At 68.0% G+C, this 115343-nt stretch carries 106 protein-coding genes, 4 tRNA genes and 1 pseudogene (1 of these 111 running past the window's edge); 30 read left to right on the forward strand and 81 right to left on the reverse strand.

The features are described from left to right. The 3 genes from GOHSU_RS03260 to mftE all read right to left on the reverse strand — a co-directional run. Positions 1-553 (reverse strand): GMC family oxidoreductase N-terminal domain-containing protein (locus tag GOHSU_RS03260; protein ID WP_005936787.1); only part of this gene is annotated, 553 nt, incomplete at its 3' end. Beyond that, positions 550-2034, reverse strand: a complete 1485-nt coding sequence (gene mftF, locus GOHSU_RS03265) for a mycofactocin biosynthesis glycosyltransferase MftF (protein ID WP_005936789.1) — start codon at positions 2032-2034, stop codon at positions 550-552. The genes mftF and GOHSU_RS03260, both read right to left, overlap by 4 nt. After that, positions 2031-2756, reverse strand: a complete 726-nt coding sequence (gene mftE, locus GOHSU_RS03270) for a mycofactocin biosynthesis peptidyl-dipeptidase MftE (protein WP_005936791.1) — start codon at positions 2754-2756, stop codon at positions 2031-2033. Before mftE ends, mftF begins: the two co-directional genes overlap by 4 nt. Before the next feature lie 182 nt (positions 2757-2938). On the opposite strand from mftE, the gene GOHSU_RS03275 reads away from it, so the two are divergent. Further along, entirely contained in the window at positions 2939-4051 is a 1113-nt protein-coding gene (locus GOHSU_RS03275; RefSeq protein ID WP_005936793.1) for a CaiB/BaiF CoA transferase family protein, read from the forward strand. Between the two features lie 159 nt (positions 4052-4210). After that, positions 4211-5011, forward strand: coding sequence for a mycofactocin-coupled SDR family oxidoreductase (locus GOHSU_RS03280; protein WP_005936795.1), 801 nt, complete (start codon positions 4211-4213; stop codon positions 5009-5011). 158 nt (positions 5012-5169) lie between these two features. On the opposite strand, the gene GOHSU_RS03285 is transcribed toward GOHSU_RS03280, so the two are convergent. From GOHSU_RS03285 to mftA, 5 genes are all read right to left on the reverse strand, one after another. Continuing rightward, positions 5170-6012, reverse strand: coding sequence for an endonuclease domain-containing protein (locus GOHSU_RS03285; protein ID WP_162138706.1), 843 nt, complete (start codon positions 6010-6012; stop codon positions 5170-5172). Between the two features lie 240 nt (positions 6013-6252). Then, a complete protein-coding gene (gene mftD / locus GOHSU_RS03290; protein WP_005936799.1) occupies positions 6253-7470 on the reverse strand; it encodes a pre-mycofactocin synthase MftD in 1218 nt (405 codons plus the stop codon). A 75-nt stretch (positions 7471-7545) separates the two neighbouring features. Beyond that, a complete protein-coding gene (gene mftC / locus GOHSU_RS03295) occupies positions 7546-8850 on the reverse strand; it encodes a mycofactocin radical SAM maturase (RefSeq protein WP_005936802.1) in 1305 nt (434 codons plus the stop codon). 4 nt (positions 8851-8854) lie between these two features. Continuing rightward, positions 8855-9178, reverse strand: coding sequence for a mycofactocin biosynthesis chaperone MftB (gene mftB / locus GOHSU_RS03300; RefSeq protein WP_005936805.1), 324 nt, complete (start codon positions 9176-9178; stop codon positions 8855-8857). Then, entirely contained in the window at positions 9178-9261 is an 84-nt protein-coding gene (mftA, locus tag GOHSU_RS16465; RefSeq protein ID WP_081597706.1) for a mycofactocin precursor MftA, read from the reverse strand. Before mftA ends, mftB begins: the two co-directional genes overlap by 1 nt. A gap of 98 nt (positions 9262-9359) precedes the next feature. Here mftA and mftR point away from each other — a divergent pair, with 98 nt between their 5' ends. The 4 genes from mftR (at position 9360) to GOHSU_RS03320 (ending at position 12665) form a co-directional block, all read left to right on the forward strand. Then, the gene (gene mftR, locus GOHSU_RS03305) at positions 9360-9977 is read left to right on the forward strand and encodes a mycofactocin system transcriptional regulator MftR (RefSeq protein WP_005936807.1); all 618 of its coding nucleotides are present in this window, start codon (positions 9360-9362) and stop codon (positions 9975-9977) included. Next, on the forward strand, positions 9974-11032 hold the full coding sequence (locus tag GOHSU_RS03310) for a ferredoxin--NADP reductase (protein WP_005936810.1): 1059 nt from the start codon (positions 9974-9976) through the stop codon (positions 11030-11032). Before mftR ends, GOHSU_RS03310 begins: the two co-directional genes overlap by 4 nt. A gap of 2 nt (positions 11033-11034) precedes the next feature. Beyond that, positions 11035-12246 (forward strand): NAD(P)/FAD-dependent oxidoreductase, encoded by a 1212-nt coding sequence (locus tag GOHSU_RS03315; protein ID WP_005936812.1) that lies wholly within the window; start codon positions 11035-11037, stop codon positions 12244-12246. Between the two features lie 101 nt (positions 12247-12347). Next, positions 12348-12665 (forward strand): hypothetical protein, encoded by a 318-nt coding sequence (locus tag GOHSU_RS03320; protein WP_005936814.1) that lies wholly within the window; start codon positions 12348-12350, stop codon positions 12663-12665. A 33-nt stretch (positions 12666-12698) separates the two neighbouring features. Here the strand turns inward: GOHSU_RS03320 and GOHSU_RS03325 are convergent, their stop codons facing one another. The 10 genes from GOHSU_RS03325 to GOHSU_RS03370 form a co-directional block, all read right to left on the reverse strand. Continuing rightward, entirely contained in the window at positions 12699-13088 is a 390-nt protein-coding gene (locus GOHSU_RS03325; RefSeq protein ID WP_005936816.1) for a DoxX family protein, read from the reverse strand. 568 nt (positions 13089-13656) lie between these two features. After that, on the reverse strand, positions 13657-14163 hold the full coding sequence (locus GOHSU_RS03330) for a hypothetical protein (RefSeq protein ID WP_005936818.1): 507 nt from the start codon (positions 14161-14163) through the stop codon (positions 13657-13659). A gap of 8 nt (positions 14164-14171) precedes the next feature. After that, positions 14172-14753: a hypothetical protein gene (locus GOHSU_RS03335; RefSeq protein ID WP_024332759.1), complete on the reverse strand. Its 582-nt coding sequence runs from the start codon at positions 14751-14753 to the stop codon at positions 14172-14174. Positions 14754-14770: 17 nt separating this feature from the next. After that, on the reverse strand, positions 14771-15346 hold the full coding sequence (locus GOHSU_RS03340) for a hypothetical protein (protein WP_005936822.1): 576 nt from the start codon (positions 15344-15346) through the stop codon (positions 14771-14773). Then, positions 15343-15936 (reverse strand): Rv1363c family protein, encoded by a 594-nt coding sequence (locus GOHSU_RS03345; protein ID WP_005936824.1) that lies wholly within the window; start codon positions 15934-15936, stop codon positions 15343-15345. The genes GOHSU_RS03340 and GOHSU_RS03345 overlap by 4 nt, the downstream gene beginning before the upstream one ends. Before the next feature lie 30 nt (positions 15937-15966). After that, positions 15967-16833: an SDR family oxidoreductase gene (locus GOHSU_RS03350; protein WP_005936825.1), complete on the reverse strand. Its 867-nt coding sequence runs from the start codon at positions 16831-16833 to the stop codon at positions 15967-15969. A 39-nt stretch (positions 16834-16872) separates the two neighbouring features. Further along, entirely contained in the window at positions 16873-17463 is a 591-nt protein-coding gene (locus GOHSU_RS03355) for a TetR/AcrR family transcriptional regulator (RefSeq protein WP_005936827.1), read from the reverse strand. Continuing rightward, positions 17460-18803 carry a cytochrome P450 gene (locus GOHSU_RS03360; protein WP_005936829.1) on the reverse strand — a complete coding sequence of 448 codons (1344 nt, stop codon included), beginning with the start codon at positions 18801-18803 and terminating at the stop codon, positions 17460-17462. Before GOHSU_RS03360 ends, GOHSU_RS03355 begins: the two co-directional genes overlap by 4 nt. Before the next feature lie 104 nt (positions 18804-18907). Continuing rightward, positions 18908-19546 (reverse strand): hypothetical protein, encoded by a 639-nt coding sequence (locus GOHSU_RS03365; RefSeq protein ID WP_024332760.1) that lies wholly within the window; start codon positions 19544-19546, stop codon positions 18908-18910. A gap of 49 nt (positions 19547-19595) precedes the next feature. Beyond that, positions 19596-20633 carry an o-succinylbenzoate synthase gene (locus tag GOHSU_RS03370; protein ID WP_005936836.1) on the reverse strand — a complete coding sequence of 346 codons (1038 nt, stop codon included), beginning with the start codon at positions 20631-20633 and terminating at the stop codon, positions 19596-19598. Positions 20634-20727: 94 nt separating this feature from the next. Between GOHSU_RS03370 and GOHSU_RS03375 the strand changes: the two genes are divergently transcribed. Beyond that, positions 20728-21639 (forward strand): oxygenase MpaB family protein, encoded by a 912-nt coding sequence (locus GOHSU_RS03375; protein ID WP_005936839.1) that lies wholly within the window; start codon positions 20728-20730, stop codon positions 21637-21639. Positions 21640-21768: 129 nt separating this feature from the next. Then, positions 21769-22671, forward strand: coding sequence for a DUF559 domain-containing protein (locus GOHSU_RS03380; RefSeq protein ID WP_024332761.1), 903 nt, complete (start codon positions 21769-21771; stop codon positions 22669-22671). An 84-nt stretch (positions 22672-22755) separates the two neighbouring features. Here the strand turns inward: GOHSU_RS03380 and GOHSU_RS03385 are convergent, their stop codons facing one another. Further along, a complete protein-coding gene (locus GOHSU_RS03385) occupies positions 22756-23400 on the reverse strand; it encodes a TetR/AcrR family transcriptional regulator (protein WP_005936844.1) in 645 nt (214 codons plus the stop codon). A 102-nt stretch (positions 23401-23502) separates the two neighbouring features. After that, complete coding sequence (locus GOHSU_RS03390; protein WP_005936848.1) at positions 23503-24252, reverse strand: alpha/beta fold hydrolase; 750 nt, start codon at positions 24250-24252, stop codon at positions 23503-23505. Between the two features lie 50 nt (positions 24253-24302). Here GOHSU_RS03390 and GOHSU_RS03395 point away from each other — a divergent pair, with 50 nt between their 5' ends. Continuing rightward, positions 24303-25262, forward strand: a complete 960-nt coding sequence (locus tag GOHSU_RS03395; protein ID WP_005936850.1) for an EamA family transporter — start codon at positions 24303-24305, stop codon at positions 25260-25262. Positions 25263-25304: 42 nt separating this feature from the next. Here the strand turns inward: GOHSU_RS03395 and GOHSU_RS16190 are convergent, their stop codons facing one another. Both GOHSU_RS16190 and GOHSU_RS16195 read right to left on the reverse strand, forming a co-directional pair. Next, positions 25305-26558, reverse strand: a complete 1254-nt coding sequence (locus GOHSU_RS16190; protein WP_005936853.1) for a hypothetical protein — start codon at positions 26556-26558, stop codon at positions 25305-25307. 50 nt (positions 26559-26608) lie between these two features. Next, positions 26609-27226, reverse strand: a complete 618-nt coding sequence (locus tag GOHSU_RS16195; RefSeq protein WP_005936856.1) for a vWA domain-containing protein — start codon at positions 27224-27226, stop codon at positions 26609-26611. A gap of 139 nt (positions 27227-27365) precedes the next feature. Here GOHSU_RS16195 and GOHSU_RS03405 point away from each other — a divergent pair, with 139 nt between their 5' ends. After that, positions 27366-27845 (forward strand): heme-binding beta-barrel domain-containing protein, encoded by a 480-nt coding sequence (locus GOHSU_RS03405; RefSeq protein ID WP_005936859.1) that lies wholly within the window; start codon positions 27366-27368, stop codon positions 27843-27845. A gap of 137 nt (positions 27846-27982) precedes the next feature. Here GOHSU_RS03405 and tuf read toward each other — a convergent pair whose 3' ends face one another. The 4 genes from tuf to rpsL all read right to left on the reverse strand — a co-directional run bounded on the left by tuf (position 27983) and on the right by rpsL (position 32343). Beyond that, a complete protein-coding gene (tuf, locus tag GOHSU_RS03410) occupies positions 27983-29173 on the reverse strand; it encodes an elongation factor Tu (protein WP_005936861.1) in 1191 nt (396 codons plus the stop codon). 111 nt (positions 29174-29284) lie between these two features. Continuing rightward, the gene (fusA, locus tag GOHSU_RS03415) at positions 29285-31390 is read right to left on the reverse strand and encodes an elongation factor G (protein ID WP_005936863.1); all 2106 of its coding nucleotides are present in this window, start codon (positions 31388-31390) and stop codon (positions 29285-29287) included. Positions 31391-31495: 105 nt separating this feature from the next. Further along, positions 31496-31966: a 30S ribosomal protein S7 gene (gene rpsG, locus GOHSU_RS03420; RefSeq protein ID WP_005936866.1), complete on the reverse strand. Its 471-nt coding sequence runs from the start codon at positions 31964-31966 to the stop codon at positions 31496-31498. Between the two features lie 5 nt (positions 31967-31971). Continuing rightward, complete coding sequence (gene rpsL, locus GOHSU_RS03425) at positions 31972-32343, reverse strand: 30S ribosomal protein S12 (RefSeq protein WP_005936869.1); 372 nt, start codon at positions 32341-32343, stop codon at positions 31972-31974. Between the two features lie 382 nt (positions 32344-32725). Here rpsL and GOHSU_RS03430 point away from each other — a divergent pair, with 382 nt between their 5' ends. From GOHSU_RS03430 to GOHSU_RS03445, 4 genes are all read left to right on the forward strand, one after another. After that, the gene (locus GOHSU_RS03430; protein ID WP_005936871.1) at positions 32726-33970 is read left to right on the forward strand and encodes a CynX/NimT family MFS transporter; all 1245 of its coding nucleotides are present in this window, start codon (positions 32726-32728) and stop codon (positions 33968-33970) included. Between the two features lie 326 nt (positions 33971-34296). Next, positions 34297-35916 carry a helix-turn-helix domain-containing protein gene (locus GOHSU_RS03435; protein WP_029759945.1) on the forward strand — a complete coding sequence of 540 codons (1620 nt, stop codon included), beginning with the start codon at positions 34297-34299 and terminating at the stop codon, positions 35914-35916. A gap of 214 nt (positions 35917-36130) precedes the next feature. Next, a complete protein-coding gene (locus GOHSU_RS03440) occupies positions 36131-37627 on the forward strand; it encodes an aldehyde dehydrogenase family protein (RefSeq protein WP_005936876.1) in 1497 nt (498 codons plus the stop codon). A 54-nt stretch (positions 37628-37681) separates the two neighbouring features. Continuing rightward, entirely contained in the window at positions 37682-38800 is a 1119-nt protein-coding gene (locus GOHSU_RS03445; protein WP_005936878.1) for an NDMA-dependent alcohol dehydrogenase, read from the forward strand. Between the two features lie 130 nt (positions 38801-38930). On the opposite strand, the gene GOHSU_RS03450 is transcribed toward GOHSU_RS03445, so the two are convergent. The 11 genes from GOHSU_RS03450 to GOHSU_RS03500 all read right to left on the reverse strand — a co-directional run bounded on the left by GOHSU_RS03450 (position 38931) and on the right by GOHSU_RS03500 (position 52623). Next, the gene (locus GOHSU_RS03450; protein WP_005936881.1) at positions 38931-39815 is read right to left on the reverse strand and encodes an exodeoxyribonuclease III; all 885 of its coding nucleotides are present in this window, start codon (positions 39813-39815) and stop codon (positions 38931-38933) included. Between the two features lie 91 nt (positions 39816-39906). Beyond that, on the reverse strand, positions 39907-41457 hold the full coding sequence (locus tag GOHSU_RS03455; RefSeq protein ID WP_005936884.1) for an acyl-CoA carboxylase subunit beta: 1551 nt from the start codon (positions 41455-41457) through the stop codon (positions 39907-39909). A 71-nt stretch (positions 41458-41528) separates the two neighbouring features. Continuing rightward, the gene (locus GOHSU_RS03460; RefSeq protein ID WP_005936886.1) at positions 41529-42134 is read right to left on the reverse strand and encodes a TetR/AcrR family transcriptional regulator; all 606 of its coding nucleotides are present in this window, start codon (positions 42132-42134) and stop codon (positions 41529-41531) included. After that, positions 42131-42931, reverse strand: coding sequence for an enoyl-CoA hydratase family protein (locus GOHSU_RS03465; RefSeq protein WP_005936888.1), 801 nt, complete (start codon positions 42929-42931; stop codon positions 42131-42133). The genes GOHSU_RS03460 and GOHSU_RS03465 overlap by 4 nt, the downstream gene beginning before the upstream one ends. 13 nt (positions 42932-42944) lie before the next feature. Continuing rightward, positions 42945-44102, reverse strand: a complete 1158-nt coding sequence (locus GOHSU_RS03470) for an acyl-CoA dehydrogenase family protein (RefSeq protein ID WP_005936890.1) — start codon at positions 44100-44102, stop codon at positions 42945-42947. Between the two features lie 12 nt (positions 44103-44114). Continuing rightward, positions 44115-46181, reverse strand: a complete 2067-nt coding sequence (locus GOHSU_RS03475; protein ID WP_005936892.1) for an acetyl/propionyl/methylcrotonyl-CoA carboxylase subunit alpha — start codon at positions 46179-46181, stop codon at positions 44115-44117. A gap of 7 nt (positions 46182-46188) precedes the next feature. Next, positions 46189-47787, reverse strand: a complete 1599-nt coding sequence (locus tag GOHSU_RS03480) for an acyl-CoA carboxylase subunit beta (protein ID WP_005936894.1) — start codon at positions 47785-47787, stop codon at positions 46189-46191. After that, complete coding sequence (locus tag GOHSU_RS03485; protein ID WP_005936897.1) at positions 47784-48857, reverse strand: acyl-CoA dehydrogenase family protein; 1074 nt, start codon at positions 48855-48857, stop codon at positions 47784-47786. The genes GOHSU_RS03480 and GOHSU_RS03485 overlap by 4 nt, the downstream gene beginning before the upstream one ends. A gap of 83 nt (positions 48858-48940) precedes the next feature. After that, positions 48941-50629 (reverse strand): acyclic terpene utilization AtuA family protein, encoded by a 1689-nt coding sequence (locus GOHSU_RS03490; RefSeq protein ID WP_029759946.1) that lies wholly within the window; start codon positions 50627-50629, stop codon positions 48941-48943. Positions 50630-50634: 5 nt separating this feature from the next. Further along, complete coding sequence (locus GOHSU_RS03495) at positions 50635-51459, reverse strand: TIGR03084 family metal-binding protein (RefSeq protein WP_005936903.1); 825 nt, start codon at positions 51457-51459, stop codon at positions 50635-50637. 282 nt (positions 51460-51741) lie between these two features. Then, a complete protein-coding gene (locus GOHSU_RS03500; protein ID WP_005936904.1) occupies positions 51742-52623 on the reverse strand; it encodes a PaaI family thioesterase in 882 nt (293 codons plus the stop codon). A 46-nt stretch (positions 52624-52669) separates the two neighbouring features. Here GOHSU_RS03500 and GOHSU_RS03505 point away from each other — a divergent pair, with 46 nt between their 5' ends. Together GOHSU_RS03505 and GOHSU_RS03510 are read left to right on the forward strand one after the other, a co-directional pair. Then, on the forward strand, positions 52670-53335 hold the full coding sequence (locus tag GOHSU_RS03505) for a PaaI family thioesterase (RefSeq protein ID WP_005936906.1): 666 nt from the start codon (positions 52670-52672) through the stop codon (positions 53333-53335). After that, entirely contained in the window at positions 53335-54267 is a 933-nt protein-coding gene (locus tag GOHSU_RS03510; RefSeq protein WP_024332762.1) for an amidohydrolase family protein, read from the forward strand. Before GOHSU_RS03505 ends, GOHSU_RS03510 begins: the two co-directional genes overlap by 1 nt. A gap of 61 nt (positions 54268-54328) precedes the next feature. On the opposite strand, the gene GOHSU_RS03515 is transcribed toward GOHSU_RS03510, so the two are convergent. After that, on the reverse strand, positions 54329-54556 hold the full coding sequence (locus GOHSU_RS03515; RefSeq protein WP_005936910.1) for a hexameric tyrosine-coordinated heme protein: 228 nt from the start codon (positions 54554-54556) through the stop codon (positions 54329-54331). A gap of 128 nt (positions 54557-54684) precedes the next feature. After that, complete coding sequence (locus tag GOHSU_RS03520; RefSeq protein ID WP_005936912.1) at positions 54685-55653, reverse strand: NADPH:quinone oxidoreductase family protein; 969 nt, start codon at positions 55651-55653, stop codon at positions 54685-54687. Positions 55654-55811: 158 nt separating this feature from the next. On the opposite strand from GOHSU_RS03520, the gene GOHSU_RS16200 reads away from it, so the two are divergent. Beyond that, positions 55812-56141 (forward strand): hypothetical protein, encoded by a 330-nt coding sequence (locus tag GOHSU_RS16200; protein ID WP_005936915.1) that lies wholly within the window; start codon positions 55812-55814, stop codon positions 56139-56141. Continuing rightward, on the forward strand, positions 56141-56455 hold the full coding sequence (locus GOHSU_RS03530) for a hypothetical protein (RefSeq protein ID WP_005936918.1): 315 nt from the start codon (positions 56141-56143) through the stop codon (positions 56453-56455). The genes GOHSU_RS16200 and GOHSU_RS03530 overlap by 1 nt, the downstream gene beginning before the upstream one ends. Here the strand turns inward: GOHSU_RS03530 and GOHSU_RS03535 are convergent. Continuing rightward, complete coding sequence (locus GOHSU_RS03535; protein WP_024332763.1) at positions 56443-57303, reverse strand: LLM class F420-dependent oxidoreductase; 861 nt, start codon at positions 57301-57303, stop codon at positions 56443-56445. The genes GOHSU_RS03530 and GOHSU_RS03535 overlap by 13 nt on opposite strands. A gap of 25 nt (positions 57304-57328) precedes the next feature. After that, on the reverse strand, positions 57329-58996 hold the full coding sequence (locus tag GOHSU_RS03540) for an FAD-dependent oxidoreductase (RefSeq protein WP_005936924.1): 1668 nt from the start codon (positions 58994-58996) through the stop codon (positions 57329-57331). A gap of 96 nt (positions 58997-59092) precedes the next feature. Between GOHSU_RS03540 and GOHSU_RS03545 the strand changes: the two genes are divergently transcribed. Next, entirely contained in the window at positions 59093-59950 is an 858-nt protein-coding gene (locus GOHSU_RS03545; RefSeq protein WP_005936926.1) for an acyl-[acyl-carrier-protein] thioesterase, read from the forward strand. A 13-nt stretch (positions 59951-59963) separates the two neighbouring features. On the opposite strand, the gene GOHSU_RS03550 is transcribed toward GOHSU_RS03545, so the two are convergent. From GOHSU_RS03550 to GOHSU_RS03560, 3 genes are all read right to left on the reverse strand, one after another. After that, on the reverse strand, positions 59964-60509 hold the full coding sequence (locus GOHSU_RS03550) for a DUF3558 domain-containing protein (RefSeq protein WP_005936927.1): 546 nt from the start codon (positions 60507-60509) through the stop codon (positions 59964-59966). 8 nt (positions 60510-60517) lie between these two features. Further along, positions 60518-61399 carry a DUF3558 family protein gene (locus GOHSU_RS03555; protein WP_005936928.1) on the reverse strand — a complete coding sequence of 294 codons (882 nt, stop codon included), beginning with the start codon at positions 61397-61399 and terminating at the stop codon, positions 60518-60520. A 159-nt stretch (positions 61400-61558) separates the two neighbouring features. Further along, on the reverse strand, positions 61559-61945 hold the full coding sequence (locus GOHSU_RS03560) for an SHOCT domain-containing protein (RefSeq protein ID WP_005936929.1): 387 nt from the start codon (positions 61943-61945) through the stop codon (positions 61559-61561). Between the two features lie 313 nt (positions 61946-62258). Between GOHSU_RS03560 and GOHSU_RS03565 the strand changes: the two genes are divergently transcribed. Next, positions 62259-62711 (forward strand): flavodoxin domain-containing protein, encoded by a 453-nt coding sequence (locus GOHSU_RS03565; protein WP_005936930.1) that lies wholly within the window; start codon positions 62259-62261, stop codon positions 62709-62711. A 15-nt stretch (positions 62712-62726) separates the two neighbouring features. Here the strand turns inward: GOHSU_RS03565 and GOHSU_RS03570 are convergent, their stop codons facing one another. Then, positions 62727-63599: a DMT family transporter gene (locus GOHSU_RS03570; RefSeq protein WP_024332764.1), complete on the reverse strand. Its 873-nt coding sequence runs from the start codon at positions 63597-63599 to the stop codon at positions 62727-62729. Between the two features lie 122 nt (positions 63600-63721). On the opposite strand from GOHSU_RS03570, the gene GOHSU_RS03575 reads away from it, so the two are divergent. From GOHSU_RS03575 to GOHSU_RS03585, 3 genes are all read left to right on the forward strand, one after another. Next, positions 63722-64219, forward strand: a complete 498-nt coding sequence (locus GOHSU_RS03575) for a nucleoside deaminase (protein WP_005936932.1) — start codon at positions 63722-63724, stop codon at positions 64217-64219. Positions 64220-64328: 109 nt separating this feature from the next. Continuing rightward, on the forward strand, positions 64329-64601 hold the full coding sequence (locus GOHSU_RS03580; protein WP_024332765.1) for a hypothetical protein: 273 nt from the start codon (positions 64329-64331) through the stop codon (positions 64599-64601). Continuing rightward, positions 64598-65089, forward strand: a complete 492-nt coding sequence (locus tag GOHSU_RS03585) for a SixA phosphatase family protein (RefSeq protein ID WP_005936935.1) — start codon at positions 64598-64600, stop codon at positions 65087-65089. Before GOHSU_RS03580 ends, GOHSU_RS03585 begins: the two co-directional genes overlap by 4 nt. Positions 65090-65218: 129 nt before the next feature. Here the strand turns inward: GOHSU_RS03585 and GOHSU_RS03590 are convergent, their stop codons facing one another. After that, entirely contained in the window at positions 65219-67849 is a 2631-nt protein-coding gene (locus GOHSU_RS03590) for a hypothetical protein (RefSeq protein ID WP_162138707.1), read from the reverse strand. A 59-nt stretch (positions 67850-67908) separates the two neighbouring features. After that, complete coding sequence (locus tag GOHSU_RS03595) at positions 67909-71187, reverse strand: hypothetical protein (protein WP_155820915.1); 3279 nt, start codon at positions 71185-71187, stop codon at positions 67909-67911. Between the two features lie 445 nt (positions 71188-71632). On the opposite strand from GOHSU_RS03595, the gene GOHSU_RS17145 reads away from it, so the two are divergent. The 3 genes from GOHSU_RS17145 to GOHSU_RS17155 are packed head-to-tail and all read left to right on the forward strand — an operon-like array spanning position 71633 to position 72603. Then, on the forward strand, positions 71633-71920 hold the full coding sequence (locus GOHSU_RS17145) for a hypothetical protein (RefSeq protein ID WP_005936942.1): 288 nt from the start codon (positions 71633-71635) through the stop codon (positions 71918-71920). Further along, complete coding sequence (locus tag GOHSU_RS17150; protein ID WP_245551675.1) at positions 71893-72192, forward strand: alpha/beta hydrolase-fold protein; 300 nt, start codon at positions 71893-71895, stop codon at positions 72190-72192. The genes GOHSU_RS17145 and GOHSU_RS17150 overlap by 28 nt, the downstream gene beginning before the upstream one ends. Positions 72193-72240: 48 nt before the next feature. Further along, complete coding sequence (locus GOHSU_RS17155) at positions 72241-72603, forward strand: alpha/beta hydrolase (protein ID WP_005936946.1); 363 nt, start codon at positions 72241-72243, stop codon at positions 72601-72603. Between the two features lie 72 nt (positions 72604-72675). Here GOHSU_RS17155 and GOHSU_RS03605 read toward each other — a convergent pair whose 3' ends face one another. From GOHSU_RS03605 to rplJ, 16 genes are all read right to left on the reverse strand, one after another. Further along, a complete protein-coding gene (locus tag GOHSU_RS03605; protein WP_024332767.1) occupies positions 72676-73635 on the reverse strand; it encodes a type IV toxin-antitoxin system AbiEi family antitoxin in 960 nt (319 codons plus the stop codon). Between the two features lie 492 nt (positions 73636-74127). Further along, positions 74128-78096 carry a DNA-directed RNA polymerase subunit beta' gene (locus GOHSU_RS03610; protein WP_024332768.1) on the reverse strand — a complete coding sequence of 1323 codons (3969 nt, stop codon included), beginning with the start codon at positions 78094-78096 and terminating at the stop codon, positions 74128-74130. A gap of 80 nt (positions 78097-78176) precedes the next feature. Further along, positions 78177-81689: a DNA-directed RNA polymerase subunit beta gene (gene rpoB, locus GOHSU_RS03615; protein WP_005936952.1), complete on the reverse strand. Its 3513-nt coding sequence runs from the start codon at positions 81687-81689 to the stop codon at positions 78177-78179. 382 nt (positions 81690-82071) lie between these two features. Then, positions 82072-82959, reverse strand: coding sequence for an Rv1363c family protein (locus GOHSU_RS16205; RefSeq protein ID WP_005936954.1), 888 nt, complete (start codon positions 82957-82959; stop codon positions 82072-82074). Next, entirely contained in the window at positions 82959-83984 is a 1026-nt protein-coding gene (locus GOHSU_RS03625; protein ID WP_005936956.1) for a hypothetical protein, read from the reverse strand. Before GOHSU_RS03625 ends, GOHSU_RS16205 begins: the two co-directional genes overlap by 1 nt. A gap of 96 nt (positions 83985-84080) precedes the next feature. Further along, positions 84081-85334, reverse strand: coding sequence for an MCE family protein (locus GOHSU_RS03630; protein WP_005936959.1), 1254 nt, complete (start codon positions 85332-85334; stop codon positions 84081-84083). Continuing rightward, positions 85324-86676 (reverse strand): MCE family protein, encoded by a 1353-nt coding sequence (locus tag GOHSU_RS03635; protein WP_005936960.1) that lies wholly within the window; start codon positions 86674-86676, stop codon positions 85324-85326. Before GOHSU_RS03635 ends, GOHSU_RS03630 begins: the two co-directional genes overlap by 11 nt. Beyond that, entirely contained in the window at positions 86676-87944 is a 1269-nt protein-coding gene (locus GOHSU_RS03640) for an MCE family protein (RefSeq protein ID WP_005936962.1), read from the reverse strand. The genes GOHSU_RS03635 and GOHSU_RS03640 overlap by 1 nt, the downstream gene beginning before the upstream one ends. Next, positions 87944-89032, reverse strand: coding sequence for an MlaD family protein (locus GOHSU_RS03645; RefSeq protein WP_005936964.1), 1089 nt, complete (start codon positions 89030-89032; stop codon positions 87944-87946). Before GOHSU_RS03645 ends, GOHSU_RS03640 begins: the two co-directional genes overlap by 1 nt. A gap of 2 nt (positions 89033-89034) precedes the next feature. After that, complete coding sequence (locus tag GOHSU_RS03650; RefSeq protein ID WP_005936966.1) at positions 89035-90144, reverse strand: MCE family protein; 1110 nt, start codon at positions 90142-90144, stop codon at positions 89035-89037. Continuing rightward, positions 90141-91460 carry an MCE family protein gene (locus GOHSU_RS03655; RefSeq protein WP_005936968.1) on the reverse strand — a complete coding sequence of 440 codons (1320 nt, stop codon included), beginning with the start codon at positions 91458-91460 and terminating at the stop codon, positions 90141-90143. The genes GOHSU_RS03650 and GOHSU_RS03655 overlap by 4 nt, the downstream gene beginning before the upstream one ends. A gap of 7 nt (positions 91461-91467) precedes the next feature. Then, complete coding sequence (locus tag GOHSU_RS03660) at positions 91468-92340, reverse strand: MlaE family ABC transporter permease (protein WP_005936971.1); 873 nt, start codon at positions 92338-92340, stop codon at positions 91468-91470. A 2-nt stretch (positions 92341-92342) separates the two neighbouring features. Then, a complete protein-coding gene (locus GOHSU_RS03665; protein WP_005936974.1) occupies positions 92343-93149 on the reverse strand; it encodes an MlaE family ABC transporter permease in 807 nt (268 codons plus the stop codon). Beyond that, a complete protein-coding gene (locus GOHSU_RS03670; protein WP_005936976.1) occupies positions 93146-94393 on the reverse strand; it encodes an ABC transporter ATP-binding protein in 1248 nt (415 codons plus the stop codon). The genes GOHSU_RS03665 and GOHSU_RS03670 overlap by 4 nt, the downstream gene beginning before the upstream one ends. A gap of 383 nt (positions 94394-94776) precedes the next feature. Next, positions 94777-95169 carry a 50S ribosomal protein L7/L12 gene (rplL, locus tag GOHSU_RS03675; protein WP_005936979.1) on the reverse strand — a complete coding sequence of 131 codons (393 nt, stop codon included), beginning with the start codon at positions 95167-95169 and terminating at the stop codon, positions 94777-94779. Between the two features lie 99 nt (positions 95170-95268). Then, entirely contained in the window at positions 95269-95796 is a 528-nt protein-coding gene (gene rplJ, locus GOHSU_RS03680; RefSeq protein WP_005936982.1) for a 50S ribosomal protein L10, read from the reverse strand. A 286-nt stretch (positions 95797-96082) separates the two neighbouring features. Between rplJ and GOHSU_RS03685 the strand changes: the two genes are divergently transcribed. Next, entirely contained in the window at positions 96083-97282 is a 1200-nt protein-coding gene (locus tag GOHSU_RS03685; RefSeq protein WP_005936985.1) for a glycoside hydrolase family 76 protein, read from the forward strand. A gap of 114 nt (positions 97283-97396) precedes the next feature. Next, a complete protein-coding gene (locus GOHSU_RS03690) occupies positions 97397-99469 on the forward strand; it encodes a CocE/NonD family hydrolase (protein WP_005936989.1) in 2073 nt (690 codons plus the stop codon). Between the two features lie 27 nt (positions 99470-99496). Here GOHSU_RS03690 and GOHSU_RS03695 read toward each other — a convergent pair whose 3' ends face one another. Next, positions 99497-100474 (reverse strand): alpha/beta hydrolase, encoded by a 978-nt coding sequence (locus GOHSU_RS03695; protein ID WP_005936992.1) that lies wholly within the window; start codon positions 100472-100474, stop codon positions 99497-99499. 140 nt (positions 100475-100614) lie between these two features. Next, positions 100615-102103 (reverse strand): annotated as a pseudogene (locus GOHSU_RS03700) (flavin-containing monooxygenase). A 165-nt stretch (positions 102104-102268) separates the two neighbouring features. Between GOHSU_RS03700 and GOHSU_RS03705 the strand changes: the two are divergent. Further along, entirely contained in the window at positions 102269-102751 is a 483-nt protein-coding gene (locus GOHSU_RS03705) for a TIGR04338 family metallohydrolase (RefSeq protein WP_005937001.1), read from the forward strand. An 82-nt stretch (positions 102752-102833) separates the two neighbouring features. Here GOHSU_RS03705 and GOHSU_RS03710 read toward each other — a convergent pair whose 3' ends face one another. The 13 genes from GOHSU_RS03710 to GOHSU_RS03770 all read right to left on the reverse strand — a co-directional run bounded on the left by GOHSU_RS03710 (position 102834) and on the right by GOHSU_RS03770 (position 111696). Then, positions 102834-104426: a fatty acyl-CoA synthetase gene (locus GOHSU_RS03710; protein WP_005937003.1), complete on the reverse strand. Its 1593-nt coding sequence runs from the start codon at positions 104424-104426 to the stop codon at positions 102834-102836. Between the two features lie 119 nt (positions 104427-104545). Continuing rightward, a complete protein-coding gene (locus GOHSU_RS03715; RefSeq protein ID WP_005937005.1) occupies positions 104546-105406 on the reverse strand; it encodes a DUF2786 domain-containing protein in 861 nt (286 codons plus the stop codon). 96 nt (positions 105407-105502) lie between these two features. After that, a complete protein-coding gene (locus tag GOHSU_RS03720; RefSeq protein ID WP_005937007.1) occupies positions 105503-106459 on the reverse strand; it encodes an L-lactate dehydrogenase in 957 nt (318 codons plus the stop codon). 157 nt (positions 106460-106616) lie between these two features. Next, positions 106617-107333 carry a 50S ribosomal protein L1 gene (rplA, locus tag GOHSU_RS03725; RefSeq protein ID WP_005937009.1) on the reverse strand — a complete coding sequence of 239 codons (717 nt, stop codon included), beginning with the start codon at positions 107331-107333 and terminating at the stop codon, positions 106617-106619. A 142-nt stretch (positions 107334-107475) separates the two neighbouring features. Next, complete coding sequence (rplK, locus tag GOHSU_RS03730) at positions 107476-107910, reverse strand: 50S ribosomal protein L11 (protein WP_005937010.1); 435 nt, start codon at positions 107908-107910, stop codon at positions 107476-107478. A 115-nt stretch (positions 107911-108025) separates the two neighbouring features. Next, the gene (gene nusG / locus GOHSU_RS03735) at positions 108026-108853 is read right to left on the reverse strand and encodes a transcription termination/antitermination protein NusG (protein ID WP_005937012.1); all 828 of its coding nucleotides are present in this window, start codon (positions 108851-108853) and stop codon (positions 108026-108028) included. A gap of 73 nt (positions 108854-108926) precedes the next feature. Next, positions 108927-109328 carry a preprotein translocase subunit SecE gene (gene secE, locus GOHSU_RS03740; RefSeq protein WP_005937015.1) on the reverse strand — a complete coding sequence of 134 codons (402 nt, stop codon included), beginning with the start codon at positions 109326-109328 and terminating at the stop codon, positions 108927-108929. Between the two features lie 88 nt (positions 109329-109416). After that, positions 109417-109489: transfer RNA gene (locus GOHSU_RS03745), tRNA-Trp, on the reverse strand. A 228-nt stretch (positions 109490-109717) separates the two neighbouring features. Next, positions 109718-110812 (reverse strand): fused (3R)-hydroxyacyl-ACP dehydratase subunits HadA/HadB, encoded by a 1095-nt coding sequence (locus GOHSU_RS03750; protein ID WP_005937017.1) that lies wholly within the window; start codon positions 110810-110812, stop codon positions 109718-109720. Positions 110813-111029: 217 nt separating this feature from the next. Then, positions 111030-111197: a 50S ribosomal protein L33 gene (gene rpmG, locus GOHSU_RS03755; protein ID WP_005937020.1), complete on the reverse strand. Its 168-nt coding sequence runs from the start codon at positions 111195-111197 to the stop codon at positions 111030-111032. A gap of 114 nt (positions 111198-111311) precedes the next feature. Then, a tRNA-Met gene (locus GOHSU_RS03760) sits at positions 111312-111385 on the reverse strand. A 42-nt stretch (positions 111386-111427) separates the two neighbouring features. Continuing rightward, a tRNA-Thr gene (locus GOHSU_RS03765) sits at positions 111428-111500 on the reverse strand. Positions 111501-111612: 112 nt separating this feature from the next. Further along, positions 111613-111696, reverse strand: a tRNA-Tyr gene (locus tag GOHSU_RS03770). 132 nt (positions 111697-111828) lie between these two features. Between GOHSU_RS03770 and GOHSU_RS03775 the strand changes: the two genes are divergently transcribed. Next, positions 111829-112320, forward strand: coding sequence for a YajQ family cyclic di-GMP-binding protein (locus tag GOHSU_RS03775; RefSeq protein ID WP_005937023.1), 492 nt, complete (start codon positions 111829-111831; stop codon positions 112318-112320). Here the strand turns inward: GOHSU_RS03775 and GOHSU_RS03780 are convergent. The 3 genes in view from GOHSU_RS03780 to GOHSU_RS03790 are tightly spaced (at most 56 nt apart) and all read right to left on the reverse strand, a layout consistent with a single transcriptional unit that may run on beyond the window. Beyond that, positions 112307-113509 (reverse strand): alpha/beta hydrolase, encoded by a 1203-nt coding sequence (locus tag GOHSU_RS03780; RefSeq protein WP_005937024.1) that lies wholly within the window; start codon positions 113507-113509, stop codon positions 112307-112309. The genes GOHSU_RS03775 and GOHSU_RS03780 overlap by 14 nt on opposite strands. Positions 113510-113565: 56 nt before the next feature. Further along, positions 113566-115281 carry a class I adenylate-forming enzyme family protein gene (locus GOHSU_RS03785; RefSeq protein ID WP_005937026.1) on the reverse strand — a complete coding sequence of 572 codons (1716 nt, stop codon included), beginning with the start codon at positions 115279-115281 and terminating at the stop codon, positions 113566-113568. Continuing rightward, positions 115274-115343, reverse strand: partial view of an NAD(P)H-dependent flavin oxidoreductase gene (locus GOHSU_RS03790; RefSeq protein ID WP_005937028.1) — the end only. The gene runs 896 nt beyond the window's last position; only the last 70 of its 966 coding nucleotides appear in the window; its start codon lies beyond the right edge, outside the window; it ends in the stop codon at positions 115274-115276. Before GOHSU_RS03790 ends, GOHSU_RS03785 begins: the two co-directional genes overlap by 8 nt.

The raw sequence follows: 115343 nt of genomic DNA on the forward strand, positions 1-115343 counted from the left end.
CGACCCGGGCCTCGCCGAGCACCGCCGGACCGACGTCGGCGGCCGGGCGCAGCAGTTGCGCCGCGGTGAACCGGCGGCCGCGGCGGCGGTTGCTCCGGACCCGCCGCAGACCGGGCACGCCCGCCCAGTACCGCTCGAAGGCCCGCGCGGCATCGCCGAGCTCGTCGTCGGCGAACGCTGTGACGTGCAGCAGTTGCTCCACCTCGTCGAAACCGGCGGCGATGCGTTCGGGAGTCCACCACGACGGCCAGTGCGCATAGTCGCCGGGCCGCCCGCGCAGAAAGTAGCCGCCGTTGATCGCGGCGCTGCCGCCCAGCCCCCGTCCGCGCAGCACGTGCCGGCCTCGTCGTTCCGGCCACTGCTGCACCCGGTGACCGTCGGCAATCGGCAGCCGGGACAGGGCCGCGACCTCCCCCGGCGGCACACCCGGTCCCTGCTCGAGCAGCAGGACCTCGCGGTCTGCACGGGCCGCCAGCCGGTGGGCCACCAGTGCGCCGGCGGTACCTGCACCGATCACCACGATGTCGGCCCGCGCCGGCAGCACCCCGGTCACTTCCGCGTCAGAATCGGCCGCAGCGCGGCCGGGCTGGCGGCGGCCAGGGCGCCCTGCCACAGCCCCGCCCCGTAGGCGAGGTCGTCGAGCCGGCGCATCAGCACATAGCCGACCGGTCCCACCCCCGGCGAGCGGTCCTGCAGCACCTCGTGGCGCACCCACAGCGCGACGCCCTCGGCCACGGCCAGCTGCAGCACATAGCGGCGCATGGCCGGGATCGTGACCACCGCCAGCAGGGTCAGCGGCCAGTAGTGCCGCAGCAGCGCCTGCGTGCCCTGCAGCAGACCCCAGCCCAGGGCCCGGCCGGTCACCGAGACGGCGATCCCGGTGCTGCCGGGCACCTCCCGCAGCAGCCGGCGGGTGCGGTAGGCGGTGTGCAGCGCCAGCACCGCGGCGACCAGCACGCCCAGCCGGGTGCGGCTGAGCAGCGCCACCACCGCCGCGGCCACCGGGATCGTCGACCGCACCGGTGCGGCGGTGGCGCCGTGCCGGCCGGCCAGCTGGGCGGCCCCGGTGCCGTAGTAGCGGTGCCGGCCCAGCAGCGCCCGCAGGCTCTCCCGGTGGTCGTGCCGGACATGGGCGATGGGGTCGTAGTAGATGCGCCAGCCCGCGGCATGGGTGCGCCAGCACAGGTCGACGTCCTCGGCCACCCGCAGGGATTCGTCGAAGCCGAGGAAGGCCGTCCGGCGCACCACCATCGCGGCACTGGGCACATAGGCCAGGGCGCTGCCGGGGGCCACCAGCGCCTCGGCCGGCCCCATGTCCAGGGACGAGTGCACATTCGCATACCGGGCCACGATCGAGGCGCCCCCGTAGAGCGGCCGTCCGACGATGCGTGGCGCGACGATGGCCACGGCCGGATCGGAGAAGTGCCCCAGCAGGATCGTCAGCCAGTCCCGCGAGGGCACGGTGTCCGAATCGAGGAAGGCCACGAAGTCGGTCGTCGCCGCGGCCAGTCCGGCATTGCGGGCCGCCGCCGGACCGCGGTTGTCCTCGAAGCGGATCAGCTGCACCTGCTCGCCGGTGGCGCGGATCGGGTCGGCCGAGCCGTCGTCGACGACGATCACCGCGCACCCGGTCAGCGCCTGCAGCAGCTGGTCGACGCCGGCCTGGTTGTCGCGCACCGGGATCACCGCAGTCACCTGATCCGGTCCCGGACCGTTCATCGGCCGCGGTCGGCCGATGCCGGTGTCCAGCAGCCGCCGGGCCAGGGCCCCGGTGGCGCGGTCGTGCACGGCGGTGCGGCCGTCGGCCGACATCATGCCCAGCGCCGCATCGGAGAGTTTGAGCAGGCGGGCCGGTGACCCGCCGAACAGGTACTTCAGGTTCCCGCCGGAGATGCAGCGCGGATCGATCTGCACCTGGAAACCGTCGGGCAGGGTGGTGTCGGCGGGACCCTCGGCCGGGTCGTGCGGGGCGGTCGTCTCGCCCGCGGCGGCGTGGTCGTGCGGGGAGCCGGGTTCGGTGCGCGGTGGGGTCATGCCAGTCGTCCGTCCGCGCCGACGGACCAGCGCCGGGCCGCACCGGTCAGCGCCGTCGTCGTCGAGTGCAGACTCCGCGCGCCGCTGGCCGCATCGGCGCCGCTGGGATCGCCCAGCACACCGTTGGGGCTGACCGCGGCCACCCCGTCGCGCCGCAGCACGTCCAGCAGCTGCCCGATGGGTGCGGTGTTGCCGGGGGCGGCCTGGTCCATCCGCACCTGCGCCGGGGCGATCGCCAGCAGCACCGAGGTCTCGGTGTGGCCGGCGTGGGCGTCGGCACCGGGGAAGGCGCACGGGAACCAGGCCGCATCGCGACTTTCGGCGCGCAGCGTGGTCACCGCCTCGATCACCGCGGCCGCATTGCCGCCGTGCGCATTGACCACCAGCAGCCGGTCGGCCCAGCGGCAGGCACTGCGGCCCAGCTCCAGCAGCAGCAGACTCAGCGCCGCGGTGCCGATGGACACGGTGCCGGGAAAGCCCTCGTGCTCCCCCGAGGCGCCGTACTCGATCGTCGGGGCCAGCAGCCACCGCGGCGGGGCAGCGTCGTCGTCGTTCAAGGCCTCGACCGCCCGGGCGGCCACCTCCCGGCCGATCCGCGAGTCGGTGTCCAGCGGCAGATGCGGACCGTGCTGCTCCACCGAACCGACCGGGACCACCAGCGTCACCGGGGCGCGGCCCAGCTCGGGCCACACCGCCGCAGCGAGCCGGGGGACGGATTCCATTGCGCAGACTCTACCGAGGGAGCGGCGCCGGGTACATGGTCGTCGAGCAGATTCGGCCGAACAGGCACCCGCGTGCCACTGCCGAACCAGACACCACAGCCGTCACCGGAAGTCGCATATGTAATGCTGAACCCCAGGGTGAGATCCCCGCCACGTTTGGTCCCGACCCGGAGGTTCCTGCAGTGACCACGCCCAGTACATCGTCCAGCGGCCGGCCCGGCCCCCTCTCCAGCATCCGCGTCATCGAGTTCGCCGGCATCGGCCCGGGCCCGCATGCGGCCATGCTGCTGGCCGACCTGGGCGCCGATGTGGTCCGCATCCAGCGGCCCGGTGAGCTGCCCAAGGAGGGCGCCAAGGCCGACGCGCTGCTGCGCGGACGCCGGGTGGTCGAGGCCAACCTGAAGAACCCGGCCGAACGCGAGACCATCCTGAATCTGATCGCCAAGGCCGACGTCGTGATCGAGGGCTTCCGCCCCGGCGTGATGGAGCGTCTGGGCTTCGGCCCCGACGACCTCGAAGCGGTGAACCCGCGCCTGATCTACGGCCGGATGACCGGCTGGGGCCAGGACGGCCCGCGCGCCGAGCTGGCCGGCCACGATATGAACTACATCTCGCTGACCGGCATGCTGCACGCCATCGGCCGCGCCGACGAGAAGCCGACTCCGCCGCTGAACCTGGTCGGCGACTTCGGCGGCGGCTCGATGTTCCTGGTGGTCGGTATCCTGGCCGCGCTCGTGGAGCGTTCGGTGTCCGGGAAGGGCGAGGTGGTCGACGCGGCCATGGTCGACGGCGCCTCGGTGCTCGGCCAGATGATGTGGGCCTTCCGCGGCACCGGCCTGTGGCAGGACCGCCGCGGAGTCAATCTGCTCGACACCGGCGCACCGTTCTACGAGGTGTACGAGACCTCCGACGGCAAGTGGATGGCCGTGGGCTCGATCGAGCCGCAGTTCTACGCCCAGCTGATCGAGGGTCTGGCGCTGGATGCCGAGTCGCTGCCGCACCAGCTCGACTTCTCCCGCTGGGCCGAACTCAAGGAGACCTTCGCCGAGACCTTCAAGACCAAGACCCGCGACGAGTGGGCCGCGATCTTCGAGGGCACCGACGCCTGCGTCTCCCCGGTCCTGGACTTCACCGAGGCCCCCAGCGATCCGCACCTGGCCGCCCGCGGCACGCTGATCGAGATCGACGGCGTCATGCAGGCCCAGGTGGCTCCGCGCTTCACCCGGTCGGCCACCCAGACCCCGGAGGCCCCGGCCCGCGCCGCCACCGATCCGGCGACGCTCTGGACCGACTGACCCCGGGCTCCGCTCTCTTCGGGCCCCGTCGACGACCTGGTGCGCCGGCGGGGCCCGAGCCGTCTGCGGCGCCGTCGTCCCGTGTTCTGACGGCTCGGCACCCGAACACCCCAAACTAGAACGTGTTACAGTTCGACGGTCAGTCTACGAAGGGGTGTCATGGGCCAGTTCGACGGTCAGGTCGTCTATATCACCGGGATCGCCCGCGGTCAGGGCCGCAATCACGCGATCCGTTTCGCGCGCGAGGGCGCGTCGATCATCGGCATCGACGCGGCCGGCCCCGTCGTCGACCATGCCACCTATCCACCGGCCACCGCCGACGACTTCGCCGAGACCATCACGCTGGTCGAGGCCGAGGGCGGCCAGATCCTGGCCCGCCAGGGCGACATCCGCGACCTGGCCTTCCAGACCGAGGTCGCCGCCGAGGGCGTCGAACGCTTCGGCCGGCTCGACCACGTGGTCGCCAACGCGGGCATCCTGACCTGGGGTCTCACCTGGGAGCTGTCCGAGGAGCAGTTCTCCGATGTGGTCGACGTGAACCTGGTCGGCACCTGGAAGACCCTCAAAGCCACCATCCCCCACCTGCTGAAGAACAAGGACGGCGGCTCCATCACCATCATGTCGTCGGTGGCCGGCCTCAAGGCGATGCCCGCGCAGGCCTCGTACTCGGCGTCGAAGTTCGGCCTCCGCGGCCTGGCACAGACCGCCGCCAAGGAGCTGGGCCCCAAGCGGATCCGCGTCAACACCGTCCACCCGTATGCGGTGAACACCAAGATGGGCCTCAACGACACGTCTGCCATGAAGGCCTTCGAGGAGTGGGGCATGCACTTCCCGTCGCTGCTAGGCCACTACCCGGTCGCCTCGCTCGACGACCTCACCGACGCCGTGTTCTATCTGGCCACCGCCAAGGCCGTCACCGGCGCCGAGTTCCAGATCGATATGGGGCACTCCAAGGTGTGAGTCCGGGTCGCTGTGGTTGTCGTGGTGGTCGTGCACAACCGTCACCGACCGTCGCGGTCGTCGTGCACAACCGTCACCGATCGTCGCCGCCAGTGACACCTGTGCCCGCCGGTGACGATTGTGCGTGACGGTTGTGCCCGGGGTCCGGCGACGGCCGGCTACGGCCAGAGGTGGGCCGACTGTTCGACCAGGCGCCGGATATCGCGAGCCACCGCCGGCCAGCCCCGCACCACATCGGCGTAGGTCAGCCGCAGCACCAGATAGCCGTTGACCACGGCCACCCGGTCGCGGCGGCGGTCCCCGGCGAAGGATTCCTGATCGCTGTGATGGGTCCGGCCGTCGAACTCGACGATCAGCCGGTCCCCGACCAGCGCATCCACCCGGCCGATGCCGGGGATCTGTACCTGGGTGCGCACCCGCAGACCCATCGCCTTCAGCCGGAGCCGGCCCATCGTCTCCAGCCCGGACTGGGCACCGGCGTCGACCAGGTTCAGCAGCCGCCCGACCGGCGGGGGCGCCGCCTGGAACATCCCGGTCAGTGCAGACCGCGTCATGAGCCCGCGATTGAGGACCGAATCGCACAGGACCACGAAGGTCTCGTCGTTGACGCAACGGACCGCATGACGCAGCGCGATGGGTACCTGGTCGACCGCCGAGACCTCCGGTTCGGGGCGGCCGTGCTGGGTACACAAGTCCGACCGCCGCCGATGCGCCTGGGAGTTGCCGCGCGTGTGCACCCTCTCGGGGGACTCCGGATCCGCCTCGGGCACCCAGACCTGGTGGCGGCGCAGCGCGCTGACGCAGCTGAGCACCCCGCCGCCGGCGACAGCGGCGACCACCTGGGCGTCGGCCTCCTTGACCGCGTACCAGGATCGTCGTAGGCGCCGGAGCTCGCCGGTGCCTAGCGCCTCCTCGATGCCGCGGCGCGAGCGCCCCGCAGCCCGTAGTTCCCGATAGGTGTAGACCCCGAACTCCCCCATCACTTCAGGCTGCCCCACCACCGCCGGACAGGCGAGGCCTGCCGCAGCGGCTGTGGACAGCCCGTGCCCAGTCCCCAGCTTGCCGGCCATCAACCCTGGCCGCCCCCAGCCCCTGCCGTCCACCAGCCCCGGTGGACGGCCGAGCACAGCCGTCACGAACAACCGTCACGACAGAACACAACCCTCACCGATCGACGCGATCGGTGAGGGTTGTGCACACAGGCGGCGACCCGGCGTGACGGTTATGCCCGCACGACGACCTCAGCCGCCGAAGACCCGCTCGAACTCCTCGGGAATGATCAGGTCACTGCGGTCCAGGTCGGCGATGTCGTCCTTGCCCAGGCCCATCATCGTCGAGTCGATGCCCATGCGCAGCAGGTCCAGGACGTTCTCCACTCCGGCCTGCCCGTTGGCCGCCAGCCCGAAGAGGTAGGCCCGCCCGATCATCACGGCCTTGGCGCCGAAGGCGAGCGCCTTGACCACATCGCTGCCGCGGCGGATACCGCCGTCGAGCAGCACGTCCAGGTCCTCGCCGACGGCATCGGCGATCGGGCCGAGCACCCGGATGGTGGCCGGGGTGCCGTCGAGGTTGTTGCCGCCGTGGTTGGACACCGAGATCGCGGTGGCCCCGATGTCGACGGCGCGCTTGGCGTCGTCGAGCCGGGTGATGCCCTTGACCATGAACTCGCCGCCCCACTGCTCACGCAGCCACTGCAGGTCGTCCCAGGTCGGCGGCGGTGTGCCCATCCACTGGCCGTAGGCGCCGAAGAAGGTCGGCCCCTGCTGACCCTTGTCCACCAGGTTCGGCGCCGACAGATCCGGGATCATCACCTTGCCGTCGCGGATCCAGTCCATCGCATAGCGCGGGCGCACGGCGATCTCCGGGGCCATCTTGGCCAGCGCCTTCAGGTCCACCTGCTCGGGGATCTCCGGGCTGCCCCAGTCGCGGCCGATGTTGAACACCCAGTCGGTGGTGACGATCAGGCCCTTGCAGCCGGCCTCGCGGGCGCGCTCGATCCGGGCGGCGACCTCGTCGCGGCCACCGAGCCAGTAGATCTGGAAGAAGATCTTGTCGTTGACCGCGGTCACCTCCTCCACCGGCTTGGAGGCGAAGCTCGACAGTCCCATGGCGGTGCCGCGGGCGGCCGCGGCGCGGGATACGGCCACCTCACCGTCGGGGTCGACGGCCTGCACACCGGTCGGCGAGATCATCACCGGCATCGAGATCTCCTGGCCCATCACGGTGGTGGTCAGGTTGCGGTCGGGGGTGGCCCCGACCACGTGCGGGGCGAAACCCAGCTCGTTGAAGGCTTCGACGTTGTCGTGCACGGTGATCCCGGCCTGGGTGCCGGCGATCAGCGACGAGTACACCGACTTGGGCAGCCGCTTGCTGGCCCGGCGCTGCGCCTCACCGACGGTCTCGAACCACGGGTTGCGGCGCCACGGGTTCTTCTCCAGGAACTCGGCGAATTTGGACATGATGGGGCTCTCTCACTGGTGCGATAGTCGGAAAAGTACTGGTGCGGCGGGTGGAAACAGTCGGAGCTGACGGGGTCAGCAGCAGTTCGACGACGAGCAGCCGGTCGACGTCGTCGGCAGGAAGCCGGCCAGCGGGTTCTCGTCGCAGTCGCGCGACGGCGGTGCCGCATCGCGGCTGGGCGGGCGCGTCATCAAGGTCAGCGGCACGCCGCGGGAGTGGTCCTTGTTGGCGGTGGGTTTGGTGCGCTCACCGGCCAGCAGTGCCTCACCGTAGCCCTGCACGCATTCGGGGTCGGGTCCGTCCAGCGGCAGGCCGGTGAAGAACTTGGCGGCCATGCAGCCGCCGCGGCAGGCGTCGAAGTGGGCGCACGAGGAGCAGGCGCCGGCGCTCTGCGGCTCCCGCAACTCGGTGAACAGGTCGCTGCGCTGCCAGATCTCCTCGAAGCCGCCGTCGGACAGGATGTTGCCGGCCAGGAAGTTCTCGTGGATCGCGAACGGGCAGGCGTAGACGTCGCCGACCGGGTCGATCAGGCACACCACGCGGCCGGCGCCGCACAGGTTCAGCCCCGGCAGTCCGCCGCCGCTGCCGCCGAAGGCCGACAGGTGGAAGAAGGAGTCCCCGGTCAGGACGCGGTCGCCGTGTTCGACGAGCCAGTTGTACAGGTCCAGCTGCTGTTCGGGCAGCGGGTGCAGATCGTCCCAGACGTCGGCGCCGCGTCCGGACGGGCGCAGCCGCGTGATGCGCAGCGTGGCCCCGAAGCGGTCGGCCAGCGCCTTGAACTCGTCGAGCTGGGTGACGTTCTGGCGGGTCACCACGACGCTGATCTTCGCGTCGGCGAAGCCCGCGGCGGCCAGGTTCTCCAGCGCGCGCACGGCCATATCGAACGAGCCGGGTCCGCGCACGGCGTCGTTCACCTCGGCGGTGGCACCGTCGAGCGAGATCTGCACGTCCACGTAGTCGGTGGCGGCCAGCCGCTGGGCCACCTCCGGAGTGATGCGCAGCCCGTTGGTGGAGAACTTGACGCCCACCTGATGGTCGACGGCGTAGTCGACCAGTTCCCAGAAGTCCGGGCGCACCGTCGGCTCGCCGCCGCCGATGTTCACGTAGAACACCTGCATCCGCTGCAGCTCGTCGATGATCGCCTTGCACTGCTCGGTGTTCAGCTCGCGCGGATCGCGCTTGCCGGAGCTGGACAGGCAGTGCACGCAGGCCAGGTTGCAGGCGTAGGTCAGCTCCCAGGTCAGGCAGATCGGGGCGTCCAGTCCGCGTTCGAACTGGTCCACGAGCCGGCCGACCTGGGGCGGGGCGGAGGGGGCCGCCAGGTTCAGGGCGGGCGCCGTCGACGGCAGATCGTCGAGGCGGGGTTCGGTGGTGGTCATCTACTCACTCCTGAGTGGGAACGATCATTCCGGACTCGGCCAGCGCGGTCAGTGCCTGCACGTACAGCGGGCGTTGATCGTCGGCGATCCCGGCGGCGATCAGGGCCGCCTCGGCGCTGGGCTGGCCGGCCAGCGATTGCACCAGATCGACGACGACGAGGTTTTTGAGGAACGAGAGCTTGCGCGTTCCGAAGTGGTACAGCAGTGCCCCGAACGGCTCGGGCCGCAGTGCGACCGACGGGTTGAGCCGCCAGGGCAGATCCAGGGAGAACGGGGTGCTTCCGGCGACCGCGAGGTCGCCGGAAGCACTGGTCGACGCGGTGGTCATCAGTAGACGCCGCACATCCCGTCGATGGAGACTTCCTCCACCAGCGACTCGGTGACGAGGTCCTGAGTATCCTGATCGGCCATGTGAACCAACCTCCTTCGAGCTTGTCGTGTGGTTCAGGACACACTGTAATGACACTCGGTGCAATATCAAAGGGAATTCGAGAATTCAGGGGGAGACGATGACGCGAGCCGGACGCCCGCAATCCACCACGCGCGGGGAATTGAGCACACTGGCGATCGACCTGTTCACCGAACGCGGTTTCGACGAGACCAGCGTGGACGACGTCGCCGCCGCCGCGGGCATCTCCCGGCGCACACTGTTCCGCTACTACCCGTCCAAGTACTCGATCCCGTGGGGCGACTTCGAGCCGCACCTGGAGAAGATGCGCCGCCGGCTGGCGTCCACACCTCCGGACAGCGGGCTCGGCGACGGGCTGCGCGAGGCGCTCGTGGCCTTCAACCGGGTGCCCGAGGTGGAACTGGAGCATCACCGCCGGCGCATGCACCTGCTACTGAAAGTCCCTGCGCTGCACGCCCATTCGATGCTCATGTACAGCGAGTGGCGCCAGATCATCGCCGAACACATCGCCGCTCACCTGCAGGTGGACCCGCACTCGCATGTGCCGCAATCGGTGGCCTGGCAGTTCCTGGGCGCCTCACTGGCCGCCTACGAGCAGTGGCTCGACCACCCCGAGACCGACCTGGACGAATTGCTCGATCAGGGCTATTCGCTTGTGGTCGAGGGATTGCTACCCTATGTAGAACACGTTCTAGTTTCCCGGAGGGTCCATCGATGACGGAACTGACCCCGCATTCGACGCGCAGCACCATCCTCACGGTCGCCGAGGTGATCGACGAGACCGCCGATGCGCGCAGCATCGTCTTCGACGTCCCCGCCGACGGCGGCGACAAATTCGTCGACTATCTGCCCGGACAGTTCCTGACGCTGCGCATCCCCAGCGAGCAGACCGGCTCGGTGGCCCGCTGCTACTCGTTGTCGTCGGCACCGGGCCGGGCCGAACTGCCCCGGGTCACCGTCAAGCGCACACCGCAGGGGTACGGCTCCAACTGGGTGTGCGACAACCTGGTCGCCGGCGCGCAGATCGAGGTGCTGCCCCCGTCGGGGGTGTTCACCCCGGCCAATATCCATGCCCCGCTGCTGCTGATCGCCGCCGGTTCGGGGGTGACCCCGGTGATGTCGATCCTGAAGAAGGCGCTGGCCGACGGCACCGGGCCGATCACCTTCTTCTACGCCAACCGCAGCGAGAACGACGTCATCTTCGCCGCGGATCTGCGCGCCCTGCAGCAGAAGCACCCCGGCCGACTGACGCTGGTGCACTGGCTCGAGACCCTGCAGGGGCTGCCGACGGCCAAGGCGCTGGCCACCGTGTTCAAGCCGATGGCCGGAACGCACAGCGCCTACCTGTGCGGGCCGGGCCCGTTCATGGAGGCGGTCCACCAGGGGCTGGCCAAGGCCAAGTTCGACCACCGCGAGGTCCACACCGAGGTCTACAACTCGCTGACCGGCGATCCGTTCGTCGACGTGGAGCACGAGGCCGTCTCCGAGGAGGAGGCCGCCACCGCCGCGGAGGTGGAGGTGGAGCTGGACGGGCAGACCCACGTGCTGCTGTGGCCCCGCTCGCGCGATCTGGTCGACGTCATGCTCGCCGCCGGTCTGGATGCGCCGTACTCGTGCCGGGAGGGTGATTGCGGCAGCTGCGCCTGCACCCTGACCGAGGGCACCGTGGAGATGGCCAACACCGGCGCCCTCGACGAGGACGATATCGCCGACGGCTACATCCTCGGCTGCCAGGCCAAACCGACCAGCGACACCCTGAAAGTGGAGTTCTGACGTTGACCACACCGGACTCTCGCGATGCGGTCGTGATCGTCGGCGGCGGCCTGGGCGCCAGCCGGCTCGCCGAGAAGCTGCGCGGCAACGGTTTCCCAGCTCCGATCATCATCGTCTCGGCCGAGGACCATCCGCCATACGATCGCCCGCCGCTGTCCAAGACGGTACTCACCGACGACGAGGCCGACCGCACCGAACTCAAACCGGCCGAGTTCTACGCGTCAGAGGGCATCGAGCTGCGGCTGAGTAGCCGGGTCACCGCCGTCGAACCGTCGCACCAGCGCATCGTCGTCGAACACGACGGCACCGAATCGACGCTCGATTACGGCACCCTGGTGCTGGCGACCGGACTGGTCCCGCGCCCGTTCCCCGGCGACGGCCCCGGTCTGGCGCAGCTGCTCAGGACGTACGACGATGCCCTCGCGCTGCGCCGGCTCCTGCCCGGGGCCCGCACCGCGGTGGTGATCGGCGCCGGATTCATCGGCTGCGAGGTCGCCGCGAGTCTGGCCCGCCGCGGTCTGCAGGTCACCGTCGTCGAACCGGGTCCGGCTCCGCTGGCGGCAGCCCTGGGCGGCACGATCGGCCGTTTCGTCGGTCGGCTGCACACCGAGGCCGGTGTCGACATCCGCACCTGCACCTCCGTCACCGCGATCCGCACCACCGACACAGACCAGTCACGCATCGTCGAACTCGGCGACGGCACCGAGCTGGCCGCCGATCTGGTGATCGCCGGTATCGGCGGCTATCCGGCGCTGGACTATCTGGACGGCTCGGGCATCGCCCTGGCCGATCCGCTCACCGGCGGCGGGATCGCGTGCGATGACGCCGGGCGCACCAGCGCGCCGGATGTCTACGCGATCGGCGATGCCGCGAACTGGGCCGGCCCGGACGGGGAACGGCGCCGCGTGGAGCACTGGAACCACACCGTCGATCAGGCGGTGATCGTGGCCGCTGAGATCACCGGGCAGCCGGCCCCGCCGCCGACGGTGCCGTACTTCTGGAGCGACCAGTACGACCTCAAGGTGCAGCTGCTGGGTTCACCGCTGCCCACCGACCAGGTGCATGTGGTCGACGACGACGGCCGCAGATTCCTGGCCTACTACAGCCGCGACGGGGTGCTCACCGGGGTGGTCGGCGCCGGCCGCATCGGCAAGCTGATGAAGACCCGGCCGCATCTGCTGACGAAGACCCCTGTGGTGCAACTGCTCTCGTGACGCGGCCCCACACCCCGCCGCCGCGGTGAGCGGGCAGAGGTTCGCAGCTGACGTGCCCGCGAGTTCGCTGTCTTCCGCCGGAAAACTGGCACACTCAAGGTATGGCTGACATCGAAATCCACATCGACGGTTCCCTCGCCCGTGCCGCCCGGCATCTGATCAAGGTGTCGGCGCGCACCATCGGCGCCCGCGCGGGCATCGACCCCCTCGAGCTGAAGCAGTACGAGAAGGGCGCCAACGTCCTGGACGAGCGCTCCATCCATGCGCTGGCCGAGTCGCTGGCCCACTACGGCGCGGTCTTCATCCCCGAGGATTCGGTCGGCGGCGTCGGCGTCCGCCGCAAGTTCACCCGCACCGGGGTGAAGATGATCGAGAACTGGGAGAGCGAAGGCGGCCCGGTCGCCGACGACGACATCTGAGCCGCCCCACCGTCGCTCCGCGCTCGGCAGCCGCTATCGCTCAGCGGGGGCCGGGCGCGGCGTCTTTCGCCAGACGATCAGTGCGGCCACGATGAGCGGGATCTGCAGGGGCAGTCGGGCCCAGGCGATGGTCTTGAGCAACGGACTCTTGTCCACCCACAGCCGGATCATGTTGATGTTGGCCGGAAACACCGCCACGAACAACGCCGCCGCGGCGGCCGCGGCCCCGCGCCGGGTCCGCCGCGGCAGAAGCGCTGCCCCGATGCCGATCTCGGCGACGCCGGAGGCGTAGGTCAACTGCCGGGGGTCGCCGGGGATCTCCTTCGGGATGATCTCGTCGAACGGCTTCGGTGCCACGAAGTGCAGCACCCCCATGGCCATCAGCAGTCCGGACAGGGCTTTGGCGATGCGCTCGACAACCATGTCCGCGATTCTAGTGCGCCGGCTCCCTCCTGCCCTGCCCTCTCATTGCCCCGTCTCTCATTACCCCGCCGCGTCCTCGGCCGGGGCAGACCTCGCCCGCGCTGCGTTCTGTCGCATCGTCGCCCGGCAGAGGTGCGAACGCGGCCCTTCAGCACCACGAACGTGCCTTTCAGTCCGTGACCGCGGCTCCTCAGCACACGATCGCGGCCTCCAGTCCGTGACCGCGGCGCCCACACCACAAACGCGGCACTCGCCCCATAAACGCGGCCTCCAGCACCCAAACGCGGCGGTCCTCGGGAGAACGCGGCCCCCGACCACACTCGCGGCCCCCGCGAAGGCCGCGTCCGCAGCCAGCGCCGCGCCTGCCCGACCAGCGCCGCGCCTACGCAACAAGCGCCGCGTCTGCGCAACGACCGCGGAACCAACGCCGCGCCCACGCAACAAGCGCCGCGCCGCGGAACCAATGCCGCACCCAGAAAACCAGCGCCGCGACCACCGATCCGAGCTCGGCCAGGCGCCGCGACCACCGATCCGAGCTCGGCCAGGCGCTGCGAACTACCGCTGCGAACTACCGCTGCGCGACCGGTTCGAGCCGCGCCAGCAGCCACCGGTCACCGTCGCGCACCATCGTCGCCCAGCGCGCAAGCGCCAACCGCTCGGGTTCCCCGGTGTCGGCGGCCAGACCAACGGACTGGTCCACGAAGACCAGCACCCGCGCCCGGTGCGCTGCGAGCTCGGAGACCCCGGCGTCGATGACCGTGCCGGTCATGGTGATCTTCGAGGCCGTCGCCCCGGGAAAGACCACATCGGGTCCGCGGCTCAGGTAGTCGGCGGCCAGAGCTCCGGCCAGCCGCTGGGCGACCGCTGCCCGGCCTGCCTGGTCGTCGCCGGGAGCGAAGGTCATCAGTTCCCCGACCGCTGCGGCGGCGGCCTGTTCCACCGTCACCCGGTCGGATTCGCTGCCGACGCCCGAATCGGCGCGCCACCACACCATCGCGGCCACGACCGCAGCCAGGATCGCCAGCACGGCCACCACGGCACAGCCGGTGAGCAGACGACGATCCGCCGGCACCATCGCGCGCCTCATCCGACACGCTCGGTCCGGTCCACCAGCCACCGCTGGTCCGGCCGGGTCATCAGCACGCGGACGGCGACCCGGTTCGTCCCCGGCCCTCCACCGACCAGTTCCGGGGCGCTGGCCTGGGCCACCACCAGCACCGGCACTTCTTCCCCGGCACCGGGCTGCACGCCGGCCGAGATCACCCGCCCGGTACTCACCGCCCCCAGCTCGGCGATCGCCGCCCGCAGTTCGGGGCGGGCCCGGGTCAGGCGTTCACGCTGGTCGCCGGCGCTGACGGCGATCACCCGGTCCACATAGGCATCGGCGTCGTCCGGATCGGCCGACAGCATCACCGAGATCGCCTCGATCGCGGCGACACGGGCCTGCGCCAGGCGATCGAGTTCGTCCTGGTCAGACGAGCGGCCGACCGCACCGACCACGGCGGCCAGCGCGAACAGCACCGCGACCACGGCGGCGGCCAGTGCCGCCAACCGGATCCCGGCACGACGACGTCGCGCCTGCCGCCGCAACCTCGGTGCAGCCTCGATCCGTGCCCGCCGTTCCCGCCGGACCGCATCGTCGTGGGCGGTGCGGGCCGCGGTCACGCGTTGACTCTCAGAACTCACTGCAGCTCGTCCAATCCGCTCAGCAGCCACCGGTCGCCGGAGCGGACCAGATCCACGCTCACCGATTTGGTCTCGGTACGCTGCTGCCCGTCGCTGGTGGTCACCACCACCTCGGCCACCACCAGGGCGGTGCCCCAGTCGCGGTAGGCCTCGACCACCCCCACCGACAGCGGCTCCCAGCGCACAGCCCGCACCCCGGCCGGCGGCGCGTCGCTCAATCCGCTCGCGGCCGAGGCGGCCAGCTGCGGGGTCACATGTTCGCGGGCCCGCGCCCGATCGGACCGCCAGGTCTGTGCCTGCGCGGTGAACACCTCGGCGACGATCGCCCCGGCCTGGTCGGCCAGCTCGTCGGTGGTGTCAAGGCGTTCGGTCACCGGCGCACGCCACAGCGACACCAGCACGAAGGCCACGACCGCGCCCGCCAGCAGCACCGCGGCCCCGCCGCCCCAGACCGCGACTGCACGTGCCCGCAACGGCTGCTCCAGCCGCCGGGCCCACGAGCGCTCGGCCTTCCCGGCAGGTCCGGGATCCCCGGAAGTCTTGTCGGTGTTCACGACAGATTCGGCGTTCACGACAGAAAGGTCACCCCCGACAGTTTCAGCATCCCCTCGTCGGGTTCGACGACCACGCGCAACCGCAGCGGCCTGCCCCCGGCCTCGCCAGACTCCCCCGCACCAGCGGCACCCGCCATCGACAGCGTCGCGGCCACCAGCACCATCGCGCGGTCACCGTCCCGGTAAGCCAGTGCCGCCCCGTCGACCGCCGCGCTGCCGCGGGTGCCCTGCAGCTCGATGTACCGCGTGTAGGCCTGCGCCGACTGGGCGAAGGTGTCGTGGAACTCACCGGTGGCCCCGGCCAGGATCTTGCGGGCCCGGCCCGGATCGTCGGCGTCGGCCGACAGCACCAGCTGCACCCGGCTCACCGCGGCGTCGACCAGCTGATCGTCGCTGTATTGCGGACCGCGCACGACCTGCCACCACGCCACCGCCGCACCGGCCACCGCCAGCACCGCCACCAGCACCAAGGTCAGGCGCAGCGCAGCCGGCAGTCGCCGCCGCAGCCCGGCTTCGAGTTCGGCCTCGGTCAGCTGATCGCGGGCCCGATCGCGGGCGGCGCGGGCCGCACGCCAGCGGCGCACGGCATCGTCGTTCCCGCTTTCCACGCCTCGTAGGCTACCCAGCGGTCCGGTGCGCTACTGACCGATCCGGGCGTTGTAGTCCGCGCGCTGCGAGGAGTCTGGGAACAGGAAGATCGAGTCGGTCTTGGTCAGCCGGCGCAGCGCCTGCTTGAGCGGATGCGGCAGGACGGTGTTGACCGAGACCCAGCCCATCGAGCGCGGTGCGGCCGCACGCACCCGCGGGAAGGCGATCATCGCGGCCACCCCGTCGGCGACCTGCTCGGGAGTCACCGTGGCGACCAGCGCATTGGTCTTGAGACCGTCGATCAGACCGGTTTCGGTGAAGGTGGGCATCACCGTGGAGACACGCACCCCCTGCGGGGCGAGTTCGGCGTCGAGCGCCTCGGAGAACTCGATCACCCCGGCCTTGGCACCGTTGTAGATGGTCAGCCCGGGATTGGGCAGTCGGCCGGCGATCGAGGCCACGTTCACGATCTGCCCGCCGCGGCCGCCGACCATGCGGCGCGCGGCCGCACGGCTGCCGAGCATCACCCCGATCAGATCGATCTCCACGGTCCGCCGGATCAGGTCCTCGCTGTAGTCCAGGAACGGCCCGACCGGCATGATGCCGGCATTGTTGACCAGCACATCGATCCGGCCGATGCGCAGCTCCACCTCGTCGAGGAACTGTTCGAACGACGATGCCTTGGTCACATCCAGTTCGATGCCGTTGATGCCCAGGTCGGCGGCGGCCTTACCCACCGCGTCACCGTCGATGTCGCCGATGGCCACGATCGCTCCGGCTTCGTGCAGGGCGGTGGCGGTCTGCAGGCCGATGCCGCGGGCACCGCCGGTGATCGCCACGACCTTGCCGTTCAGGGCCGTACGCACGGCGGCGTGGCGGCGGTCGGCGCGGGCACGGCGCAGGGGAAGAACAGACACGCTGGAGTCTCCTCGGTTGAGCTCAGATGTAGTCGACGGTCAGTAGACCATCGGGGCCAGGAACGACGCCGCCAACTCGCGGATCGCCTCGGGGGTGCGCTGGGCCTCGTCGGCGATGGGCACCTCCAGGTACGAGATCACCAACCGCACATGGATCTCCACGGCCCGGCGCAACTCGTCGTCGGGCATGGTGGCACCGGCCCGGCGCAGCGAGTCGGATACTCGGTCGGCGACCATATCGATGAAGATTCCACTCATCGACGCGGTCAGCGTGCGGATCTCGGTGTCGTCGACCACCATGCGGTGCAGCAGCGGATCGGTGGCGATCATGTGCGCGCCGTGGGCGAAGGCCTCCACCACCGCCTCCCGCGGCGTGCGCCCCTCGATCACGTCCTCCAGCTCGGTCATTCCGCGCTCGAAGGTGACATTGGCCAGCGCGATCAGCAGATTGTCCTTGCTGGGGAACCGACGGTACAGGGTGGAGCGGCTCACCCCGGCGGACTTGGCGATGGTGTCCATATTCGCCTGGCGCACACCGGCGTCGGTGAATTCGGTGGCCGCCGCGGCCAGGATGGCGGCTTCCTGTTCCTGTGGCGAGGTGGTGACGCGTGCTTTCCGGGAAAGCGTCATCGGCGCCGCACCAGGGTCACCGGCAGTCCGTCCTTGGGGACCGGGAGGGAACTGTAGTCCATGGGGAAACGGTATCCCGCCGGGACGAACCACTCGTAGTCGCGCAGCAGATTGTGCATGATCGTCTTGATCTCCATCCCGGCGAAGTACAGGCCGATGCACTTGTGCACGCCGCCGCCGAACGGCATCCACGCCATCCGGTGTCCCTTGTCCTCGGCGCGCTCGGGCAAGAAGCGCTCAGGGTCGAAGACGTCCGGATCGGTGAAGTAGCGCGGATCGCGGTGGTTGGCCATCTGCGGGATGGCGACCATGGTCCCCTCCGGGACGTAGTACCCCATCACCTGGGTGTCTTTGATCGCCATGCGCGGCTGGGCCGGCACCGGCGGGCACATGCGCAGCGACTCCTTCATGATGTTGTCGAGCACCGTCAGCTCGGACAACTCGTCGTACTCGAGCATCGGGCCCAGCGCCTGGGACTGCGCCCGCGCCTTGGCCTGCCACTTGGGGTGTTCGGCCATCCGGTACGCCATCTGCGTCATCGTGATGGTCGAGGTGTCGTGGGCGGCCATCAGCACGAAGATCATGTGGTTGACCACATCCTCGTCGGTGAACCGGTGGCCATCGTCGCTCTCGGCGTGACACAGCACCGAGAACAGGTCCGGGGTCTGGGTCGCGCGCTTGGCGTCGATATGGGCGTAGAAGAAGTCTTCGAGGATCTTGCGTGAACGCAGACCCTTCCACCAGCGGCCGCCCGGCACCGGCTTGCGCACCAGCGCCACCCCGGCGCGCACGGTCTCGATGAAGGCCTTGTTCAGCCGGTCGGCCTCGGCCTTGGACAGCTCCATGCCCAGGAAGATCTCCAGCGCGATGTCCAGGGTGAGCTCCTTGAACACCTCGAGCAGTTTCACCTGACCGGTGTCGAAGGCGGCGACGCGGTCGGCGATCACCGGTTGCATCTCGGCGAAGTAGCCTTTGAGCACGTTCGGCGCGAAGGCCTGCTGCATGATGTGCCGGTGGTGGCGGTGCTCGTCAAAGTCCAGCAGCATGATGCCGCGGTTGAAGAACGGCCCGATGAAGTAGCTCCAGGCCGGGGCGTTGGCGAAGGCCCTGTCGCGGTTCATCAGGATCTCACCGGCCGCTTCGGCGCCGTAGGCCATCACCATGCGCACGCCGAGGGCGTTCATCGCGAAGACCTCGCCGTACTGGTCACGCCGCTTGGTCGAGAAGTCGAACGGATCGCGGCGCATCGTGAGCACCTCGAGCACTCCGTTGCGTTCGGAGACGGGCACCGGAAGCAGATCACTGCCGGCGGCGGGTTGGGCGAGCAGAGGCGTGGCCATGGAGTCCTCCCGGGGACGGGTAGCGGGCGTTGTGAACCAACTCACCTAATTGAAACAGACTTACCGATTTGTTTCTACAGGTTGCGCGCAGACCGGCGCCACCCTCAGCTCACCGTGACGTCGTTGCCCGACACCGAGATCGCCGAGGACGAGAGCCGGAAGCCCTCGGCGCCACGGCTGCACTGCACCGCATCGGCGGCTTCGACGGTGCAGGTGACGTCGCCGACGGCGATCCGCTGGCCCACCTCGGCCGCCTGCATCTGCGAGGAGTCCTGCCGGAAGAACCAGCCGCCGGTACAGACGCCGGTGGCCACCCAGCCGGGACCGAGCGCGCCCGCACCGCCGAGCCGGGTGATGTTCGGTACGCAGTTCGACATCACCGGTTTCGGGATCGACGCCGTCGTGGTCACGCAGGCGAAGTCGGGCCGGGCATCCTGGTTCCCGAAAGAGCCGGCCGGCTCGACGCCGCAGTAGATCTGTCCGTCGGGTGTGGTGAAGAACTGCAGAGCGATCACGGGAGCCTCGGCAGCCGAGGAACCGGGGGCGGCGGGTGCCGGCGCACCGCGGGGCCCGTCCTCCGGCATCTCAGGGGCGGGAGGTGCGACGGTGTTTCCGTCCGCATCCACGTAGATCATCTCGGTGACGGTCGGTGCCGGGCCGGAATCGGTCGAGCACGCTGCCGCCGGCATGGCCGTCGCCAGTATCGCCGCGGCGAGCAGCGCCGCCGGCCCGAATCTGTTCACATCTGCGAGTTTCGCATCCCCGCGGCCGCCGCGCGCGGGGAATCCGGCGTCAGCGGGTCATCAAGATCGCGTGACAGCGGCGCAGCCGCTCGTGCCACCAGGCGGTGCGCTCGGGCGAGGCCAGCGGCAGATCGTCGTCGGGCTGCAGCAACCGCGGGGTCACCATGCCTTTGCGGGGAATGAACGAGGGCGCCACGTCGCGCTCGAACAAGGCGCCGGTGCCCAGTCCGCACGCGTGATTCAGCATGGGCAGAGCGGCCGCCGCGGCGATGCCGGCGCTCATCCCGACCGCCGTGTCCAGGGCGCTGGAGATCACCACGTCCATGTTCAGCCCGCTGCGCAGCGCCAGCACCTTGCGCATGCCGCCGAGCGGGGCCACCTTCAGCACCGCGATGTCGGCGGCGTCGGCCTTGGCCACCAGCAGCGGATCCTCGGCGCGGCGGATCGACTCGTCGGCGGCGATGGGCACGTTCACCACCCGGCGCACCGCGGCCAGTTCCTTGACCGTGGCGCAGGGCTGTTCCACATATTCGACGTCACCGATCGCTGCGATCGCCTCGATCGCGGTGGGCACGTCCCAGGCGCCGTTGGCATCGATCCGCACCGTGGGCACCAGTTCGCGGACGGCGGCCACCCGCTCGACGTCGTCGTGCAGGCTCTGCCCGGCCTCGGCGACCTTGACCTTGGCGGTGCGCGCACCGGGGAATCGCTCCAGGACCGCGGCGACCTGCTCGGCCGGGACGGCCGGGACGGTCGCATTCACCTCGACGGTGTCCCGCACGGCCGGCGGCGGCCCCTGCCAGGCCGCTTCGATACCCGCGGCGAGCCAGGTCGCGGACTCGACGTCGTCGTACTCGGGGAACGGCGCGAACTCGCCCCAGCCCTTGAGGCCGCGGAAGAGCATCGCCTCGCGCACCGTGATCCCGCGGAAGCGGGTGCGCATCGGCAGGGCCACCACCAGCGCGCTCTCCAGGATCAGGTCGACCGGCGGGAGCTGCGGCTTACTGGCACGCACCACAAAGGTCGGCATCTCTCCGCGCTTACCTGGGATGGCGAACGGGTTGTTGGCACCGGGCTGATAGACCATGCCCCGAGGGTACTGCTGCCGCCGATCACCACCGGCGACCCGTGTTGGAACATTTTGTTTATTTTGTCTCACCGACCGCGTACCCTCGATTCCCATGAGCACAGATTTCGATACCGGCGTCCGCGAAGCCGAAGCGAGCATCCTCGACGAGATCGCTCCCGAGGACCTGGAATTGCGGCTCGGCGAAGACTCGCTGCTGTGGAAGTTCGCCGGGGACATCCGCATGGTGCTGGGCTTCCAGCGGCTGGCCGGCTGCGAGAACTGCATCGAACAGCTCGCCAAAGGCGTCGAGGACCACTCGGTGATCTTCAGCGACTTCATAGGCCGCGCCCGCCGCACCGCACCGCCGGTGATGCGCACCATCTACTCCGACGACCCGTACCGGTGGGGCCACATGGTGCGCGACTACCACCGCAACATCAAGGGCACCATCTCCGACGGCTCGCGATATCACGCGCTGAACCCGGAGCTGTTCTACTGGGCGCACGCCACCTTCGTCGATCAGGTCCTCTACATCACCGACACCTTCATCCGGCCGCTGTCGCGGGCGGAGAAGGAGCAGATCTTCGAAGAGAGCAAGATCTGGTATCAGCTGTACGGGGTCAGCCCGCGCAGCCAGCCGCAGACCTACGACGAGTTCCTCCGGTACTGGCAGTCGATGACCGAGAAGTTCGTTCCGACGCGCACCATCGTCTACGCCACCGGATATCTGCGCCAGGGCGTGCCCGGACCGGCCTGGATGCCCAAGCCGCTGTGGCGTCTGGCCTCGGCCCCGCTGAACGCCGCACTGCGCACCGTGGTGATCGGGACCCTGCCGCCGGAGATGCGCGCGGTCTGCGATCTGGAGTGGAGCCCGCGCCGGCAGCGCAACTTCGACCGGTTCGCCGCGGTGATGCGGGCGGCCAATCCGGTGTTCAACCGGCTGCCGCTGCGCTGGCTGTATGTGCCGTGGGCGTTTGAGGGCTGGACCCGCACCGGCGCGGATCCGCGCCGGTTGCACAACTGACGTCCGCGGGCCCGCGTCGACCCGGTGAACTGCCGCGCGAAACTGTCGTGGTCGCCGATCGCTGTCCGTCGAACACCCCGGTCTTAAAGAGCAGTGGAACCGGACGGTCGGCTGCTGCGTCTAATGACTATGGGGGAATCCGGAGAACTGGCTCGAATGTTCGCCAGCCAGGACGGGCTGATCACCACGGCACAGGCGCTGGACTTCGATCTGAGCCGGAGCGAGATCCGGGGACGGCAGAAACGCGGTGAGTGGTTGCCCGTGGCGCAGCGCATCTGGCGACTCGCCACATATCCCTACACCGAACGAACGCTGGTGCGGGCGGCGGCCTGGGCGCACAACGGAGTACTCGACCGCACGACGGCGGCGTGGTGGCACGGGCTGATCCCGGACCTGCCGGAGCCGCTGACGCTGTCGACCGCCTACGCGGTCCCGAAGTCTCGGTGGACCGAATGCCCGGTGGACGTCCTGCGCCGGACATTCCCCGCCGAGGACCTGACCGAGATCGACGGTGTGCGAGTGACCGGCCGCGAGCTCTCGATACTCGGGACCGCGGGTCTGATCGACGACCCGGCGCACTTCCTCGATCGGCTGCTCCAGCAGGCGGAGGTGACCCGGGACGATTTGGAGAAGGCCCTGACTCGCAATCCCCGGGCGCAGGGGTTATCGCGCGCACGACGCCTGGTCGCGGTCCTGGATGCGGACACCCAATCCAAGGCAGAGGAGCTCTTCCGCCGACTTCTGAAAGATCAGGGCCTCGACGGCTGGGTGCAGCAGCACCCCTTCCACGGGTGGTCGATCGACTTCGCGTGGCCCGACCTCAAGGTGGCGGTAGAGATTGACGGGTGGGCGTATCACCGCGATCATAAGGCGTTCCTGCGAGACTCCCGCAAGCGCAACGCGCTCGCCCTCGCCGGCTGGATCACGCTCAGCTTCAGCTGGCACGACCTGACCAACGACCCGGCCGGCGCGATCGAGCTGCTTCTCACCGTTCTGCGCGAGCGGATGATCGTCTCCGGAACGTTCCTCTGAGAGTGTCGTCGGGGACGGTCGGCGATCGTCCCCGACGACACTCTCAGACGGCGCCGACGCGCAGCCGGGTGACGCCCGGGCGGCCTACGCCTCGGTGAGCCGGAGGAAGGCGTCGACGCCGGCGGCCACGTGCCGGCTCCGGGACTCGGCGCTGGGTTGCTCGTCGCCGAGGAGCCGGCCCAGCAGGGTCTCGCGGAACACCAGCCCGTAGAAGACCGACACGGCCTCGGCCGGGTCGGGAAGGTGCAGCACCCCCGCCTGGGCCAACCGGGTGAAGTAGCCGACCACCATCGGGAGCGCGCGCAGGTGCCCGTCCTCGCGCAATCGGCGGGACAACGACGGCGAGGTCGCCGCGACCCGGCACATGGTGATCGGCACCTCAGCGGTGAAGACCTCCAACAGCGCCTCGCCCACGGCATGGAGGGCGTCGCGCACCTCGGCGGCCGCGGGGACCGGCTGCTCGGTGAGCGGGGAGAGCAGATGAGTCACCTGCTCGGCCTGGGCCGCGATGACCGCCTGCAGCAGCCCGTCTTTATCGCCGAACCATGAGTACAGGGTCTCTTTGGAGGCCCGGGACCGGCTGGCGACACGGGCCATCGTCAGACCTTCGTATCCGCGGTCGACGAGCTCATCGGCGGCGGCCTGCACGATATCGCGGTGCCGCTGTTGCCGCTGCTCCCGCGGGATCCTGCCCAGGCGCTCGGTGGGCCCGGGTTGCTGCCACTTCACCCGGATACGGTAGCACCGCGCCGCCCCGCCGAATCGGCGTAGACAGGAGCTGGCGGCCGACCCCCGATCTGCCCGATTCCCGATGGGCGGGCCACGCACGGGTCAGGCGAACAGGTGCCCGCGGGTGACGTGGGCGAAGGCTCGCGGGCGGTCTCGGTGCACGCTGTGCCCGGCCTCGACCGTCACGAACGAGCCGGCCGGCAGTGCCTGGGCCAGACTGCGCAAGTGGCGGGGCGGCAGAAAACTGCGGGGTCCGCCGGAGACCACGACGGCGGGGGCCGAGACCCGGTCCAGCCCCTGCCACCAGTCGGTATCGATCTGCTGGAACTGTGCGCCCACCTGCTCGGGCATGGTCTTGTCGAAGCGCAGAAACGGCCGCGGATCGGCGACCAGGGCACCCAGGCCGCGCAGCCGCTCGCCCAGGCGCGCGCCGGGGGTGATCGCCTCGGCCAGATCGGCCGCGTCCCGGGGCATGGGCGGCGGCTCCTCGAGCACCAGCCGCCGCACCCGCTGCGGATGTGCCATCGCCAGCCGCAGGGCGGCGTGGGCGCCCAGCGAGTGGGCCACCACATCGGCGTGCGGCACCTCGAGTGCGTCGAGCACATAGGCCAGGTCGTCGCGGAAATCGTCCAGCCGGTAGTCGGCCCGTCCGCTGCGGCCGTGCCCGCGCAGGTCCACCCCGATCACGCGACGGCCTGCGGACTCCAGATCCGCGGCGATCCGCCGCCAGGTGGTGTGGTCGCCGCCCATCCCGTGCACCAGGAGCACCGGCGGATTGGTGGCGGGCGAACGCGGATGCCGGCCGGCGGTCACCGCCAGGGCGGGAGCGTCGTCGCGTCGGAGCACCTGCACGCACTCCACTCTAGAGGGTGTTCTCGGCTGCCGGCGGTGCCCCGGCTAGCGTGTGCGGTGTGCAGTCCTCCAGGTTCACCAGCGGCCTGATCTTCGCACTGGTGTCATCGTCGTCGTTCGGCCTGTCGGGAACCATCGCCAAATCCCTGCTCGACACCGGTTGGTCGGCCGGGGCGGCGGTGACCGCCCGGATCGCCGTGGCCGCCCTGGCGCTGCTGGCCCCGGCCGCGTTCGCGTTGCGCGGCCGGTTGCACCTGCTGGCCGATCGCCGGGTCCTGGGCACGATGGCCGGCTACGGGATGATCGCCGTAGCACTGCCGCAGCTGTGCTACTTCTACGCGGTGATGACCCTGCAGGTGGCCGTCGCGCTGCTGATCGAATTCACCGCGCCGGTGGCGGTGATGGTCTGGATGTGGCTGCGGCATCGGCAACGGCCGACCTGGCTGACGGTGGCCGGCGCCGCGATCGCGGCACTGGGGCTGGCGATGGTGCTGCAGATGTTCGGCGGGGTCAGCCTGGATACCGCGGGTGTGGCCTGGGCGCTGGGCGCGATGCTCGGCGCCGCCGGATACTTCATCCTCTCGGCGCATGCGGCCAGCGAACTGCCGGGGATCGCACTGGCCGCCGGCGGTCTGGTCGCCGCCGCGATCGGGCTCGGGGCCGCCGGGGCGGTCGGGGTGCTGCCGATGGCGATGGATACCAGCCGGGTCGAGCTGGGCGGACGGACCCTGCCGTGGTGGGTGGCCGTCGCGCTGCTGGCACTGGTCACCGCGGCCCTGGCCTATGTCACCGGAATCGCCGCGGGCCGCCGGTTGGGCGCGCGGCTGGCTTCCTTCATCGCCCTGACCGAGGTGCTGGCCGCGGTGATCTTCGCCTGGGCACTGATCGGGCAGGTGCCCGCACCGATCCAGTTCGCCGGCGGCGCGCTGATCCTGGTGGGCGTCGTCGGGGTCAAACTCGGCGAACGGATCCCGATCCGGACCGACCAACTCGACCTGCCCGGCGCCTGACCCGGTGTCCCGCCCCGACAGCGCCGCACCTGCCAGGCCGCACTATTCGAAACCGCAGTGGGCACCGTCGGTGAACTTCGGACGCGCTTTGAAGGTCACGACGCGCTCGTCACTGTCGTAGGCGGCGACCAGGTAGCGCCCACTGGCCGGACCCTGGAAGAAGTCCCCGAATCCGCTCGCCGACGAGACGGTGCACCGGCCGTGCCGGTAACCACGGTAGGCCTCAAGCACCTGCGTCCGCATGGAACCGACCCGCACCCCCTGTTCGGTCGCATTCCAGGTGAATTCTTCGATGGTCCCGCTCGGATCTGCACGGATGCCGGCCTCCATCCACACAGACGCGCTGCGTTTGAAGACGAAGAGTTCGGTCCCCGGCGGGAACATTCCTACCTCGACCTTCCGCCGCTCGAGGTAGGTGTCGGGAATCTTCGCCGATGAGTCGCCCACGTAGACGCCGCCGGCGCCGCCGAAAGTCAGCAGGCTGCTGGGACTCAAGGTGATACCGCCCGAACCCGACGACGACGGCTCTCGGCGGTCGCCCTTGCAGATATCGTCGGTGACACCACCGGAGGTCGGCGAGCCGGACCGCCGCAGCGACCGGTACGCCCAGACACCGTCGCACCAGCCGACATCACCGGCCCGCAGGTAGGTGGTGCTCTGCGGGTTGGCCGGACCGTTCTGCTGACTGCGTCCGGTCCCGGTGGCCTCGCTGCCGCCCCACGACTGCCAGGTGATGCTGCCCACACTGCTGGCCGCGGTCGAGGCGATGGAGATGCTGGCGGGCCGAACCGTCCCGAAGCCGACGGCGTAGCGCTCGAACTTGTCCCGGCCGAGCACCGGTTCCCCGTGCCCCTGCTGCTGCGCCGGGGCCGGCGATCCGCCGCAGCGGCACAGCACCACGGTGGTCACCGTGCCACGGCTGATATCGGCGCCGTCGCGATAGCCGATCCGGTAACCGGTGCCGGCCTTCTTGTCGGCCACGAAGGTGGCCACCCCGTCGTTGTCATCGGACGGTGTGCCGTACAACTGCACCGCCCGCGAGCCCGGGGTGCCCGCCTTGACGCCGTCGATCGTCACACCGCCGGCCCCGGCCGGATCGCCCGGGGCGATCGCGATCAGCGTGCGCTTCGCATCGAAGGTGTAGGTGCAGTCCTTCCAGACGATGATGATCCTGTCGCCGTCCCTGCGTCCCGCAGTGGGAAAGCCGGGGTTGGCCGCGACGACCTCGTCGAGACTCTGACCGATCGTCGCCTCACCCAGCCCCGTCGGAGCCAGGCGTCCCTTGGCCGCATCCACGTTCTGTGCCGCGGCCAGCCGGGCCGTGAGCTGCTCGGCGTTGTCGGCGGTCAGGAAGACGCCGCCGCCCTGTCGGCGACACAGTTGAGTGATGGGGCATCGGTGCGCAGACCGACCGCACTGATCCGCATGTCCGGTTTGGCGGTACGGATGGACTCGGCCGTCTCGCACAGATCGGGTGCGCAGTTGGATTCACCGTCGGAGATCAGCACCAGGGAGGATTCGGTGTCCGGCAGCAACTGCGCGCCCTGCTGCAGGGCCGTACCGATCGGGGTGCGGCCCTGCGGGACGATCCCGTCGAGTGCGGCAGCGAGCCCGGCCGCGTCGACAGCTCCCAGCGGCAGAACCACTTTGACGTCCGCGCAGGCCTGTGCCTCCGGTGCGTTCTGCCACGGCGTGTCGGCACCGAAGACCACCAGTCCGAACCGGGTCCCGGCGGGAAGGGAGTCCACCAGCGCCTGGGTCGCCGTCTTCGCCGCCGTCCAGCGCGGGCCGGGCGCGTCGTCGGTAGTCATCGACTCGGATGCGTCCAGAACGACGACGGTGGGAACCGCCGCCGCAGCGGACGGGTCCTGGGAACGGTGCGCGGTTCCTTCCACCTGCGTCGAACAGCCGGACAGGGCCAGCAACGCCACCGCGATCACAACCATCGTCTGCCAACGCCACATGAGGTTCCATTGAACTGTTCACCGGGTACGCGGCGAAAGTGCCATGCCTGTCATTCACCCGAAGAGAGGACACCAGGAACGCTCCCGACCGACGTCCGGCCGGGCATCGTGGACCCAAGCCGCCGGTATCGTGGGAGTTATGACCGACTCTGCAGCCCCCAGTCCGCTCGGTCCACTCGCCCCGTTCGCCGGTATCTGGCGCGGCAGCGGAACCGGGCACTATCCGACCATCGACGATTTCACGTACACCGAAGAGATCGAGCTGTCCCCGCCGCCGGGCAAGCCGTTCCTGTTCTACCGTTCGCGGACCTGGGACGGCGACGACGGCCGCCCGTTGCACACCGAGACCGGTTATCTGCGCTCGGCCGGGGAGCAGGTGGAGCTGCTGATCGTCCAGCCGACCGGCTTCGTCGAGATCCAGCGGGCTCCGCTGGCCGACGGCGTCCTGGACTTCACCGAACTGATCCTGGGCGCCTCACCGGATGCCAAGGACGTGAAGTCGGTACGACGCCGCTTCGTCCTGGACGGTGACGAGCTGAGCTACGACATGTGGATGGCCTTCGCGCACGTGCCGATGACCCACCACCTCAACGCCCGGCTGCATCGCGTCACCGACTGAGAACCGCCGCGCGAGAGCGCTGAGCCCATCCCCCGGGACCGCCCTCCCGCAGCCGAGATGCACGAACGCCCGCCCCGGCGAACCGGAGCGGGCGTTCGTGACTGACCGAAGCGGTCAAGACATCAGGGACCTACAGGTCACTTGATGATCTTGGTGACGCGGCCGGCACCGACGGTGCGGCCACCCTCGCGGATAGCGAAGCGCAGGCCCTCGTCCATGGCGACCGGCTGGATCAGCTTGACGCTCATCTCGGTGTTGTCGCCCGGCATGACCATCTCGGTGCCCTCGGGGAGGGTCACGACGCCGGTCACGTCCGTGGTACGGAAGTAGAACTGCGGACGGTAGTTGTTGAAGAACGGGGTGTGACGGCCACCCTCGTCCTTCGACAGGATGTACGCCTGGCCCTCGAACTCGGTGTGCGGGGTGGTGGTGCCCGGCTTCACGATGACCTGGCCACGCTCGACGTCCTCACGCTTGAGGCCACGGAGCAGCAGACCGGCGTTGTCGCCGGCCTGAGCCGAGTCCAGCAGCTTGTGGAACATCTCGATGCCGGTGACGATGGTCTTGGTCGAATCGGGACGGATGCCCACGATCTCGACCTCGTCGTTCACGTTGATCTCGCCGCGCTCGACACGACCGGTGACGACGGTGCCGCGACCGGTGATGGTGAACACGTCCTCGACGGGCATCAGGAACGGCTTCTCGGTCTCACGGACCGGGTCCGGCACCGACTCGTCGACGGCAGCCATCAGGTCCTGAACCGACTTGACCCACTTCTCTTCGCCCTCGAGCGCCTTCAGCGCCGAGATCGGGATGACCGGAGCCTCCTCGTCGAAGTCCTGGGCGGCCAGCAGTTCGCGGACCTCCATCTCGACGAGCTCCATGATCTCCTCATCGTCGACCATATCGGCCTTGTTGAGGGCGACCAGGATGTAAGGAACACCGACCTGACGGGCCAGCAGCACGTGCTCGCGGGTCTGCGGCATCGGGCCGTCGGTGGCTGCCACGACCAGGATCGCACCATCCATCTGAGCGGCGCCGGTGATCATGTTCTTGATGTAGTCGGCGTGACCCGGGGCGTCGACGTGCGCGTAGTGGCGCTTGTCGGTCTGGTACTCGACGTGGGAGATGTTGATCGTGATACCACGAGCCTTCTCCTCCGGCGCCTTGTCGATCTGATCGAAAGCGAAGCTCTCGTTCAGATCCGGGTACTGGTCAGCCAGCACCTTGGTGATGGCAGCCGTCGTGGTGGTCTTGCCGTGGTCGACGTGACCGATGGTGCCGATGTTCACGTGCGGCTTGGTCCGCTCGAACTTCGCCTTCGCCACTTGTGTCCTCCTGGACTCTGTCCGCCGGGTTTCTCCCGGCGGAGGTTTACTTACAGTTTCAGTTTATTGCGCCGAGGCGCGGTCCGCGGAAGCGGGCCGGGGAGTAACGAACTACTCGCCCGTCGCCTTCGCGATGATCTCCTTCGCCACGTTCGCCGGAACCTCGGCGTACGAGTCGAAAACCATGGAGTAGTTAGCCCGGCCCTGAGTCTTCGACCGAAGGTCGCCGATGTAGCCGAACATCTCCGACAGCGGAACCGCAGCCTTCACGACGCGGGCACCGCTGCGCTCCTCCATGGCCTGGATCTGGCCACGGCGGGAGTTCAGGTCGCCGATGACATCGCCCATGTAGTCCTCGGGAGTCGTGACCTCGACGGCCATGATCGGCTCCAGAATGACGGGCTGTGCCAGGCGTGCAGCCTCTTTGAGAGCCTGCGAGCCGGCGATCTTGAAGGCCATCTCCGAGGAGTCGACGTCGTGGTACTGACCGTCGAGGAGGGTGACCTTCAGGTTGACCAGCGGGTAGCCGGCCAGGACGCCGTACTGCATCGCGTCCTGCGCACCGGCATCCACCGACGGGATGTACTCGCGCGGGACACGACCGCCGGTGACGGCGTTGTCGAACTCGTAGGTGGCACCGTCTTCGGCGTCGACCAGCGGCTCGAGCTTGATGATGACCTTGGCGAACTGGCCCGAGCCACCCGTCTGCTTCTTGTGGGTGAACTCGTGCTTGTCGACGGTCTTGCGGATCGTCTCGCGGTAGGCCACCTGCGGCTTACCGACGTTGGCCTCGACCTTGAACTCACGCTTCATGCGGTCGACCAGGATGTCGAGGTGGAGCTCGCCCATACCGCCGATGACGGTCTGGCCGGTCTCCTCGTCCAGGTGCACCGAGAAGGTCGGGTCCTCTTCGGCCAGTTTCTGGATCGCGGTGCCCAGCTTCTCCTGGTCGGACTTGGTCTTCGGCTCGATCGAGACGTTGATGACCGGATCCGGGAAGGTCATGGACTCCAGGACGATCGGGTGCGCCATATCGCTCAGGGTGTCACCGGTGGTGGTGTCCTTGAGGCCGATCACGGCGTAGATGTGGCCGGCCACGGCGTCGTCGACCGGGTTCTCCTTGTTGGCATGCATCTGGAAGAGCTTGCCGATGCGCTCCTTCTTGCCCTTGGTCGCATTGAGGACCTGGGTGCCCGGATCGACGCGGCCGGAGTAGACGCGGACGAAGGTCAGCTTGCCGAAGAACGGGTGCGCGGCGATCTTGAACGCCAGCGCCGAGAAGGGCTCGCTGACATCCGGCTTACGGATGAGCTTGGCGCTCTCGTCGCCGGGGACGTGGCCCTCGATCTCGCCGATGTCCAGCGGGTTCGGCAGGTAGTCGACGACGGCGTCGAGCACCGGCTGGATGCCCTTGTTCTTGAACGCGGTGCCGCACAGGATCGGGTAGATCTCGGAGTTGATCGTGAGCTTGCGGATCGCGCCCTTGATCTCGTCGACGGTCAGTTCCTCGCCGCCGAAGTACTTCTCCATGAGCTCTTCGTCGGACTCGGCGACGACCTCGAGCAGCTTCTCGCGGTACTCGGCGGCCTTGTCGGCCAGATCCGCGGGGATCTCCTCGATGGTGGCCTCGGTGCCGATCTCGGTGGTGCCACGCCAGGTCAGCGCCCGCATCTCGACCAGGTCGACGACGCCCTCGAAGGAATCCTCGGCACCGATCGGCAGCTGCATCACCAGCGGCTTGGCGCCGAGGCGATCGATGATCGTCTGCACGGTGAAGTAGAAGTCCGCGCCCATCTTGTCCATCTTGTTGACGAAGCAGATGCGGGGGACGTCGTACTTGGTGGCCTGGCGCCAGACCTGCTCGGACTGGGGCTCCACGCCCTCCTTGCCGTCGAAGACGGCGACGGCGCCGTCGAGCACACGCAGGGCGCGCTCGACCTCGACGGTGAAGTCGACGTGGCCGGGGGTGTCGATGACGTTGATCTGGTTGTCGTGCCAGAAGCAGGTCACGGCGGCGGAGGTGATGGTGATACCCCGCTCCTTTTCCTGCTCCATCCAGTCGGTCGTCGACGCACCGTCGTGGGTCTCACCGATCTTGTAGTTGACACCCGTGTAGTAGAGGATGCGCTCGGTGGTGGTGGTCTTGCCGGCATCGATGTGAGCCATGATGCCGATGTTGCGGACCTTGGTGAGGTCGTTCAGCACTTCTTGTGCCATTGCGTTCCTTCGGAAGTTTTCGGACTAGGGACGATCAGCGACCGCGCGGGCGCTCGGCGCCGGGCCGGACGGACCCGGGCTGCGAGCAGCCCCGCGCGGAGGCGATCACCAGCGGTAGTGGGCGAAGGCGCGGTTGGCCTCTGCCATCTTGTGGGTGTCCTCGCGACGCTTCACCGAGGCGCCCAGGCCGTTGGAGGCGTCCAGCAGCTCGTTGGCCAGACGCTCGACCATCGTCTTCTCCCGGCGCTGCCGACTGAAGGTGACCAGCCAGCGCAGTGCCAGGGTGTTGGCGCGGCCCGGCTTGACCTCGATCGGGACCTGGTAGGTGGCGCCACCGACGCGGCGGCTCTTCACCTCGAGGGTCGGCTTGACGTTGTCCAGCGCACGCTTGAGCGTGATGACCGGATCGGTGCCGGTCTTGTCGCGGGTCTGCTCCAGGGCCTGGTAGACGATCCGCTCGGCGGTCGACTTCTTGCCGTCCAGCAGGATCTTGTTGACCAGCTGGGTGACCAGGGTCGAGCCGTAGACCGGGTCGTTGATCAGCGGGCGCTTAGGCGCGGGTCCTTTACGTGGCATTTAGATCAGTTCCCCTTCTTGGCGCCGTAACGGCTGCGAGCCTGCTTGCGGTCCTTGACACCCTGGGTGTCCAAGGAGCCGCGAACGATGCGGTAGCGAACACCGGGGAGGTCCTTCACACGACCACCGCGGACGAGCACCATCGAGTGCTCCTGCAGGTTGTGGCCCTCACCCGGGATGTAAGCGGTGACCTCGACGCCACTGGTCAGGCGCACACGGGCGACCTTGCGAAGAGCGGAGTTCGGCTTCTTCGGGGTGGTGGTGTACACGCGGGTGCACACGCCACGACGCTGCGGGCTGCCCTTCAGGGCGGCGGTCTTCTTGATGGAAGACTTGTCTTTACGGCCCTTGCGGACCAGCTGATTAATAGTTGGCACTGAGTTCTTTCTCCTCGTGACCGGCACCCTGCCGATCGTTCTTCGCTGTCGCGGTTTGTGCTCCGGGCAGGCCACTCGATCCGCACCACGCGGCACCGAGCAACTTCCGCAACTCGCCCCACCAGAACATTCGCCCTGGTCAGTGGGTTATCCTTAACCCGAGGTCGGGCGTGTCGTACCAGGTACGACTCGTTCACGACGCACCATCTCCACCGCGTCTGCACCCGGCGAAAATGGGCAGCATCCAGCTGGCTGGACGCCGACGGATCACTCTACCGGCCTGATTTCGACAGGTCAAAATGCTTACCGATGCGCGAATCAGCCGGACCGCAGGCACTCCCCCGCTGATACCGACTGGCCGGTACCGCCGACGACTGCCACTATGGCTCAAGTGCCATCCTTGCTGACCTCGCTCGTCCGGCCGACGTTCCGCCACCCCGCCCGGCGCGGGAAGCTGCTCGTCCTCGTGGCGATCGTGATCTTCTCGCTGTCACTGCGCGCAGCGGTCACCTCGCTCACCCCGCTGCTGGGCCGGATCTCGGCTGATCTGCAGTTCGGGCATGCGATCACCGGCATTCTGGGCATGCTGCCGACCCTGATGTTCGGCATCGCCGGGCTGGTGGGTGCGGGCCTGGGCCGGCGCTTCGGGCTCGAGGTCGCAACGCTGGCGGCCGTGGTGATCACCGTGTTGGGCACCGGTCTGCGGGCGCTCTCGTCCGACGCATGGTCGCTGATCGTGCTCTCGGGTGTGGCGCTGTTCGGGATGGGGCTGGGCAACATCCTGATTCCGCCGCTGGTGAAGCGGTACTTCGGAGACCGGATCGCCGCGGTGTCCACCATCTACATCCTGTTCGTCCAGCTGGGCACCACGGTGCCTGCGGCGGTGGCAGTGCCCCTGGCCGATGCCGCGGGCTGGCGGACGTCGCTGGCGGTGTGGGCCCTGATCCCGCTGATGGCGGTGCTGCCCTGGATCGGGGTGGTGCGGCAGCGGCGCCGGCATGTGGCCGACGGCGCCGACAACGTCTCGCCGCCGCGGCTGCCGGTCTGGCGTTCACCCCTTGCGTGGGGTCTGGTGCTGATGTTCGGCATGACCTCGCTGATGACCTACTCGTTGTTCACCTGGATGCCCGAGGTCCTCACCGCCGCCGGCAGCAGCGAATCGCTGGGCGGACTGGCGGTGGCTGTGTTCTCCGGCGTCGGCTTCCTGGCCACCTTCGTCGCACCGTGGCTGTCGATCCGGTTCGCCAACCCGTTCGGCTTCGTCGTCCTGTTCGGCGTCTGCATGCTGATCGGACTGGCGGGTCTGCGCTGGGCACCGCTGAACGGGACGCTGGCCTGGGCGCTGCTGGCCGGGATCGGGGTGAGCTCGTTCCCGATGTCGCTGACCCTGATCAATGTGCGTACCCGCACCAGCGCCGGATCGGCCTCCCTGTCCGGTTTCGGCCAGGGCGTGGGCTACTTGATCGCGTGCACCGGGCCGTTGCTGTTCGGCGTCCTGCACGACGCCACCGGCGACTGGGACGTGCCGTTCCTGATGCTGGTGGTCGCATGTCTGGTCATGATCGCCGGCGCCTGGGTGATCTGCCGGCCCCGGTATCTGGAAGACACCCTCGCCGCCGAGGGCTGATGCGACGCCGGATGGGCAGCCGCCGGCGTATCGGCGGTGTCCAGAATCTGAACACTGCACAGCGCCCCGGCAGTGCCATGCTGGGATGACCGTGGATCAGCGCCCCGCTCGATGATCCGCCCTGTGGACCGCACTTCGCAGCGCTGCCGCTCGCGCGCTGCGAAGCTGCATACAAGCCCACCGGCCGTTCTCCCCCGACTCGGCCGGTGGGCTTGTTCCATTTCCGCCGCCGCCACCCGCCTCCGGCCGGGGGCCATTAACCCCCAGTAACCTCCGGCCCGGCCACGCATCCGCCTCCCGGCCGGGCCGTTTCGTGCCACAGTGGAATGGTGTCCCCCACACTCCCGCAGCGGCCGGTGATCGCGGCGGCGTGGGAGCGAGCCCGGTCCCGCGGGCTCACCCCCACCGATCGCCCCGAACCGATCCTCTCCGACGTCGCCGACGCCGACCCCCTGCTCGATGCCGCACGCCCGGTCCTGGACCGGGCGGCCGAGTCGCTGCACGGCTCGTCCACCGCCCTGCTGCTGGTGGATCACCAGAGCCGGATGGTCGCTCGCGTCTCCGCCGACTCCACTCTCGAGCGCACGCTGGCCGATGCCGGTGCGGTGGTCGGCGCCGACTTCACCGAGAACGCGATGGGCACCACCGCTTTGGGGACCCCCGCCGAGATCCGCGGCGATCTGGTGATCAACAGCGGCGAGCATTATCTGGAGCAGTTCCGCTCCCTCAGCTGCTTCGGTCAGCCGATCATCCACCCGTCCACGCGGCGGGTCGTGGGCATCCTCTGCCTGACCCAGGCTTCGGCGCGAATGAATCCGCTGTCGGCACCGCTGGTCCGCGGCATCGTGTCCGATATCGCCGACCGGCTGCTGTCGCGCTCACATCTGGCTCACCGTCAGGTGATCACCGCCTTCGAGCGGATCGCCGAACGCCGCGACTTCGCCGTCGCCGCCATCGGCGACGATCTCCAGCTCACCAATGCTCTCGCCGCCGCCCTGCTGGCTCCCGCCGACTTCGGCACCCTTCGCCTGTTCCTCGACGAGCGCGACGTGCCGTCGGCGGTGACCCTGGTGTCCGGGGTGACCGTCGACGTCCAGGCCGAGGTGATCGACGGCGGCGGACGCGCCGCCGTCTTCACCCTGCGCCCCCGGATGGAACCGGTCCCGGCCGGCTCGCTGGCGACACCGGCCGCGGTGGGTACGGCGACGGCGCCGACGGTCGCGGTCTGCGGTGAGCCCGGCACCGGCCGCACCACGCGGGCGCACACCGTCGTCCCCGCCGCACAGGCGACCGTCGTCGATGTGCCCGCAGCGCTGCTGGCCGGAACGCCCATCGATCTGGCGGCGACGCTGCGACTGGCGCGCCGCCGCGGGCACGGAGTCGTGATCGACGGCGCCGACCTGCTCGACGACCGGGCATTGCAGTTGCTGCAGACCGCGGTGACGTCCCGGTCGCCGGAGGAACCACCGCTGGTTCTGGTGACCGGACCACCCGAATCGCTGTCCCCGGCAGCGGCCGCGGTGATCGCGCGCTGCCGGCGCCGCACCACACTGCCGCCGCTGCGACAGCGCACCACGGAGCTGGCCGCCCTCGGCCAGGAGCTGCTGGATGCCCGGCAGCCGCGGCTGACGCTGAGCGCCGACGCCGCCGACTCCCTGGTCTCCCAGGAATGGCCGGGCAATCTCAGCGAATTCGCGATGGTGCTCGCGGAGGCGGCGGCGACCGCCGAACAGCGCGGGTCACGGCGGGTCGACATCGTCGACCTGCCCGCCGATTACCGGAGCACCACGCGTGCCAGCCGGCTCCTCGGTCTGGAGCAGGCCGAGCGCCTGGCCATCATCGAGGCCCTCGACGTCGCCGACGGCAACAAGAGCCACGCGGCCAAACGTCTGGGTATCAGCCGCACCACCCTGTACGCGCGCATCCGGGCCCTGGGCATCCGCTGACCCGTCCCGGCAGCCCGCACCCCTTTCCCGCACTCACTTCCGTCGCGCGCCGCCGGTGGGTGGACAGTGTTCAGCCCTGTTCATAGCCAGTGTCCAGATTCCGCACAGGCCGACGGCCCCGGAACGTGGGACAAATACAGGGCACCCTTCGTGGTGCACATCACAACCTGTCGCACTCGCCCGACTGCCGGGGCGAGGAGAGAAGAGGAGTCCGATGACCACCACACTGCACCCGGGCCTGCTGCCCGCAGTCGCCGATTTCGTGTCCACCGACCGCAAGATGCTGATCGGCGGCGCCTGGGTCGACGCGCTGTCCGGCGAGACCTTCGAAACCCTCGATCCGGCCACCGGCCAGGTGATCACCCGGGTCGCTCGCGGCGCGGCCGCCGATATCGACCGCGCCGTGATCGCCGCGCGCGCCGCCTTCGAAGGCCCGTGGTCGCGGATGAAACCCAATGAGCGCGAACGCCTGATCTGGCGGGTCGGCGACATCCTGTCCGAACGCGCCGAGATCTTCGGGCAGCTCGAAGCCCTCGACAACGGCAAGTCCGTGGCCATCGCCACCGCCGTGGACGTCGGCTGGTCGGCCGATGTGTGGCGGTACAACGCCGGGCTGGCCACCAAGATCACCGGTTCGTCGATCACCCCGTCCATGCCGTTCGCCCCCGACGGGCAGTTCCACGCCTACACTCGGCGCGAGGCCCTCGGTGTCTGCGGCCAGATCGTGCCGTGGAACTTCCCGATCCTGATGGCCACCTGGAAGCTCGCTCCCGCCTTGGCCGCCGGTAACACCGTGATCCTCAAACCGGCCGAACAGACGCCGTTGTCGGCGCTGCTGCTCGGCGAGGTGTTCGAGGAAGCCGGATTCCCGCCCGGTGTGGTCAACATCGTGCCCGGCTTCGGCGATGCCGGTGCCGCCCTCTCGGCGCACATGGACGTGGACAAGGTCGCCTTCACCGGCTCCACCGAGGTCGGCAAGAAGATCGTGCAGGCCGCGACCGGCAACCTGAAGAAGGTCTCGCTGGAATTGGGCGGCAAGAGCCCGAACATCGTCTACGCCGACGCCGATCTGGAGGCCGCCGTCGCCGGCAGCGTCGCCGCGTGGATGTTCAACCACGGACAGTGCTGTGTCGCCGGCACCCGCATGTTCGTGCAGCGTGAGATCTTCGACGACTTCACCCAGGCCGTCGCCGACGCCGCGGCCGCCGCCAAGATCGGCCCCGGCCTGGATCCGGCCACCGAGCTGGGGCCGCTGGTCTCCCAGGAGCAGTTCGACCGGGTCAGTGGCTACATCCAACAGGGTCTGGCCTCCGGTGCCCGCGCGCTCACCGGCGGCGGACGCTGGGGCGACCAGGGCTACTTCATCGAGCCGACCGTCTTCGTCGACGTCGAGCCGTCGTTCTCGATCGTCGAAGAGGAGATCTTCGGGCCGGTGGTCGCCGCCCTGCCGTTCGACGGCGAAGAGGATGTGGCGCGCGCGGCCAACGATTCCATCTATGGCCTGGCCGCCGGTATCTGGACCACGGACCTCTCCAAGGCCCACCGCACCGCCGCCGCGGTGCAGGCCGGGTCGGTGTGGGTCAACCAATACAACGGCTTCGACACCGCGCTGCCGTTCGGCGGGTTCAAACAGTCCGGCTGGGGCCGCGAACTCGGCGACTCGGCCGTGGACCTCTACACCCAGGTGAAGTCCGTCAACGTCGCCCTCTGAAACCCGATCGCCCAGAACTCCCCACCCAAAAAGCTCTACCAACAAGGAGATCGCATGAAGACCAAAGCCGCCGTTCTGCTCGGACCGGGCGAACCGTTCACGATCATGGAACTGGAACTGGATCCGCCCGGCCCCGGTGAGGTGCTGATCAAATTCACCAATGCCGGTCTGTGCCACTCGGATCTGCATCTGACCGACGGTGATCTGCCGCCGCGCTATCCCATCGTCGGCGGGCACGAGGGCGCCGGCATCATTCAGGAGATCGGCCCGGGTGTCACCAAGGTCAAACCCGGCGACCACGTGGTGTGCAGCTTCATCCCGAACTGCGGGCACTGCCGCTACTGCTCCACCGGCCGGCAGAACCTGTGCGATATGGGCGCCACGATCCTGGAAGGCTCCATGCCCGACGGCACCTTCCGGTTCCACGGCCCGGACGGAGAGGACTTCGGCGCCATGTGCATGCTGGGCACCTTCTCCGAGTACTCGACGATCTCCGAACATTCGGTGGTCAAGATCGACGACTGGCTGCCCCTGGGCAGTGCCGTGCTGGTCGGCTGCGGCGTCCCCTCGGGCTGGGGAACGGCGGTCAACGCCGGCAATCTGCGCCCGGGCGACACCGCCGTGATCTACGGCATCGGCGGGCTCGGCATCAACGCCGTCCAGGGCGCGGTGTCCGCGGGCTGCAAGTACGTGGTGGTGGTCGACCCGGTCGAACTCAAGCGCGATACGGCGACCAAGTTCGGCGCCACCCATGCCTTCGCCACCGCCGAGGAAGCCGCCGAGAAGGTCACCGAACTCACCTGGGGGCAGGGCGCCGATGCGGCACTGATCCTGGTCGGAACCGTCGATGCCGATGTGGTCAGTGCGGCCACCGCGGTGATCGGCAAGGGCGGACGCGTGGTGATCACCGGTCTGGCCGATCCGGCCAAGCTGACGGTGAACGTCTCCGGTACCGATCTGACGCTGAACCAGAAGACGATCATGGGCACGCTGTTCGGTTCGATGAACCCGCAGTACGACATCGTCAAGCTGCTGCGCCTGTACGACGCCGGCGAACTGAAGCTCGATGAGCTGATCACCCAGCGGTACACCCTCGACCAGGTCAACGAGGGCTACCAGGATCTGCGCGACGGTAAGAACATCCGCGGCGTCATCGATCACGCCACGACCTGATCGACCTCCGCCCGCCCGGACTCGGCCCTCAGGGTTTCCTGATGGCCGAGTCCGCGCCGATGTGCCAGCGGTGTGACCCCAGGAACGTCGCCGGCCTCGGACAACCCCGCTCGATCGCGACGATCGAGAATCAGTCGGCGATGCTGTGCGGCAGCTTCACCGAACCCGACTTCGGCGTGGCCGGGTTCGACGGCGGCGGCACCATCGGCCCGACGTCCCCGTCCGGGGCGGCGTCCAGGTCGACGATCACGGGCGCGTGATCACTGGGTTTGGTGCCCTTGCGGGCCTGCCGGTCCACCCAGGCCGCCTGCACCCGCTCGGCGATCGGGTCGCCGGCCACGATCAGGTCGATCCGCATGCCCAGATTCCGGTGGAACATGCCGGCCCGGTAGTCCCAGTACGAGTAGAACTGCTCGTCGGGCCAGTGGGCGCGCTGCAGGTCGACCATCCCCAACTCCAGCAGACCCGACAGTTCGGCCCGCTCGGCCGGGGTCACGTGGGTGTGCCCGATCAGGGCCGCCGGGTCGAAGACGTCCGCATCGGCCGGCACGATGTTGTAGTCGCCGCCGACCATCGTCTGCGCCGCCTCGGGCGCGACGGCCGCACGCAACCGCTCCAGCCACGCCAGCTTGTAGCGGTAGTGCTCGGAGTCGACCTCGCGGCCGTTGGGTACGTACACCGACCAGATCCGCAGACCGCCGCAGCGCGCCGACACCGCCCGCCCTTCCGGCGGACCGGCCGGATCGGGAAAGCCCGGAACATCGGGGATGGCCTCGACGACGTCGTCGAGCCCGACCCGGCTCAGCAGCGCCACCCCGTTCCACTGGCCCTGGCCCACGTGCGCGAATCGGTAGCCGCGCGCGGCGAGTTCGTCGCCGAGCAGCTCGGCGAAGGCCTCGTCGCTGACCTTGGTCTCCTGCAGGCACACCACATCGGGGGCGCGCTCATCCAGCCACGGCAGCAGCCGGGGGATGCGCTGCTTCACCGAGTTCACATTCCACGTCGCGATCCGCATGCCCCCACCGTATCGGGGGTACCGCACCGCCTGGGCGTCGCGCCGGAGGAATCATCCCGCCGGCTCGGGTCACGCCGTCACCGTGCGGCGCTCACCACGCATCGACGGGCCGGCCGGAGCCGGTGACGGCGTCGGGTCCGGCCGCCGCCAGCAGGCGGGCCACCAGCGATCGGGTCTCGGCCGGATCGATCACATCGTCGATCTCTCCCAGCCGCGCGGCGTTGAGCACCGAGCAGTGCTCCTGATACTGCGCGGTCAGCACCGCCACGGTGCGCTCGCGTTCGGCCGGGTCGGCGATCGCTTCCAGTTCGGCGCGCAGCGACAGCCGGACCGCACCCTCGAGTCCCATCGGCCCCATGTGCGCACCGGGCCAGGCCAGTGTCATCAGCGGTTCACCGGTGCCGCCGCCGAGCATCGCCTGGGCGCCCAGCCCGTAGCCGCGGCGCAGCACCACCCCGATCAGCGGCACCGACAGCTGCGCCCCGGCGATCAGCAGCCGGGAGGCGTGCCGCACCATGCCGGTGGCCTCGGCGTCCGGGCCGACCATCATGCCCGGGGTGTCCACCAGCGACAGCACCGGGAAGCCGTAGGCATCGCACAGTTGCAGGAAGCGGGCCGACTTGTCGCCGGCGTCGGCGGTGATGGCCCCGGCCAAAAAGCGGGTGTCGTTGCCGAGGATCCCGACGGTGCGGCCCTCGATCCGGCCCAGCGCGGTGAACAGTTCCGGGGCGAACTCCGGGCGCAGCATGGTCACCGAATCGGTGTCGCACACCGTCTCCACGATGGGGGTGGGGTCGTAGGAGGTGCGTTCGGTCTCGGGCACCAGATCGCGCAGCACCGTCTGATCCGGCACCGTCCAGTCCGGCAGCGGCCCGAGGAAGTAGCCGAGTATCTCCCGGGCGGCCTCGTCGACGTCGTCGTGCTCGACGGCCACATCGACCACACCGGCTTCGGTCATCACCTCCAGCGGACCGACCTGTTCGGCGGCGTAGTCGCCCAGGCCGCCGCCGGCGATCATCGCCGGACCGCCCATCCCCAGCGACGATCCGTCGGTGGCCACGATCAGGTCCGAGCAGCCGGCGATCACCGCGTTGCCGGCGAAACAGTTGTTGTCGACCACGGCGATGCGCGGGACCTTCCCGGCCAGCCGCGCCCACGCGGCGAAGGTCGGCACGTCCAGCGCCGAGACCACCGGAATGTCGGTGTCGCCGGGCCGGCCGCCCCCGCCGGCGGCGAAGAACAGCGTCGGCAGGCTCAGCCGTTCGATCACCTCCAGCAACCGGTCGGTCTTGTGGTGGCCCCGGATCCCCTGGGTGCCGGCCATCACCAGATAGTCGTAGGACAGCACCGCGCAGGCACGACCGTCCACCGTCGCCACACCGCCGACGATCCCGTCGGACACGGTCCGGTCGAGCAGCTCGTCGACCGGGCGGCGCTGCTCCTGGGCGGCGGTGACGAAGCGTCCGTATTCGACGAACGAGCCGGGGTCGACGACGGCGGCGATGTGCTCCCGCGCGCTGCGGCCGCCGCGCGCGTGCAGACGTTCCAGCGCCTCGGGGCGGGCCGAGTCCTGCGTCAGGGCCCGGCGGGCCAGTACCTGCAGCAGATCGTCCCGAATGTGCATTCCGTCTTCTCCGGTCATGGGTGCCTTTCCCCGGTCATGGGTGCCTGGTTCGTCGTGGTGATCGCGGGCCCGTCCATCGCCGACGACGGCTACGTGTGCAGGGTCGATTGGAGTTGCTGCACCCAGGCCGCGGTGACCTGGGCGCGCCGGGCCGAATCGTCCGACAGGGTGTCGGCCAGACCCAGTCCGCGCGCCAGGTCCAGGGTGAGCTGCGCCAGCCGGTGCGCCTGGGCGCCGTGCCGGCCGTCCGGGTCCAGACCCTGCACGGTCAGCTTGTGGGCGGCGCGCGCCAGTTTGGCCTCCAGCGGCAGGATCAGCTCGCGCAGCGCCTCATCGGAGGCGGCCGCCGCCCACACCTGCAGGGCCGCCTTGAACGGCACCCCGGTGTAGATGGCCACGGCCCGATCGACGACCAGATCGATGCGTTCGGGGCCGTCGGGCAGATTGTCCAGCGTCTGAGCCGCCTCGGCGGTCATCTCGGTGAACATCTCTTCCAGGACCGCGGTGATCAGATCCTCGCGGGCCGGGAAGTGATGCTGGGCCGCCCCGCGGGACACCCCGGCCGCCTCGGCGACCGCGGTGACCGTGGTGGCCGACCAGCCGCTGTGGGCGAGCATGTCGACGGTGACCGCCAGGAGCCGCTCACGGGTCTGCCGCGACCGCTCCTGCTGCGGCTCCCGGGCGGCGACGGTCACGACGAGCTCGCATCCCAGGACGGTTTGCGCTTGGACAGGAACGCGGTCATGCCCTCGCGCGCCTCCTCCGAGGCGAAGGCCGCCATCGATTCGGCCGCCCGCGCCGCGGTGGCCTCGTCGAACCCGTCGAGCAGGGCCGCGGTGGTCAGCTTCTTGGAGGCCGCCAGCCCTTGTGGAGAGGCTTTGCGAACCCCCTCGAGGATCTCCTCGAGTCGCTGATCCAGATCCTGCGGCGACTCGGCGGCGGCGGTGAGCAGCCCGGTCGTCACCGCCTGCGCGGCACCGAAGGTCTCCCCGGTGAGGAAGTAGCGTCCGGCCGCGCGCGCGGTCATCCGGGGCAGCAGCACCACCGAGATGATCGACGGGGCCAGACCCAGCCGCGATTCGGTCAGGGCGAAGGTCGACGACGGGCCGGCCAGCGCCATATCCGCCGCGCCCACCAGCCCGAAGCCGCCGGCCCGCACGTGGCCGTCGATCTTGACGATCACCGGTTTGGGCAGTTCGATGAACGAGCGCATCAGCGCCGACATCGTCGAGCCGACCTCGGCGGTGGCCTCCTCGGGGGTCAGGCCCCGGCTCAGCGCCTCGGCCAGATCGGCCCCGGCGCAGAAGGTGCCGCCGGTGTGGGTCACCACCACCGCGCGGACCGCCGGATCGGCACCGGCGGCGGCGATGGCCTCGCGCAGTTGGCGCACCAGCGTGGAGCTGAGTGCATTGCGGTTGTGCGGTGAATCCAGGGTGACGGTGCACACCGCGGCCTCCACGGCCGTGTGCACCAGCGTCTTCTCCTCACTCATCGGCGCATTCCGATCAGTACGACTTGGGCAGACCCAGGCTGGTCTGCGCGACGAAGTTGAGGATCATCTCGCGGCTGACCGGAGCGATCTTGGCGATCCGCGACAGCGTGATCATCGGTGCCACCCCGTATTCGACGGTCAGACCGTTGCCGCCCATCGAGTGCACGGCCTGGTCGACGGCGGCCACGGCGGCGTCGGCGGCCAGCAGCTTGGCCATGTTGGCCGGTTCGGCCGCACCCCAGTCGTCGCCGGCGTCGTAGAGGGTGGCGGCCTTCTGCATCATCAGTTTGGCGGCCTCCAGATCGATCTTGGCCTTGGCCAGCGGGTGCGCGATCGCCTGGTGGGTGCCGATCGGCGCCTTCCAGACGGTGCGGTCGTTGACGTACTCGACGGCCTTGGCCAGGGCGTAGCGGGCCATCCCGACCGCCGAGGCCGAGGCCATGATGCGCTCGGGGTTCAGGCCGGCGAACAGCTGGCTCAGGGCGGCGTCTTCGGAGCCGACCAGGGCGTCGGCGGGCAGGCGCACATCGTCGAGGAAGATCTGGAACTGCTTCTCCGGGTTGAGCAGCTCCATCTCGATCAGCTGGGCCTCGAAACCGGGGGCGTCGGTCGGCACGATGAACAGGGCCGGCTTGAGCTTGCCGGTCTTGGCGTCCTCGGTGCGGGCCACGATCAGCACCGCATCGGACTGGTCCACACCGGAGATGAAGACCTTCTGGCCCGACAGCAGCCACTCGTCGCCGTCCCGGCGGGCGGTGGTGGTGATCATGTGCGAGTTGGAGCCGGCGTCGGGTTCGGTGATGCCGAAGGCCATGGTGATCGAGCCGTCGGCCAGGCCCGGGATCCAGCGCTGCTTCTGCTCGTCGGTGCCGAAGCGGGCGATGATGTTGCCGCAGATCGCCGGGGAGACCACCAGCATCAGCAGGCCGGTGCCCGAGGCGGCCAGCTCTTCCATGACGATGGACAGCTCGTACATGCCGGCTCCGCCGCCGCCGTACTCCTCGGGCAGATTGACGCCGATGAAGCCGAGCTCACCGGCTTCGCGCCACAGCTCATCGGTCTTGCGGTCCTGCCGGGCGCAGTCCTGGAAGTACTGGGCGCCGTACTTGGCGCCCAGGGCTGCCACGGCCGCCCGGAGTTCGGCGTGTTCGGAGGTTTCAGTGAAATTCATTGCGGCTCTTCCCTATTCGGCTGCGGTGGCAGCGTCAGTGGTCGTGGATTCTGCTGATTCTGCCTCGTCTGATGCGGCGGCGTCGGATGCGGCATCGTCGGTGATCACCGCGAGGACCTCGCCGACCGCCAGCTGGCGGCCTTCGGTCACGGCGAGCACCGAGACCACCCCGTCGGTCGGGGCGGCGATGGTGTGCTCCATCTTCATCGCCTCCAGCCACAGCAGCGGCTGGCCGGCGACGACGCGGTCCCCCTCGGCTACCGCGATGCGGATCACCGAGCCGGGCATGGGCGCCAGCAGCGAGCCGGGCCGGGCCACGGCACTGGGGTCGGTATACCGCGGCACCCGGGTCAGGGCCACCGAGGCGCCGGGCCAGTCGACGAACACCTGATCGTCGACCACGGTGACGGTGTACCGGCGGGCCACGCCGTCCACGCGCAGCACCACCTCGCTCGGGGTCCAGGAGATCGCGTCCACCCCGGCCAGGTCGGGCAGCTGCACCCGGCCGCGCTCGATCCGGTAGCGCACCGTGAGCTCATCGTCGTCGTTGCCGGCCGGCAGGTACGTCTTGGACTGGTAGACCGACGGCAGGTTCCGCCAGCCCGACGGCAGACCGGCGTCCACCTGGGCTTGCACGCGGGCCGCGGCCGACTGCGCCAGGGCCGCGGCGACCGCGGCCACCTGCACCGCACGCGGATCGGCCAGCGGCGCCGACAGCTCCGCGAGCCCGACGGTGTCCAGGTAGGCGGTGTCGGTGTCGCCGGTCAGGTACTGCTCTTCGCGCAGGATGTTGACCAGCAGATCGCGGTTGGTCACCACGCCGTGGATCTTCGCATCGGCCAGGGCCCGGGCGAGCATGGCCGCGGCCCGCGCGCGGGTCGGCGCCCAGGAGATCACCTTGGCCAGCATGGGGTCGTAGAAGGTGGAGATCTCGCTGCCGTCGGCGATACCCGAGTCGACCCGGATACCGGGGCGCGCCAGCAGCCCGAAGTGCCCGTCGGCCGGGATGTCGATGGTGTGCACGGTGCCCGACTGCGGCTGCCAGTCCCGGGCGGGGTCCTCGGCGTACAGCCGCACCTCGATCGAGTGCCCGGTCGCGGCCGGCTCGGTCGGGTCGAGCTTCTCGCCCTGGGCCACCCGCAGCTGCCAAGCCACCAGATCGGTGCCGGTGGTCAGCTCGGTGACCGGGTGCTCCACCTGCAGGCGGGTGTTGGTCTCCAGGAAGAAGAACCGCCCGTCGGCCGAGGCCAGGAACTCCACGGTGCCGGCGCCGACATAGCCGATCGACGACGCCGCGGTGCGGGCCGCGTCGTACAGGGTGGCGCGCATATCGCCGCCGATCCGTTCGACCAGCGGGGCCGGGGCCTCCTCGACCACTTTCTGGTGACGGCGCTGGATGGAGCATTCCCGCTCGCCCACCGCCCACACGCCGCCGTGCTGGTCGGCCATCACCTGCACCTCGATGTGGTGGCCGCGCTCGATGTAGGGCTCGCAGAAGACGGTCGCATCGCCGAAGGCCGATTCGGCTTCGCGTGCGGCGGCGGCGACGGCCTCGTCCAGTTCGCTCAGTTCCCGCACGATCCGCATACCGCGGCCGCCACCACCGGCGGAGGCCTTGATCAGCAGCGGCAGATCGGCGGCGGTGACCGCGGCCGGATCCAGATCGGCCAGCACCGGCACGCCGGCGGCGGCCATGGCCTCCTTGGCGTTGACTTTGGAGCCCATCGCGGTGATCGACGACGGCGGCGGACCGATCCAGATCAGGCCCGCGTCGATCACCGCCTGCGCGAATTCGGCGTTCTCCGACAGGAAGCCGTAGCCGGGATGGATGGCGTCGGCACCGGCCTGGCGCGCGGCGGCGATCACCAGATCACCGCGCAGATAGGTCTCGGCGGAAGTGGAACCGGGCAGAGCCACGGCCGCATCGGCGGCCCGCACATGCGGTGCGTCGGCGTCCGGGTCGGAGTAGACGGCCACGGTGCCGATGCCCATGGCCCGGCAGGTGGCGAAGACGCGGCAGGCGATCTCGCCGCGGTTGGCCACCAGGACGGAGGTGATGACGGGGGTGGTTGCGCTCATGGTTTCCTCACATCCGGAAGACGCCGAAGTTGTCGGTGCCCTCGATCGGTGCGCCGGCGATGGCGGACAGGGTCATACCCAGCACGGTGCGGGTGTCGCGGGGATCGATGACGCCGTCGTCGTAGAGCATCCCGGACAGGAACATCGGGACCGATTCGGCTTCGATCTGGGCTTCGATCATGGCCCGCAGACCGGCGTCGGCTTCCTCATCGACGGTACCGCCGCGGGCCTCGGTGGCCGCACGGGAGACGATCGAGATGACACCGGCCAGCTGCGCCCCGCCCATCACCGCCGATTTGGCGCTGGGCCAGGCGAACAGGAACCGCGGATCGTAGGCCCGACCGCACATGCCGTAGTGTCCGGCGCCGTAGCTGGCGCCCATCAGGATCGAGATGTGCGGGACGGTTGAGTTGGAGACCGCGTTGATCATCATCGCCCCGTGTTTGATGATGCCGTTCTGCTCGTACTCCTTGCCCACCATGTAGCCGGTGGTGTTGTGCAGGAACAGCAGCGGGGTGTCCGAGCGATTGGCCAGCTGAATGAACTGGGTGGCCTTCTGCGCTTCGGCAGAGAACAGCACGCCCTGGGCGTTGGCCAGGATGCCGACCGGGTAGCCGTGGATGCGGGCCCAGCCGGTGCACAGCGAGGTGCCGTATTCGGGTTTGAACTCGTCGAAGTCGCTGTCGTCGACCACTCGCGCGATCACCTCGCGCGGATCGAACGGGATCTTCAGGTCCGGCGGCACGATGCCCAGCAGCTCTTCGGAGCTGTAGCGCGGTTCGGGTGCCGATACGGCCGGGGCGGGCCCCTGCTTACGCCAGTTGAGGCGGGCGACGATGCGCCGGCCGATCCGGATCGCGTCCTGCTCGTCCTGGGCCAGATGGTCGGCCAGACCCGAGACGCGGGCATGCATCTCGGCGCCGCCGAGCTCCTCGTCGTCGCTCTCCTCACCGGTGGCCATCTTCACCAGCGGCGGACCGCCGAGGAAGACCTTGGAGCGCTCCTTGATCATCACGACGTGGTCGCTCATACCGGGCACGTACGCCCCGCCGGCGGTGGAGTTGCCGAAGACCAGCGCGATGGTGGGGATCCCTGCCGCCGACAACCGGGTCAGGTCGCGGAACATCCGTCCGCCGGGGACGAAGACCTCTTTCTGGGTGGGCAGATCGGCACCGCCGGACTCCACCAGGGAGATCACCGGGAGACGGTTCTCCATCGCGATGTCGTTGCAGCGCAGGATCTTGCGCAGGGTCCACGGGTTGGAGGTGCCGCCCTTGATGGTCGGATCGTTGGCCACGATCAGGCATTCGACGCCCTCGACCACACCGATGCCGACCACCACCGAGGCGCCGACGGCGAACTGGGAGCCGTAGGCGGCCAGCGGGCACAGTTCCAGGAACGGCGAATCCTCGTCGAGCAGCAGCTCGATCCGTTCGCGCGGCAACAGCTTGCCGCGTTTGTGGTGCCGGGCCACCGAGCGTTCACCGCCGCCCTCGATCACCTTGCGGAACTCGACGTCGAGTTCGGCGAGTTTGGCGTTCATCGCCTCGACGTTGGTGGCGAACTCCTCCGACGTCGGGTCCAGTTTGCTGCGCAGGACGGTCATGCTTGGTACCCCAATCGTTTGGCTGCCAGGGAGAGCAGGATCTCGTTTGTGCCGCCGCCGATGCCGATGATGCGCATATCGCGGTACTGGCGTTCCACCTCGGTGCCGGTCATGTAGCCCAGGCCGCCGTAGAGCTGCACGGCCTTGGTCGCCACCCATTCGCCGGTCTCCACGGCGGTGTTCTTGGCGAAGCACACTTCGGCGATCAGATCACCGGTGCCGGCGGCGTAGTTGTCGACCACGGCACGGGTGTAGGTGCGGGCCACATCGATGCGGCGGGCCATCTCGGCGACCGCGTCCTGCACGTTCTGCCGGGCGATCAGCGGTTTGCCGAAGGTCTCGCGTTCGCGCACCCACTCCAGCGTCAGGTCCAGGCAGCGCTGGGCCTGGGCGTAGGCCTGCACGGCCAGGGCGACGCGTTCGGTGACGAAGGCCTGGGCGATCTGGGCGAAACCCGAGTTCTCCGGGCCCACCAGATTCTCCACCGGGACGCGCACGTCGACGAAGGACAGTTCGGCGGTATCAGACGAGCGCCAGCCCATCTTGTCGAGCCTGCGGTCGACGGTGAAGCCGGGGGTGTCCTTCTCGATCACCAGCAGCGAGACACCGGCGGCGCCGGGGCCGCCGGTGCGCACCGCGGTCACCACGAAATCGGCGCGCACCCCGGAGGTGATGTAGGTCTTGGACCCGTTGACGACGTAGTGGTCACCGTCGCGGACCGCACTGGTGCGCAGGTGCCCCACATCGCTGCCGCCGCCGGGTTCGGTGATGGCCAGGGTCCCGCTGGTGAACAGGGAGGCGAAGACGCCGCCGGCCACCCCGCGCTCGTGCAGTTCCTCGCACAGGATGCTGGCGTCGATCACATCGCCGCCGGAGCCGCCCACCGACTCCGGATAGGCCAGTCCGATCAGTCCCAGTTCGGCGGCTTGCCGGTGCAGTTCGCGCGGGATCTCCCCTTCGGCTTCCCACTGGTCCTGGAAGGGCAGGATGTGCCGCTGGGCGAAGCCGGCGATGGTCTCGCGCAGAGCTTTGCGTTCGGGGGCCTCCCACACGGGATTGGCGATGGGCATGTGTCTCCTCGCTGGTTCTTGCCTGGGCACCGGCGATCCGGTGGCGCGGGTCGTGCGTTGGCGGGGTCGTACGGGATCGTCGGTCAGTCGATGAAGCGTTCGGGGATCGGGACGTGCCGCGAGCGCAGCCATTCGCCCAGGCCCTTGGCCTGCGGATCGAAGCGCACGTTTTCGGCGACGCCGCGGCCCAGGATGTCCTCGATCACGAAGTTGATCGCCCGCAGGTTCGGCAGCCGGTAGCGGTGGATCGTCAGATCGGCGGCCTCCGGCAGCAGTTCGGCGATCTTGTCGGTGCTCAGGAACGAGTCGAGCCACTGGTACTGCTCGTCGGTGCGCACCCACACCCCGACGTTGGCGCTGCCGCCCTTGTCGCCGCTGCGGGCACCGGCGATGGTGCCCAGCGGCAGCTGCGTGACGGGACCGAAGTCGACGGTGGTGTCGGCGGCCGGATCGTCGTCGTCGATGATCGGCTTCGCGCGCAGCGGAGACGGCGGGATCAGCAGGGTCAGGCCGTCGGGTTGGGTGACCCGGTGCTCCACCAGTTCGGCGTCGACGTAGCCGGGTTCGAAGATGCCGTACGGCGAACCGTTGCCGGGCGGTGCGGTCAGGGTGAAGCCCGGGAAGGAGGCCAGAGCGAGTTCGACGGCGGTGTTGGCGAACGGGCGCCCGACCTTCTGCGGGTCGGTGTCGCGGGCGACGCAGTGCAGGATCGCGCTGGCCTGCTCCTCGGTGGGCGCATCGGGGCGGTCGTGCCGCACCAGCGTCCACTCCAGCTCCGCCGGGCGGGCCGGCAGGGCGTCGGTGAACTGCTGTTTGAACAGTTCGGCCTTGGCTTCGATGTCCAGTCCGGTCAGGACGACGGCCACCTCGTTTCGGATGCCGGCCAGGTTGTTCAGCGAGACCTTCAGATCGGTGGGCGGGGCCTCACCGGTGGCCCGGGAGATCGCGACGCGGTCGGGACCTTCCTGGGTCAGCTGCACCGAATCCAGGCGCGCGGTCGCATCCGGGTTGTAGTAGCGCGGTCCGCGGACCTCGTAGAGCAGCTGCGAGGTGACGGTGCCCAGGGTCACCGCACCGCCGGTGCCCTCGTGCTTGGTGATCACCGAGGAACCGTCGCGATGCAGCTCGGCGATCGGGAAACCCAGGTGCCCCATCGGGATCTCGGTGAAGAACGAATAGTTGCCGCCGGTGGCCTGGGCGCCGCATTCGATCACGTGCCCGGCGATCACCGCTCCGGCGATCGGGTCCAGATCGCGTTCGGTCCAGCCGAAGGCCGCCGCCGCCGGCCCCACGGTCAGCGAGGCGTCGGTGATGCGTCCGGTGACCACCACGTCGGCGCCGTGCAGCAGCGCGTTCTTGATGCCGAACCCGCCCAGGTAGGCGTTGGCGGTCAGCGGGCTGCCCAGACCCAGTTCGGCGGCGCGGGAGGACAGATCGTCGCCGGAGACGAAGGCGATCCGGGCGTCGACCTTGAGCTCGGCGGCTAGTTCGCGCAGCGCGACGGCCAGACCGTGCGGGTTGAGGCCGCCGGCGTTGACCACGACCTGGACACCGCGGTCGACCGCCAGCGCCAGGTTCTCCCGCATCTGACGCAGGAAGGTCTTGGCATAGCCCAGCGACGGATCCTTCATGCGGTCGCGCCCGAGGATCAGCATGGTGAGCTCGGCCAGGTAGTCGCCGGTCAGATAGTCCAGTTCACCCCCGGTCAGCATCTCCTGGACCGCACCGAAGCGATCGCCGTAGAAACCCGAGGCGTTGCCGATCCGTACCATTTCGGTCACTGCTGCTCCTCCTGAGTGCTGTCCTGCGGGGTGGTGCTCTGGCCGGGTTCGCGGCCGCTGCCGGGCGGGCCGGCGAAGACCTGGGCGATCGTGACCCAGTGGCGGGCGTCGTCACCGATCACCTCCAGGTCCAGGTCGTCGCGGTGCCGGCGCTGGGTCACCAGCTCGCAGAAGTCCACGGCGGGGCCGCGCACGATATCGGTCGCATCCTCGGGCCCCCACGCCCACAGTTCCCCCGAGGGCGCGGTCAGTTCCCAGCGGAACTGCCGGCTGGGCGCCTGCAGGCCGTTGACCATGTAGGCGAAGTCGCGGGTGCGTACGCCCAGGTGCGCGATGTTGTAGATCCGGTCGGTCGACTCACGCTGCACGCCGAGCGCATCGGCCACGTCCAGCCCGTGCGCCCAGGTCTCCATCAGCCGGGCGGTGGCCATCGACGGCGCCGACATGGGCGGGCCGAACCAGGGGAGTTTGGTGCCCTCGGGGACGGCGACCAGCGCACCAGCCAGCCGGCCGCGCGTGGTGCGCCAGTCGGCCAGCAGTTCCCGCGGGTCGCGCCGGGCCTCGGTCGCGGCGGCCTCGTCGACGAAGCCGACCGGGTCGGTCATCGCCTCGGTCAGCTGCGCGGTGAACTCGTCGGGATCGGTGATCGCCACCAGCGAGACCCGGTCGGTCCACAGCAGGTGGCCGATCTGGTGCGCGATGGTCCACCCGGCCGCCGGCGTCGGCGTCGCCCACTGCTCGGGATTCAGGCCGGCGACGAGTTCGTCGAGGGATTCCGATTCGGCATCCAGTGCGGTCACCACGGTGTCGATGAGAGCCATGCGCCCAGCCTGACAGCCCCTGAATAAAAAATCAAGCACGCTTGATTGTTTCTCGGGACAGGGAGGGCTGCCGGGCCCGGCGCGCCGGGGCTCACGTGTCGCCCCGCCCCCGGCTCCGGGGCTCACGTGTCGCGCCTCATCCCATGTGTCGCGGCCTACCCTGCATGTCGCGGTCCTCCCAGCGCGTCGAATGCACCGCGACACGCAGGGTGAGCCGCGACACGCGGTCGGTCGGCGTCACCGCACGCCAGACCGGGCCGCCCGCGTCAGCTGCCGAGGGGATCAGCCGGCGTCGACGGCGTCGAAGCGCACATCCGCCGATCCCGACGCCAGCAGCACTTCGCCGTCGTACAGCTCGGCGGCGAAGACGCCCAGGCGGCGGCCGACCTTGACCGGGCGGGTGCGCACGGTGATGGTGCGGCCGTCCACGATCGGCGAGCGGTGGAAGGCGACGGTGAAGTCGAGCAGCTGGTAGTCGACCCCGGCCGGCGTGGTGGCCTGCGCGGCGTACGAGAGCCCCTGGGCCACCACGGCGGCGATCACTCCGCCGTGCATGGTGCCCATGATGTTGCTCATCCATCCGGCGGTGGTGCACAGGAACAGCACGTTGCCGTCGTGGGCGTGATCGAGCGCGCCGCCGAGCAGTTCGCCCAGCGGTCCGAGGGAGGTCCACGCCCGGACCATGCCGTCGATCACCTCGCTACCGGGTTTGGCCGGATCCGGTGTGGCCGGCGTGCCCGCCGGAGCAGTCGGTTCGGGCAGCTGCATGTGGTCACCTTCGACCACCAGCTCACGCGCGACGCGCACATTGCGGGCCGAGCCGAAGCACAGCGGCCGGCCCTCATCACCGGTGACCCGGACCGCCGCGGCGCCGTAGCCCGCATCGCTCATCACCAGTTCGGCGACGGCATCGAGTTCCTCGTCCACCCGCGGCCGGTCGAGCATGGACATCGACATCCGCGCCTGGACCGTCGCACCGGGCCCACTGAAGAAGAACGGCAGCCCGCCGATGTCGTCGAACAGCACCGCCAGGGCGGGCAGTTCGATCAGGCCGCGGTGGTCGGTGAGCCCGGGCCCGAGGAACTGCACCATCTCGGCGAGTTCGGAACCGGGACGACGGCCCACTCCGAAGGCGGTGAACGGGGTACTGAACTCGATCGTCATGATCTAAGTCCTACCAACACCGACCCCCTGACCTACAGTCGGCATCGTGGACTTCAGGATCGAAGACATCAGCCCCGAAGAAATCTCCCGGCGACTGTCGGTGGTCGAGCCGCTCACCGAATCGGTGCGCCGGCTGATCGATGCGGTGATCCGCACCGAGGTCGACGACGCCGAGCTGATCGCGGCCACAGAGCGGATCGACCAGGTGGTTCAGACTCTGCGCAGTCGCCAGCGTGACGGCAGTTTCGGCACCCCGTACACCCCGACGTTCATCGGCATGCCCTGGGGAAACGCCGCGGTAGGCGCCCGCAATGCGATCGCCCCGCCGCTGCAGATCCGCACCGAATCCGGAGTGGCCGAATGCGAGATGGTGCTCGGCGCCGCCTACGAGGGGCCCGGCGGATGCGTCCACGGCGGCGTCGCGGCGCTGATGCTCGACCAACTGGTCGGGGAGGCCGCCAGCACCGACGGTTTGCCGAGTTTCACCGGTACCCTCACGGTGCGATACCTGCGTCCGACCCGGCTCGGCGCCCTGTCGGCCCGGGCCGAGGTGACCGGCCGGGAGGGCCGCAAGACCTTTGTGCATGCGACCCTGTCCGACGACGACGGCGTCACCGTCGAGGCGGACGCCATCATGATCGCGCCCAAGGGGTTCGCACTTCCCGGCGGCGAGGTTCTGCCGCACCCGGCGACCGCACAGGAGGAAAACTGATGTGCACCGACCACGAGTCCGCGGCGCCGTTCAGCGCCGAGGAGGCCGCCGCGGTGCGCGCCTTCACCGACCGCCTCGGCCTGCACGGGCTGATCGATGTGCACACCCACTTCATGCCTGCGCAGGTGATGAACAAGGTGTGGGCCTACTTCGACTCGGTCGGCCCCCTGGTCGGTCGCGAATGGCCCATCGCCTACCGCGCCGACGAGGAGCGGCGGGTAACCGCGCTGCGGGACTTCGGGTTGCGCGCGTACTCCTCGATGCTCTACCCCCATAAGCCGGATATGGCCGGGTGGCTCAACTCGTGGGCGGCGCAGTTCGCCGCCGACCACCCGGACTGCCTGCAGACCGCGACGTTCTACCCCGAACCGGGTGCTGGCGCCTACGTCGCCGCGGCGATCGACAACGGGGCACGGATCTTCAAGTCCCATATCCAGGTCGGTGACTACTCCCCCGCCGACCCTCTGCTCGACGACGTCTGGGCGGTCCTGGAACAGGCACAGGTGCCGGTGGTGATCCACTGCGGTTCGGGTCCGGCACCCGGGCGCTTCACCGGACCTGATCCGGTCCGCACCGTGCTGCGGCGGTTTCCGCGCCTGAGTCTGATCGTCGCCCACATGGGCACCCCCGAGTACACCGAGTTCGCCGAGCTGGCCGAGCAGTATCCGCAGGTGCGCCTGGACACCACGATGAACTTCACCGACTTCTCCGAGCAGGACTCCCCGTACCCGAAGGAGCTGCTGCCGCGTCTGGTCGACCTGCAGGACAAGATCCTGTTCGGCTCGGACTTCCCGAACATCCCCTACGGCTATCTGCACGCCCTGCAGGCGTGTGAGCGCCTGGACCTGGGCGAGGACTGGCTGCGCGCGGTGGTCTACGACAACGCGGCCGAGCTGTTCGGCATCGACGCGGCCGTCGCGCCGACACCGTGACCTGATCTGAGCCGAACCGGGTGCCGGCCGACCGCTGCGGGTCGGCCGGCCCCGGATCGGGTCAGCGCCAGTAGTTGTTGGCCGCCGCCACGGTCTGGAAGTTCAGCGCCACCACTTCCGAGCCGGCGATCAGCGAGTCGGCATCCTCGGCGTATTCGGGGCGGAGCTTGTGCAGGATCTCCGGGTTGGGCTGGGTGTACTTGACCCCGCGGCGGCTCAGGGTGATGGCGAGTTCGAAGCCCTCCTGCGGCGTTTTGGTGATGAGGCTGGTGAGCCAGGTGTCGGTCATGTTGTGCCCTTTCGATCCGCGGAACTCCACCGGAGCGCGCGCGTGGGTGGATTTAACCGCAGTTTACTCCACTAAATGGCTCCCGCCGGAGCGGGCCGGAGCCGCGCACCGGCGAGCAGCCACCGCGCTCACTCGGCGATCTGCACGACCGCCTTGCCGCGGACCTTGCCGTCGGCCAGATCGGTGAGCGCCTGCGGCAGGTCGGCCAGCGGATAGGTGACGTTCACCGGCGGGCGCATACCCGCCTCGATCATCTCCACCAGCTCGTCGTGCAACAGCCCGGGCACCTCCGGATGGGTCCGGATGTACTCACCCCAGGCTGCGCCGACGATCGCCACATTGCGGAATAGCACGCGGTTGAGTTTGACCGTCGGGATGCCGCCGGCGGCGAATCCGATCACCACGAACCGCCCGTCGGGGGCGACGGTGCGCAGCGCCTCGTCGAACACCTCACCGCCGACCGGGTCGATCATCACGTCGACCCCGCCGTCGGACAGTTCCAGGACGCGGTCCTTCCAACCGTCGGTCAACTGCACCACCTCGTCGGCGCCGAGCTCGCGCAGCATCTCCTCGGCACCGGTGCGGTGCACCACGGCGATCACCTTGGCCCCCATCGCCTTGGCGACCAGGATCGAGGCCACACCGATGCCGCCGGCGGCGCCGAGCACCCCTACCACCTCGCCGGGGGCGGTCTGCGCCCGCATCTTCAGCGCGAACAGCGCGGTCTGGAAGTTGATGCCCAGCGCCGCGCCCTCATCGAAGGTGAGGGCATCGGGTAGCGCGAACAGCTGCTGCGGGTACACCGCGACCTGCTCGCCGAAGCCGCCGAGCATCGACGCCACCACCACGCGGTCGCCGGGCTGGAACGGACTGTCCGCCGGCGCCTGCGCCACCACCCCGGCGACCTCGGTGCCCGGCGTGAACGGCAGCGGCGGCCGCAGCTGGTACTTGCCCTGGCTCATCAACAGGTCCGGGAAGCAAACACCGCAACTCTTGACGTCGACAAGCACCTGGCCGGGCGCGACGTCGGGCGCCGGAACCTCCTGCAATTCGAATCCTGCCGGGCCGTTCTCTGCGATCAACACCTGTGCTTTCATGTGCTCCACCGTACGTGCGCTCGGTCAGTTCCGGTTGCCGATCGCCCAGCCGGACCGACATTGTTGCGGGTGTACAGATTCATCCGATTGGAGGCTATCCGGCCCGGCGCCGATGCGGTGAGATGATGTGCCCTTATCCCCGACCGCGGAGGCCTGCTGTGCCTAGTGCACCCCCGATCAACCTGCTGCCCGGCGAGACCGTTATCCGGCATCAGGACTTCACCCCCCGACTGATCCTCACCTACCTGAAAACGACGATGATCCTGACGAACCGCCGGCTCGTGGTGAGTTCGCCGAACACCATCTTCGGCATCATTCCGCACGGCTACTCGATCCACTCCGCACCGATCGAGACGATCACCGATGCCGGCTGCGGCAACGGCCGTCAGACCGGTGCGATCTCCATGGTCGGCTCACTGTTCGCTGTGCTGCTGGTCGTCGGGGCCTTCGTCATGTTTGTCACCATCGCCGGCGGTGGCACGTTCTGATGGTGTTTCTCCTGATGCTCCTGGTGATCATCGGCATCCTTGTGGTGCTCTGGATCATCTCGGCCAAGACCTACGTCAGCGCCCGGACGCAGAGTGGCGCCGTCCTGGCGGCCGGCACCAGCCCGCGGGAGCGGCCGGCCGCCGAAGAGATGTACGCCCTGATCGTCGCCGAGTCGATGGCGGCCCGTGAGCGGCTGTCGAATGCGGCTACAGCGGTGCCGCCGCCGGCCCCGACCCAGCACAACAGCCGACCGCAGCCTCCGTCGGCCTTCCACCCGCAGCCGCAGCCGTTCGGCCCGAATCAGCGCCGCTGACTCGAGGAGTCGAGCCCGAGCTTGCCGGCCAACCGCGCCAGGTAGCCGGCGGCTCGGTCCGCCGACTCATCGGGCACCCCGTACAGCACGGTGCTCACCCCCAGCGCACGCCAGCGGTCGAGCCGTTCGGGATCGGGTTTTCCGTCCAGAACGACGACGCGCGGCGTGCCGCTGCGGCCGGCCTCGCCCCAGATCCGGTGCAGTAGTGCCACTGAGCCGTCGATGTCGCGTTCGCGCGGGGTGGTGATCCACCCGTCGGCGCTGCGGGCGATCCATCGGAAGTTCTTCTCCGTCCCCGCCGCGCCGACCAGCACCGGAATCGGGGCGGCCGGTTTGGGCCAGGCCCAACTCGGACCGAAGCTGACGAACTCGCCGCTGTAGGCCGCCTCCTCCTGGGTCCACAGCGCCCGCATGGCCTCCAGATACTCCCGCAACATGGTCCGGCGGCGGGCGGGCGGGACCCCGTGGTCTGCCAGCTCGTCCAGATTCCAGCCGAAGCCGACACCCAGCTGCACGCGCCCGCCCGACAGGTGGTCGACGGTGGCGATGGTCTTGGCCAGGGTGATCGGATCCGACTGCACCGGCAGTGCCACGGCCGTGGCCAGCAGCAGGTTCTGGGTGACCGCAGCCGCCGCCGCCAGACTGGTCCACGGATCCAGGGTGCGCAGGTAGCGGTCGTCGGGCAGTTCGGCGGTGCCGGTGCCGGGGTGGGCCGCCTCCCGGCGGGTGGGGATGTGTCCGTGTTCGGGGACGTAGTAGGAGGCGAAGCCGGCCTGCTCGATCAGCGGCGCCAGCAGGTGCGGCCGCAGACCCCGGTCGCTGGTGAACTGGACGATGCCGAAATCCATGTGCGCCGAATCCATGTGCGCCGCCTCAGTTCCCGGCCTGCGCCGTGGCCACCAGTTGCTCGACGGTCACCAGTTTGACGCGGCGGCGGCCACCGGCCTCGCCGGCCTCGCGTTCGGCCGCATCGATCCGTCCCCAGCCGCTCAGGTCGACGCGCTGGGCTCCGCGTGCGGCCACCAGTTCGGACACGTCGGCCGGGTCGGCCACCGGTTCGGGCAGCACCCCGTCGGCGAAGTCGGCGAGGATCGCGGCGGCGGCCTGCTCCCCACACAACCGGTTGCGCCCGATGCCGCCGGTGGGCCCGCGGCGGATCCACCCGGCGACGAACAGTCCCGGTAGCACCGGGCCGCCGGCGCCGTCGGTGACTCGCGCCTGCTCGTTGGGCACCACCGCGCGCTCGTCGTCGAACGGCAGCCCGGGAACGGACTGTCCGCGGTAGCCGACCGAGCGCACCAGCGCCGATGTGGTCAGGGGGAAGCTCTCGTCGGTGGCGGCCGTGGTGCCGTCGGGGCGATAGCTGTTGCGCCGGCAGATCACTGCGGTGACGGCAGTGTCGCCGACCACCTCCTGCGGCGCAGCCAGGAAGTGGAAGACGATCCGTTTGCCGGCCGAGCCGGCGGGGCGCGCGGCGAACTCGCGGGCGAGCCGAATCTTGGTGGCGACGGTCGAATCGAGGCTGCCGTCGTCCAGAGCGGCCTGGGCCTGCGGGGACAGTGTCAGCTCGCCGGGATCGACCACCACATCGATGCCGGGCAGATCGCCCAGAGACAGGAATTCGGCGTTGGTGAACGCCGCGTGTTCGATGCCGCGCCGGCCCAGAACCACCACCTCGCGGATCGACGATTCGCGCAGGGCCGCCAGTGCGTGGTCGGCGATATCGGTGGTGCCCAGGGTCGCCTCGTCGGCGAGCAGGATCCGGGCCACGTCCAGGGCCACGTTGCCGGTGCCGACCACCACGGCGCGCTCGCCGTCGAGCGGGAAGGTCCGCTCGGTGTATCCGGGGTGGCCGTTGTACCAGGCCACGAAGTCGGTCGCCGCGAACGAGCCCGGCAGTTCCTCACCGGGAATGCCGAGGCGGCGATCGTGCGGGGCACCGACGGCGTACAGCAGGGCCCCGTACCGTTCGCACAGTTCGTCGTGGGTGATGTGCGTGCCGACGTCCACATTCAGGTGGTAGGTGAAGTTCGCGCGTTTCTCGGTCTGCGCGAAGGTCCGCTCGACCCCTTTGGTCTTGGCATGGTCGGGGGCCACACCCCCGCGGACCAGTCCGTACGGGGTGGGTAGCCGATCGAAGACGTCGACGCTGATCTGCGAGAACTCGGCGAGCTTGCCGGCGGCGTAGAAGGCGGCCGGACCGGCGCCGATCACCGCCACCCGCAGCTGTGCGCCCTCGGGCAGTTGCGGCCGCTTCGGCGGCGAGCCCAGGCCGCCCTCGACGTCGTGGTCGCGGTAATAGTCGGCGTTGATCTGGAGGTAGGGCTCATCGCGCGGGTCGAGCTCGTCGTCGGGATAGATCGCGTCCACCGGGCACTCGTCGATGCATGCGCCGCAGTCGATGCAGGTCTCCGGGTCGATGTAGAGCATCTCCGCGGTGAGGAACTCGGGTTCATCGGGGGTGGGGTGGATGCAGTTGACCGGGCAGACCTCGACGCAGCTGGCGTCATTGCAGCAGGGTCGGGTGATCACGTGGGCCATGGCCGGACACTCACTCCTCAACTGGAACAGGTTCTAGTTTTCACCTCAGAGTAACGTAGGTCACCGCTCTTCGGCACCGATGAGAAAGGTCCTTACGTGCCCCTCGACAAACCGACGTCCTCGACGCCGCCTGCCTACGCCCCGCTCGGCGACCGGAAAGCCGGGTCGGACTTCTTCTCCGAGACCTATCGGGTGCGCACCGGCGACATCGATCAGGACATGCGGGTACGACTGGACGGGCTGGCGCGGTACCTGCAGGACGTGGCCAACGACAACATCGCGCCGATGGAGTACGCACAGACCGATCCGTACTGGATCGTGCGGCGCACCGTGATCGACGTCCTCGAGCCGATCACCTGGCCGTCGGACTTCACCGCCGAACGCTGGTGCGGCGCCCTGTCCACCCGCTGGACCGATATGCGGGTGCGGTTGCGTGCGACGAGCCAGACCAACAAGTTCAATCCGGAGCCGCGGCCGGACGGGCTGGTGGAGACGGTCGCGTTCTGGATCAACGTCAACGAGCAGGGCATGCCCTCGCGCATCAGCGACGGCATGTACGAGTTCCTCACCTCGATGACCGACGAACATCGGCTGCGCTGGCGGGCGACGAACCCCGAGACCCCGCCCGCACCGGAGGACCTGGAGCTGCCCGACCGCGAACACGTTCTGCGGATCACCGATTTCGATCCGTTCAAACACCTGAACAACGCCGCCTACCTCGAGGCGATCGAGGACGAACTGGTGGCCCATCCGGATCTGCTCGACGTCCCGCACCGCATGGTCATCGAATACCTGCGGCCCATCACCCCGGGCACCCCGATCACCCTGCGGCGCAAGCGGATCGACGACTGTCTCTACGTGTGGATGATGATCCCGTCCGACGATGGGCCGGTTCCGGCGGCCACGGTGTCGGTGTTCCGCATCCCCGAGCACGAACCTGCCGGACCGGCATAGGACACCGGGGCCGTCAGTGGGCCCGGTCGATCACCAGTTCCATCAGTGCGGTCGGCGCCGCACACGGGTCACCGCCGCCCCCGCTCTGCGGCTCGACCCACCAGGTGAGGATGCCGCGGCCCGGCGAGCGCGCGGTCACCCCGCACACCTGCGGGCGGGACGGATCGCGGGCGGTGAAGGCAGCCATGCTGTGCACCTGGATGTTCTCGGTCTGAAAACCCATCTCCTGGGCGGCCTGCTTCTCCAGGGTGATGTTGCCCCACTCGAACCAGTTCAGCGTCACATCGGTGGTGACCCCACCGGTGACCACCCAGCGGCAGATCGCACCGGAGAACGTGCCGAACGCCGAAGTTCCGCCGACCGTGTCGGCGATGGTCTGGTCCGGCAGGATGTGGCATTCGGTCAGCAGTCCCTCGAATTGCGAGGTGTCGACGTCACCGCGCTGGGCCCCGGTCGGCGGGCCGCTGCGCTCGTCCGACGACGAGCCGCCGCACGCGGTGCCGGCACCGAGCACCCCCACTGCGGCCACGGCGACCGCCGCGGTGCGCCACCGGGTCATCGGGCCCCTCATGAGGCACGCTCGATCGAGGTGGCGGCCAGTTGTTTGGCCGCACTGCACAGGGTCTCCTGTGAGACCGTCCGCTGACCGGCGATGACGGGCCGGTCGGCGATGGAGATCTCGATGAAGTCGTTCTCGAACTGCACCCCGACTTCACAGACCGAGGGATGCCGGGCCAGGAAACCGGGGTAGCCGGCGGTCTCGTAATCCACGGTCTGCTCCTCGCGGGTCAGCTGTTCCAGGCCGCGTTCACGCCCGATCGGCGAGCCCCGGTACCAGTTGAACGAGGCCACCGCTCCGCTGCGCACGTCGCTCTGCCGCCACTCGCACACCGACGGGTTGTCCACGTACAGCTTGAGTCCGGCGAAGGTGGTGGCTGCGGTGACCTCCTGCGTGGTCAGACCGCCGCAGCGCGGGAAGAGCGGGCCGGTCCCGGCCTTGGGTGTGCGCGTCGGCGCCGGCGATTCGATGGGCTCGTCGCCGCCGCAGGCACTCAGGGTCAGCACCAGGGCCGCGGCCGCCAGCAGCAGACCACCGCCGCGCAGCCGGTCGAGCTGACGGCGCTCACGTTTGGTGGGACGGCCGGCACCGCGGTCGCGACGGGGCACCGCGGCCAGCATCTCCTTGGGCGGGGGCGGCGGACTACGGTCGATGTAGCACTCGGCGGCCACCGGCGCCGACGCTCGCTTGCTGATCAGCTGGACCACGTCGACGATGCGTTCGCGGCCGTGCAGCCGCACCCGCACCTCATCACCGATGGCGACGGTCGTGGCCGGTTTGGCAGTGACCCCGTTGACCTGCACATGCCCGGCGCGGCAGGCGGCACCGGCCGCCGATCTGGTCTTGGTCAGCCGGATACCCCAGATCCAGCTGTCCACGCGCGTCGCCATGAGCCCTTCCTTCCGTTGCGATCACTCTAGTCCGGCACGGCCACAGATGAGTCCGGCACGACCGCAGATGCGCTCGGCGCCCGATGAGCTCCGCGGGGAGTCATCGGGCGCCGGGGTCGTCGTCCCGCATTCTCTGCGCGACGCCGCGTGTCACTGGGTTCAGGCGAGCGCCTTGGCCTTGATCGCCTCGAATTCACCCTGGTCGATGGTTCCGGCGTCGAGCAGCGCCTTGGCAGTCGCGATCTGGTCGGCCGGGGTCGCCGTCCCGGCGGCCTGCCGAATGTATTCGCGGGCCTGCGCATTGGCAGCGACCTGCGCAGCCGCTGACCGTTCTGCCATGCCGGGGCCGCGGGCGATCACGTAAACAAAGGCCGTCAGGTACGGGAAGATGATCAGGAAGATGATCCAGAGCACCTTCCAGCCGGCGGCAAGCTTATGGTCGCGGAACAGGTCCACCAGGATCATGTACAGCACGATCAGGTACGCGATGAACGCGAAGATCACGACCGTGTACCACAGGACATTCCAGAAATTCGACCAGTCCACGACGGGACCTCCCTTTACATCTCACCTCGGCGAAGTCCTCCTGAACCGAAGGACGCCGCAAGCGAACCACAGCAGGGAGTCCAAGATCAATAGTCACACGTACCGCGCCGAACTCGGACGGTAGGGGCCGACCGGCCCGGGAGAGGTCAATCACAACACGCGCGGGCCGCAGCCGGGTTTGACCAGGTAGCAACGCCGGAAATGGATCCGCGACCAGGCCCTTTGGGCCGAAGGTCCCAGACAGGGATTCGACGTAACCGAAGCGGTTACGCTACCGTATTTTCGTCATTGAACGAGGTAGGAGTCACCGACCATGGCAGCAGTCATCCTTTACGGGACCGAGACCGGCACGGCGGAACTCGTCGCCGATGCGATCGCCGATGTGCTCGCAGCCGACTTCGACCCGTCGATCTACGATATGACCGACTTCGCCGCCGAGGACCTGGACCCCGAGGACTTCCTCGTCGTGGTCTGCTCGACGTACGGCGAGGGCGAGCTCCCGTCCGGCGCCCTGCCGTTCGCCGATGAGCTCGACGACGTCAAGCCTGACCTGGCGGGGATGCGTTTCGCTGTGTTCGGGATGGGTGACAGCGTGTACGACGACACCTTCAACCGCGGCGGCGAGATCATGGCAGAGATGCTGTCCAAGCTCGGTGCCACGCAGGTCGGAGAGCATTTCCGTCACGATGCCAGCTCGACCATCAAGCCCGCCGCCGCCGGCGCCGATTGGGCCGAAGGCCTCAAAGCCGTCATCGCCGAGGGCTGATCGGCCCCGCCGCATTCAGGCCTGCACCGCGCGACGAGACTTCTCGTCGCGCGGTTTCGTATCCGAGACCGGATCGTGCCGAACGGCCGAATGCTGCGCGAGTTTGACCACCGCGACCGCAGCCACCAGCAGAATCGCCGTCAGCAGGATCGACTTTCCCACCCCGACCCGCAGGTTCTCCCCCAGCAGGATCACCCCCAGCGCCATCGAGACGGCCGGTTCCATCACATTCATCGCCGGGAACGACGTCTGGATGTCACCGGCGCCGAATGCCCGTTGCTGCGCCAGCACCGCCAGCGCGATCACGATGGCCAGCAGGTAGACGTCGGCGTGCAGCAGGACCTCGGTCGGGGCGTGGATGATGTGCAACGCCACCGACTTGATCAGCAGCGCCGCGATACCGAACAGGGCACCGGAGGCGATGCCGTAACACAGCGCCTTGGTGTGTGCGGTGCGACAGCGTTCGGCCAGCACCACCATTCCGATCAGACCCACGATCAGCACGGTCACGGTGATCGCCAGCAGCACCGGAGAGGCTCGCCGCTCCGACGGCACCGGCCGGGCGATCAGCAGGAACGTGACGACCGCGCCGACCAGCACCGCGCCCCACACCCAGTCCATGGTGGAGGGACGACGATGATCGATCTTGGCCTCCAGCGGCAGCGCGAACAGCACCGCCAGGACCACCAGCGGCTGGACCAACAGGATCGAGCCGAGGCCGAGCGCATACGCCTGGAAGCCGAAGCCGACCACTGCGATCGCTGCACCGAACCACCAGCCCTTGGCGATCGCACCGCTGCGCTGGGATGCCTTCTGCCGCAGAACCGTGCCGGTCGCGATCAGGGCAGCGGCCAGCACGGCAAGCAGAGCCGGTACCCACGTGTGCATCCCCTCCAGGCTATCGGGCCGGAGCGCCGCGATCTTCCCCAATGCCTCCGGTCTTGCTCACAGTGCGGGCGGGTTCGGCCGGGCCGGTCCGCCCGCAGCGCGCTTCGCGATACGGTCGAAGGGTGATCCTCCGCGACCCCGAGCCCGAAGACCTTCCGTATCTTCGCCGCTGTGTGACGCTCGCCAGACACGCCGTCGAGGTGGGCGACGAACCGTTCGGGTCGTGCCTGGTGCTCGAGGGCAACACCTTGTTCGAGGACTTCAACCATGTCTCCGGCGGAGACCACACCCGGCACCCGGAGTTCGCGATCGCCCGCTGGGCCGCCAAGAACCTGACGTCCGAGCAGCGCCGAGCCGCGGTGGTCTACACCTCCGGCGAACACTGCCCGATGTGCGCGGCCGCGCACGCCTGGGTGGGACTGGGCCGGATCGTGTACGCCGCCAGTTCCATCCAGCTGCTGCAGTGGCGCCGGGAGTGGCATCTGCCCGATCCGCCGGTGGCCCCACTGCCGATCAACGCCGTCGCCCCGGGTGTCATCGTCTCCGGGCCGGCCCCCGAGCTGGCCGATGAGATCCGGCTGCTGCACGCCCAGTCCGCCGGCATCGATCCACTGCCCTGAGCTGTCCTTTCCCGCAATCTCACGGCTCGACCCCCGACAGCTCCTGGACGTCGCCGTGTCTACCGTGCGCCTCACCCCTTTTGTCGGCTGTCCGGTTTACCGTCGGGACATGGACTATCGCACTCAGCTCGAAAGCCTCACCACGCTGTCAGCCGATGAGATCGCCCAGGCATGCGCTGGTGAGCGCCTCGGCGCCCTCGTCACGCATTGCTATGACGAGTACCTGGAGCTCCGCGAGCTTGCCGAGGAGACTCGCGACAGCGATGCCTCCGAGCAGCACGACTTCTACCTGCAGGAGGCGGCCGCCTGGCGCGACACCGCCCGAGTGCTGCGCGACATGAGCACCCGGCAGGCCGCCGACACAGCGATGCGTTCGGCATGAAACGAGCACCGCGCACGCTGGTCCTGCTGCGTCACGGCAAGTCCGCCTACCCGCCCGGGGTTCCCGATCACGATCGTCCCCTCAACGACCGCGGCCGACGCCAGGCCGCGCTGGCCGGACAGTGGCTGGACGACGACGACATCGACGTCGACTCGGTCATCTGCTCCACCGCCGAACGCACGCGGCAGACCCTCGACCGCACCGGGATCGATGTCGCCACGATCTACACCGACGACATCTACGAGAACACCCCGGAGAACATCCTCGAGGCGATCCGCACCTATGCACCCGAGGACGCCAAAACCCTGCTGATCGTCGGCCACTTCCCCGGCCTGCCCGGCACCATCTTGCTGCTCGACGGCGACGCCGAGATCGACAGTTTCCCCACCTCGGCGTACGCGGTTCTAGACATCGGTGTCGCATGGGACCGCATCGGGCTCGACGTCGACCCGGCTGCACGCCTGCGCGAGCTGCGGATCCCCCGCTGACCCGCGAATCTCCCGCCGACCGACCCTGAGTCGCCCCGGATCGGTCAGCGTGTCCCCAACAGTCAGCGCCCTGACGCACGCGAGGGCGGCAGCCGCTGGTGCGACTGCCGCCCTTGCGTGTTCTCACTGTCACTGCACCAGGACTGCGCCTTCGTTCGACTGCGACTGGATACCTGCCGGGCCAGATCCCGTCGGTGACGCCGGAGGCACCGACACCGGCGCCCCCGTCACACCATCCTCTTCGACCGTCTCTTCGCTGACCGTGTCCTGGTTGAGGCTGAGATCAGTAGTCGGATCGCCTTCGGGAGATGACTGCTCCGGGCCGGCCGCCGGCTCGGTTACCGGCGTCGGATCGGGATCCTGGGTCCCGTCCTGCGTCGACGACGTCAGGTTCGAGCGCAGGTCGGCCAGCCCATCCTTGGCTTTCTGACCAGCCTTCGCCGCAGCGCCGGTCACCGAGGCGGTCAGTCCCTCGACGCCGCCGGTGGACTGCTCGATCAGCGAACCGATCTGCTTGAGGTCGTCGTCGATGGTCACGGTCTTCCGATAGTCGCGGAACATGCCCAGGAAGTCGAAGTTCGACGGACTGGTCAGCGTTCCGAAACCGAAGGGGTTATCGACGGTGATCACACCGATCTTCGGCAGGAGGCCACGGTCGGCGTCCGCGGCGATCTTCTTGATCTGCGGCAGGCTCAGGTAGTTCGGCCGGTCGGCGCCGTTGACCGTGGCCGCCGGGAACAGCACGACGGTGTGGCCGAGCCATTCGATCGTGATCGGCTCACGCAGCCCGTAATCGCTGGTCAGATAAGCTGCGGTGATCGTGTCCGTCACCGGCTGCAGGCTCGTGGTGTAAGTCGGGTTGCCGTCGTCGTCGAGCACCGCTTCGCCCGCCCCGTCGACGATCGGGGTCTTGACCTCCTCCATCTTGACGCGGGTCTTCGGCTGGCCGGTCTCGGGATCGAGGACCGGGTTTCCGTCGTCGTCGAGGACCGTTTCGAGGACGTATCGGGTCTGCACGTCTTGGGTGAAGCGGACGAAGTCCTTAGCGAATTTGAGCCTGCCGTCCTCGGAGGTGAGGTTGTCCATCAGCGTGTCCATGAACGGCGTGGTCTCCGAACCGCCGAGCATGCCGAACTGCTTGAGCAGCGCGTCGTTGCCGAACACCAGCGAACTGAGGTCGGTCAGTCCGTACTGGGTCTGCCGGCTGACAGGAGTGTTGCCCCCGGGGTTGTCCGGGTCGGCGAGGGTGACCTCCCGCAGGTCCTGATAGAAGTCGAAGGTGCCCAGATAGTTGCTGCAACTGCCCAGGCCCTCGGCCACTGCGCTGGCCTGGATGCCGTAGCAACTGACCTCCTTGAGTCCCGGCAGCTGTAGCCCCTCGATCTGATCGACCAGCGCCGCGCCTTCTTCACCGGCCAGATCGAGTGCGCCGGACTTCTTCAGATTCGTGAAGTCCAGTTCCTTCCCGAACCAGGTCAGCTTGATCTGATCGGTGTCCATGTTGAGCGCGGTCGCCACACCCAGTTGCGAGGTAGCAGTGGAGGTTCGGCCGTGATCGGCGCCCGCCAGCGCGACGCCCGGCAAACCGAAGAGCGTATTGGCTTCTGCGGTGGCGTTGCCGCCGCGCATCGCCAGTGCGACCTTGAGGCCGTCGCCCTTGACCGTCGCCCCACCCTTGGGTCCCAGGTCGGCCAGGGCGGGTAGTTCGACCGGATGGTTGTAGCTGTCGAACTTCTCGCCGGTCAGGTATTCGACCATCTTCAGTGCGTCGCGGCGCTTGTCGTAATGCTTGTCTTCGGTGACTTCGCCCGACTTGAGTTTGACCTTTCCCGTCGCCGTTTTCGTCTTCCCGAAAAGATCCTTGTACGTCTTCGTCGGACACGTGTCGCCGGGATCGGAGACTTCATGGTTCTTTACGCCGAAAACGTTGGCGGTCGTGCCGTAGTCACACTCCCACTTTCGAGAATCTTCGTACACACGATCCAGATTCGCGTGCTCGCGGATCTGGTCGTAGCTGCTGTAGTTGCCGACTGCGAACGGGTCGATGCGCCCGTAGCCGAGTCCGTTGGCAATGCTCTTGGTGGTGTCGCTACCCAGCGCCAGACCGCTGAGTAGTTGGATCATGTTCTTCTCACCGAGATTGATACTGCCGAAACCGCCGCCCAACTTGATTTCGCCGAGGTCAACCTTCTGACTCTCCATCAGCCCACCGATCTCGATGCTGTCGGGCAGCACCACGGCCACGCCCATGCCACCGGTGGACTGGCTGCAGTCGGCCACCGCCACCGGCGGGTTCTCCGCGTCGATGACCGGCGTGGATCCATCGGGGTTCTGGCAGACCTCGATGAAGTCCTTGACCATCTCGTTTTCGAGCAGCCCCGTGATGGCGCCCAGGTCCCCCAGGCCACCCAGGAGATCACCCTCGTCGGCATGAGCCGCACCGGCGCCACCAAGCAGTCCGGCTCCGAGCGCCACGACCGCCCCGGCAGCAACGGCCGTCTGCAACGACCTTTGTCCCCGCCGGTATTCCTTCATCGCCCGCCGGCGTGCCGCCCGGTTTCCGCGTCGCTGATCCACAGATTCCTCCATAGGTTGGTGTGGCTGCTGGTTACTAGATCTGATCGGAACCGGACAGAGCCTCATTAGCCTTCCTCGCGGAATTCGCCCGTTCAGAGGAATACCTGCGAATCCGATGTCAAACCGTGAGGAACGTGACTTGAGCCACCCTGTAGACGGCTGAATCAGCGAACGGGGACTCAAAAGACGAACCGCACCGGACCAAGTCGCTGGTCCGGTGCGGTTCCACTTGTGTGACGTCGTCAACCGCCGATCAGCGCCGCACCGACCGGCTCGCCCTGTCCACTCTGTACCGGCTCTGATGGAGCAGCCGGGGCAGTCTGGGGCTGCGACGGCACGCTCGGGACCTCGGCGGATTCGGTCGGAACCGAAACGGTCGGATCCGGTGTCACCGCCGAGCTCTCCGGCACGGCCGGGGAGCCCGGCTCCACGGTGGCCTCCGGCTCGGCCGGCTGCGACGGTACGACAGGGTCGTCCTCGACCGTCGGCGACGAGGGCGCAGTCGTGCTGGACGGAGCCGACTGCGTGGTTGACGGAGCCGACGACGAAGCCGGGTCCTGCGTCTGCGCGGGAGCGCTCGGCCGGCCTTGCATCAACGGGGACATTTCCGGATCAGTGGAGCCGGTGCCTTCGGTCTCCGGCCCGGTATCGCCGGCCTCGATTCCGTCGTCTTCGCCGATCTCCGGGTCGACCGGGTCGATCGGCAGTTCCGGCGACTTCGGCTTCTTCAGTCCAAGCTGCTCGAACAGCCCATCGGTGAGCCGCTCGGATCCGGGGAAGACCATCGGGCCCACCAGCTTGTCGAGCATCTTCAGATCGTCGTCGAGGGTGATCGACTTCTTGAAGGCCTTCGCCGTACCGAAGATGTCCCACGGCTTGTCGAAGCTCCAGGTGCCCAGCCCGAGCGGGTTGTCCCACTGGACCAGGTTGATCTTCGGCAGGAGCCCGGCGTTCGCATCCCCGACGATCTTGGAGATCTGCGGTGCGCCGATCAGGTTGGGCCGGGTGCTGCCGTCGTTCAGTTCGACGGCCGGGAAGAACACGATCTGGTGGCCGAGCCACTCGATCACCAGCGGCTCACGCAGACTGTAGTCACTGGTCAGCCAGTGGGCGGTGACGGTCTTGGCCACCACCGGATCCCACAGCAGGTTTCCGTTCTCGTCCTTGGCCTGCTCCATCTTCTGAACCATGACCGGAGCCTTCTTGGTCAGGCCTTCCAGTGAAGCCTCATCGGTCTCGTCGACGCCGGTGACGATCTGCCCGTCCGCATCCATCCAGACGTAGTCTGTGTCGGCCTCGGTGGCGTCACGGTAGACGGTCTTACCGTCGGCGTCCGTCTGCTCCACCATGACCGGCTTCTTGAAGTAGCGCGTCTTCTCCTGGTACATGGGATTGTTGTCGGCGTCGACCTGCGGAACCTGCTGGGTCACCGTGACCATCTTCGGCGACGCACCGGCTGGCGGGACCCCGTCTTCGTCAGCGGTGACATCAGCACCGTCCAACGTCCACAGCAGGTTGCCGTCATCGTCGGTGGCCTGGACTTCGACCTCTTCAGTCGTCATCAGCGGTTCATTCGAGAGGTACGTCTCCCACGCATCCTCGGTGACACCCACCATGCGCGCGGTCACATTGTTCTTCATCCGCGGCGTTCGCGCGTCGACCATCATCGGGTCGGTCTGCTCAGCGTCGTTCCACAGCAGTTCCCCAGTCTCCGGGTCCTTCGCCTGCTCCTGTTTGTTCACCAGCTCCATCTTCGGCTCGGCACCTTCAGGCACCTCGTCGCCGCTGGCGACTGACACTTCCTCATCCCCGACCAGCCAGAGAAGATGACCGTCCTCGTTCGTCGCCTGCTGCTCGACGTAGACCGGGTCCCACAACAGATTGCCGTCGGCGTCAGTGGCTTGAATCTTCTCGAACGTCGTCTCGATGTTCTTGGTGTAGCGAATGAAGTCCTTGCCCATCTTGAAGCGACGGTCCTCGTCGAGTGCGGCCGTCAGCAAGCTGGCGATCGCCGGGTTGGACAGCATCGCCCCCAGATCCATGTCACCCCCGCCGGACAGCATCGGCAGGAAGCTCTTGAGGAGAGCGTCATTGCCGAAGATCAGGGAGGTGATGTCCATGATTCCCTGCGACTCCTGTCGACTGACCGAGTCACCGGTGAAGGTGTCAGTGCCATCGGAGACCGGGCGCAGATCCTTGTAGGTGTCGAAGGTACCCAGGAAGTTGCTGCAGCTCCCGAACGACTCGGCCGTTGCCTTCGCATTGACGCCGTAACAGAAGACCTCCTTGAGGGCCGGAATCTGGCCGTTGAGACCCTCAAGCATCGACAGCATGCCAGCCATCTCATCGGCCTCTTCGCCCAACGCTTCCTTCGCGATTTCCGCTTGCAGAAGGGGAAGCAGGTTTGAGAAATCCACATCCTGACCAAACCAGGTGAAGCGGATGTCGTTCAGGTCCATATCGGCGGCGATCGCGATGCCGTACTGAGCGTAGGCGTGTGCGAGCCGGCCCTTATCTGCCCCTGCGAGCGCGACTGCGAATTCGTTTCCCGTCTGTGCGATGGCCGTGCCGTTACGCATCGACAGCGCGATGTTGATGCCGTCGCCCTCGATGACCGACCTTCCCTTCGGGCCCGTCAGCGGCGGCAGATTATGCGGCTTCGTGTAGTCGTAGGTCTGACCGGTGAGGAATTCGGCGACCTTCAGCGCATCGGCACGCCGCTGCAGATTCTGGTCCACTTCGCGGTACTTCCAACCACCGATACATGCCCCAAACACGACGCTCCCCGGGCAGTAGCGCTCCTCGACCATCAGCGGCTCCAGCGCTGCGTCCTCGATGATCTTGTTGTAGATGTCGGTTTCATAGTCGCCGTACTTGCTGAACATCCGCGGATCGATGCCGACACCGTAGTCCTTCTCGGCGATCGACTTGACGTTGTTGCCGAGGATGTCGTTGCCCTCGAAGATCAGACCGCTGGCCAGATTAAGCAGATTCTGCTGGCCCATCGGGAGAGTGACAACCTTGATCCATCCGAGAAGCGGATCGTAGACATCGACGTCGGGCCCCAGATCGATCACCATGGTGTTGCCGAGTTGTCCCACCTCGAAACGATCGGGTAGCACCAGTGCCAGACCGGTGCCGTTCGAGTTCTGACAGGACGCGATGGCATTGGGCGGGAGCGTCCCGGTCGTGGTGTCTTCCGGATCCCACTGGGTTCCGGCACTCGGATTTCCGTTGGCCAGTCCGCCGGTGCGACACATCTCAACGAACTGGGTGATCATCTCGTTGTCGAGCAGAGCCCCGATGTCCATCTCGGACAGGTTCAGCCCCGGCGGCGCAGGCTCTTCGGCCAGCGCCACCCCCGTCCCGCCGGCCATACCCGCACCCAGGACCATCGCAGCGCCGACGGCGACCAGCCGCGTCCACCATGTTCGCGATTCCCGTGTGTCCGCGCGGCCCTGGGCCCTCGCCAATCGTCGTCGTTCCGCACGATTCGGTCGCCTGAAATCATCGGGCTTCATGATCTGCCACTCCTCTGTGTCAAATCCCCCTTGAGACATAGATCCCACATGCAACTAACTGGATCGACCTGAATCGCGTTTTCATGCCAGAATATGGCACAAAAACTAGTAAGCGCTTACTTTGCGTGTTTTCCGGGCTGCTTCCGGCTACAGCCCCGTGCTGCGTCGTGGATGTGAACGCCGCCTTCGACGCTTCGCTCCGACGTCTAGACGACAGAGGCGCATTCGCGACCTTCGGTCTCCGTTCGCGGCGCTCGTCGCGTTTTCGCGGCCGCTGGCTCCAACCGCGGCCTTCGCCGGAGCCGCGCGCGGACTGGGTGCGGCGTTTGCCGAACGAACGCCGCGTCGGGACAGCGGGCTTCGCCGGCGCTCACGGTGACCGTCGCCGAATCGTTGCCCGACAGGCTTGGTCCGGCCACGCGCTCGGCCCTAGGGTCGAAGGATCATGACTTCGGCTACCCGCATGCGGATCGTGTCCCTGTTCCTGGCCGCGCTGATGGCGCTGGCCGGACTGCTCCTGGCACCGGCCGGTGACGCCGCCGCCCGGGTGGTCGACGTCGCGGAGCTCACCCCGCGGATCTCGTTGATCTCGTTCTACTCCCCAGCGATGAACCGAGTGGTCCGCAGCCACGTCCTGCATCCACCCGGCCGGCCGGCCTACCCAGCTTCTACCTGCTGCCCGGCGCGGGCGGCGCCGAGGACGGGATCAGCTGGTACAACCACGGCGGTGTGAAGAAGTTCTTCGCCGGCAAGCGCGTCAACGTGGTCCTGCCGATGGGCGGACGTTTCTCGATGATGACCGACTGGCAGCATCGCGACCCGATCCTCGGCCGGAATCAATGGCAGACCTTCTACACGCGTGAACTCCCCCAGGCCATCGACGCCACGTTCGCCACCAGCGGCGTCAACGCGCTGGGTGGCGTGTCGATGTCGGCCGGGCCCGCACTGGATCTGGCGATCCAGGCACCACGCCGCTTCCGCGCGGTGGCCGCCTACAGCGGCTGACCCGGGACGACGGATCCGCTCGGTCGTGCCGCCGCGACGGCGATTCCGATGCGCGGCGGCGGCAACCCCTTCAACATGTGGGGCGACTACGCGAATCCGGCCTGGGTGCGGCACGATCCGGTGGTCAACGCCGGCAAGCTGCGCGGTAAGACGATCTTCCTGTCGGCCGGTTCGGGACTGCCGGGCCCCATCGACGGAGGACCGCTGGAGATCCTCGGCGGCATGTTCGGCGGCAACTTCGTCGAAGCGTACTCGCTGGCCTGCACCAGGGCGATGTCGCACCGGCTGCATTCGCTCGGTATCGCTCACCGCTTCCAGACCCGGTCCGACGGCACGCACAGCTGGGGTCTGTTCTCGGCAGATATGCGGGCGTCGTGGCCGATGATCGCGCGGGCGATCGGGGCACGGTAGCCGGCCCACGGGCCTGCTGGCGGGAACTACTCAAGGTGACAGTGCCGCCGGTCGTGTGACATGCGGCGGTCGTCAGAAGTCGCCGGGCACGTGGATTCCGCGGGACCGTAGCCGCACGCCGAGCCGGGGGATCATCGTGCCGGAACGCAGGTCGTCCCACATCGCCCGGACCACTTCCAGCCCCAGTTCCCGCAGGCCGTCCTCGCGCCGTTTCTCGGCGACCACCACATCGGCCGGCGTCTGGCCCGGCCGCAACCACTGTGCGCCGTACTTGCTCTCGCCGTCGAACTCCAAGACCACCTGACCCTCGAAATCGTGATCGACTTCGGCGGCGGTGCCGTCGTTCAGGCGGTAGCGCTTCTGCAGAACCGGGACCGGGAAACCGGCGGCGATGATCTGCGCCCGGCACCACGATTCACCGGGATTGGCGGCCAGGCCGCTGGCATACCGCAGCGCCACCCGTGCTCGTGCGACGCCGGTGCGGGCGACCTCCAGTTGCTGACGCAGGCGATCCGGATCGGCCCCGTGCCGCAGCGCCGAGTCGAAGACGGCCAGCGCCGGCGCGAACGACCGGGCAGTCAATGCGATGTCGACGGCGGTGCGCTCCAGCCCTGTGACCGATACGCCATGCAGGACCGTCACATCGTCATCGTTCAGCTTCCCGGTGTGGATGACGATCCGCCTGCCTTTGAGGCGGCCGCCGGCCGCCTTTCCATTGGTGAAATGCACTCGGGTTCGTTCGGTGTCGAGGACCTCGAGTCGGTGAATCGACGCCGCCGACTGGTGACTGAGCACGCGAATGGGCGGGTCGTCCCCATCGCTGCGCACGGCGGCCAGACACCGTGCCCGATAGGTGAGTTCTCGCTGGAGGTAGTCGGCCTTGCCGGTGAGTCCGGCGGCGTCGATGTACACCCCACGCCCCACCGCCAGAAGGGCGCCGCCGGCGACTGCGGCATCGAACTCGCGGGCGGTGACCCCGGTCTCGAGAACCTTCTTGCGGCGGAGCAGTCCGTTTTCATCAGAGGTCCACATACCTTGGACGCACGGGCCTGCGTTCTGGTTCCCCCGTTGCGCGGTCGGCGTGTCCACAGTGGTGCGGTCCAATGCGCTCGGCCGACGACGACGCGCAGCGATTGGGACGGGTACCGGTTGCCTCGCCCCGGGCACGCGGCGTTCGTTCGGTAAGCGCGGCACTCATTCTGTGAACGCGGCTTTCCTACCGCAAACGCGGCGCTGGTTGCGCATCCGCGGCGTTCAGTCCGAACGCGGCCCCGGCGGAGGCCGCGGTCGTAGCCGGAGGGCGCGAACGCCCGACGAGCGCCGCGAACAGGAATCGAGGGCCGCGTACGTCAGACCTGAGCCGTGAACACCGGGCAGAGGCTGCGAACGTGAGCGGGCGCTGCAGGTGGTCGGGGCAAGCGCTGAGCCAGGGAGGGCCAGAGACGGACCGGCCGGAGAAGACCCTGGTCAGGATAGGACGAGGCCCCCGATCCGGGGGATGGATCGGGGGCCTCGTCGTCGACTCTAGCCGAAGTAGCCGCTGTCTCCGAAGTCGTCCAACGGAACCGCAGCACCGGACGGGGCACCGAAGCCGCCGTCGGGGCTGAAGAAGTTGTCGTCGTGCACCGGGCGGGCGTATGCGGCCGCACGGGCTTCCTCGGTCGGCTCCACCTGGATGTTGCGGTAACGGTTGATACCGGTACCGGCCGGGATGAGCTTACCGATGATGACGTTCTCCTTGAGGCCCACCAGCTTGTCGCTGCGGCTGTTGATGGCCGCATCGGTCAGGACACGCGTGGTCTCCTGGAACGACGCCGCCGACAGCCACGACTCGGTGGCCAGCGAGGCCTTGGTGATACCCATGAGCACCGGACGACCCGACGCCGGCTCGCCGCCTTCGGCGACGACAGCCCGGTTGGCCGCCTCGAACTCGGCGCGCTCGGTGAGCGAACCGGGCAGGAACTCGGTGGCACCGGAGTCGATAATCGTCACCCGACGCAGCATCTGACGCACGATGGTCTCGATGTGCTTGTCGTGGATCGACACACCCTGGCTGCGGTAGACCTCCTGGACCTCGTTGACCAGGTGGATCTGCACCTGACGGGGGCCCATCACGCGCAGCACCTCGTGCGGGTCGGCCGGGCCGACCAGAAGCGGATCGCCCACGTTCACATGATCGCCGTCGGCGAGCGCACGCTCGGTGCCGTCGATCGTGACCGGGGCCAGGCTCTGGCGCTTGGACAGCTTGTCGTAGACCTGCTCCTCGGATCCGTCATCGGGGATGATCGTGATCTTGTAGAAGCGCTCGCCCTCCTCCAGCTGGATGCGGCCGGAGACCTCGGCGATCGGGGTCTTGCCCTTGGGCACGCGAGCCTCGAAGAGCTCGGTGACACGCGGCAGACCGCCGGTGATGTCCTCACCGACACCGCCCTGGTGGAAGGTACGCATGGTCAGCTGAGTACCGGGCTCACCGATCGACTGTGCGGCGATGATGCCCACGGCCTCGCCGATGTCGACCAGCTTGCCGGTGGCCATGCTGCGGCCGTAGCACATGGCGCAGACGCCGGTACCGGTGCCGCAGGTCAGGACCGAACGGACCTTGACCTCGGTGATGCCGGCGGCCAGCAGCTTCTCGATCGCCGGATCGCCCAGGTCGTGACCGCGCTCGACGATGACGTTGCCGTCGGCGTCGACCGCGTCGGCGGCCAGGGTGCGGGCGTAGGCCGCGGTCTCCACGTGCGGATCCCGCTCGAGCACCTGCTCACCGGTGGCCGGATCGGTCTGCCACGAGGCGATCGGGACGATGATGCCGCGGTCGACGCCACAGTCGTGCTCGCGCACGATGACGTCCTGGCTGACGTCCACCAGACGACGGGTCAGGTAACCCGAGTCGGCGGTACGCAGTGCGGTATCGGCCAGACCCTTACGCGCGCCGTGCGTGTTGATGAAGTACTCGGTCACGGTCAGGCCCTCGCGGAACGAGGACTTGATCGGACGCGGGATGAACTCACCCTTCGGGTTGGTCACCAGACCCTTCATGCCCGACAGGTTGCGGACCTGGGTCATGTTGCCCGTCGCACCCGACTTCGGGATCATCGTGATCGGGTTGTCCTCGGGGTAGTACTCCTCCAGCGCCTTACCGACTTCCTCGGTGGCGTCCTTCCAGAGCTCGACCAGCGCATCGCGGCGCTCGTCCTTGTTCATACCGCCGATCTGGTAGGCGCTCTCCAGCTTGTCTGCTGCCGCCTCGTACCGGTCGAGGATCTCCTTCTTGGCCGGCGGCACGAGCACGTCCGACATCGCGACGGTGACACCCGAGCGGGTCGCCCAGTAGAAGCCGACGTCCTTCATCTTGTCGACGGTCTGTGCGACGACGATCATCGGGTAGCGCTCGGCCAGATCGTTGATGATCGAGGCCTGACGCTTCTTGGGCATCTGTTCGTTCACGAACGGGTAGTCCTGCGGCAGCAGCTCGTTGAAGATCACCCGACCCAGGGTCGTGACGATCTCCCACGGCTCACCGTTGTGCCAGCCGTCCGGGTACTCGGCGGCCTCGATGTCCAGCGGCGGACGCAGATCGGTGATGCGGACCTTGATCGGCTCCTGCACGCTGAGCACACCGCGGTCCACGGCCATGATGGCCTCGGCCGGGCTGGAGTAGACACCGCGCTCGACGTCGTCGCCGGTCGCCGGGCGGTAGGAGCCCTCGGACTCGCCCTTCTCGGTGGTCAGGTAGTACAGGCCGGTGACCATGTCCAGACGCGGCATGGCCAGCGGGCGGCCCGAGGCCGGCGAGAGGATGTTGTTGCTCGAGAGCATCAGGATCCGGGCCTCGGCCTGCGCCTCCGCGCTCAGCGGCAGGTGCACGGCCATCTGGTCACCGTCGAAGTCGGCGTTGAAGGCCTCACACACCAGCGGGTGCAGCTGGATGGCCTTACCCTCCACCAGCTGCGGCTCGAAGGCCTGGATGCCCAGGCGGTGCAGCGTCGGTGCACGGTTGAGCAGCACCGGGTGCTCGGTGATGACCTCTTCGAGGACGTCCCACACCTGCGGACGCTGACGCTCCACCATGCGCTTGGCCGACTTGATGTTCTGGGCCTGACCCAGATCCACCAGACGCTTCATGACGAACGGCTTGAACAGCTCCAGCGCCATCAGCTTCGGCAGACCGCACTGGTGCAGGTGCAGCTGCGGGCCGACGACGATGACCGAGCGGCCCGAGTAGTCCACACGCTTGCCCAGCAGGTTCTGGCGGAAGCGTCCCTGCTTGCCCTTGAGCAGGTCGCTCAGGGACTTCAGCGGCCGGTTGCCCGGGCCGTTGACCGGACGGCCACGGCGGCCGTTGTCGAACAGCGCGTCCACCGACTCCTGCAGCATCCGCTTCTCGTTGTTGACGATGATCTCGGGCGCACCCAGGTCCATCAGTCGCTTGAGGCGGTTGTTCCGGTTGATGACGCGGCGATACAGGTCGTTCAAGTCCGAGGTGGCGAAGCGGCCACCGTCGAGCTGAACCATCGGGCGCAGCTCCGGCGGGATCACCGGGACGGCGTCGAGCACCATGGCGCGCGGATTATTGCCGGACTGCTGGAATGCGGCCACGACCTTCAGGCGCTTGAGCGCACGCAGCTTCTTCTGGCCCTTGCCGGTGCGGATGGTCTCGCGCAGCGACTCGGCCTCGGCGTCGATGTCGAAGTTCTCCAGGAGCTTCTTGATCGCCTCGGCACCCATCGCGCCGGTGAAGTACTCGCCGAAGCGGTCCTCCAGCTCGCGGTACAGCTTCTCGTCGACGATCAGTTCACCGGCGGTGAGCTTGGTGAACTTGTCCCAGATCTCGTCGAGCTCTTCGACCTCGCGGTTGGCGCGGTCACGCATGCGCTTGAGCTCACGCTCGGCCGCGTCGCGGACCTTGCGCTTGGCGTCGGCCTTGGCGCCCTCGGCCTCCAGCTCGGCCAGATCGGCTTCGAGCGTGCTCTGGCGCTCGGCCAGATCGGCTTCGAGGTCGTCGAGGATGGCCTTGCGCTCGACGGTGATCTCCGCCTCGCGCGTGGACAGCTCGGCGTGGCGCAGTTCATCGTCGACCGAGGTGATCACCCAGGCGGCGAAGTAGATGATCTTCTCCAGATCCTTCGGCGCCAGGTCCAGCAGGTAGCCCAGCCGGCTGGGCACACCCTTGAAGTACCAGATGTGGGTGACCGGTGCGGCCAGGGCGATGTGGCCCATGCGCTCACGACGCACCTTGGCCTTGGTCACCTCGACGCCGCAGCGCTCGCAGATGATGCCCTTGAAGCGCACGCGCTTGTACTTGCCGCAGTAGCACTCCCAGTCCCGGGTGGGGCCGAAGATCTTCTCGCAGAAGAGTCCGTCCTTCTCCGGCTTCAGGGTGCGGTAGTTGATGGTCTCCGGCTTCTTGACCTCGCCGTAGGACCAGTTCTGGATGTCGTCGGCCGTGGCGAGACCGATCTTCAGTTCGTCGAAGTAGTTGACGTCGAGCACGTTATGCCCCTCCAAAGGAGTTCTATAAAGCTAAATCAGGGGTGGGGACGGAGGGACGCACAGGCGTCCCTCCGCGGGCGTCAGTTGGCCAGGTCGTCGATCGTCGCGGCCTCGTTGCGCGACAGATTGATGCCCAGGTTCGCTGCGGCGCGATCCAGATCGTCGTCGTCGGTGTCGGCCATCTCGATGGCTGCACCGTCCGAGGACAGCACCTCCACGTTCAGGCAGAGCGACTGGAGCTCCTTGAGGAGCACCTTGAACGACTCCGGGATCCCCGGCTCGGGGATGTTCTCCCCCTTGACGATGGCCTCGTAGACCTTCACGCGACCCACCACGTCATCGGACTTGATGGTCAGGAGCTCCTGCAGCGTGTACGCCGCACCGTAGGCCTGCATGGCCCAGCACTCCATCTCACCGAATCGCTGACCACCGAACTGCGCCTTACCACCGAGCGGCTGCTGGGTGATCATCGAGTACGGACCGGTCGAGCGGGCGTGGATCTTGTCGTCGACCAGGTGGTGGAGCTTGATGATGTACATGTAGCCCACTGCCACCGGGTACTGGAACGGCTCACCGGAGCGGCCGTCGAACAGGATGGCCTTGCCGTCGCTGTCGACCATGACGTCGCCGTCCCGGTTAGGCAGCGTCGAACCCAGCAGTCCGGCGAGCTCGTCGTCGCGCGCACCGTCGAACACCGGGGTGGCGGTGTTCGTGTTCGGCTCCACCGAGTACAGCTCCTCGGGCAGGCGCTGCGCCCAGTCGGGCACGCCCGCGGCCACGTCGATGTTCCAGCCGGCCTTGGCGACCCACCCCAGGTGGGTCTCCAGGATCTGGCCGATGTTCATACGACGCGGCACACCGTGGGTGTTCAGGATGATGTCGACCGGGGTGCCGTCGGGCAGGAACGGCATGTCCTCGGCGGGAAGGATCTTGCCGATGACGCCCTTGTTGCCGTGCCGGCCGGCCAGCTTGTCGCCGTCCTGGATCTTGCGCTTCTGCGCGACGTAGACGCGCACCAGCTCGTTGACACCCGGGGCGAGATCATCGTCGTCGTCCCGGCTGAACACGCGCACGCCGATCACCTTGCCGGTCTCGCCGTGCGGCACCTTCAGCGAGGTGTCGCGCACCTCGCGCGCCTTCTCACCGAAGATCGCGCGCAGCAGGCGCTCCTCCGGGGTCAGCTCGGTCTCGCCCTTCGGGGTGACCTTGCCGACCAGGACGTCGCCGTCGCGGACCTCGGCGCCGATGCGGACGATGCCGCGCTCGTCGAGGTCGGCCAGGACCTCGTCGGAGACGTTCGGGATGTCCCGGGTGATCTCCTCGGCGCCCAGCTTGGTGTCGCGGGCATCGATCTCGTACTCCTCGATGTGGATCGAGGTGAGGGTGTCCTCCTCCACGAGCCGCTGGCTCAGGATGATCGCGTCCTCGTAGTTGTGGCCCTCCCACGGCATGATCGCCACGAGCAGGTTCTTGCCCAGCGCCATCTCACCGGCGTCGGTGCACGGGCCGTCGGCCAGCACCTGCCCGGCCTCCACCCGCTGCCCCTCGTCCACGATCGGGACCTGGTTGGCACAGGTGCCGTGGTTGCTGCGCTCGAACTTGCGCAGGCGGTAGCTCTCGCGGCTGCCGTCGTCGGCCATCACGGTGATGTAGTCGGCCGAGACCTCCTCGACCACACCGGTCTGCTGGTTGACGATCACATCGCCGGCGTCGATCGCCGCACGCAGCTCCATGCCGGTGCCGACCAGCGGCGACTCGCTGCGCACCAGCGGCACCGCCTGACGCTGCATGTTGGCGCCCATCAGCGCACGGTTGGCGTCGTCGTGCTCGAGGAACGGGATCATCGCGGTGGCCACTGAGACCATCTGCCGCGGCGAGACGTCCAGGTACTCCACCCGTGCGGCGGGCACGAACTCGACCTCGGCTCCCTTGATCCGGACCAGCACGCGGTCCTCGGTGATACGGCCGTCCGACTCGTAGGCGGTGTTCGCCTGGCCGATCAGGTAGCGGTCCTCCTCATCGGCGGTCATGTACTCGATCTGGTCGGTGACCACACCGTCGACGACCTTGCGGTACGGGGTCTCGATGAAGCCGAACGGGTTGACCCGTGCGTAGACCGAGAGCGATCCGATCAGGCCGATGTTCGGGCCTTCCGGGGTCTCGATCGGGCACATGCGGCCGTAGTGCGAGGGGTGCACGTCACGCACTTCCAGGCCGGCGCGCTCGCGGCTCAGACCACCCGGGCCCAGCGCCGAGAGGCGACGCTTGTGCGTCAGACCCGACAGCGGGTTGTTCTGGTCCATGAACTGCGAGAGCGCACTGGTGCCGAAGAACTCCTTGATCGCCGCCACGACGGGACGGATGTTGATCAGGGTCTGCGGGGTGATCGCCTCGGCGTCCTGGGTGGTCATCCGCTCGCGGACGACGCGCTCCATCCGGGACAGACCCAGCCGGATCTGGTTCTGGATCAGCTCGCCGACGGTACGCAGACGACGGTTACCGAAGTGGTCGATGTCGTCGACCTCGACGGGGACCTCGACGCCGCCGGGACCCATCATCATCGGCGTGCTCGCCGACTTGGGGTCGTAGCTCTCGTGCAGGCGCACCAGGTACTCGACGGTGGTGACGATGTCCTCGCGGGTCAGCACCGGCTCGCCGTTCATCGGGTTGTCGGTCAGGCCCAGCTTCTTGTTGATCTTGTAGCGGCCCACCCGCGCCAGGTCGTAGCGCTTCTCCTTGAAGAACATGTTCTCCAGGAGGCTCTCGGCGGACTCCTTGGTCGGCGGCTCGCCCGGGCGCAGCTTGCGGTAGACCTCCAGCAGCGCCTCGTCCTGGTTTGTGGTGTGGTCCTTCTCCAGGGTTGACATCATGATCTCGGAGAAGCCGAAGCGCTCGGCGATCTCCTCGCGGGTGACGCCCAGGGCCTGCAGCAGCACGGTGACCGGCTGGCGGCGCTTGCGGTCGATGCGCACACCGACGGTGTCGCGCTTGTCGATGTCGAACTCCAGCCAGGCGCCGCGGCTCGGGATCACCTTGACCGCGTGCAGGGTCTTCTCGGTGGTCTTGTCGATATCGCGATCGAAGTACACGCCGGGGCTGCGGACCAGCTGGCTCACCACGACACGCTCGGTGCCGTTGATGATGAAGCTGCCCTTGCCGGTCATCATCGGGAACTCGCCCATGAAGACCGTCTGAGACTTGATCTCACCGGTGTTGTTGTTGATGAACTCGGCGGTGACGAACAGCGGCGCCGAGTAGGTCATGTCCTTGTCTTTGCACTCGTCGATGGAGGCCTTGACCTCTTCGAAGTGCGGTTCGGAGAAGGACAGCGACATCGAGGACGAGAAGTCCTCGATCGGCGACAGCTCGCGGAGGACCTCCTCGAGACCTCCGATGGGGTTCTCCTCACCCCGGGCAAGGGCCTTGGCGCGCCACTCCGGCGAGCCGATCAGCCATTCGAACGAATCCAGTTGCAGATCAAGCAGGCCGGGTACTTCCAGCGGCTCTTCGATCTTGGCGAAAGAGACACGGCGCGGCGCACCAGGGATGCTGCCGGTCGAAGTGGTTGAGGTGGACTGGCGGTCGAGTGCCAAGATTCGTCCTTCCAACACGAGGTGTTCACTATGTGGCGTTGTAGCCATTTGGCCTTGGGGCCGCTTGCGTGGTCGTCATACCTGAGGACCTGCGGTTTTCCCAAGACGAACACGAAGTGCTCGGTTGGAAGTGCCGATCAGAGGACAGGGTGCAGCCAGCGCAACGTCCTACTGTATCAGAATTTGGGCAGCATGTGTCAACCCCGTCAAATCGACGGTGCGTGAGAGCGCCCTGCACAGGATCCCGGCTGGCCGCCGAAGGGGTCCGTGTCTGCAGATAGCGTGTACCCCGAAGGCCGCTGCGTCAAGCAGAACGCGGTGTTTCGTCGGAAATTGCCAGGTCACCGGTGTGTCCGGCGTGCCCGCCGAGCGGCACCGACGGTCAGTCGACGTCGAGCACCTGAGCGATCTTCCACTGATCGCCGTGCTTCTCCATCAGGTACTGCAGCCGCACCATGGTCTGATCGGCCAGCTGCCCGTTGGTGGTCACGCTGACGATCAGCGTGGCGATCGCGGTGGCCTGGTCCTTGGTGAGCGAGGCGATGGCCACGTTGTCGGCCTGGCAGGCCGAGTCGGCTTTGCTCTGCACGATGACGGTCCGATTGGTCTCGACGACCTTGCGGAAGTCCTGCTGGGCCTGGCCCGTCAGCGAGGCGTCGGCGCGCTGGAGGTCTTCGGTGGCGGTCCGCCATTTGTAGGTGAACGGCAGGCAGCCCTTATCGGAGACCTGGGACATCACCTGGGTGGTCTCGGCATTGTTGACGAAGGCCCGGTTCTCGGTGCCGACCGCCCCCGGATGCCAGGCCAGGACCGCCGCGATGCCGCCGAGGATCGCCGCGATCAGCCACAACAGCAGGGCCCGGCTGAAGCGCCTGCCGGAGCCGGCCGACAGCTCCGCAGAGCGCAGGGGATGGACCGCCGGGGGCCGGGCGACGGTGCGGTCGGCGGTCAGGTCGATCGCTTCCTCGCGGGGGCGCGTGCGTCCGGTCTGCCCGCGGGCGGCGCGCAGCCGCTCGGTGGCCGCCCTCGCCTCGGTCCGGGCTTCTGCCGTCTCTGCGGTGACCGGTGTGGTCAGATCCACGGTGGTCTCGACGATGCTGCGCTCGACGGTCACCTGCTCAGCGGCCGGCTCTGCGGGCGCTGCCGGTTCTGCGGCGGATTGCGCCGATTCTGCGGCCGAAGGGCCGGTGCTCTCCCGTGGCGACGAGCCCGCGGTGCGGATCTCCATCGCCGGCAGATCGCCGTACTTGTTCTTCTCGTCGTCGCTCATCAGCGGCCACCTTCGTTGCCGGTACCGCTACCGGAGTCGGACCCGTTGGTCGAGCCACGGTTGGAACCGGACTTGTCTGCCGGCTTCTGCCCGGTGGTGCCCTCGTCGATCAGGCGCATCTCGGTCAGCGGCACGATGTTGTCGACCTTGCGCATCCCGTCGGATTCCACCACGTTGACCAGGAATTCGAACGGCACGCTCTCCCCCGGCTGCTCGGTGCCGTCTTCGCCGGTGGATCCCTGCGCGGTGGAGGTGGAGAACACCAGCACCGTGGCACGGTTCTCTTCCACGTTCACCTCGGTGCACGCGGCCCGGCGGATCTCCGAGACGAGTCGAAGGGTCTGGGTGCGGCGTCCCTCGGCGATCTGCTTCTTGAGTGCCTTAACCGTATCGCCGTCCTGCGTCTGCTTGAGGGCCTCGCCGGTGAGCGAGGATTCCAGCCGCTTCTCCCAGGCATCGAAATCGTCGACGTCGATGTTGGTGATGTTGATGATGGCCTGTTCGGCGGCATCGATCGACTCGTCACGCAACTGCGCGGCCTTACCGGCGGACCCGACGTATGCGGTGATGCCGGTGTACCCGAAGTACCCCAGGCAGACGATCGCCGCGGTCAGCGCCGCGGCACCGGATGCCAGAGCCAGCGACGCCAGCCAGTGCCGATGCCGACCGGCCGAGTCGTCGGAGGCCAGCGATTCGGCCTTCGCGGCGGCTTTGGCGGCCTTGCGGTCGGCGCGCAATTGAGCACGCGACTTCCGTGCTGCCGACAGATCCGGGAAGGCCTCCCCGGTTGCCAGCTCCTCGGTTGCCAGCTCCTCGGTTGCCAGCTCCTCGGTCTCCGCGACAGCCTCGATGTCCGGGGCGTCGGTGTCCGGGGCGTGGTTTTCGACGGTCTCGCCCGGAGAGTCATCGATCCGTGCCGCAGCGTCCCGCGGATCGGCGGTGGGCCTGCTCTCGCCGGCTTCGGCGGCGGTGTCCGCGACCTGCTCGATCTCGGGGTCCGGAGTCTCGTTCGGTTCAGATGTCATCGGGCGCCACTGTATCTACTTTCGGCCGCACGGCTCAATCGCCGGCCCATGGGAGAAAGACCGACCGCCGCCGGATCTCCGGCGGCGGTGGTCTGACTACTTGTACTTGGTCGGATGCACACCGGTCAGCCACGCCAGCTGGGTGGCCAGCGGGTTCAGGTTGAGCTTGTCCGGATCCTTCTTCAGCGTATTGTCCCAGGGCTGCGGGTAGTCCGGGTTGGCCAGCTTGGCCCGGTTGGCGCTGCGGACACCGGTGGGGTTACCCACCGCGACCTGACAGTTGGCCTCGCGGTTGAGCGGGAACTCGTCGTAGTTGACATCGAAGTCGGGGTTGCGTCGCTTCATCTCGGCGATGATCTGCGCGGTCCCCTCGTAACCCTTGGTACAGGTCGGCGGATCGTTGGTCTCCAGCACGATTCCGAAGTGGATCTGTCCGTCGCCCGGCGCCGGACTGTGGCTGCCCGCCGACAGCGCCGACAACATCGCCATGGTCATCCCGGTGGTGAAGCTGGCCGGTTCGATCGTCTTCATCGTCACGCCCAGCTGATGGATCAGCGTGGTCGCATCGTCGCCGTGTTTCTGGATGAACGACGACAACTGCGAGGCGGTCATCGGCGCATTGGTCAGGATCCGGCGCACATCCGCATCGGAGGAGGCCAGTTGCGCGGTCACCAATTCCAGGCCCTTGGCCCAGTTCAGGATCTCGTCGGACTGGGCCGCCTGCGTGCCCAGGACCACATTCGAGTTCTGGATCAGCGAGATGGTCTCACCCAGATCGTCGTGCCCGGCCTTGGTCAGCTTGATCAGCGAGTTGACCAGGCGGTCCATGTTCTCGGCCTGGCCGTCGAAGGCCTTGCCCAGTTCATCGACCACGGTGGTCAGGTCGTCGACCGGCACCGATTCGGTCAGGGTGATCACATCGGTCATCACGTCCTGCAGGACCGGCGGCAGCTGGTAGTCGGTGATCACCGAACCCTTGTTCAGATACGGGCCGGTGGCGCTGGTGGGCTGCAGGTCGATGAACTGCTCGCCCACGGCCGACCGGTTGGCGACCACGGCCACCGCGGTGGCCGGGATCTTCGGTCCGCGCGAGTCGAGTTTCAGCTCGACGTTGACGCCCTTGTCGGTCAGGCTCAGTTCGCCGACCTGGCCGACCGGGACACCACGGTAGGTGACCTGCGCATTGGTGAAGATGCCACCGCTGCTGTCGCCCATCTGGATGGTGACCGGGTACTGACCGAAGCCGAGCATCTTGTCCAGCCGGGCATAGTTCGCCCCGACGTACACGATGGCCAGGAGTCCGATGATCGCGAAGGCGACCAGCTGGACCTTGATGAACTTAGTGAGCATCGGGGCCTCCCAGGAGCGCGATCGGACCGTCGAGGAATCCCGGAGCCGAGGCCGGCTTCTTGGCCGAGGGCTTGGCGGCCGACGGCTTCGTCGTCGAAGGCTTCTTCGTCGAGGGGCTCTTCTTCGGGGCCGGGTTCATCGGGTAGGTGCCGCCCGACGGCGGCGTGTTGGGTCCGGGTCGGGAATTCGGTGCCGGCGGCAGCAGCGAGATCGTCGGCCAGCCCCAGCGCGGCCCGTTGCCGTTGACGTACGGGTTCCGCGGGTCCACCTTCGGCGGATTGACCTTCGGCGGCTGGTAGCGCGGGGTCCCCTGACCCACGCCGAGGGCCTCGAGCTGGTTGAGCAGCCGCAGGTCCACGGTCATGAACAGGTTGGTCGAGTCGCCGTGCACCGCGGGCAGGATGTCGTCGGGGAACGGGTGGGTCAGCATCAGCGGCGCCGCGGTGATCGCGTCGTCGACCGAGGTGGACAGCTGCGTCAGGATCGGGGCCAGCGCCTTGAGGTCGTTGATCATGGCCTTGTGGGCTTTGCCGAGGATGTCGGTGCCGACCTCGCCGAGCTTATCGAGTTTGACCAGCAGGTCCACCAGCTGCGGACGCTGTTCCTCGAGCACCGCGATACCGGCGGGCAGCTCGTCGAGGATCCGCTCGATCTGCGCGGTCTGGGCGGCGGCGCGTTCGGACAAGACCGCCACGCCGTCGACGGCCCGCACGATGTTGTCGCGCTGCTCGTTGAGGCCGCGGATCAGCTTCTCGGAGTTGACGAGCAGCTCACGCACCTCCTTATTGCCTTCCTGGCCGCCCATCGACTCGTTGAGGGCGGTGACGATCGGCTTCAGTTCACTGATGCCGCCACCGTTGAGGACCAGTGACAGGGCACCGAGCAGCTGCTCGATATCGGTGGTCGTGCTGGTGCGCGAGGTCGCGATCGGCACGGACGGATTCTGGCGCGGGGCACCGTTGGCACCGTCCGGGTCGGTCAGGGCCACGAACTTCTCGCCCAGCAGGTTGGTCTGCTGAACCGCGGCGCGCGCCTCGGTCGACAGGTCGACGTTCTTCTTCACCTTCACGTAGACCAGGGCGTTCCAGGAGTCGCCGGGCACCTCGATCTTGGTGACCCGGCCGACCGGGATGCCGTCCTTCTTCACCACGGACTGGGGCACCAGATCCAGGATGTTGGAGAACTCGATCTTGTATTCACGCGGGTCGTCCCCCAGCGAGACACCCCCCGGCAGCGGCATCTGCTGAACGTTGATTCCACAGCCGCTGGCACCGAAGATCACCGCCGCCATCGCCGCGCTGACCCCGGCCGCCCTGAAACGGTGGGATTTGGAAATCTTCATCACTTCACCCCCGGGAACGGCGGAATCTGCGGATCGGGGTTACCGGGAACCGAACCGGGCGGCAGCATGTTCTGCAGCTTGCGGTTGCTCATGATGCCGAAAGGCAGGATCGGGAGCATCGGCTCGAGCACGTCGTCCTGAATCTGCTGCCCGATATCGATGCAGTTGTCCACCAGCGGCCGGAGCTTCTTGCTGAAGTCCTTGGCCAGCGGATTGCCCGGCAACAGGGAACCCAGGTCGATGAGCTTGCAGAAGGCCTTGGCCGGATCCTGCAGATCGGGGATGTTCACGCGCATGGCCACAGTGCCGGATTCGGCGTCGTAGGCGTTGATCAGGTTACTGATCGCCAGCGGCAGCACCGTGAAGATCTCCAGCAGGCTCTCCTTGTTGTCCAGCAGGGCCTGACCGGTCGGCTGCAGATCGCGGATGGTCTGCCCGATCTGCTCCTGGTTGTCGGCCAGGAAGGTGGCCACATCACCGAGGGCGAACGAGAGCGTGTTCAGGGCCCGTCCCAGCTGTTCGCGCTCACCGGCCAGGAAGCCGTTGAACGACGACATCTGCGAGTTGAACAGGCGCACCTGGGCGTCGTTCTCCTTGAGCGCACCGACGAACACATCCAGGTTCTTCACCGTCGAGGAGATGTCGCCGCTGGCGTTGGCCAGGGTCTGGGCGGCCTGCGACAGGTTGGTCAGGGCGGTCCCCATGGTCTCGCCGTTGCCTTCGAGCGCACCGGCGCCGGCGGTCACGAAGTTGCTCAGTGCCCCCTTCTGGTTGGCACCGTCGGGACCCGGTCCCAGCGACTTCGACAGCTTCTGCAGGTTGCCGTAGATCGCGTCGATCTCCACCGGCACGGCGGTGCGATCCAGGCCCAGATCGACGTTCTTGCCGGCGGTCGCGCCGCCGGAGTACGCCGGGATCAGCTGTACGTAGCGGTCGGCGACCAGCGACGGGATGATCTGCACGGCAGTGACATCGGACGGCAGCTTGACACCGCGCTGGACCCGCATCTCGACCTCGGCGGTCTCGCCGCGCGGAGTCACCTTGGTGACCTTGCCGACGTTGACGCCCAGGACACGGACGTTGGAGCCCTCGTAGATGCCGACAGCGCTGTTGAAGGTCGCCTTGACCTTGGTCGAGTCCACTCGACCCCACGCCCACCAGGCGACCAGGGCCGCCACCAGCGCCACGATCGCCACCAGCGCGGTGATCGAGACGGTACGGGCGTCCCAGAAGCGGGACTGGTTCTCAGTGGTATCCGGAGTCGTCATCAGCCGCCCGTTCCGCCGTTAGTGACATTCTTCTGCGCGTTCGGAGGACGCAACGTGTTCTGCGCGGGCAGGGCCGGCGGCAGCAGGTTGGTCACGACCGCCTCGAACCAGCGGCCGTTACCCAGCACGTTGGCGTACAGGCGGTAGAACGGCGCCATGTTCTGAATCGAAGAGCGCAGGTTGGCGTTCTGCTTGTTCAAGATGGTGGTGACCTGCTTGAGCGAATCGAGCACCGGCCCGATCTGCTTCTCGTTGTCGCGCACGATCCCCGTCAGCGCCTTGCTCAGGCTCTCGGTGCTGGCCAGCAGCGCAGAGATCGACTGCTGGCGGTTGTTCAGCTCCTGCAGCAGCACACCGGTGCCGGCGATCAGCCGGGTGAACTGGTCACTCCGATCGGACAGGATCTTGGAGGAATCGCGGGTGGCGCGCAGCAGGCGGCGCACCTCGGCATCGCGGCTGGCGATGGTCTTGGACAGCCGGGCGATGCCTTCCATCGACGGACCGATGTCGTCGGCGGTCGCGGTGAACACATCCGAGAGCTCGCCCAGTGCCTTGGCGACCTGATCGGTGTCGACGTTCTCGATCTGATCGGCCACATCGGAGAAGGCTTGCACCACGTCGTAGGGGGCCACCGTATCGGTCAGCACCACCCGCGGGTCGGCGATCTTGCTGCCCTTGGGGTTCAGCGCGATGTACTTCTGGCCCAGGACCGTTTTGATCTGGATGGTCGCCTGGGTCTCGTCGCCGATCCAGGTGTCGCTCACGCGCATGCGCATCAGGACCCGGTCACCGTCCAGGGACACATCGGTCACCTCGCCGACGCGCACGCCGGCGACGCGGACCTCGTTGCCGGGGCTGACCCCGGCGGCCTCGCTGAACTGCACCGTGTACTGCGGTGCAGCGCTCACCAGCGGCAGATCCTTGAGGTAGAAGGTCGACAGACTCAGCATCACCAGGGCCGCCAGGCCCAGGATCCCGATGCTTCGGGTGCTGCGCTTACCGGCGAACCGGCGTGACTTCTGGCGCGGCAGCTTCGTGACGTCGACCTCGGGATCGGGAGCGGAGGAATCGCGGGATGTATCCGACATGGTCACCTTCCTCCGTTGATCTGGCCGTTGGCCCAGCACCGCGTCGCGGCGCTGGTGTAGAGCACATGGTTGATGTCCGGCAGCGGCACCAACGGCTGGGTCAGCAGCGTCGACTTGCCGTTGCCGGCGCGGATGTCGATACCGCAAGCGTAGAACTGGAACCACGAGCCGAAGGTCGCCGAACGGCCCAGCCGCTCGAGCTTGACCGGCAGATTCTCGACCAGCTTGTTCACATCGGCCTCCCGCGCGGCGATGCGGTCGGAGGTCTTCTGCAGACCCGACAGCGCCTGCTGGATCGACGGACGCGTCTGGCTCAGGATCGAGCCGGTCAGCGAGGTCAGCTTGGAGACCGAGGTGATCGCCGAACCGACCGACTCACGCTGGGCGGCCAGACCGACCACCAGCTTCTCGGTGTTGGTCAGCAGAGTCGAGAGCTGTTCCTCGTTCTTGTTGACCGTATCGAGCACCTTGGTCAGGTTGGTGATCATCTCGCCGATCACCGCGTCCTTGTCGGCGATGGTGTTGGTCAGCTCGGCGGTCTGCTGGATCAGCGAACCGATGGTGGCGCCCATGTCGACGCCGTCGCCCTTCTGGAAGACGTTGATCACCGTCTCGGCGAGCTTGTTCATGTCTTCGGGCGTGATCTGCTGGAACAGCGGCCGGAAGCCGTTGAACAATTCGGTCAGGTTGACCGCCGGATGGGTACTCGACTGGTGCCGGTCCGGATGGTGCTGGAAGGTGTAGCCCTTCCCGACCGTCTCGGCCGCGTCGCCGGGGCCCTTCTCCAGCGCCACGTAACGCAGGCCGGCCAGGTTGCGGTAGCGGATCGAGATCTGCGTGCTCTTGGGCAGGCGGTCGCGGTTGACGTTGAACGAGACCTGCGCGAGGTTCCGGTCGACGATCTCCACGCTCTCGACCTGGCCGACGCGCACACCGGCGATCCGGACGTCGTCGCCCGGATTGAGCATGGCCGCGTCGGCGAAGATCGCCTTGTAATTGTTCTTCCCGGCCGCACCTGCGTTGGCGATCAGCAGGGCCAGAACCGAGGTCGCCAGCACCGTGACGACGGCGAAGACGATGAGCTTGATCAGCGGCGCCCAGACACCCCTCACTTGACCGTCACCTCCGCACCCTGCAGCGCACCGGCGCCGATGTAAGTGACCCACGCCGGAACGTCGGACGGGTACTGGCCGCTACTGGCGCCGTAGATCGTTCGCATCTGGTTCTTGTACTCGGTGTTCAGGCCGGTGCCCGCGGGCATGGTCCCGAACTGGGGCTGGGGCAGGTCGGGCCAGGTGTCCGGACCGGGGTTACGTGACGGCGGCTGGTAGGAGCCGTCGGGCACGCCGCCACCGGGGAACTGCGGGAACGGCCGGCCGTTGCTGGCGGGCGGGTAGCAGCGCGCCGGCGGATCCAGCCACCACATCCGCGGCTCGTCCTGGTTCGGCAGGTAGCGGCCGCGCGGGTTCACGAACTGCAGGTTCACCCGCACGCCCGGGTTCTCGGTGTCCTTACCCACGATCGGTGAGACCTTCGGAATGATCGTGGCGAAGTTGTTGAACGTGCAACCGAACACCGGCGACTGCCGGGCCAACTGCACCAGCGGGGTCTCGGCGCCGACCAGGAAGTCGACCAGGTCCTTGCGGTTGGTCTCCAGGAACTTGGTGGTGTCCACCGAGGCGACCCCGAACGTGGAGATCACGGTGCGCAGGTCGCCCTGGCGGTCGACGATGGTCCGGTTGGTGACCCGGAAGTTGTCGAGGCCGTCGATCACGTTCGGCAGCGCCTCGGAGTAGGTCTGGGAGAACGTCGCCAGGCCCTCGAGGGTGCCCTGCAGCGCGGGCATGTTGACCACCAGTTCACCGAAGATCTCGTTGAGCTGCGCGATCGTCGTCTTCAGCTCACCGCCGCGACCGCCCAGGGCGGCGTTGAGCGAGGTGAGCGTGGCGTTGAGGCGCTCGGGCGGAACCGCATCCAGGATCGGCAGCAGCGCGTCGAACAGGTCCTCGACCTCCGGTGCGTTACCGGCCTTGTCCAGGTAGATGGTGCCGCCCTTGGCCAGGGTCGCGCCGTCGGGGCGTTCGGGCAGTTCCAGCGAGACGAAGCGCTCGCCGAACAGCGTCTTGGGCAGGATCCGCGCGGTGCTGTTGGCCGGCAGTTCACCGACCAGCGACGGGTTCATCGCCAGCTTCACATCGACGGTGCCGTCGGGCAGCGGATCGACCGAATCGACCGTACCGACGACGACGCCGCGCGCCTTCACGTCCGCCTTGGGCATCAGCGCGTTACCGGCGCTGGAGGCCTGCAGGTTCACGTAGGTATGCTTTTCGAAGGTGCCGCGGAAGATCAGCACCGACAGGGCCAGCAGCCCGATCACGACAATGTAGAACAGCAGGCCCAGGAACCTGCGTTTGACGGTTGCACCCACTGTGCTTCTACCCTCCGACCCGGATCGTCGTGGTGGTGCCCCAGATGGCGAGGCCCAGGAAGAAGTCCATCACCGCGATCAGGACGAGCGCTGTTCGGACCGCGTGGCCCACCGCCACGCCCACGCCCGCCGGACCGCCGGAGGCGTAGTAGCCGTAGTAGCAGTGCACCAGGATGATCACGAATGCGAACACCAGGACTTTGCCGAACGACCATAGGACGTCGGCCGGTGGCAGGAACAGGTTGAAGTAGTGATCGTACGAACCGGTCGATTGACCGTTGAAGACCGTGTTGATCACTCTCGAGGCCAGATAGGCCGCCATCAATCCGAGCATGTACAGCGGAATGACGGCGACGAAGCCGGCGATCACGCGGGTGGACACCAGGAACGGGATCGACGGGACCGCCATCACCTCGAGGGCGTCGATCTCCTCGGAGATCCGCATCGCACCCAGCTGCGCGGTGAAGCCACAGCCGACCGTGGCGCTCAACGCCAGACCGGCCACCAGCGGGGCCACCTCACGGGTGTTGACGTACGCCGACAGGAAACCCGATAGCGCCTCGGAGCCGATCTGGCTCAGGGCCGCATAGCCCTGCATGCCGACCACGACGCCGGTGAAGCCCGACATCAGCACCATGACACCGACGGTGCCGCCGATGACCGCCATGCCGCCGGCGCCGAAGGCGACCTCGGCGAGGATGCGCAGCACCTCGCGGGTGTAGTGGACCAGGGTCTTGGGGATCCAGGCCAGGGTCCGCGCATAGAAGGACATCTGTTCGCCGGCACCGTCGAGCAGCTTGAGCGGACGGCCCAGTTGCTTGCGCGCCTCGTAAACCAGGTATTCCGGCTTACTCTTGGCGATCGTTACGCCACGGGTCACGGCTAACCTACCTTCGGGGGAACGATCTGCAGGAAGACCGCGGTGATGATCAGGTTCGCGAAGAACAACAGCAGGAACGTGATGACCACGGACTGGTTCACCGCTTCGCCCACACCCTTGGGTCCGCCCTTGGGATTCAGGCCCTTATAGGCGGCGATGACACCGGCGATGATGCCGAAGATCGCCGCCTTGAACGTCGAGATGTACAGGTCCGGCAACTGCGCGAGCGCACCGAACGAGGCCAGGTAGGCACCGGGGGTGCCGCCCTGCACGATCACGTTGAAGAAGTAACCGCCGACGATGCCGACGACGGCGACCAGCCCGTTGAGCAGCATGGCCACCAGGACCATGGCGAGCACGCGCGGCACCACCAGGCGCTGGATCGGGTTGATCCCCAGCACCTCCATGGCGTCGATCTCTTCGCGGATGGTGCGTGACCCCAGGTCGGCGGCCACGGCCGATCCGGCGGCACCCGCCACCAGCAGTGAGGTCACCAGCGGTGAACCCTGTTGCACGACGACCAGCACGGACGCGGCGCCGGTGAACGATTCGGCGCCGAGCTGCTTGATCAGCGAACCCGTCTGCAGCGAGACGATCGCACCGAACGGGATTGCGATGAGCGCCGTCGGCAGGATCGTGACACTGGCGATGAACCAGGCCTGCTGAATGAACTCGCGCCACTGGAACGGGCGCACGAACAACTGGCGTGCAACGTCGACGAAAACCTGAACAATGCTGCCGGTCTGGGACAGGGCCCCGTCTCCGGCTTTCTGCAGCCTTGCGACGCCACGCTGGGTGGCAGTGGTCATTCCCGAGTGCCGTCCTCGCGGGTCACGGTGGTGACCTCCTCGGTGCGGTCGTCGATGACGATCGTGTCGGTATCGGCCTCGTAGTCGGCCGTGATCACCTGGGTGGGGGTCTCGATCACCTCGGTGGCGCCGCCGGCACTGGAGACGACCTCGGTATCAGTGCCGTACTGGTCCACGGCGACCCCGCCAGGGTAATCGAACTGGTGGTTGGCCATGGCCACCAGGGTGGCCGAGTGCTCGGGCGATTCGGCGGCCCGGCGGTCCTCGTCGGCGATGGAAGCACGGATCGCCGCCTGGGCGCCCGCCGGGAGGTCGTTGATGATGTTGAGGACGTTCTGGCGGTGGCGGATCGCCGCCTGGCGGACCGGCATGTCCGGGTTCGGCTGCACCTGCGGGATGACCTCGCTGAAGTCGTCCTTGGTACCGCCACCGGCGATACCGGCGGCCTGCATGGCGGCCTCGGCGGCGGCCACGGCCTCGTCCTTCTCCTCGGACATGCCGATCGGGCCGAAGCGGTCGCCGGACAGGAACTGCTTGACCACCGGCTGATCGGAGGTCAGGAGGACCTCGCGCGGGCCGAACATGACCAGTTCCTTGCGGAAGAGCATGCCGATGTTGTCGGGGATGGTGCGGGCGATGTTGATGTTGTGCGTGACGATCAGGATCGTCGCGTCGATCTCGGCGTTGATGTCGATCAGCAGCTGCGAGATGTAGGCGGTACGCACCGGGTCCAGACCCGAGTCCGGCTCGTCACACAGGATGATCTCCGGGTCGAGCACCAGGGCCCGGGCCAGACCGGCACGCTTGCGCATACCGCCGGAGATCTCGCCGGGGAGCTTGTCCTCGGCGCCGGCCAGACCGACCAGCTCCACCTTGTCCATGACGATGCGGCGGATCTCGTCTTCGTTCTTCTTGGTGTGCTCGCGCAGCGGGAAGGCGATGTTGTCGTAGAGGGTCATCGAGCCGAACAGCGCGCCGTCCTGGAACAGGACGCCGAACAGCTTACGGATCTCGTAGAGCTCCTTGGCCGAACACTGCACGATGTCGGTGCCGTCGATGATGACCGACCCCTGCTCCGGGTGCAGCAGTCCGATCAGAGTCTTGAGGAAGACCGACTTACCGGTACCCGACGGTCCCAGCAGTGCGTTGACCTCCCCTGCCGGCAGGGTGAGCGATACATCACGCCAGATGTTCTGTGAGCCGAACGACTTGGTCAAGCCCTCGACTGCAACCTCTACTCCCACTGCGTCCCTCCAGACGTGTCTATGGCACCTGAGAAATTCCCGCGTCAAGTTTGCCGACCGTCTCGCGATCCCGCGCCGCTCGAGTGCCGCCGTTGTGGCTGCGGTCACTCTAACGCACCAGTGCGATCGGGTGCACCTCGCCCGGGTCCGCGTGAGCGCGTCACCGACGGGGCCGAAACTTACCGCAAGGTAACTTCTCGGTGCGCTGAGAATACCCAAAGAATCCGCTGCCGCAGAAGTGAGGCAGGGTCGGCCTGGGTATGCGGCGTGATCCACACCTCGGCCGGGCATGTGCCGACGATGCGGACGAGGTCCGCGGGAATACCCGCGGACCTCGTCTGCTTGAGCCGTGAACGGCTGAATGTCGCCTGACGGCGACCGTCTCACTTGAGCGAGACGGAGGCGCCGGCCTCTTCCAGCTTGGCCTTGGCGGCCTCGGCGTCTTCCTTGCTGACCTTCTCCAGGAGGGCCTTCGGAGCGCTCTCGACGAGGTCCTTGGCTTCCTTCAGGCCCAGGCCCGAGACGACCTCGCGGACGACCTTGATGACCTGGATCTTCTTGTCGCCAGCACCCTCGAGCACGACGTCGAACTCGTCCTGCTCGGCAGCGGCAGCGGCGTCGCCGCCGGCAGCCGGGGCACCGGCAGCAGCAACGGCGACCGGAGCAGCAGCGGTGACCTCGAAGACCTCTTCGAACTTCTTCACGAACTCGCTGAGCTCCAGCAGGGTCAGTTCCTTGAACTGCTCGATGAGCTCGTCAGCGGTGAGCTTCGCCATGATGGCGTCCTTCCTATAAATCCCGTACGGGGCGGCCTGCGGTGCAGGCCTGGTCGATGGTGCGACCGGTTGTCCGGCCGCGGGTGGGGGTGAAGCAGCCTAGGCGGCCTCTTCGCCCGCCTTCTTCTCCTCCAGGGCCGCGGCGAGACGCGCGACCTGCGAGGCGGGCTGGTTGAACAGCCCGGCAGCCTTTGCCAAGTTGCCCTTCATGGCACCGGCGAGCTTGGCCAGGAGGACCTCTCGGGTCTCCAGGTCGGCGATGGCCTCAACTTCGGCGACGGACAGCGCACGGCCGTCCATGTAGCCGCCCTTGATGACCAGTGCCTTGTGGTCCTTGGCGAAGGTCTTGATGGCCTTCGCCGCCACGACCGGCTCACCTTCGATGAAGGCGATCGCGGTCGGACCCACGAACAGCTCGTCGAGCCCCTCAACGCCTGCCTGTGCGGCAGCACGCTTGACGAGGGTGTTCTTGGCGACGGAGTACGTTGCGCCCTCGCCGATCGAACGACGGAGCTCGCCGATCTCCGGAACGGACAGACCACGGTATTCCGTGATGACCGCTGCGGTGGAGTTCTTGAAATGCTCGGTGATCTCAGCGACGGCTGTGATCTTCTCCTGCGTTGCCATACTTCGCCTCCTCTCGTGTCATATCTTCCACACCCGTGCGGGTGTCGCGACCCAGAGATCTGCGGTGGACCCGGCGCAAGAAACACGAACGCCCCGTGCAGGAAGCACGGGGCGAATCACACACGCGGAGCACCGCGGGGCAAAGTCTCCTCGTTCATCCTGCGTGGGCCGCCGAGAAATTTCTCGGGCCTTCGATCGGGATCTCTCCCGACGACCGACGGTCTCTGGTTGAACTGGATGCACCGGAGCCGAAGGCCCCGATGAACCGCGCTCTAGGCTAGCGACTATGCCCTCTGATGTCGAATCGTCCTCGCAGCAGACCGCGCTGCACCGCAGCCGGGCCGCCGTGGCCGCGATCCGGACACGAAACCTGCGGCCCATCGCACACTGGGTGCCGGGCACCCGGATCGGGCAGAGTTCCTGGCCGGCGGCGGGCCGGCCGCTGTCGAAGGCGCGGCTGACCGCCTCGTGGAACTACTGGTGGCAGGCGCACCTGCTGGACCTGCTGGTAGACGCGGCCCGACTGGGCGATGCGGCGGCCGGCCGGGAAGCCAGATCCCTGATCCGCGGCATCCTGATCCGCAACACCGGCCGCTGGACTAACTCCTACTACGACGATATGGCCTGGCTGGCGCTGGCGGTCGAACGCGCCGATCGGGTGATCGACGGCAGCCGCCACCATCGGGGGCTGCGTATCCTGACGGGGGTGCTCCACGACGCGTGGCAGCCCGAACTGGGCGGAGGCATCCCCTGGCGCACCACCGATCACTTCTTCAACGTCCCGGCCAACGGTCCGGCCGGAATCTTCCTGGCCCGGCGCGGCCGCGTCGAGCGCGCAGTGGCCACCGCCGACTGGATCGCCGAGACCATGGTGCTGCCCAGCGGGTTGATCGCCGACGGCTTCTGGCTCGAACCGGACGGCAGCCATCGCTACATCAACACCGTGTTCACCTATTGCCAGGGCGTCACGCTGGGCCTGGACGCCGAGTGCTTCCGGCTGACCGGCCGCACATCGCATCTGGACCGGATCGAGGCCCTGCTGGCGGCGGTGGAGGAACGCTGCACCGACGACGGTGTCGTCAAGGGGGCCGGCGGCGGCGACGGCGGCCTGTTCGCCGGGATCCTGGCCCGCAACCTGGCGCTGCTGGCCACCGACCTGCCGGCGACCGGGCACGGCGATCTGCGCCGCCGCATCGAGGCCGTCCGCGCACGCGCCGGCGCCCTGGTGCTGACCTCGGCCGCGGCGGCGTGGGCCAACCGGGCCACCGTGGACGGTCTGCCGGTGTTCGGCGCCGACTGGTCCACTCCGGCGGCGGTTCCGAGTGCCGACGGGCAGGCCTCAGCGTTCATCGGCGGGGCCGTGCGCTCGGCGTCGTCCCCGGAAAGAGACCTTTCAGTCCAGTTGTCCGGCGCTATACTCATAGCCGCCGCCGCCTCGGTAACGCTCGGGTCACCCGAGCACACCGTTTCGGTGACCCCCGGATGACGATGCGAAACGTCGCCGTGCTTAATTGGTATACAAATCGTGGGCTACCTCACAGCCCATGAACTCCGGGGGACTTGGACCGCCGCAACGATGCGGCGAGAAGGGGACGGATGCGTGAGCGTGTCACTGGATATCGACGGTGGCGATCGCCTGCGGGGCCCAGACTTCGGCGGATTCGCCGAGACGACGGGACACCGCAACGCCGACGGCGGCCACCAGGCCGTGGCCTGGCGCGAGGCGGTCTACGGGCGAAAGCCCTACCCGCGGGTGCACATCACCCGGAACGTGACCGTCACCATGACCGACGGGGTACGACTGCGCGCCACCGTGGTGCGCCCGGCGAACCGGCTCGGTCAGCCCAGTAAGACCCCGTTCCCGGCCGTGCTCAACATGAACCCGTACAACCGGGCCCTGCTCGACGGCTTCGATCATCTGCTGCACGGACCCGGGATCGGCCGGGCCGTGCGCCGGGCCGCCGGCACCATGAACCACCAGAACGGTCCGCTCGCCGGGATCTCGCGGCTGACGCGGACCTTCGATCGCGGCCTGTTCGACGTCTTCGGCGTCAACCGCAACCTGGTGCAAGCCGGCTACGTCCAGGTGCTGGTCGATGTCCGCGGCACCGGCGCCTCCCAGGGCAAATGGCAGATCCTCGGGGAGCGCGAGCAGCGCGACTCGGTGGAGATCATCGATTGGATGGCCCAGCAGCCCTGGTGCGACGGCAACGTCGGCATGGTCGGCTGGAGCTACTCGGCAATCAACTCGCTGCAGGCCGCGGCTCTGCAACCCAAGGCGCTCAAGGCGATCTTCACCGTCGAGGGCAGCGAGGACGTGGTCCGCGACATCTACATCACCGGCGGTATGCCGTCGGCGTTCATCCCGGTGTGGCTGGCGATGGTCAACAGCGTCAAGTGGCTGCCGAACCCAGCGACCGCGCTGGGTGATCTGCTCAGCGGCGACCAATACCGCTGGCTGCGCGATCGGCTCAAGAGCCCGATCACCGAGATGCCGTCGCTGGCCTGGGGTTTCCTCACCGCTCAGGACTACCGCATCTACGACCACCCCTACTTCATCGAACGGTCCCCGGTCGTGGAGAACATCGAGGCCGCCACCTTCACCGTCGGCGGCTGGCACGACCTGTTCGGCCGCAGTGCCACCCGCGTCTACCAGCAGTTGCAGATGGAACCGGGCCGCAAGCAGATGCTGGTGGCCGACGGCTACCACCTGGATCCGGGCTGCGACCACGGCGGCGACCATCAGCCGCCGCAGCTGGACGTCCTCGAGCGCGCCTGGTTCGACCGCTGGCTCAAGGGCATCCAGAACGGTATCGACGCCTACGGTCCGGTCACCATCGAGCAGCAGGGCGGTGGCTGGTCCTGCGGGCCGGCGTTCCCGCGCGCCGAGGTCCGTGCGCAGCGCCTGTTCCTCAACGAGGAGTCCTCCGGCACCGCCGGCCACACCCGGCACGACGGCTCCCTGACCACCCGGGCCGCCGCCCGCCGCCGATCCCTGCGCACCCACCCGGATCTGCGCGGCCTGGTCTCCCGGGATGCCTCGCAGGTGTTCGCCGGCATCCCGATCGTCTTCGGGCGCCGATTCAGCCACGACGCCACCTACCAGGAGCAGGGTGCACTCTCGTTCACCAGTGAACCGGTCGGCGCACCGACGCAGATCTCCGGGGCGATGAACCTTCGGCTGAACGTCTCGACCACCGCGCACGAGGGCATCTGGGCGGTGACCGTGAACGACGTCGCCCCCGACGGCACGTCGACGGTGCTCACCAACGGCGCGCTGACCGCCTCCAACCGGGCCCTGGATCCGTCTCGCTCGACCTACGACGAGCAGACCGGTGCGCTGCTGGACGCCGTGCACTACCTGTCCCGGGACCGGCGACTGCCGGTCCCGCCGGACGAGCCGGTACGGATCGATGTGGATCTGGTCCCGACCGACGCCGTCCTGCAGCCGGGCCACCGGCTGCGCGTGGACGTCTACGCCGCCAGCCTGCCGCGCTATCTGACGATCGTGCCCGACCTGATCAAGGCCCGCGGACGCCGTCAGCAGCTAGTGCTCGACCCGAACAAACCCAGCTATCTGACCTTCCTGTCCGACGGTGAGCTGGGCACCGATCCGGTGCCGACCAGCTCGCAGCTGCACCCGATGACGCCGTCCCTGACGGTCGTCGAGTAGCCCCCGGCGGCCGTCGGACAGTCGCGTCTACGGGGCGGCCGACCAGCCGGCGTCGCCGTAGCACTGGACGGCGAAGCGCGCCATCGCCTTGATGGCCACCCGTGATTCGGGCAGCAGGTCGATGAAGGCCTGGAAGACGTGGACCGCACCGCGATAGATCTCCAGCCGGACCGGTACCCCGACCGCGGCCAGGGCCGCCGCGAAATCCTCCGAGTCCACCCGCAGCGTCTCGTGGGAACCGACCTGGATCAGGGTGGGCGGCAGCCCGGACAGGTCCCCGTCGAGCGGTGCGACGGCGTCACCGGCGGGTTCGGTCTGCCGGATCAGCTTGTCGAACTCGGTGAACGCCCGATGCGGGAAGAGCGGGTCGGCGACCCGGTAGGCGCCCTCCCGGCGGCGCGAGGGCGTCGGGTCGATCAGCGGATTCTCCAGAATCAGCCCGGCCGGCCGCGGCATGCCCTTGTCACGGATCATCACCGCGGTCATAGCGGTCAGGAAGCCGCCGGCCGAGTCGCCGGCGATCACGATCTGCTCGGGAGTGAATCCGCGCTCCAGCAGCCACAGGTAACCGTCGACACAGTCCTGCACCGACACCGACGGCGGGTAGTCGGGCATCTTCCGGTAACCCACCGCCAGAACCTGTGCCTCGGCGTTGGCCGCGATCGATCCGGCCAGGCGCCGATGCGAGGCCAGTCCACCGATGATGAACGCCCCGCCGTGCAGGTACAGGATCGCCCGGTCCGACCGCGCCCCGCGCGGGATCTGGAGTTCGGCGTCACAGTTCGGCAGCTGCACCGGTTCGCGGAAATTGCCGGCCACCGGCGGCACGATCCTGCCGGCCACCTCGTCGAACAGATGGTAGGGCCAGTCCTTCTCCTCGCTGCGCGACCACGCCGCGATCACCGGATAGGCACCCATCCGCAACCCCAGCCATGACATTCGGCTGCGGAAACTGCGCTGCGGATACTCGATACGCTCTACTTGAACGGGCTTCCCTGCGCCCATCACGCACTCCTGTTCACGGCCGTCTCGCCGGTGAGACGACCCCCACTCATCTTCTCACCGTGCACCGGCGAATCAGGGCCGAGTGTTGCGGAGAGTCGTGCCTGTCGGGTGCGTAGCGCACCTGTGCGGCGGCCCCTGTGTCAGGATTGCCCGGTGTCCGGGTGGAAGTCCGCAAGGTCCGGTTCGGCCAGCGTCCGGCGCATCGCCGCGCGGTCGAACGGAAACAGGTCGATGCGCCCGGACTCGGTGAAATACCAGGAGTTGCAGCCGGTGTTCCACACCGTCGGGCCCAGCGCTTGGGCGACGTCGGCGCAGAACCTGTCGGTGGCCTGCTCGGTCACTTCGACGCGGTCGACCTCACCGCGGCGCCACCGCTGGAGCCACCGGGCGATGTAGCGCACCGACAACTCAGCCGAATGCTGCAGCGAGATCGACCCCGTCGGCGAGTTCGGGCCCAGGACCGTGAACAGATTCGGGAATCCCGGGATCGCGGTCATCCGGTAGGCCCGCGGCCCCTCGGCCCACGCCTGGTCGAGGGTCCGCCCGGCCCGGCCGGTGATCTGCATGGGACGCATGTAGTCGTGCGCGCGGAATCCGGTGGCCAGCACGATCACGTCGACCTCGTGCAGTACGCCGTCGGCGGTGACGATCCCGTCCGGGGTGATCTTCTCGATCCCCTCCGGTCACCAGCCTCGCGTTCGGTTGCTGAAGTGCCCGGTAGTACGTGCCCGAGACGACCTGGCGCTTGCACAGCGGCTGGAAATCGGGGGTGAGCCGACGACGCAACTCGCGATCTCGCACCTGCACCACCAGGCAGGCCCGCGCGTAGGCCTGCACCAGTGACCGTCGCCACGACGGTCGCAGGACGATGTCGGCAAAGAGTCCCGAGCCCCACAGCAGGCCGCGATAGACCTCCCGGTGCAGCTTCGGCAGGCGCCCCAGCACGGTGGCTACGCCGGGGATCTGCGGCAGCCCCATCGGTGCCCACAGGACCCACTGCGGGCTCCGGATGAAGTGCAACAGCTCCTGCGCCTGCGGCTGCAGCGCCGAGACCACCTGCACACCGGTCGAACCGGTACCCAGCACCGCGATCCGGCGGCCGACGGTCGTCATGTCGGCGTCCCAACGCGCGGTGTGAACAACCGGGCCGGCAAAGGTGTCCAGACCCTCGATGTCCGGGTAGGCCGGGTTTTCCAGCACACCGGTGGCGCACAGGACGAAGTCGGCGACAATCTGCTCGCCGTCGGCGGTGTCGAGCAGCCACTGGCCCGAATCATCGTCGAAGGCCGCCGTCGTCACCTCCACACCGCAGCGGATCCGGTCGGCCAGTCCGAAGCGGTCGACCACCTCGCGGTGATAGCGCTGGATCTGCGGGCCGTCGGCCCAGATGTGGGACCAGTCGGCTTTCGGTGCCCACCCGAATTGGTACAGCTGCGAAGGTACATCGCAGGTAAGGCCGGGATAGCTGTTCCAGTACCAGACCCCGCCCATATCGGGCGCCTTCTCCAGCACCGTCACCTCGGTGAAGCCGGCTTCGGCCAGGACATGGGCTGCGGTGATTCCGGCGACGCCTGCCCCGATGACGACGACGCGCGGCTCACGTGGCAGACGGCTCCTCGGACCGGGCATGACGATCGACCCCCAGACATCGGATTGGATCGCACCGGTGGCATCGCACCGGGCGCGAGCGACAGTAGCGCCCATCCCAGCGAGTCTGGTCAGATATCGCCGGTCGGTCAATACCGACGGTGCGCCACGTAGATTCGGACTCATGCCGATTCACCACAGCCGCCGATGAGTGCGTCCGCCGTTTACGACGCCGAACACCTGTGGTCAGTCCTGCTCGATCGCGGCGGTCCGGTCGATTTCCACGGATCACTGCTGTATCTGCCGGTGCAGAAACGGTTCGCCGATATCGCGGCGGTGCAGCGCTACGCCGATCAGGTGCTGGCCCTGCCGGCCGTGCGCGAACGCTATCCGCTGGCCGGTCCCGTCCGGGTGCGGGAGCGGCGCGGACAGCAGCGCGCCCACTACGAGCCGGCGACCGCCACGATCGCCGTGCCGATGCAGAACAGAGCCTTCGGCCGCGAGAGCACCGTGCTGCACGAACTGGCGCACCATCTGTCGGTCAGCGCCGGTCTGGCCCCGACCGCGACGGGCACCCGCTGGCACGGCCTGCAGTTCCGCGAGGCAATGCTGTATCTGGTCGAGCTGGTCCTCGGCGAAGCGGCGGCACTGGTCCTGCGCGCGGGCTACCACTCATCGGGCGTGCGCTAGTTCTGTCTCTCGCCCAGCCGTGCCCCCGCGCGGCTTCTGCCGGGAGCCGTCCGCCGGTGCTGCCGACGCCGGCGCCGCCGGTTCAGCCCTGGTCGCCGGCGGCCAGATCGGCGTGCGTGTCGCGCAGCCGGCGTTTGAGGATCTTGCCGCTCGGATTCTTCGGCAGACTATCGGCCAAGACGACGTACTTGGGCGCTTTGTAGCCGGCCAGACGCGTGCGCGCATGCTCAACGATGTCGTCGGCGCTCAGCTGCACACCGTCTTTCGGCACGACGACCGCGGCGACGGCCTCCACCCAGCGCGGATGGCTGATTCCGAAGACCGAGACCTCTGCGACACCCGGATGCCCGTAGATCGCTTCTTCCACTTCCCGGCTGGCGACGTTCTCGCCGCCGGTCTTGATCATGTCCTTCTTGCGGTCGACCACGTACAAGCGACCCTGCTCGTCGAAGTAGCCCAGATCGCCGGAATGGAACCAGCCGCCGGTGAACGCCTCGGCGGTCTTGTCCGGATCGTTGTAGTAGCCCAGGGTGGCGTGCGGGCTGCGGTGCACGATCTCCCCGACCGACCCGGCCGGGACCGGCACGTTTTCGTCGTCGACGATCCGGACCTCGACGTTGAGCGCGGGCCGGCCGGCCGAACCGGGCGCCGGCAGCTGTTCGTCCGGTCCGAGGATGGTCGCGACCGGGGACATCTCGGTCTGGCCGTAGAAGTTCCACAACTGCACCTGCGGCAGCCGCTCGCAGATCTCCTTGAGGATCTCCACCGGCATGGCCGAGGCACCGTAGTAGCCCTTGCGCAGACTCGACAGGTCCGTGGTCTGGAAATCCGGATGCCGCAGCAGCGCGATCCAGACCGTCGGGGGTGCGAAGAACTTGGTGACCTTGCGCTCGGCGATGGTGCGCAGCACGGTCGCCGGATCCGGGCTGGGCAGCAGGATGCTGGAGGCGCCCAGGTAGACGTCGGTGCCAAGGAAGCAGTCCAGCTGTGCGCAGTGGTACATGGGCAGGGTGTGCAGTTCCACGTCGTCGGCCGACATCGACCCGTCGATCGCACAGGAGACGTACTGCCACATCAGCGAGCGGCTCGACAGCAGCACCCCCTTCGGGCGCGATTCGGTACCGGAGGTGAACATCATCCGCACCGGGTCGTCGTCGGCCACCGGTACGTCGACCGAGGCGCCCCGGTAATCCAGCCACTGCGTCAGATCGGTCCACCCCTGCGGCACCGGGGCGTCGGCGGCCCGGATGATCACCCGCTGGGTGACCGTCGCGCCGGTCGCGGCGGCCAGTGCCTGCTCGGCGGTGGGCACCAGGGACTCTTCGACCACGAACCCGCCGGCCCCACTGAAGTCGAGGATGTAGGCGATCTCCTCGGCGCCCAGCATGAAGTTGATCGGCACCAGAATCACTCCGGCCCGCGCGGCGGCGAAGTTGAGGACCGCGAACTGCCAGCAGTTGCGGCTGAGCAGGGCGAGCCGGTCCCCCTTGACGAAACCGGCGTCCACCAGCGCCGCGGTGGTCCGCTCGATGCATGCGTCGAACTCGCCGAAGCTCAGCTGCACGTCACCGTCGGCGATGGCCATCTTGTCCGGCAGCCGCAGCGCGGTCCGGCGCGGCAGATCGCCGAGGGCATGCCGACGTGCGGAAGCCACAAGGGTCTTGGTCCCGGTCATCTGATCTCTCCTGCGGGCGTGGGCGGGCGGTGTCGACATCAGCGTGTCTGACCGCACCGGTCACGGGCAACGGCCAAGTCCGCACCCCACCCGTGCAAAGCTGCCGCCGTCGGCGGCCGTCACCGTTCCAGCGCTCCGCGGGCACCTCCGAGTTCGGGGTCCGCGCCGATCTTCGCGCGGCGCCCGGCTCTGTCGCCGGCCTGCCGGGCCGCCGAGGAGTAGCCGGCGCCCGCCCGGCTGGGCCGCCATGTCCCACGGGCGGTGGACTCGTGCCGGTAGAAGTCGGCGACCTCGAGTTCCTTGTTCCGCAGGGCCACTGCCGTCGAGGAGGAGAGCGCCTGGCCGCTGTCGGTCGGCTGTTCCCGGCCGGCCACGGCCTGTTCCAGCTCGATCGCGGTGCGCCGCTGCTCGTCTCGGGCCTCCAGCAGCCGCTGACCGACCCGCTCGGCGAAGGCCGAATGGAAGTTCAGCCGCGCAGTGATCGGCGAGAGTGTCTTGGATTCGACCACCCGCCGCCGCCAGGGCCCGATATCGCGGGTGACCAGCTGCTGCGCCGTCTGCCCCTTGTAAGCCCCTGATTTCAGGTACGCATCGCTGGCGGCGACCATCTGCACCACCAGCGAGGCGTACAGCGCCTCGACGGTGTCCAGGTCCGATTCGAACCCGTAGGCAATCACGTAGGTCGAATTCGAGGCGACGTCGCACGTCAGATCGTTGGCGCGGCCGATGTGGACGAACAGTTGCACATAGGTGCGCAGCCCCCGCTTTCCCGCCGGCCCGATGGTCACCTTCCGCGAGATCGGCGTGGAGCGCGTGCGCAGTGCCGGATCGTGCGACCGGGCCACGGCCAGATCGATCGACGACGCCGTCGCCAGCCGCTGGGCGGCAGCCAGAAAGGCCTCGGCTTCGTGCGGATTATCGGTGCCCTCAGCCTGCCGGAGCAGACCGCCGATCCGGGTCAGCAGCTTGTCGTCTCGCATGCCCCCACGGTAGCGATCGGCCGGCGCCGGCCCGCACCGGCGATCCACAGCCCCTGCGCCCGTCGCGACCGTTGTCCACAGCCGCCCGCGGAGTCCTCACAGACCGAACCGGGCCTGCATCTCCTTGAGCGTGTCGGCCGAGCGGCGCAGTCCGGCCAATTCGTCGGCCGACATCGCGATCGGCAGCCGTGGGCCGGCGCCGGCGGCGTCGACCAGGGTGGGCAGCGACAGACACACATCGCTGATGCCGTGGAAGTCCTCCTCGATCAGCGAGGAGACCGGCAGCACGCGATGCTCGTTGTTCACGATCGCCTCGGCGATCCGCGCAGTGGCCAGACCGATCGCGTAATTGGTGGCGCCCTTGCCCTCGATGATCCGGTAGGCCGCCTGGACCACCTCCTGCTTGATGGTGGCCCGGGCGGCGGCGTCGAGCAGACGGCCCCCGTCGAGGGGTTCCCAGTCCAGCAGCGGTACGCCCCCGATGCTGGCCGAGCTCCACAGCGGGATCTCCGAGTCTCCGTGCTCGCCGGCGATGTAGGCGTGCACGTTCTGCACCGCCACCCCGCAGTGTTCGGAGACCAGGAACCGCAACCGCGAGGAATCCAGCACGGTGCCCGAGCCGAAGAGCTGATTGCGCGGCAGTCCGGTGATCTTGCCGGCCGCGTAGGTGATCACGTCGACGGGGTTGGTGACCATCACGTACCGGGCGGCCGGTGCGACCTCGACGATCGGCGGCAGCGCCGTGCGGACCAGCTCGATGGTGGCCTCGGCCAGTTCCAGGCGCGTCTGGCCCGGACGCTGTTTGGCCCCGGCGGTGAAGATCACCACATCCGAGTCCGCGCAGACGGCTGGGTCCGAAGACCCGATCACCTCGGCGCGCGGGACGAACTCCAGCCCGTGCGACAGATCGAGCACCTCGGCCAGGACTTTGTCGGCGTTGATGTCCATTAGCGCCACCGTGCGCGCCACGCCGCGGATCAACGCCGCATAGGCGATGGAGGTGCCGACCGCGCCCGCACCGATGATGCTGATCTTTCGTCCCGGAGACTGCATGGCTCAACGCTAACGCGGGGTGAGCCCGTGCGGATGCGCTCTGTGCCGATCGGTCGGCACCGCACCGCCGGTGCCGACCCGGGAAAGCAGCGAGCCCCGTCACCGCGGTGTGCGATGACGGGGCTCGGCTCAGCGACGGCCGGTGCCGCCGGAACGATCAGGCCTGCGCGGCTTCGGTGAAGTTGCGCGAGACCGACGGGTCGACCGGGATGCCCGGGCCGGTGTTGGTCGAGACGGTGATCTTCTTCAGGTAGCGGCCCTTGGCTGCGGCCGGCTTGGCCCGCATGATCTCGTCGTAGGCGGCGCCGTAGTTCTCGGCCAGCTGATCCGGCGTGAACGAGGCCTTGCCGATGACGAAGTGCAGGTTCGCTGCCTTGTCGACACGGAAGTTGATCTTGCCGCCCTTGATGTCGTTGACGGCCTTGGTCACATCCGGGGTGACGGTGCCGGTCTTCGGGTTCGGCATCAGGCCGCGTGGGCCCAGGACACGAGCGATCCGGCCGACCTTGGCCATCTGATCGGGGGTGGCGATGGCGGCATCGAAGTCGAGCCAGCCGCCCTGGATCTTCTCGATCAGGTCCTCGGCGCCCACCGCGTCGGCACCGGCGGCCTCGGCCTCGGCGGCCTTGTCGCCGACGGCGAAGACGATGACGCGGGCGGTCTTACCGGTGCCGTTGGGCAGGCTGACGGTGCCGCGCACCATCTGATCGGCCTTGCGCGGGTCCACCCCGAGGCGGACGGCGACCTCGACGGTCGCGTCGGTGTTCTTCGAGGAGGTCTCCTTCGCGAGCGTCACAGCCTCCAGCGGGCTGTACAGGTTGTCGCGGTCGATCTTCTCGGCAGCGGCCAAATAGGCCTTGCTCTTCTTGCTCATCTGCTCTGTTCCTTCTTCGCGATCGGTCCCGATCGCGGGTTAGTGGTAATTGGGCCGAGCGCGGCCCTCCCACGGGTTGGGGTGACGCTGTGACGGGCCCGTCCGGTCAGGGCCGGAGCGACTCGTCGGTGCGGTCCGGGGGTCAGCCCTCGACGGTGATACCCATCGAACGCGCGGTGCCGGCGATGATCTTCGCCGCGGCGTCGACGTCGTTGGCACTCAGGCCCTCGGCCTTGGTCTGGGCGATCTCCCGGACCTGGTCCATGGTGACCTTGCCGACCTTGTTCAGGTGCGGCTCGCCGGAGCCCTTCTGAATGCCTGCGGCCTTCAGCAGCAGCTTGGCGGCGGGCGGAGTCTTCAGCTGGAAGTCGAACGAGCGGTCTTCGTACACGAAGATCTCGACCGGGATGACGTTGCCGCGCTGCGATTCGGTCGCCGCGTTGTACGCCTTGCAGAACTCCATGATGTTCACGCCGTGCTGACCGAGCGCCGGACCCACGGGCGGTGCCGGGTTGGCCTGGCCCGCCTGGATCTGGAGCTTGATGATCCCGGCGATCTTCTTCTTCTTGGGAGGCATCTCTCTTGTCCTTTTTCTTCACAATCCGCGCACGCTGGATACGCGGAAGTCTCTATGGGGGGGCGGCGCGGGGCCGCCGTCGATCCCTGGTGTGACCGGGACCGGCGCGGGAAGCCTAGAGCTTCTCGACCTGGTTGAAGCCCAGCTCGACCGGGGTCTCGCGACCGAAGATCGACACCAGCACCTTGACCTTGCGCTGTTCGGTGTTGATCTCGCTGATCGAGGCGGGCAGGGTGGCGAACGGGCCGTCCATGACGGTGACCGATTCGCCGATCTCGAAGTCGACCTCGACCAGGTTCGCTGCCGCAGTCGCGGCCGCTTCCACGCTGTCGCCGCCGGCGGCGGCAGCAGCGGCCTTCTCCGCCTTGCGGACCTCCGAACGCGGGATCAGGAACTGCAGCACCTCCTTGAGCGACAACGACGTCGGGTCGGTGTTGTTCATGCTCAGGAATCCGGTGACCCCCGGGGTGTGGCGCACCACGCCCCAGGATTCGTCGTTGAGCTCCATGCGCACCAGGATGTAGCCGGGCAAGACCTTGCGGCTGACCTTCTTGGGCTGGCCGTTCTTGATCTCGGTGACCTCTTCGGCCGGCACGACGACCTCGAAGATGTACTCGTCCACGTCCAGGTTCTGCACGCGGGTCTCGAGGTTGGCCTTCACCTTGTTCTCGTACCCGGCGTAGGAGTGGATCACGTACCAGTCGCCCGGCTGGCGGCGCAGCTCACGCTTCTTGGCCGCGATGGGGTCTTCTTCCTCGGCCGCCTGTCCCTCGGCGGCCTCGCCCTCGGCGGCGTCGGTCTCGGCCGCGTCGGTCTCGGCGACCTTGCCCTCGGCGGCGGGAGCGTCGGCGGACGATGAATCCGCGACGTCGGTCTCGGTCACAGCCTCCACCGTCGCCTCACCGGTCTCCGGCGATTCGATCTCGTTCTCCGGGGTGCTCATGGGCGCCCACGCTCCTTCATTGCCACGTTCTCGTTACTTGCTTGGTACCCGGGTCGTACCGGGCCCGTCCCGGTCAGCCGAACACCAACAGCGTCAGCTTCGCGAATCCGATGTCCAGGCCGAAGATGACCGCGGTCACCAGGGCCACGAAGATCAGCACACCGATGCTGTAGACGATCATCTCCCGGCGCGTCGGCCAGATGACCTTCTTCAGCTCGGTGACGACCTGCTTGAGGAAGATCCAGACCCGCAGGAACGGGTTGCGGGTGGTCTCGGTGCCTTCTTCGGCGGCGACGTCGACCACACCGGCCTTGCCGGGCAGCGACTCGCCAGAAGCGGTACGACGCTCCCGGGCCCGACGCTTGCCCGAAGGCTTCATCTCGTCGGCTTCGATGACGTCGACGTCGATCCCGGTGTCGTCGCCGGTCGTGCGCTCAGCGTCACCGTCCGGAGCCTTGCGATCGCGCTTGGCCACCTGTTCACCGATCCCTTCGTCTACGTCGACCCCCGGTTGCCGGGGACGGTCCCGGGGAAACATGCATGCTTCCCCGGGACGTCGGGTGCAGGGGCGACAGGACTTGAACCTGCAACCTGCGGTTTTGGAGACCGCTGCTCTGCCAGTTGAGCTACGCCCCTCTGCGCCGGCCGTACGGCCGACACCGCGCCGGTCCTGCGACCGGCACCCCGCCGATCTGCCGACCGGCGTGGGTCCGAGCCTAACAAGACCAACGCGCCACCCTTTGGGCGGCGCGTCAAGTCTAGGTAAAGCCTGGACTTTCCTAGTGTAGAGCAACCGGGGCCTGGCCCCCAAACCGGCCGGATCGCCCCTGCTCTACCGGATCTGTGCCGGAGCAGCCGCGAGAGTCAGTTGAACTGCACGACGACGGTCGCGCGTCCGAAGATCTTGCGGTCGCCCTGTTTGGCGGTCAGCGCGATGGTGCCGCGGCGGGTCTGCGGATCCAGGGACTTGACCTTGCCGGTGAAGTCGACGGCCGCACTGTCGTCGGCCGGGACGTAGACCGGGCTGGTGAACCGCACGTTGTACTCGCAGAACGCCGCCGGATCACCGATGAACTCCGAGACGTACGTGGCGCCCAGTCCCATGGTCTGCATGCCGTGCACCACCACGTCCTCCATCCCGCCGGCGGCGGCGATGACGTGGTCGGAGAAGTGAATCGGGTTCGGGTCGCCGGCGATCCCAGCGTAGTTCGCCAGGTTTCCACGGCTGACCAGGAAGGTCTTGGGCGGCAGTTCCTGCCCGACCGACAGGGTGTCGAAGTCGATCGCACCGTAGGCGCCGGGCCGCTCGGCCGGATCGGCGCCCCGATACAGGCCGCCCTCCCGATGGACCGTCTTCCCGGGATCACCGATGGTGTCGACCTTCATCATCACGTGGTCGATGGACTCTGCGAGTTCGGCGGGCACCTTCAGGCCGGGCCGGGCCGCGATCGAGGTGTAGGTGGTCATGATCGGCTCGTCGTACTGGTTGCAGATGATGTTCTTGGTCACCATCAGGTCCACCGTCTCCGGGCTGGTGATGTGCCGGAAGGAGTCCAGGGAGACATCGCAGATCAGCTGGTCGCCGACCTTCATCGGCTGGTGGTAGATCAGCCGCTGATCGGTCTGCATGATCTGCCACAGGTCATAGCCGGTGACGACCTCGTCGAACAGTTTGCGCTGGGCGATGATGCCCATCACCGAGACGAACGTCGGGTGGGCCACGAGGGTGTCGTGCCCGTACTCCTTGGCGCCGGCCTCGCTCCAGTGGGTCGGGTGCCCGTCCTGCACGGCCATCGCGTGCTTGCGGATCTCCTCGCGCCCGACCTCGTAGTAGTCGTCGACGGTGTAGTGATAGCCGACCACCGATGCGGTGTGCTCGGCGATCTGCTCGGGAGTCAGTTCCCCCGAACCGAGTACATCGAGTGAACTCTTCAAGGTCTCGTCGTTCAACTCCGCCATTGCTCCATCTCCTTCACACCTGCGCCGGACGGCCGCTGGGCTGCAGCGGGGGCGATTCACGAACCGGCTCGTGGTTGGCAGAACCCGTCAGATTGTGCTCCTACGCAGGCCCCTGCGACAAATCGAGCGGGCCATCTCACAGTTGAGATGGCCCGCTCGATTGTGGTCCAGGTCCGCGATCGACCGCCGGAAGTCGGCGGAATCGCGGGGAGATCGCTTAGCGCGTCTCCTTGTGCGTCTGGTGGGTTCCGCAGTTCGGGCAGAACTTCTTGATCTCGAGGCGGTCGGGATCGTTCCGCCGGTTCTTCTTGGTGATGTAGTTACGGTGCTTGCACACCTCGCAGGCCAAGGTGATCTTCGGCCGCACGTCAGTTGAGGAAGCCATGTCCTTGCCTTCTTTCGCGTCTTACTCGTCGTTCTCGGCCGCCGCCCGGCCCGGAGGGGCGCACGTGCTGGAGCAGCCGAATTGCGGTCGGCCAGATTGTTCTCGGCCGGTCGGTAGCGGTGGGGGGACTCGATCCCCCGACCTCACGATTATGAGTCGTGCGCTCTAACCAGCTGAGCTACACCGCCCTGTCGATACGGCCGGCCCGGACGGACCGTTCGCACCAAGCGAGCCCCCTGACGGAATCGAACCGTCGACCTTTTCCTTACCATGGAAACGCTCTGCCGACTGAGCTAAGGGGGCGTGTCCCTCCCGCACCCTGTCGGGTGTGGGCGAGAAGCCTTCACGAGATTACACAGACGCCTTCCAGTTGACCAAAACGCCTGGTCACACCGTCATGCGCTGCACTCTCACGTGGTGGCAGATGTAGGATTCGAACCTACGTAGCTTTCGCGACGGATTTACAATCCGCTCCCATTGGCCGCTCGGGCAATCTGCCGGGTGTCACCGTTTCAGGCAACGGGAGACAGAATACAACGCTGAGCACGGTTCCGCACAAACCGGCTGCTCACAGCCGTTGCCTCACCGCCCTGGCGGGCCGGTGCGCCCGGCACCCGGTAGTCTGTGGCCCATGGCTGATTCTTCGTTTGACGTGGTGAGCAAGGTCGACCGCCAGGAGGTCGACAACGCCCTCAACCAGGCCGCCAAGGAACTGTCGCAGCGCTACGACTTCCGCGGCACCAACACCGGATTGGACTGGTCCGGCGAGGACAAGATCGTGATCACCTCCGACGCCGAGGAGCGTGCGCTGGCCGGGCTGGAGGTGTTCCGGGAGAAGCTGATCCGCCGGGACATCTCGCTGAAGGCCTTCGACGCCGGCGAACCAGTGGCCTCGGGCAAGACCTTCAAGATCACCGGTGAGATCGTGCAGGGTATCGACTCCGAGCACGCCAAGAAGATCGCCAAGAAGATCCGCGACGAGGGTCCCAAGGGCGTCAAGGCACAGATCCAGGGCGACGAGCTGCGGGTCTCATCGAAGAAGCGCGATGACCTGCAGGCGGTGATCGCCCTGCTCAAGGGCGAGGACTTCGGTATCGCGCTGCAGTACGTCAACTACCGCTAGAGATGCCGGGCAGGTCCTCGGCCGGATCCTCGCGCCGGGCCGCACGCAGTCTGCGTTCCACACGCCGGGACCGCCAGTGCGTCGGGACGGCACCGGGGTCGGCGGCCACGGTGCGGGCGGTGAAGTCACGGACCGCTCCGTAGGTGCGTAGCGAGGCCTCCGCCCAGGGCATCAGGATCGGGTAGACGTGGAACATCCCCGGCTCCTCGATACCCTCCACATCCACTCCGGCGCCGTCGAGCCGGTCGACGAAGTCGCGGATGCCGTCGCGGAACATCTCATCGTGCCCCCACGACACCAGGGTCGGCGGAAACCACTCCGGATCGGTCTCCCCACGGCCCAGGGAGACCCGCTCGTCATCGGGTGAGACCCCCTTGAGATAGGCCGTCACCGGGATGTTCCACGGCAGCACATCGCACTGCGCGTTCTCGTTGATCGACGGATAGTCCAGCACCAGATCCACCTGCGGTGAGAACAGCACCAGAGCGGCCGGCATCGGCTCATCCTGCTCGTGCAGGTGGGTGATCAGCGATACCGCCAGTCCTCCGCCGCCGGAGTCACCGGCGACGACGATGTGTTCGGGATCGGCTCCACGCATCCGCAGACCGCGATAGACGCGGGCGGCGTCGTGCACACCCGCCGGGAACGGATACTCCGGTGCCTTGCGATAGTCGACGACGAAGACCTCGGCGCCGGTGACCCGCACCAGCGAGGCCACGAACGCCGAATACATCATCGGCGTGGTGCCCACATAGCCGCCGCCCGGCAGATACAGCAGGGTCGCCCGGATCGGGGCGCGCTGGGCCGGATCGGGCACGTAGCTCTCCGAACTGGCGCGGGCGCGGCACCAGACCCCAGGCACCCCGGCGACCACGTCGTCGCTCAGTTCGACGTCGTTGAGCAGTTCCACCACCGGCGACATGGCCACCCGGCACAGGTCGTCGATCACCTTCTCCACCGAGCGGAACTCGTCGATCGGCAGGCCCGTGAGGTATCCCATGAAGGAGCGGATCGTCTGCCGGGTCACCGCCTGCCCCACGTTGCCGACCAGCGTCGACGGTCCACGCCAGGGGTGCCGGAACGGGACCTGCGCCAGCCCAGTCAGCATGCTGGCGGCCAATCCGGCAACGCTCAGCGCGGTGACCGGGGCCGACGCGGTCTGCACTTCCGGACGTTCGGCCATCACCATGAGACCGAGTCTAGGGCAGCCGCCTCACAGGTACTTCTGGCCGCCGCGCCGGCGTCCTAGGGCACCAGCGCTGCCCGCAAATCACGTTTCAAGAGCTTGCCGACCGGATTGCGCGGCAGGACCGGCAGCACTTCCAGGCTTTCGGGCAGCTTGTACGACGCGATCTGGCGCTGTTTCAAAAAGGACACCAGTTCGGGTAGTTCCAGTGCCGACTCCGGCTGGAGCGACAGCACTACATGTACACGTTCTCCCATCACCTCGCACGGACGACCGATCACCGCGACCTCAGCGACCGCCGGGTGTGCACTGATCAGCGCTTCGAGCTCTGCCGGGGCGATGTTCATTCCGCCACGGACGATGAGGTCCTTGGCCCGATCCACATAGCGCAGGTACTGGTTGTGTTCTCCTTCGATCTGGAACAGTTCGCCGCTGCGCAGAAACCCTTCATCATCGAAGGGGCTGGCCAGTTGCTCACCGTTGAGGTATCCGGCAAAAACCATCGGACCGTCGATGTGCAGCTCGCCGACCCGTCCCGGTTCGGTGATCTCCTCGCCGGTGTCCTGGTCGACCAGCTTCAGGGTGATCCACTCGCTGACCCTCGAGGCCCAGGTGATTCCCGGGGCACCGTAACGGGGGAAGTACCTGGCGCGGTCATCCGGATCCGGGAAATCCTCCGGGCTCGACAGCAAACCGATGCCCTCGTTGGAGCCGAAGAAGTTGATCACCGCGATCCCCATCTCCTCCTGCCAGCCGCGCACGGTCACCGGCTGCAGCGGAGCCGACCCGGAGCCGACCCGGCTCAGGCTCGACAGATCCAATCGGCTGCGCAGTTCTTCGTTGCGCAACAACATCAGCAGCAGGGCAGGTGGAGCGACGGTGTAGGTGACCTTCTCGGCAACAATCTGCCCGAAGAAGGTCGAGGCGTCGAACGGCTGATGCTGCACCAGCGTCGCCCCGGTGTGCAGCCACGGAAGGAGCTTGCCCACGAAGGCTGCCATGTTGATCATCGGGAACGGATTCAACAGGACGTCATCGCCGGTGAGTCGGGGGGCGTCGACCCCGGCCCAGGCGAAGGAGAGCCAATCGTAGTGGGCCCGAGGCACTCCCTTGGGGGCGCTCTCGGTCCCCGACGTCCAGCAGATGGTGAGAGCATGGTTCGGGTCAGCGACGTAATCGTGCGCTGCCACCCGCTCCCGGTCCGCGGCCCCAGCCGGTGCCGACACAATGGCGACGGCGCCGTCCACGGGCTCGGCGGCCGGTTCAGCGGTCAGCGTCGCCACGAACTTCAGATTCGGTAGGCACTCGGCCAGCGCCAGAGCCTCGGCCGCAGTCTCCCGATCCCCGAAGTGCGGAACGGTCACCATCGCCGCGAAATCAGCAGCGACACCCATCGTGACGATCTCGTACTCGCGATACTGCATGGCCAACGGCGAGACCACAGCGCCGATCCGCCAGGCGGCCAGATACAACTCCACCAGTTCGATCCCGTTCGGCATATGCACGCCGATCACATCGAAGGGCTCGATCCCGGCATCGAGCAGCCGAGCAGCTAGGGCAGTGACCTCGTCGTCGAGTTCACGCCAGGTCAGCCGGCGCGGGGCGGTGCCGACCAGTTCGAGGTTGTTCGCCGGATCGACCAGTGCCACTGCATCGGGGCGTTCGGCGACCCGGTCGGTGAAGACCTGGTCGATGGTCGCATCGGTCCACGCGCCGGTCTTGCGGAAACGGGCGATCTTGTCGGGGCCGTACAGGCCCTGTGTCAGGTCAGGCATAACAGATTCCTTCGAGGGTGCGAGAAGCCAACCGCGATACGGCCTGGCTGTATTGAGCGGAG

This window comes from Gordonia hirsuta DSM 44140 = NBRC 16056 (assembly GCF_000333015.1).
GTDB classification, from domain to species: Bacteria; Actinomycetota; Actinomycetes; order Mycobacteriales; family Mycobacteriaceae; genus Gordonia; species Gordonia hirsuta.

Coding starts and splice junctions, on each gene's coding strand:
- GOHSU_RS03360 (WP_005936829.1), bottom strand. CDS start 18,803: ATGGCCACGCCTCTGCTCGCCCAACCCGCCGCCGGCAGTGATCTGCTT.
- GOHSU_RS03580 (WP_024332765.1), top strand. CDS start 64,329: ATGGACTATCGCACTCAGCTCGAAAGCCTCACCACGCTGTCAGCCGAT.
- GOHSU_RS03695 (WP_005936992.1), bottom strand. CDS start 100,474: ATGGGCGCAGGGAAGCCCGTTCAAGTAGAGCGTATCGAGTATCCGCAG.
- rpmG (WP_005937020.1), bottom strand. CDS start 111,197: ATGGCTTCCTCAACTGACGTGCGGCCGAAGATCACCTTGGCCTGCGAG.
- mftC (WP_005936802.1), bottom strand. CDS start 8,850: ATGACCACCACCGAACCCCGCCTCGACGATCTGCCGTCGACGGCGCCC.
- GOHSU_RS03515 (WP_005936910.1), bottom strand. CDS start 54,556: ATGACCGACACCTGGCTCACCAGCCTCATCACCAAAACGCCGCAGGAG.
- mftB (WP_005936805.1), bottom strand. CDS start 9,178: ATGACCACCGCGTCGACCAGTGCTTCCGGCGACCTCGCGGTCGCCGGA.
- GOHSU_RS03430 (WP_005936871.1), top strand. CDS start 32,726: ATGGCTCAAGTGCCATCCTTGCTGACCTCGCTCGTCCGGCCGACGTTC.
- GOHSU_RS03485 (WP_005936897.1), bottom strand. CDS start 48,857: ATGCCCATCGCCAATCCCGTGTGGGAGGCCCCCGAACGCAAAGCTCTG.
- GOHSU_RS16195 (WP_005936856.1), bottom strand. CDS start 27,226: ATGTGGCGTTGGCAGACGATGGTTGTGATCGCGGTGGCGTTGCTGGCC.
- GOHSU_RS03330 (WP_005936818.1), bottom strand. CDS start 14,163: ATGGTGCCGGCGGATCGTCGTCTGCTCACCGGCTGTGCCGTGGTGGCC.
- GOHSU_RS03540 (WP_005936924.1), bottom strand. CDS start 58,996: ATGGCCCACGTGATCACCCGACCCTGCTGCAATGACGCCAGCTGCGTC.
- GOHSU_RS03705 (WP_005937001.1), top strand. CDS start 102,269: ATGAGTGCGTCCGCCGTTTACGACGCCGAACACCTGTGGTCAGTCCTG.
- GOHSU_RS03550 (WP_005936927.1), bottom strand. CDS start 60,509: ATGACCCGGTGGCGCACCGCGGCGGTCGCCGTGGCCGCAGTGGGGGTG.
- GOHSU_RS03370 (WP_005936836.1), bottom strand. CDS start 20,633: ATGGTCTATCAGCCCGGTGCCAACAACCCGTTCGCCATCCCAGGTAAG.
- fusA (WP_005936863.1), bottom strand. CDS start 31,390: ATGGCACAAGAAGTGCTGAACGACCTCACCAAGGTCCGCAACATCGGC.
- GOHSU_RS03530 (WP_005936918.1), top strand. CDS start 56,141: ATGGTGTTTCTCCTGATGCTCCTGGTGATCATCGGCATCCTTGTGGTG.
- GOHSU_RS03475 (WP_005936892.1), bottom strand. CDS start 46,181: ATGAGCGCAACCACCCCCGTCATCACCTCCGTCCTGGTGGCCAACCGC.
- GOHSU_RS03375 (WP_005936839.1), top strand. CDS start 20,728: ATGAGCACAGATTTCGATACCGGCGTCCGCGAAGCCGAAGCGAGCATC.
- GOHSU_RS03405 (WP_005936859.1), top strand. CDS start 27,366: ATGACCGACTCTGCAGCCCCCAGTCCGCTCGGTCCACTCGCCCCGTTC.
- GOHSU_RS03720 (WP_005937007.1), bottom strand. CDS start 106,459: ATGCAGTCTCCGGGACGAAAGATCAGCATCATCGGTGCGGGCGCGGTC.
- mftE (WP_005936791.1), bottom strand. CDS start 2,756: ATGGAATCCGTCCCCCGGCTCGCTGCGGCGGTGTGGCCCGAGCTGGGC.
- mftR (WP_005936807.1), top strand. CDS start 9,360: ATGACGCGAGCCGGACGCCCGCAATCCACCACGCGCGGGGAATTGAGC.
- mftF (WP_005936789.1), bottom strand. CDS start 2,034: ATGACCCCACCGCGCACCGAACCCGGCTCCCCGCACGACCACGCCGCC.
- GOHSU_RS03280 (WP_005936795.1), top strand. CDS start 4,211: ATGGGCCAGTTCGACGGTCAGGTCGTCTATATCACCGGGATCGCCCGC.
- GOHSU_RS03750 (WP_005937017.1), bottom strand. CDS start 110,812: ATGGCGGAGTTGAACGACGAGACCTTGAAGAGTTCACTCGATGTACTC.
- GOHSU_RS03465 (WP_005936888.1), bottom strand. CDS start 42,931: ATGAGTGAGGAGAAGACGCTGGTGCACACGGCCGTGGAGGCCGCGGTG.
- GOHSU_RS03320 (WP_005936814.1), top strand. CDS start 12,348: ATGGCTGACATCGAAATCCACATCGACGGTTCCCTCGCCCGTGCCGCC.
- GOHSU_RS03665 (WP_005936974.1), bottom strand. CDS start 93,149: ATGACCACTGCCACCCAGCGTGGCGTCGCAAGGCTGCAGAAAGCCGGA.
- rplA (WP_005937009.1), bottom strand. CDS start 107,333: ATGAGCAAGAAGAGCAAGGCCTATTTGGCCGCTGCCGAGAAGATCGAC.
- GOHSU_RS03630 (WP_005936959.1), bottom strand. CDS start 85,334: ATGCTCACTAAGTTCATCAAGGTCCAGCTGGTCGCCTTCGCGATCATC.
- GOHSU_RS03445 (WP_005936878.1), top strand. CDS start 37,682: ATGAAGACCAAAGCCGCCGTTCTGCTCGGACCGGGCGAACCGTTCACG.
- GOHSU_RS03380 (WP_024332761.1), top strand. CDS start 21,769: ATGGGGGAATCCGGAGAACTGGCTCGAATGTTCGCCAGCCAGGACGGG.
- rplK (WP_005937010.1), bottom strand. CDS start 107,910: ATGCCTCCCAAGAAGAAGAAGATCGCCGGGATCATCAAGCTCCAGATC.
- GOHSU_RS03710 (WP_005937003.1), bottom strand. CDS start 104,426: ATGACCGGGACCAAGACCCTTGTGGCTTCCGCACGTCGGCATGCCCTC.
- GOHSU_RS03435 (WP_029759945.1), top strand. CDS start 34,297: ATGGTGTCCCCCACACTCCCGCAGCGGCCGGTGATCGCGGCGGCGTGG.
- GOHSU_RS03495 (WP_005936903.1), bottom strand. CDS start 51,459: ATGGCTCTCATCGACACCGTGGTGACCGCACTGGATGCCGAATCGGAA.
- GOHSU_RS03555 (WP_005936928.1), bottom strand. CDS start 61,399: ATGGCGACGCGCGTGGACAGCTGGATCTGGGGTATCCGGCTGACCAAG.
- GOHSU_RS03775 (WP_005937023.1), top strand. CDS start 111,829: ATGGCTGATTCTTCGTTTGACGTGGTGAGCAAGGTCGACCGCCAGGAG.
- GOHSU_RS03645 (WP_005936964.1), bottom strand. CDS start 89,032: ATGTCGGATACATCCCGCGATTCCTCCGCTCCCGATCCCGAGGTCGAC.
- GOHSU_RS03595 (WP_155820915.1), bottom strand. CDS start 71,187: ATGAAGCCCGATGATTTCAGGCGACCGAATCGTGCGGAACGACGACGA.
- GOHSU_RS03605 (WP_024332767.1), bottom strand. CDS start 73,635: ATGTGGACCTCTGATGAAAACGGACTGCTCCGCCGCAAGAAGGTTCTC.
- GOHSU_RS17145 (WP_005936942.1), top strand. CDS start 71,633: ATGACTTCGGCTACCCGCATGCGGATCGTGTCCCTGTTCCTGGCCGCG.
- GOHSU_RS03715 (WP_005937005.1), bottom strand. CDS start 105,406: ATGCGAGACGACAAGCTGCTGACCCGGATCGGCGGTCTGCTCCGGCAG.
- GOHSU_RS03535 (WP_024332763.1), bottom strand. CDS start 57,303: ATGGATTTCGGCATCGTCCAGTTCACCAGCGACCGGGGTCTGCGGCCG.
- GOHSU_RS03570 (WP_024332764.1), bottom strand. CDS start 63,599: ATGCACACGTGGGTACCGGCTCTGCTTGCCGTGCTGGCCGCTGCCCTG.
- GOHSU_RS03470 (WP_005936890.1), bottom strand. CDS start 44,102: ATGAATTTCACTGAAACCTCCGAACACGCCGAACTCCGGGCGGCCGTG.
- rpsG (WP_005936866.1), bottom strand. CDS start 31,966: ATGCCACGTAAAGGACCCGCGCCTAAGCGCCCGCTGATCAACGACCCG.
- GOHSU_RS03500 (WP_005936904.1), bottom strand. CDS start 52,623: ATGACGATCGAGTTCAGTACCCCGTTCACCGCCTTCGGAGTGGGCCGT.
- nusG (WP_005937012.1), bottom strand. CDS start 108,853: ATGAGCACCCCGGAGAACGAGATCGAATCGCCGGAGACCGGTGAGGCG.
- mftD (WP_005936799.1), bottom strand. CDS start 7,470: ATGTCCAAATTCGCCGAGTTCCTGGAGAAGAACCCGTGGCGCCGCAAC.
- GOHSU_RS03685 (WP_005936985.1), top strand. CDS start 96,083: ATGCCCTCTGATGTCGAATCGTCCTCGCAGCAGACCGCGCTGCACCGC.
- rplJ (WP_005936982.1), bottom strand. CDS start 95,796: ATGGCAACGCAGGAGAAGATCACAGCCGTCGCTGAGATCACCGAGCAT.
- rplL (WP_005936979.1), bottom strand. CDS start 95,169: ATGGCGAAGCTCACCGCTGACGAGCTCATCGAGCAGTTCAAGGAACTG.
- GOHSU_RS03440 (WP_005936876.1), top strand. CDS start 36,131: ATGACCACCACACTGCACCCGGGCCTGCTGCCCGCAGTCGCCGATTTC.
- GOHSU_RS03780 (WP_005937024.1), bottom strand. CDS start 113,509: ATGGTGATGGCCGAACGTCCGGAAGTGCAGACCGCGTCGGCCCCGGTC.
- GOHSU_RS03480 (WP_005936894.1), bottom strand. CDS start 47,787: ATGACCGTCCTGCGCAGCAAACTGGACCCGACGTCGGAGGAGTTCGCC.
- GOHSU_RS03510 (WP_024332762.1), top strand. CDS start 53,335: ATGTGCACCGACCACGAGTCCGCGGCGCCGTTCAGCGCCGAGGAGGCC.
- GOHSU_RS03490 (WP_029759946.1), bottom strand. CDS start 50,629: ATGGTACGGATCGGCAACGCCTCGGGTTTCTACGGCGATCGCTTCGGT.
- GOHSU_RS03625 (WP_005936956.1), bottom strand. CDS start 83,984: ATGACATCTGAACCGAACGAGACTCCGGACCCCGAGATCGAGCAGGTC.
- GOHSU_RS03635 (WP_005936960.1), bottom strand. CDS start 86,676: ATGAAGATTTCCAAATCCCACCGTTTCAGGGCGGCCGGGGTCAGCGCG.
- GOHSU_RS03565 (WP_005936930.1), top strand. CDS start 62,259: ATGGCAGCAGTCATCCTTTACGGGACCGAGACCGGCACGGCGGAACTC.
- GOHSU_RS03520 (WP_005936912.1), bottom strand. CDS start 55,653: ATGAAAGCACAGGTGTTGATCGCAGAGAACGGCCCGGCAGGATTCGAA.
- GOHSU_RS03310 (WP_005936810.1), top strand. CDS start 9,974: ATGACGGAACTGACCCCGCATTCGACGCGCAGCACCATCCTCACGGTC.
- GOHSU_RS03640 (WP_005936962.1), bottom strand. CDS start 87,944: ATGACGACTCCGGATACCACTGAGAACCAGTCCCGCTTCTGGGACGCC.
- GOHSU_RS03325 (WP_005936816.1), bottom strand. CDS start 13,088: ATGGTTGTCGAGCGCATCGCCAAAGCCCTGTCCGGACTGCTGATGGCC.
- GOHSU_RS03450 (WP_005936881.1), bottom strand. CDS start 39,815: ATGCGGATCGCGACGTGGAATGTGAACTCGGTGAAGCAGCGCATCCCC.
- GOHSU_RS03785 (WP_005937026.1), bottom strand. CDS start 115,281: ATGCCTGACCTGACACAGGGCCTGTACGGCCCCGACAAGATCGCCCGT.
- GOHSU_RS03355 (WP_005936827.1), bottom strand. CDS start 17,463: ATGACGCTTTCCCGGAAAGCACGCGTCACCACCTCGCCACAGGAACAG.
- mftA (WP_081597706.1), bottom strand. CDS start 9,261: ATGGCCGATCAGGATACTCAGGACCTCGTCACCGAGTCGCTGGTGGAG.
- GOHSU_RS03455 (WP_005936884.1), bottom strand. CDS start 41,457: ATGACCGGAGAAGACGGAATGCACATTCGGGACGATCTGCTGCAGGTA.
- GOHSU_RS17155 (WP_005936946.1), top strand. CDS start 72,241: ATGCGCGGCGGCGGCAACCCCTTCAACATGTGGGGCGACTACGCGAAT.
- GOHSU_RS03585 (WP_005936935.1), top strand. CDS start 64,598: ATGAAACGAGCACCGCGCACGCTGGTCCTGCTGCGTCACGGCAAGTCC.
- GOHSU_RS16205 (WP_005936954.1), bottom strand. CDS start 82,959: ATGAGCGACGACGAGAAGAACAAGTACGGCGATCTGCCGGCGATGGAG.